Genomic DNA, 108741 nt, shown 5'->3' on the forward strand with positions numbered 1-108741 from the left:
CGGTCCGCCGGCGTGATGGCGCCGAGCCGCGCCGCGGCGTCGAGCGCGGCGAGCCGCCCCGACGCGAAGGCCGCTTCCCAGCCGCCGATGCCCGCCCCGTCGCCGGCGACCGCGACGCGCGGGTCGCTCGTTGCGCCGAAGGCATCCACGGCCGGGCGCCAGCAGGACTGCGCCGTGTCCCAGGCATGATCCAGGCCGATGGCGCGGGAGACATGGGTGGAGGGGATCACCCCCTCATGCAGCAGCAGCGTGTCGCAGGGCGCGCTGGCGCCCTGCCAGGCGACGCGAGCGACGCGGCCCTCCCCTTCCGCGCGGAGGCCGCGCACGCCGCGGATCACGCGCACGCCGAGCCGCCGCGCCTCGGCCATCAGTGCCAGGCCCTTGGCGATCAGGCCGCGCCCGGCGATCAGGCCGCCCCCCGCGCGGGCCAGCGCGGCCGCGACCGACATACGCCGCGTCTCCAGCACCAGCGGCGCCGCCCCGGCGCGCGCCAGCTGCACGGCCAGCAGCCACAGCAGCGGCCCCTGGCCCGCCAACACGGTCGCGCCGGACGGCACCAGGCCCCCGGTCTTGAGGAGGATCTGCGCCGCGCCCGCGGTCATCACGCCGGGCAACGTCCAGCCCGGGATCGGCACCGGCCTTTCCTGCGCGCCCGTCGCGAGCAGCACGCGCCGCGCGCGGACCTCCGAGCAGCCATCGGCGTCGGCGAGGCTGAGCAGCCCTTCCGCCGGGTCGAGGTGCCACAGCACGGTGGCGGGCCGGTAGGTCGCCCCGCTCGCGCGGAAGGCGGCGACCAGGGACAGGCCGGGCGCGATCTCCGGCGCCACGGCGGGATCGCGCGCGGCCGCCTCGGCGGCGCGGAACACCTGGCCGCCGGGGGCCGCGTTCTCGTCGATGACGAGCACGGACAGGCCATGGGCGCTCGCTTCCGCCGCGGCGGCCATCCCCGCCGGGCCCGCGCCGACGATGGCGAGGTCGTATTCGGGGCTCATGCCCCGGATTCCCGCGCGCCGTGCTGGCGGGCGATGCGCATGCCGGGGGCGACCGGCACCATGCAGGCCTGGCGGTTCGGCACGCCGTCGATGGTGGCGAGGCAGTCGAAGCAGACGCCCATCTGGCAGAGCGGCAGGCGCGGGCTTCCGGTGACCGGCGTTTCCCGGATGGCGTCCAGGCCCGCGAGCAGCACGGCGGCGGCCGCGCTGGCCCCCTCGGGGACCAGGATCTCCGCCCCCTCCACGATCACCGGGATCGTGGCCGGGCGCGCATCAGGCCGCGCGCGGAACATCGAAGCGCCTCGCGGTGAAGGGGTCGAGCATGGGGTCGAGCGCGCCGGCCGCGATCATCGGCGCGAGCATCCGCGCATGCGCGCCGGCCAGCGTCACGCCGGAATGGCAATTGGCGGTGAAGGCGCCGGGGAAACGTTCCGACTGGTCGTAGATGGGCAGCCCGTCCGGGGCCATGACGCGCAGCGCCGACCACGCACGGACGATCGAAAGGTCGCCGACCCAGGGGAAGGACAGCGCGGCGCGGCGGGCGATCTCGGCCATCACGGGGGGCGACTGGCGGATGTCGAAGCCGACCTCCTCCATGCTGTCGCCGAGCATGATCGTCCCTTCCCCCGTCTGCCGCACCGTGGTGGTGGGCATGGGCAGGACGGGCCGCGCGCGTTCCGTCACCAGCACCTGGCCGCGCTGCGGGCGGACGGGGGCGGCAAGGCCGAAGCGCGGCGCGAGTTCCGCATTGCCGAGCCCGGCGGCGAGCACGATGCGCGGCGCGGCGAAGGCGCCGGCCGGCGTCTCGACGCCGAAGTCATGCGGCGCGGCGGTGGCGGCGGTGACCTTCGCTTCCGGCACATAGGCGCCGCCCTGCGCGACGAAGGCGCGGTGCAGCGCCTGCAGCAGGGCAAGCGGGCTGGCGTGGCCGTCGTAAGGCGTGAAGGAGGCGCCGACGACGGAAGGGCCGAGGCCCGGGAGCATGTCCCGCAATTCGGGCGCACGGATCATGCGGTAGTCGAAGCCGTGGTTGCCGGCTTCGGCCTGCATCCGCGCCATGCGGCCGGCCCGGTCCTCGAATTCCTCCTCGCTCAGGCAGAGATGCACGCCGCCGGGCTGCTGGAGCGCGAGGTCCAGCCCCGTCCGCGTGGCGAGGTCCGCGGCCAGCGCCGGCCATTCCCCGGCCGAACCGCGCGTCCAGCGCTGGTACCAGGGCGCGCCGAGCCCCTTCGATTGCACCCAGACGAGGCCGAAATTCCCGCGGGAGGCGCGATGGGCGATGTCGCCCTCGTCCAGCAGCACCGTATCGAGCCCGTGGTCGCGCAGGCCGAGCGCGATGGCGGCACCCACCAGCCCGCCGCCGATTACGATCGCGTCGCTCCGCCGGGGGTTCATGCCGCCGCCTTGCGCGGCAGCGTCACGATGCCCGGCAGCGCGGCGAGGCGCGCCACCCAGGCCGCGACGCCGGGCCAGCGCGAAAGGTCGAAGCCGCCCTCATCCGCCACATGCGTGTAGGCGAAGAGCGCCAGGTCCGCGATCGTCGGGCCCGCATCGGTCAGCCAGTCATGCACGGCGAGGCGATGTTCCATCGCATCCAGCGCGCGGGCCCCGCCCTCGTCGCAGCGCTTCAGCCGATCGGCTTCCTGCGCGGCCGTGCCGAGATAGGCGCGGATGTTGCGGGCGACGGCGATGTAGGGCTCGTGGCTGTACTGCTCGAAGAACAGCCATTCCATCACGCGGGTGCGCGGCAGGCCCGGGGCGGGCAGCCATGGTGTGCCTTCGGCGACATGCAGCAGGATCGCGTTCGATTCCACGATCACCGTGCCGTCGTCGAGTTCCAGCACCGGCACCTTGCCGAAGGGGTTGCGGCGGAGGAATTCGGGGCTGCGCGTCTCCCCGCCATTGGTGTCGACCTCCACCCAGCGGAACGGGGTGCCGGTCAGGCGCAGGATCTGCGCGACCTTCCAGCAATTGCCGGAAGGCGCCATGCCGTAGACGGTTGCCATGGCCCGAGGCTAGCCCCGGCCGTCGCCGCGGCGAAGCCCCTTTCCCGTTGACGCCCCCGCGCTGGGGCGCGAGCCTTCCGCGCCGCTGCCAGGGAGGCCCCGATGAGCCCGCTCGATGCCCCGCGCGATCCGCGCAACAGCGACCTGGAGGCCGCGCTGATCGAGGCGCGGGAGGCCTATTCCGCCGCCCGCCCGAAGAGCGCGGCGATCCACGCCAAGGCGCGGGACGTGCTGGCCGGCGGCAACACCCGCACGGTGCTGTTCTACACCCCCTTCCCCACCGCGATGGTGCGCGGGGAGGGCGCGCGGGTGTGGGATGCGGATGGGCGCGAGTATCTCGATTTCTGCGGCGAGTACACGGCGGGCCTGTTCGGGCATTCGGAGACGCGAATCCTCGATGCCGTGAAGGCGGCGATGGATCGCGGCATCAACCTCGCCGCCGTGGGCGAGAACGAAGGCAAGCTCGCCGCGCTGATCTGCGGGCGCTTCCCGTCCGTCGAGCAGGTGCGCTTCACCAATTCGGGCACCGAGGCGAACATCATGGCGCTGGCCGGCGCCCGCGGCTTCACCGGGCGGACGGAAGTGCTGGCCTTCCGCGGCGGCTACCATGGCGGCGTCTTCACCTTCCCCGTCGGCGTGCCGACATCGCCGGTGAACCTGCCCATCCCGATGCGCTTCGCGGACTACAACGACGCGGCGGGTGCCGCGCGCGCGATCCGCGAGGCGGGCGACGCGCTGGCCGCCGTGATCGTGGAGCCGATGCAGGGATCCGCCGGCTGCATCCCCGCGACGCGGGAGTTACTCCAGGCGCTGCGCGACGCGACCAACGAAGCCGGCGCGCTGCTGATCTTCGACGAGGTCATGACGAGCCGCCACGGCTTTGGCGGGCTGCAGCAGCGCCTGGGCATCACGCCGGACATGACGACCTTCGGGAAGTACATGGCGGGCGGCATGTCCTTCGGCGCCTTCGGCGGGCGGCGCGACGTGATGGCGATGTTCGACGGGCACCGGCCGGGCGCGATGCCCCATGCCGGCACCTTCAACAACAACGTGCTGTCCATGGCCGCCGGCTGCGTCGCCCTGGGCGAGATTTTTGGCGCCGCCGAGGCCGAGGCGCTCTTCGCGCGCGGGGAAGCGCTCAAGGCCGCGCTCAACGCCGCCTGCGCGAAGCATGGCGTGGCGATGCACTTCACGGGTGCCGGATCCATGCTTAGTCCGCATTTCCGGCGCGGCCCCATCACCGCGCCCTACAAGGCGACGGTGGAGGAGGAGCAGATGCGGGAGCTGTTCTTCTTCGACATGCTCGCCGCGGGCCTCTATCTCGCGCGGCGCGGCATGGTCGCGCTGATGCTGCCGGTGACGGAGGCCGATTGCGCCCGCTTCGTCGCGGCGGTGGAGGAGTTCTGCGCCGCGCGCAGGCCCGTGCTGGCGCCCGGCTGATGCCGCCCTTCAGCGTCAACCCGGGCCGCGTCGATCCCTACAAGGCGCATCGGTTCCGGGTGGTGTGGGACGGCAGGCCGGTGGCGGGCATCAGCCGTCTCAGCGGCCTGGCGCGCAGCACGGAGGTGGTGCTGCACCGCGACGGCGGCGACGCCAACGCGCTCCGCAAATCGCCGGGGCTGACGCGCTTCGAACCCATCACGCTCGAGCGCGGCATCACCCACGACGCCGAATTCGAGGCCTGGGCGAACCGCGTCCATGCCGCGGGGCGGGAGATGGCGCTCGGCGACTTCCGCAAGGACATCCGGATCGAGCTGATGAACGAGGCCGGGCAGATCGTGATGGCCTGGATGGTGTTCCGCTGCTGGCCGTCCCGCTACGCCCCGCTGCCCGAGCTCGACGCCAACGCGAACCTCGTTGCGATCGAGACCCTGGTGCTGGAGCATGAGGGCTGGGAGCGCGACACGGCGGTGCAGGAACCCGCCGAGCCGCGCGGCGCGGACTGACGCGCTACCGCCCGCCGCCCACCGGCAGGCAGGCCCCCGTGACGTAGGAGGCGGCGTCGGAGGCGAGGAACAGGATGCATTCCGCTACCTCCTCCGCCCGCCCGGCGCGGCCCATGGGCACGCCGGGCGCGAGCCGCCCGACGCGGTCCGGCTGGCCCGAGGCGGCATGGATCTCGGTGTCGATCAGGCCCGGGTTCACGGCGTTCACCCGCATCCCCTCCTGCGCCACTTCGCGCGAAAGGCCGATGGTCAGGCTGTCGACCGCGCCCTTGCTCGCCGCGTAGTGGATCCACTCCCCGCCGCTGCCGAGTTCCGAGGCGCGGGAGGACACGTTCACGATCACGCCGCCCGCCCCGCCGCGCTTCGTGGACATCCGCCGCACCGCTTCCCGGCAGGACAGCGCGAGGCCGATCACGTTCGGATCGAAGACGCCGCGCCAATCCGCCTCGGTCGTATCGGCGAGAAGGATCTTTCCGCCCGTGATGCCGGCATTGTTCACCACGGCGTCGATGCGGCCGAATTCCCGCTGCGTGGCGTCGTAGGCGGCGAGGATGTCGGCCTCCTTCGCCGCGTCGCCCGGCAGCAGCAGCACGCGCGCGCCGGCGGCGCGGCAGGCGGCGGCCGTCTCCTCCGCCCGCGCGGCCTGGCTGCGATAGGTCAGCGCGAGGTCCCAGCCGCGCGCGGCGGCGAGGCGTGCCGTCGCCGCGCCGATGCCGCGCGTGCCGCCCGTGATGAACATGACCTTGCGCGCCATGGCGTCCCCTTCCCGTGTCGTCATCGCGCATCATCGGCGCGTCGCGCGCCCTGGCAAGCCTGGACGCTGCCCGGCGCGCGGGCGAGCATGCCGCCCGAGGAGACGCGCCATGGATTATTCGCCCGAGACCTTTCGCCCCCTGACCTTCCACGATGCGCGGACCGCCTTCCGCGACGGGTCGGACACGCCGCGCGCCTATCTGGAGCGCTGCCTGGCCACCATCGCCGCGCGGGAGCCCGAGGTGCGCGCCTTCGCCAGCCTGAACGAGGAGGGCGCGCGCGCCGCCGCCGACGCCAGCACGGAACGCTGGCGCGCGGGTGCGCCGCTCTCGTCCATCGACGGCATGCCGATCGGCATCAAGGACCTGCTGGAAACCCGCGACCTGCCGACCGAGATGGGCAGCGCCTTCTACAGAGGGAGTCGGCCGGGGCGGGATTCGGCGCTGGTGCAGGCGCTGCGCCAGGCGGGCGCGGTGATCGTCGGCAAGACGGTCACGACGGAACTCGGCATGTCCCATCCGGGACCGACGCGGCATCCCTTCGACCTGCGACGGACGCCGGGCGGCTCCTCCTCCGGCTCCGGCGCCGTTATCAGCGCGCGCATGCTGCCGGCGGCGATCGGCACGCAGGTGCTGGGCAGCGTGATCCGCCCGGCCTCCTTCAACGCCAACTGGGCGCTGAAGCCGACCCAGGGCGGGATCAACCGCGGCGAGAGGCAGGGCTTCTCGCAGTCCACCGTCGGCATCCATGCCGGCTGCGCCGAGGATATGTGGCAGGTGGCGGTCGAGATCGTGAAGCGCGTCGGCGGCGATCCCGGCGCGCCGGGGCTGTACTTCACCGCGGAGGATCCGCCGCCCGCGCTCCGGCCCAGGCGCCTCGCGGTGCTCGAGACCGAAGGCTGGCCGCTCGCGGAGCCCAAGGCCATCGCGGCCTTCGAGAAGGCGCTCGACGCGCTGCGCGCGCAGGGCGTCGCCATCCTGCGCCGCGGCGACCATCCGCTGCTGGAGGCGCTGGAACAGCGCGTGCTGGGCGCGATGGCGCTCGCCACCGATGTCTGCGCCTATGAAAGCGCCTGGTCGGTCGCGAACATGATGGCGAAGAACCCGGATGCGCTGAGCGAGAGCCTGAAGGCGCGCTTCGAGCTCGGCTGTTCCGTGACCCTGCCGCAATACCGCGCGCGGCTGCTTCAGCGGGAGGAGATGCGCGCCGCCCAGGCCGCGCTGGCCGGCGAGATCGATGCCTTCATCGGCCTGCCCGCCTGCGGCCCGGCGCCGCTGCCGGGGGATACCGGCGGCTCGACCAACCGGATCCTCCACACCACGGGCAATCCGATCATGAACACCGCCTCCTCCGGCCTTGGCTGCCCGGTCGTGACGGTGCCGCGCATGGCGGTGGAGGGCATGCCCCTCGGCATCGCGGTGACGACGCAGCCGCACCAGGATGAACGCGCGATCGCGATTGCGCGCTGGATCGAGGCGGCCGTTCCGCCGATCATGGTCTGAAGGAAGCGGAGGACGCCATGAGCGAGATCGAGGTCACCGACGATGCCGGGCTGCGCACCATCCGCATCGCCCGGCCGGAGAAGAAGAACGCCCTGACGCGCGGCATGTACGCGGCGATGGCCGCGGCGCTGCGCGACGCCGCGGGCGCATCCGCCGTGCGCGCGGTGCTGATCACCGGCGGGACGGAGTGCTTCACCTCGGGCAACGACGTGGGCGACTTCAAGGCGCGCGGGGGGGAGGCCGCGGACGTGCCCTCCCCCGCGCGGGAATTCCTCGCCGCGCTGCGCGCCTGCCCCAAGCCGGTGGTGGCGGCCGTTGCGGGCTACGCGGTAGGCATCGGCACCACGATGCTGCTGCATTGCGACTTCGTCTATGCGGCGGAAGGCGCGGTGTTCCGCATGCCCTTCGTCGATCTCGGCCTGTGCCCGGAAGGCGGGTCCTCCCTGCTGATCCCGCAGCGCGGCGGGCAGTTGCTGGCGAACGAACTGCTGATGCTGGGCGACGCCTTCCCGCCGGCCACCGCGCTGCGCGCGGGCATCGTCAATGCGGTGGTCCCCGTCGCCGAGCTGATGGCGACGTCCGAAGGCGTCGCGCGCAGGCTGGCCGCCAAGCCGCCCGCCGCCATGGCCACCACCAAGCGCCTGCTGCGCCAGGCGGGCGAGGATGCGCTGTCCGCCCACATGACCGAGGAATTCGCCCGCTTCGGCGCTCTGCTGCGCGGGCCCGAGGCGGCGGAAGCCGTCGCCGCCTTCCAGGAAAAGCGCAAGCCGGACTTCAGCCGCTTCCTCGCGGCGGAATAGCGCGCATGTTCCGCGACGGGCTGTTCGACGGCGCCCGCGTGCTCGTGACCGGCGGCGGCACGGGCCTCGGGCGCATGATGGCGGAGCGGATGCTCTCCCTTGGCGCCGCGGTCGAGATCTGGGGCCGGCGCGGCGAGGTGGTGGCCGCCACCGCCGCCGAGATGAACGCGCGGCACCCGGGGCGCGCCCATGCCCGCGCGGTCGACATCAAGGACCCGGAGGCGGTGGAAGCCGCCGTCGCCGCCATGTGGGCGGAAGGACGGCCGGCGACGCACCTGATCAACAACGCCGCCGGCAACTTCGTCAGCCGGACGGAGGACCTCTCCCACCGCGCCTTCCACGCCATCGCCGACATCGTCTTCCACGGCACCTTCCAGGTGACGCAGGCGCTGGGCAGGCGCTGGATCCGCGAGAGGACGGGCGGCGCGGTGGTGTCGATCATCGTCACCTGGGTGCGCACCGGCGCGCCCTTCGTCGTGCCCTCGGCCATGTCCAAGGCGGGGATCGACGCGATGACGAAGTCGCTCGCGGTGGAATGGGGGCGGCACGGCATCCGGCTCAACGCCATCGCGCCCGGCCTGATCCCGACCGAGGGCATGCTGGCGCGGCTCCGTCCCGGGGAGAACAGCCCGGAGCAGCGCGCCGCCGGGACGAACCCGATGAAGCGGATCGGCACGCCGCAGGATATCGGCGACCTCGCCGCCTTCCTGCTTTCCCCCATCTGGATCAACGGGGAGACGATCGCGCTCGATGGCGGCAACTGGCTGACGGCGGGCGGCGGCTTCCAGGACTACCTCGCCTGGACCGACGAGGATTGGGCCGCGGCGCGCGCGCGCATCCAGGCGCGCAACGCCGCCGACAAGGCGCAGCGCGGCTGAGACTTTCGCTTTTGGGTTGCATGCTGCACCGCACCGGATCGATGCTGCCTCCAACGAAAAGAGTTGGAGGAGGAAGCGACCGATGGAATTCGGCTATTTCGCCATGCCGTCCCACCCGCCCGAGCGTGGCCTCAAGGAAGGGCACGACTGGGATCTCCAGGTGCTCCGCTGGCTGGATGAGATGGGCTTCACCGAAGCCTGGATCGGCGAGCACCACACTGCCCCCTGGGAACCGCACCCCTCGCCCGACCTGCTGATCGCGCAGGCGCTGCTGCAGACCAAGCGTCTGCGCATCGGGCCCGGCGGTTTCCTGCTGCCCTACCACCACCCCGCCGAGCTCGCGAACCGCGTCGCGATGCTCGACCACCTCAGCGAAGGCAGGCTCAATTTCGGCGTGGCGGCGAGCGGCCTGCCATCCGACTGGGCCATGTTCAACGTGGACGGCATGTCCGGGGCCAACCGCGACATGACGCGGGAAGCGCTCGACATCATCCTCCGCCTCTGGACCGAGGACGAGCCCTTCCACCACGAAGGCAAGTTCTGGAAGGTGGACAAGCCGGGCACGATGTTCGGCTTCCTCAAGCCGCACATCAAGCCGTTCCAGAAGCCGCATCCGCCGATCGGCGTCGCCGGCCTGTCGAAGAATTCCGACACGTTGAAGCTGGCGGGGGAGAAGGGCTTCCTGCCGCTCTCGCTCAACCTGAACCCGGCCTATGTCTCCTCCCACTGGGACAGCGTCGAGGCCGGTGCGCGCAAATCCGGCCGCACGCCCTGGCGCGGCGACTGGCGCCTGGTGCGGGAGGTCTTAGTCGCCGAGACCGACGAGGAAGCCTGGCGGATGTCCGTCGGATCGCACATGGGCCGCATGATGGGGGAATACTTCCTCCAGCTGCTCGCCCAGTTCGGCTTCAAGGACTACCTGAAGCACGATCCGTCCGTGCCTGATTCCGACGTCACGGTCGAATACTGCGCGAAGCACAACTGGATCGTCGGCAGCCCGTCCACGGTCGCCGAGAAGCTCGAGCGCATCTACCACGAGGTCGGCGGCTTCGGTCAGCTGCTCGTCTTCGGCTTCGACTACATGGAAAGCGCGGAGGCGTGGAAGACCTCGCTCGGCCTGCTGCAGAACGAGGTGCTGCCCAAGGTGAAGCACCTGGTGCCGCAGCGCCAGGCGGCGCTGGCCGCCGCGCAGTAGTTGCCGCGGCCGCGGCCGCGCCGCATCCTCCCCGCGCATCGAGGGGAGGACGGCGATGGCCGCGAGCCTGCACCAATGGCCAGCCCAGGGCCGCGTCCATCACGGCGCGGACCTGGCCGACGCGCTGCCGCGCGAAGTGGCCGACGCCGCGCGCGTCGTGCTGGTCATGACGCGCTCGCTGGCCGGCGGCGCGCTCGCGAACCGCGCGGCGGAGGCGATCGGCCCGCGCCTCGTTGCCACCTTCTCGGCCATGCGCGCGCACAGCCCGGTCGAGGACGTGCTCGCCCTCGCCGCGCTGCTGCGGGAGGCCGAGGCCGATCTCGTCGTCGCCCTCGGCGGCGGGTCGGTGATCGATGGGTCGAAGGTCGCCTGCCTCGCGGTCTGGCGCGGCATCGTGGAGGCCGGATCGCTGATCGCCGCGGCGGCCTCGCGCGGCGCGGCACCCGGCAACTGGGACGGCGCGCCCCCCACGCCACGGATCGTCGCGGTGCCGACGACGCTTTCGGCCGCCGAATTCGCCCCGCATGCGGGCTACACGGATCTCGCGGCGGGGCGGAAGCATCGCGCGCTCGACCCCTGGATGGTGCCGCGCGCGGTCATCCTCGACCCGGCGGCGACGGCCGAGACGCCGGCTGAGTTGCTGCTGTCCTCCGGAATCCGTGCCTTCGACCACGCGGCGGAACGCTGGTGCTCCACCGCGCCCTCCCCCTTCTCCGACGCCGTCTCCCGCCAGGCGATGCTGATGCTCGCGGACGCGCTGCCGCGAATCCGGCGGCACCCGGAGGATCTCGCCGCGCGCGGCGCCGCGCAGCAGGCGGCCTGGCTGTCCGTGATGGGCGGCTGGGCCGGCGTGCCGGTCGGCGCGAGCCACGGCATCGGCTACATCCTGGGCGCGGCGCGCGGCGTGCCGCACGGCGTCACCTCGTGCCTGATGCTGCACGCAGTGATGCGCTGGAACGCCCCTGTAAACGAGCAGCGCCAGCGCGACATCGCGCATCTGCTGGGGGCCGAGGAAGCCGGCCCGGCGATCGAGGCTTTCGTCAGAAGCCTCGGCCTGCCGACGCGGCTGTCCGAACAGGGCATCGGGGCGGAGGACATCCCCGACCTCGCCGCGCGCTGGACGGGGGATGCGCCGATCGCGACCAACCCGCGCCCGGTGCGCGACGTGCAGGACGTGGCGGCGATCCTGCGCCTCGCGGCCTAGAACCGTTCCGCCGAAAAGGGCGCGAAGTCGAAGTTCGGATTGTCGCCGGCGATTGCCTGCGCGAGCACCGCACCCGTCGGCGCGGATCCGGTGACGCCCAGGTGCCCGTGGCCGAAGGCGCACCAGATGCCGTCCCAGGTCTTGAGCGGCCCCAGGCAGGGCACGCTGTCCGGCAGGCAGGGGCGGTGGCCCATCCAGGATGTCGCGCCGTCGGTGTTCACCTCGGGGAAGACGGCGCGCAGGTCGCCCAGCAGCAGCCGTGCCCGTGTCTCGTTCGGCGGCGCGTCGAGGCCGGCGATCTCCACCGAGCCCGCGACGCGCAGCCCGTCCTCCATCGGCGAGATGAACACCTTGCGATCGGCGGGCGAGAGGATGCGCCCCGGCGTGACGCCGGCCGCCGGCAGCATCATGTGGTAGCCGCGCTGGGTCTCGAGCGGCACCTGGATGCCGAGCGGTGCGAGCAGGCGGGCCGACCAGGCGCCGGCCGCGAGCACCACGATGTCGGCCGGGACATCCGCCGCCTCGGTCGCCACGCCGCGCACCCGGCGGCCGTCGAGCAGGATCCGCCGCGCCTCCCCGCCGCGGATCTCGCCGCCCATCCGGCGCACGCCGTCGGCAACCACCCGCGCCAGCCGCGCCGGGTTCACGCAGGACCCATGGTCGGGCAGGAAGACCGCGCGGGTATAGGCCGGCGCGACAGCGGGTTCGAGCGCCGCGAGCCCGGCGCGGTCCAGCACCTCCATCCGCAGCCCGTGGCGGCGGCGCAGTTCGAGCCCCGCCGCGTCCTTCGCCATCTGCGCGTCGTCGCGGTACAGGTACATCTGCCCCTGCTCGCGGATCAGGTCGGTCGCGCCCTCGGCGAGCAGGATCTCCCGATGCCGCTCCGGCGCGCTGAACAGCAGGGAGCCGAGTGCCGCCGCCGCCGCCTCGACCTTCGGCCGCTGCGCGGAGAGCACGAAGCGCGCGAGCCACGGCACGGCGCGCAGCCAGTAGCGGGCGGGGATGTGCAGCGCGCCCGCGGGGTCCATCAGCATCTGCGGCACCTGGCGCAGCACGCCGGGCATGGCGAGCGGCGCGACTGAGCCGTGGCTGATCGCCCCGGCATTGCCGGTGGTGGCGGCGTGCGGCCGGGCAGCGTCCAGCACCAGGGGGGCGAGGCCGCGGCGCGCCAGGTGCCAGGCGACGCAGAGGCCGACAATGCCGCCGCCAAGGACGACGATCCGGGGCTTCGTTTCCATGCCGCCATGCTGGCGCAGCCCCGCGCACCGGGGAAGCCGCCGCGTTGACGGGGCGCGGCCCGCATCGCACCTTCCCGGCCAAGAAGACCGAGGAGCGTCGCGATGCGGATCACCCCGAACAATGCCGGGCTCGGCGCGCGCGTGGAGGATATCGACCTCTCGCGCGAGCTGTCGGCCGGCGATTTCAAGACCGTGCTGCGCGCGCTCGGCCAGTACGGTGTGCTGTGCTTCCCGGCGCAGGACCTCGATGCCCCCGCGCTGTCCGCCTTCGGCAGCCGCTTCGGCGAGCTCGAGGTGAACGTCGCCAACCTGTTCCATGCGGAAGGGCATCCGGAAGTGATGCACCTGTCCAACATGAAGGACGCGAACGGCAAGCCGCTCGGCCTGTCGGATGCCGGCCAGGGCTGGCACACGGACATGTCCTATTCGAAGGAGATCGCGCTCGCGAACGTGCTGCACGCCAAGCGCGTGCCGCGGCGCAATGGCCGCGTCCTGGGCTGCACGCAGTTCCGCAACATGCACGCGGCCTATGACGACCTGCCGGCGGAGGTGAAGGCGCGCATCGCGGGCCGCACCGCGATCCACGACTTCGAGAAGTTCTGGGACATGATGCGCATCCGCCCCGGTTCGATCCGCGGGCCGCTGACGCCCGAGCAGCGCGCCAAGAAGCCGCCCGTCTCCCAACCCCTGGTGCGCATCCACCCGATCACGGGCCGGCCGGTGCTCTACTGCAATTCCGGCTACGCCATGTATGTCGAGGGGATGGAGCGGGCCGAGAGCGACGCGCTGCTCGACTACCTGTTCCGCCACCAGGCGCAAGAAAAATACCTCTACAGCCACGAATGGACCGAGGGCGACGTGCTGATGTGGGACAACATCGGCACCATCCACAACGCCGTCGCCGACTACGGCCCGGACGAGCACCGCTTCATCCTGCGCGTGCAGGTGATGGCGAACCTCGACTACGGGGCACTCGCGGCATGAGGCTCGTCACGGTCGAGGGGCCCGCGCTCGGCGGGCTGGTCGGGGAGGAGGTCGCGCTGCTGCGCCCGGCGCTGGCGGCGGCGATGCGCGCGGGCGGGGAGGATCCGGCCGGCGCGGCCATCATCCCCGACGACATGGTCGCGCTGATCGCGAACGAGGCGGCGATGGTCGCGGCCGGCCGCGCCATCGCCTTCGCCGCGCGGGCGGAGAACGCGGCGCTGCGGTCGCCGCTCTCCGCGGCCCGCCTTCTCGCGCCGCTGAAACCCGGAAAGATCCTCGGCATCGGGCGCAACTACGGTGACCACGCGAAGGAAGTGGGCGGGCCGAAGCTCGAGGCGCCGCGCATCTTCATGAAGCCCGCATCCTCCGTCATCGGCCCGGGCGCCGTGGTGCGCATCCCGCCCGCCGTGAAGAAGCCGGATTGGGAGGCGGAACTGGGCGTCGTCATCGGCCGCCGCGCGAAGGAGGTGGACGAGCAGACCGCGCTCGACCACGTCGCCGGCTACACGGTGCTGGACGATGTCAGCGCACGGGAATTCCAGTTCGACGTGCCGCTCGCCATGACCTCCTTCGCCAAGGGCATGGACGGCTTCTGCCCGATGGGCCCCTGCCTCGCCACGGCGGACGAGGTGGGCGAGCCCTGGGCGCTCGACATCCGCTGCTGGCTGAACGGGGAGGAGGTGCAGCACGGCAACACGCGCGACCTGATCTTCCCCGTGCCCGCGCTGATCGCCTTCATCAGCCGCTACATGACACTCGAGCCGGGCGACGTGATCGCCACGGGCACGCCCGCCGGCGTCGGCCATTTCCGCGACCCGCCGCGCTACCTTCAGCCGGGCGACGTGCTGCGCATGGAAGTCGAGCGCGTCGGCGTGCTGGAACATTCCATCGGATAACGAGACACCGGGAGGATACGACATGCTTAAGAGGACGCTCCTCGGCGCCGCGCTCGCGCTCGCCGCCCTGCCCGCGCTGGCGCAGCCGCGCGCGCCGGGGACGGATTATCCGAACCGGCCGGTGCGCGTCGTCGTGGCGCTCGCGCCGGGCGGCAATGCGGACATCAACGCGCGGCTCGTCTCCGGCGCGCTCTCCGCCCGGCTCGGCCAGCAATTCGTGGTCGAGAACCGTCCCTCCGGCGGCGGCACCGTCGCCTTCGAGACCGTCGCGCAGACGCCGCCGGACGGCTACACGCTGCTGGTCGGCGCGCTTGGATCCCACACGCTGAATGTCGGGCTCTATGGCGAGCGGCTGCGCGTGCATCCGCTGACCGGCGTGGACCACATCACCATCTCCAGCCATTCGGCGATCGTGCTGGTGGTGAACAACAACTTCCCAGCCCGAACGCTGGCCGAGTTCCGGGCGCAGCTGCTCGCCAACCCGAACCGCTTCGACTTCGGCTCCTCCGGCAACGGCACCACGGGCCACATCGCCGCGGCGCTGATGCTGCACCTGATGGGCGTGCAGGCGCAGCACGTGCCCTATCGCGGGTCCGCCGCGGCCTTCCAGGACCTGCTGGGGGGGCGCATCTCCTTCCAGGCCGACACCATCTCCTTCGTCAGCGAGCCGATCCGCACCGGCGCGGTGCGCGGCCTGGTCATCGCGACGCCGCAGCGCTCCCCCATGGCGCCCGACGTGCCGACGGCGGCGGAAGCGGGGCTGCCGGCCTTCCAGGCGACGACCTGGACGCCGTGGTCCACCACCCTCGGCACGCCCGCGCCGATCCGCCAGTTCCTGTACGAGCAGATCGCCGAGGTGCTGAAGCAGCCGGACGTCCGCGACCGGCTCATCGCGCTGGGCAACACGATCCCGGAGGGCATGACGCCCGATGCGACGCGCGCCTTCATCGCCTCGGAGATCGACAAGTGGGTGCCGATCGTCCGTGCCTCCGGCGCGCGCGTCGACTGAAGCGGGGCGGGGCGGCCGCGCGCCGCCCCCCTACTCCCGCACGTCCGTGCGGAACACCTTGCTGACGATCTTCCAGCCCTGCTGCGTCTTCAGGAACACCAGGTAGTCGGTGAAGTAGCGCGGCGGGATCTGGCAGGCGACCTTGGCCATCGCCGTCTCGGGCCCGGACTGGTCGAGCATCAGGATCCGGTCGTCGCGCGCCAGGCCCTTGGCCTTCGGGTTCTCGCGCGAGCGGACCCATTCGAACCACTGTTCCCGCGGCAGGTCCTGCACCACCCCGTCCTTGTCGGAATAGAGATGCGCGCAGGGATGGAAGGCGGCGTCGAGCTTGGCGGTGTCCCCTTCGTGCAGGCCGTCGAAATAGGTCTGCAGCACGGCTTCGATGGCGGCGAGGTCGCTGGCGGGCATGGGCGTTCCCCTGGGTTGCGTGGGGCGCATCCTGGCGCGGAAGCCGGGGCGTTTACAGGGGCGGCGTGCCGGGGGAATGTCGCGCCCAGGGAGAAACCGCCATGACCCTTCGCCGCCGCCCGCTGCTGTTCGCCGCCGCCGCCCTCGCCGCGCCGGCGCCGCTCGCCGCGCAGGGCGCGCCCTGGCCGCAGCGCCCGGTGCGGCTCATCGTCCCCTATGCCGCGAGCGGCGGGACGGACATCCTCGCCCGCGCGACGGCCGAGGCGCTGCGCCCCGCCCTGCCCCACCCGATCATCGTCGAGAATCGCGCGGGTGCCGCCGGCGTGGTGGGGTCGGAAGTCGTCGCGCGCGCGGAACCGGATGGGCACACGCTGCTCATGGTGGTCTCGACGCATGTGATGAACCGCTACCACCTGCCATCCATGCCTTTCGATCCGATCCGCGACTTCTCGCCCATCGCGATGCTGACGCGGAACACGATGGTGCTCGTGGCCGGCGCGAACCAGCCCTTCGACAGCCTGCGCGCCATGGTCGAGCACGCGAAGCGCAACCCGGGCCGCGTTGGCACCGGCAGTACGGAGGCGCTGTCCTCCTTCATCGGCCAGGAACTCGCGCGCCGGGCGGGCGTGGACATGCCCGACGTCGCCTACCGCTCCGGCGGGCAGTTGATGAACGATATCGTCGCGGGCCACCTGCCGACCGGCTGGACCAGCACCGTCAGCGCCATGCCGCATATCGGCACGGGGCGGGTGCGCGTCCTCGCCGTCTCGACCGGCACGCGCACACCCTATTTCCCGGATGCGCCGACCGCGGCGGAACAGGGCGTGACCGACTTCGACCTCTCCGGCTGGGTGGCGCTGCTGGGCCCGCCGCGCATGGATCCTGCGCTGGTGGCGACGATCGGCGGCGCGGTCCAGCGCGCCTTCGACGATGCCGCCTTCCAGCAGCGCCTCGTCGCCCTCGGCGTCGAGCGCGACTTCCGCCCGCCCGCCGCGCTGCTCGAAGCGATGCAGCGCGACGACCGCATCTGGGCCGCCGCCGCGCAGGCCGGCCACATCCGTCCGCAGCAGTAGGAACCGCACCATGGCGAACCCCGCCCTCCGCAAGGCCTTCCAGGCGAAGCGATTCATCGTCGCGCCCGGCATCTTCGACATGATCTCGGCCAAGGTGGCCGACGGCATGGGCTTCGACTGCCTCTACGGCACCGGCTTCGGCACCGTGGCCTCGCACCTGGGCGTGGCCGATGCGGGCATCGCGACCTACAGCGACATGGTCACGCGCATGGGCCAGATGGCGCGCGGCGTGAAGACGCCGATGATCGCCGATGCCGACACCGGCTATGGCGGCCTGCTGAACGTGCGCCACACAGTCCTGGGCTACGAGGCCGCCGGCATCTCGGGCATCCAGCTCGAGGACCAGGAGATGCCCAAGAAGTGCGGCCACACCCCCGGCCGCCGCGTCATCCCCGCCGAGGAGATGGTGCTCAAGATCAAGGTCGCGGCCGAGGCACGGCAGAGCCCCGACTTCCTGATCGTCGCGCGCACCGACGCGCGCACCACCCTTGGGCTCGAGGAAGCGATCCGCCGCGGCCGCATGTTCGGCGATGCCGGCGCCGACATCGTCTTCATCGAAAGCCCCGAGAGCGAGGAGGAGATGCGCGCGATCGGCAAGGCCATCGACAAGCCGCTGCTCGCCAACATGGTCGAGGGCGGCCGCACGCCGCTGCTGCCGGCGGCGAAGCTGGCCGAGATCGGCTACGCCATCGCGATCTACCCGGCCGTTGGCTTCCTCGCCATGGCGGCCGCGATGGAGCGTGTCTACGGCCACCTGAAGCAGCATGGCGACAGCATCGCGCTCGGCGAATCCTACGGCTTCAAGCGCATGACGGAACTGATGGGCTTTCCGGAGGTCTGGGACTTCGAGAAGCGCTGGGCGCAGCCCGAGCCGGCGAAGGCCGCGGAATGAGCGCGCTCCCTGGCGTGAAGGCGCTCGTCTTCGACGTGTTCGGCACCGTCGTCGACTGGCGCAGCGGCATCGCGCGGGATGCGCGAACCTTCCTCGCCCGCCATGGCCGCGCGGAGATCGACCCGGCGGCCTTCGCCGATGCCTGGCGCCGGCGCTACCAGCCGGCGATGGAGGAGGTGCGCACGGGCCGCCGCCCCTTCACCCGACTCGACGTGCTGCATCGGGAGAACCTGGACGGCGTGCTGCGCGACCACGGCATCGACCCCGGCGGCATCGCCGCGGCCGAGCTCGACTGGCTGAACCGCGCCTGGCATCGGCTCGACCCCTGGCCGGACACGATCCCGGGGCTGATCCGCCTGAAGGCGCGCCACTTCATCGCCCCGCTGTCGAACGGCAACATCCTGCTGCTGGCCAACATGGCCAAGCGCGCGGGCATCCCGTGGGATGCGATCCTCGGCGCGGAGGTCGCGCAGGCCTACAAGCCGCAGCCGGAAGCCTATCTGCGCACGGCGGAGGTGCTGGGCCTAGCTCCGGGCGAGGTCGCGCTGGTCGCGGCGCACAATGGCGACCTCGCCGCGGCGCGGAAGGCGGGGCTCAAGACCGCCTTCGTGCTTCGGCCGACCGAGCACGGGCCGGCACAGTCGACCGACACGCGCGCGGAAGCGGATTGGGAGGCGGTCGCGTCCTCCTTCGAGGATCTCGCCGACCGCCTCGCCTGCTGATCACTCCGCGCGGATGTTTCCGTCGCGGATCACGGGCGTCCACTTGGCGATGTCGCCGGCGACCAGGGCGGCGAAGTCCGCCGGGCTGCCGGCGATGACTTCCGCCGCCTGCCGCGTCTCGACCGCGGACTTCACCTCCGCATTGGTGATGATGGCGCGGAACACCGCGTTGATGCGCGCGGCGAGCGCGGGGTCCATCCCCGCCGGGGCGCTGATGCCGTGCCAGGTCATCGCCTCGAAGCCCTCGTAGCGCGCGGACACGGCGGGCACGCCGGGCAGCGCCGGCACCGGGCGCGGCGTGCCGATGGCGATGGCGCGCACCTTCTCCTCCCGCACGAAGGGCAGCGCGGTGGAGACCGAGGGGAAGCTGAACGCGGTCTCGTTGGCGATGACGCTGCGCAGCACGTCCGCGCCGCTGCGGTAATGCACCGCGGTGAACTTCACGCCCGCCCGCCGCGCGAGCAGCTCGGCCGCCAGGTGGCTGACATGGCCCACGCCGGGCGAGGCATAGGTGATCCCGTCCGCCCGCGCGCGCGCCTGGGCGACGAGGTCGTCGAGGGTCCGCACCGGGCTCGTCGCCGGCACGATGATGACGATCGGCAGGTTCACCAGGTGGATGATCGGCGTGAAGGCCGTCGCCGGGTCGTAGGCGAGGCCCGGCTGCAGCACCCTGCCGATCGCGTTGGCGCCGACATCGGCCATCATCAGCGTGTAGCCGTCCGGGCGCGCCTGCGCGACCGCCTGCCCGGCGATCGTGCCGCCGGCGCCGGACCGGTTCTCGACCACCAGGGTCTGGCCGTTGGCGTGCGCCCCGAAGGCGTTGCCCACGATGCGCGACAGCGTATCGACCGCGCCGCCGGCCCCGAAGGGCACGACGAGGCGCACCTGACGCTCGGGCCAGGCGGCATCGGCGCGGACAAGGCCCGGCATGGCGAAGGCGCCGGCCAGGCCGGCGAGCGTGCGGCGGGTGACGGTGGGCGTCATGGCGTGGATCCTCCCGGGGTCGGCATTTGCCGTCACATCTGCCCGCGCCCCCCCGGCTGTCAACATGCCGTCGCGCGTGCAGGATGGCGCCCCAGCCCGGAGAGAGCCCGCCCATGACCTGGTCCATCGTCGCCCGCGATCCCGACACCGGCGCCTACGCGGTCGCCGTCACCACCTGCAACCTCGCGGTCGGCGCCAGCTGCCCCTTCCTCCAGACCGGGGTTGGCGCCGTATCGACCCAGTCGATGAGCAACCGCTACCTCGGCCCCGTCGTGCTGGCGGGGATGGCGCGCGGGCTCTCGGCGCAGCTGGCGCTCGATAGCGCACTGGCGGGCGACGAAGGGCGCGGCCTGCGGCAGATCCACGCGGTGGACGCGCAGGGCCGCGTCGCCGCCTTCACGGGTGCGAACTGCGTCGAATGGTGCGGCAGCGTGGCGGGGGACGGCTTTTCCGTCGCCGGCAACATGCTGGCGAATGGCGATGTCGTCGCGCGCACGGCCGATGTCTTCGCCGCGCGCCGCGACCTGCCCCTGCCCGAGCGGCTGATGGAGGCGCTGCACGCCGGCCAGGCCGCCGGCGGCGACCGGCGCGGCAGGCAGTCCGCCGCGCTCGTCGTCACCACGACCGAGGATTTCCCCGACATCAACCTGCGGGTGGACGACCATGCCGAGCCGCTGGTCGAACTCTCCCGCCTGCTCGCGCTCTGGCGCGTGCAGGCCGAGCCGAGCCAGCACACCCGCCCTTCCCGCGCCAATCCCGCGGGGCTGACGGACCTCGACGCGATCGAGGCGGGGTGGAAGGCGCGCGGCCTCGACATCCGCTTCCGCCGCTGAGGGGCTTGCGCACGGCCGGAACAGGCGGCACCCAGGCACCGAGCGAAGGAGACGCCCATGCGCACCCACAGGATCGCCGCCCTCGGTGGCGACGGCATCGGACCCGAGGTCATCGCGGCGGGCTGCCGCGTGCTGGAAGCGACCGCCAAGGCGCAGGGCGGCTTCGCCCTGACCTTCCAGGACTTCGACTGGGGCAGCGAGATGTACCGCCGCACCGGGCGGATGATGCCGGCGGATGGGCTGAAGCAGCTGGAAGGCTTCGACGCCATCTTCTTCGGCGCCGTCGGCGCGCCGGACATCCCGGACCACATCACGCTGTGGGAATTGCGGCTGGCCATCTGCCAGGGCTTCGACCAGTACGCGAATGTCCGCCCGACGCGGCTGCTGCCCGGCGTGCGCGGCCCGCTGCGGGAGGACCTCGGCAGGCAGATCGACTGGGTGATCGTGCGGGAGAACTCCGAGGGCGAGTATGCCGGCGTCGGCGGCCGTGCCCATCGCGGCCTGCCGATCGAGGTGGCGATGGATGTCGCCGTCTTCACGCGTGAGGGCGTGGCGCGCATCTGTCGCCACGCCTGCGAGATCGCCATGTCGCGGCCCCGCAAGCACCTGACCGTCGTCACCAAGTCCAACGCCCAGCGCCATGGCATGGTGATGTGGGACGAGGTCTGCGCCGAGGTTACCGCCCAGTACCCCGCGCTGACGGTCGAGAAGATGCTCGTCGACGCCATGACCGCGCGCATGGTGATGAAGCCCGGCACGGTCGACACCATCGTCGCGACCAACCTGCATGCCGACATCCTGTCCGACCTTGCGTCCGCGCTGGCGGGCTCGCTCGGCATCGGCGCCACGGGGAACATCGACCCGCAGCGCCGGCGGCCCTCGATGTTCGAGCCGATCCACGGCTCGGCCTTCGACATCACCGGCAAGGGCATCGCCAATCCGCTCGGGTCCTTCTGGACCGCCTGCATGATGCTCGAGCATCTGGGCGAGGCGCCGGCCGCCCAGCGCCTGATGCGGGCGGTGGAGGCGGTGACCGCGCGAGGCGACGTGCTGACGCCCGACTTGGGCGGCACGGCGACCACCGCGCAGGTCACGGATGCGGTGATCGCGGCGCTGTCCGGCGCCAACGCGTAGCGGCTTGCGCCCCGGCGCGTTTCGTCGTCTGCTCCCTGCCTGGGACTACGCCGCGCGGCAGAAACGAACAGGGAGACGGACGATGATGCGCCTTCGCATCGCGGCCGGGCTGTTCGCGCTCGCGGCTTCCGCAGCGCAGCCCGCTCGCGCGCAGGACAGGGTCCTGCTGCAGCTGGATTGGATCCCCACGGGCGAGCATGCCGCCTATTTCTCCGGCGCCGCGCGCGGCGCCTGGCGGGAACACGGCATCGACCTGCAACTGACGCGCGGCTACGGCTCGGGCGACACGGTCAACAAGGTGGCCGCGGGCACCGCGGCCTTCGGCGTGGCCGACATCAGCGCGGTCATGGCGGCGCGCGCCCGGCAGAACACGCCGGTGCGGGCGATCATGCAGGTCTACACGCACTCGCCGCACTCGCTCTTCGTGCTCCGGTCCTCCGGCATCACGAGCTTCCAGGGCCTGGAAGGGCGGCGCATCGGCATCACGCCGGGCAATTCGCATCGCCTGTACTTCCCCGAGGTCGCGCGCCGCGCCGGCACCAACCCCGACCGCATCCAGTGGGTGAACACGGATGCCTCCGCCATGGCGGCGCTGCTGATCAGCCGCCGGCTGGATGCAGCACCCTTCTTCGCCATCCACCACTACTACCAGAACAAGGCGGCGCAGCGGGCGGGCGAGGAGATCGTGGTGCTGCCCTTCGTCGAGACGGGCTTCGCCATCTACGCCACCACGCTGATGACGACGGACGAAGTCATCCAGCGCAACCCGGACCTGGTCCGCCGCTTCCTGCGCGGCGCGGCGAGCGCCTTCACCTGGGCGAACGCGAACCAGGAACAGGCCTGCCGGGCGCATGTGCAGCGCAACCCGGAGGTCGAGCTCGACGACTGCCAGGGCTCGCTGCGAGCGACCATGTCCTACGTCTTCAACGACCACCAGCGGCAGACGGGGCTTGGGCGGCAGGATCCGGCGCGGCTGCGCTTCACCTGGGAACAGGTGGCGGCGTCGCAGCAGCTCGATGCCGGCTGGAACTACGCGCAGTCCGTCGACCTGTCCTTCCTGCCGTGATCCGGTTCGAGCGGATCGGCAAGACCTTCCGCGGCCGCGATGGCGCGGCCGTGGAGGCGCTGCGCGACGTCTCGATGGACATCGGCGAAGGCGAGTTCGTCGCCATCGTCGGCGCCTCGGGCTGCGGCAAGTCAACGCTGCTGCGCCTTGCCGCCGGGCTGGTGCCGGCCAGCGGCGGCACCGTCAGCATCGATGGCAGCGCCGTCACCTCGCCGCGGGCGGAAACCGCCATGGTCTTCCAGGCAGCGACGCTGCTGCCCTGGGCCGACGTGCTGCGCAACGTGACCTTCCCGCTGCGCCTGATGAAACGCGTCGCGCCGGACACCGAGGACAAGGCCCGCGCCCTGCTCGCCACGGCGGGGCTCGCCGGCTTCGAATCCCGCCTGCCGCGCGAGCTTTCGGGCGGCATGCAGCAGCGCGTCGCGATCTGCCGCGCGCTGCTGCAGGAACCCCGCCTGCTGCTGATGGACGAGCCCTTCGGCGCGCTCGACGCCCTGACGCGGGAGGAGATGTCGATCGAGCTCCTCCGCCTCTGGGCCGCGCGGCGCATGGCGGTGCTGTTCGTCACGCATTCGATCCCGGAGGCGGTGCTGCTCGCCGACCGGGTCGTCGTCATGTCCCCGCGGCCCGGCCGCATCGTGGACGTGGTGGAGGTGAACCTCCCCCGCCCGCGCTCATTCGACCAGGAGGGCACCGATGAGTTCCAGCGCTGCGCCCGCCGGATCCGCGACCACATCTTCGGCAACCGTGCCGCCCGCGCGGCGTGAGAGGCTTGCGCGGCTGAAGGCCGCGCTGCCCGCCTGGATCGCGGTGATCGGCCTGTTCCTGGCCTGGGAAGGCGCGGTGCGCTTCTTCGGCATCCGGGAATTCCTGCTGCCCGCGCCCTCGGCCATTTGGACGGCGACCCTGTCGGTCTGGCCGACGGTGCTGGCCCATACGGGCAGCACGCTGCTGACCGTGCTGCTCGGCTTCACCGCCTCGGTGCTCGTCAGCCTGCCGCTGGCGATGCTGATCGCATCGTCGCGGGCCATCTCGGCGGCGATCTACCCGCTGCTGGTGGTCACGCAGTCGATCCCGAAGGTGGCGCTCGCGCCGATCCTGATCGTGGCCCTCGGCGCGAACGAGGTGCCGCGGGTGATCGTGACCTTCCTCGTGGCCTTCTTCCCGCTGGTGGTCGCCTCCGTCGCCGGGCTGCTCGCGACGCCGCCGGAGCTGATCGAGCTCGGCCGCGCCTGCCGCGCGGGACGGATGCAGGAATTGCTGCGCATCCGCCTGCCCTTCGCCGTGCCCTTCGTCTTCGGCGGGCTCAAGGTGGCGGCGGCGCTCTCGGTGGTCGGCGCGGTGGTGGCGGAATTCGTCGGCGCCGATGCGGGGCTCGGCTACCTGATCCAGACCTCCATGGCCTTCTTCCGCACGCCGCTCGCCTTCAGCGCCGTCGTCATCCTCGCCATCATGGGCATCGTCCTGTTCCAGGCCGTGTCGATGCTAGAGCGCATCCTGTTCCCCTGGTCGAGCGGCGCCGAGAATTCCGCCCCGCCTTCCGCCTGAGACGAGAGAGACCCCGACATGGCCGAGACCGAAGCCGGCACCATCCTGATCCGCGGCGGGCTGCTCGCCGACCCGGCGCTCCGGCGCGCCGCCCCCGCCGACATCCTGGTCCGCGACGGCGTGATCCTCGAGGTCGGCGCGAACCTCGCGGCACCCGCCGATGCGCGTATCGTCGACGCCACGGGCTGCCTGCTCCACCCCGGCCTGATCAACGCGCACACCCACGGCCATGGCGGCCTGGCGCGCGGCCAGGGCGACAAGTGGACGCTGGAGCTGTTGCTCGCCGCGGCCCCCTGGATCGGCGGCAACCGGGCGCTCGCCGACAAGAAGCTGACGACGCAGATCGTCGCGGCCGAGATGGTGCTGAAGGGCTGCACCGCCGCCTACGACCTGTACTACGAATTCCCGATGCCGACGGCCGAGGGCCTCGATGCGGTGGCCGAGGCCTATCACGGCATCGGCATGCGCGCCGTCATCGCCCCCATGGTCGCCGACCGCACGGTGTATGAGGCGATCCCCGGCCTGCACGACGCCCTGCCCGCCGAGTTGCAGGCGCGGGTCGACAAGCTCCGCCTGCCCGCCTGGGAACGCACGCTCGATGCGATGCAGGGCGTCCTCAAGAACTGGCGCTGGGCGGGCAAGGACATCCGCGCGGCGGTGGCACCCACCATCCCGCACCATTGCTCGGACGCCTTCCTCTGCGGCTGCCGGGACCTCGCGCGCGACTACAAGGTCGGCCTGCACAGCCATGTCGGCGAGAGCAAGGTGCAGGCGCTGGTCGGCATCAAGCGCTACGGCAAGACGCTGATCGCGCATATGGACAACCTCGGCCTTGTCGGGCCGGACTTCACCGCGGCGCATGCGATTTGGCTCGACGACGACGACCTGAAGCTGATGCGCGACAAGGGCGCGTCGATGGCGCACAACCCGGGCAGCAACATGCGGCTGGGCAACGGCATGTTCCGCTTCCGCCGCGCGCGGGACATCGGCGTCAATGTCGGCCTCGGCACCGACGGCGCGAACTGTTCCGACAACCAGAACATGTACGAGGCGATGCGCTACGCCTCCATGCTGTCCAAGGTCCAGACTCCCGACCCGCGCCATTGGGCGACGGCGGACGAGGTCTACCAGGCCGCGACCCAGGGCTCCGCCCGCGCCCTGGGCTTCGAGGACATCGGCGCGATCGCGCCGGGCAAGAAGGCGGACATCGTCTTCCTCGACCTCGCCTCGGTGAACTGGATCCCGCACAACTGGTCGGTCAACCAGGTGGTCCATTCGGAGGACGGCACCGGCGTGCGCCACGTGATGATCGGCGGGCGCTTCGTGGTGCAGGACAGGCGGCTGCTGACGCTCGACCTCGCCAAGCTCGCCATCGAGGCCGAGGCGGCGCGGGAGCGGCTGGAAGCGCTCAACGCCGACTGGAAGGACCTTTACGAGAAGCTCGAACCCGTCGTCTCCTCCTTCTGCCCGGCCTTCGCGGCGCAGCCCTATCACCTGCGCCAGTACCTGTGCGACGCGCCGCAATGAGGAGACGCCCATGGAATTCGTCGACCTGAGCCGCGAGATCTTCCATCGCACCCAGACCCATCCCAGCCACCCGCCGGTGGTCATGACGGTCTGGAACGACCACAGCGAGAAGAAGCACGCCGGCAACACCGTCTTCAGCTCGAAGGCGATGTCGATCTCCTTCTCCGACCATGCCGGCACGCATGTGGACGCGCCGGTGCATTTCGACCCCCGGCCCGACGCGCTGTCGGTCGACCAGGTGCCGCTGGAGAACTTCTATACCAGCGCCTTCTGCATCGACCTCTCCCACGTGCCGCTCAAGACCGCCGCGACGCTCGAGGAAGTGCAGGCCGCCGTCGCGAAGTCCGGCCAGACGATCCAGAAGGGCGACACCGTCCTGGTGTGGATGGCGACGAATGAGCGGTTGCTCGGCAAGCCGGGCTACCTGCACGACTTCCCGGGGCTGTCGCTGCCGGCGATCCACTGGCTCGCCGACCAGGGCATCGGCATGTTCGGCGTCGAGGCGATCAGTCCCGCGCCGGAAGGCGAGCCCAACTTCCAGGCGCACATGGCCTGCGCCGAGCGTGGCATCACCCACATGGAATGCCTCGCCAACCTGCAGGCGCTGGTCGGCCGCGGCCGCTTCCGCTTCGTCGGCTTCCCGCTGAAGATCCGCGGCGGGACCGCGAGCCCGATCCGCGCCGTCGCGATCTTCGAGTAGCGCTCAGCCGCCCGCGCGGCGGCCCAGGAAGCGGTGGATCTCGGTGTTGTCGACCTTCGGGCCGAGCATCGCCACCGCTTCCGACCACAGGGCGCGGCACAGCGCGAGCGAGGGGGAGTCCGTGCCCGTCTCGGTCGCGATGCTGCCGGCCGTCTCCAGGTCCTTGCGCATCAGGCCCAGTTGGAAGCCGCCCGCGTAGCGGCCGGGGATGATCTCCTGCTTCGCCTTGGTCTCCGTCGCGATGTTGCGGCCGGAGGATGCGTTCATCACATCCGACAGGATGTTCAGGTCGAGGCCGAGCGCCTCCCCCATCCTCAGCGCTTCCGCCGTCGCCAGCAGCCCCGCGGCATAGACGAAGTTGTTGAGCGCCTTCATCGCATGCGCGCTGCCGACGGCGCCGGTGCGGATGATGGCTTCCCCCATGCCGCGCAGCACGGGCTCGGCCTGGGCGAAGGTCGCGTCGTCGCCGCCGCACATGATGGCGAGCGTGCCGGTCTTCGCCTTGGCGACGCTGCCCGAGACCGGCGCGTCCATGATCCGCGCCCCGCGCGCGGCGGCGGCTTCGGCAAGCCGCCGAGTCTCCGCGGGTTCCGAGGAGCCCATGTCGATCACGAGCATCCCCGGCCGCAGCGCGGGCAGCAGCCCGTCCTTGCCTTCCATCACCTCGGCGACGATGCGGCTGGTGGGCAGCATCAGGACGACAACCTCGGCCCCGGCCGCGACGGCCGCCGGCGTCGGCGCCGTGGCGAGCGCGCCCGCCGGCGCGCCTTCGGCCAGCGCGGCCAGCGCCGCGGCGGAACTGTCGCAGGCGAGCACGGCGAAGCCGCGCGCCATCAGGCTGCGCGCCATGGGCAGCCCCATCATCCCCAGCCCGATGAAGCCCACGGGCCCCGCGCGATCGGCCATGTCCGTTCCCTTCCCTTATCTCGCCCGGATGCTTCCCCGGCGGGGCGCCGCTGGCAAGCGGGGCTGGGCAGGCCAGCCGCGCGCTGCGAACATCCCTGTCGTGCCGCCCTGGATCGCCGCCCTGTCCGCCACGCTGCTGATGCAGTCGGTGGCCTCCTTCATGACCCAATGCCTGCCCGTGGTCGCGCCGCTGATCACGGAGGCGGCGGGCCTGGCGCCGGAACGCGTGGGCAACCTCTCCTCCCTCGTCGCGCTCGGCACGGTGCTGTTCCTGCTGCTCGGCGGGCCGTTCCTCGCGCGGCTCGGCCCCGTCCGCACCCTGCAGGCGGGGGCGGCGATCGCGGCTATCGCGCTGCTGATCGCGGGGGCCGGCACGGTCGCGATGCTGGCCCTCGCGGCGCTGCTGCTGGGCATCGGCTACGGCCCGTCCCCGCCCGCGGGCAGCCGTATCCTGGCGGCGACGGCGCCCAAGGGGCATCGCGCGCTGATCTTCTCGGTCAAGCAGGCGGGGGCGCCGCTCGGGGGCGCGCTGGCGGGGCTGGTCGCCGCGCCGGTCGCGAGCGCGGCCGGCTGGCCCATGGCGTTGCTGGTCGGCGTGGCGGCCGGGCTGCTGGCCGCGGCGGCGATCCAGCCGCTGCGCGCGGCACTCGACACGGAACGCGACGCCTCGCGCAGCATCGCGCTGCGCGACGTCCTTTCGCCCCACACCATCGCCGCGCCCTTCGCCGTGCTGCGCTCGCACCCCGCCCTGCCGAGGCTCGTTGCGCTCTCCGTCGCCTTCGCGCTCTGCCAGGGCTGCCTCTTCTCCTTCACCGTCACCTGGCTGGTGGAGGCGCGCGGGCTGACGCTGGTCGAGGCCGGCGGCGTCTTCGCCGTCATGCAGGCGGCCGGCGTCGCGGCGCGGATCATCCTCGGCTGGCTGGCGGACCGGACGGGGAACGCGACGCGGAACCTCGCCCTGCAGGGGCTGGTCGCGGCCGCGATCGTCACGGCCCTCGCCCTGCTGCCGGCCAGCGCCGGCGACGTGGCGGTCACCGCGCTCTGCGCGCTGGCGGGCTTCGTCGCGGCGTCCTGGAACGGCATCTCGCTGTCCGAGGTCGCTCGCCTCGCGCCCGCGGACCGCGTCGGCGACGTCACCTCGGGCACCACGCTGTTCGTCTTCCTCGGCTATGTCGCCGGGCCGTCGTTGTTCTCGCTGCTCGTCACGCTGAGCGGCGGCTACGCGCTGCCGATGCTGCTCGTCGCCGCGCAGCTCGCCGCCGTCGCGGCCTACGTCGCGCTGGCGCGGCGCTGATCAGACGGCCCAGGCCGGCGGGCGCTTCTGCTGGAAGGCGGCGATGCCTTCCCGCGCTTCCTCCCCCGCCGCGCAGCGGGCGAAGGCACGGGCGCCCGCTTCCGCATAGCCTTCGGGCGCCAGCGCGCCGAGGGCCGCGATCAGCCCCTTCGTCTCGGCCAGCGCCATCGGCGCGCCCTGGCGCAGATCGGCCAGGATGGCATCGACCGCGGCCGCCAGCGCCGCCGCATCCGGCACCACCTGGTGCACCAGGCCGATGCGCGCCGCTTCCGCGGCATCGATGACATCGGCGCGCAGCACCATCCGTGTCGCCGCGCTGCGGCCCATGCGGCGCAGCAGCCAGGGCAGGATCTGCGCCGGCACCAGCCCGCGCCGCACCTCCGGCGCGCAGAAGCGCGCATCGGCGGTGGCGATCGCGATGTCGGCGGAACAGACCCAGCCGAGCCCGCCGGCATGCGCGGCGCCCTCGATCGCCGCGATCACCACCTGCGGCAGGGCGGACAGCCGCGCGAAGCGCTGGCCGGTGCGATGGTTGCGGCGCTCGGCCGCGGCCCGCCGTTCCGCCTCGCTCGCCTGCGACCCGACCTCGGACAGGTCGAGCCCCGCGCAGAAATGCCCGCCGGCGCCGGACAGCACGACGACGCGCGACTCCCTGTCCGCCGCCAGCGCGTCCAGCGCGGCATCGAGCGCGTCGCCCATCGCCGCGTTCATGGCGTTGCGCCGCTGCGGGCGGTTCAGCGTCAGGCGCACCACGGGGCCATCGCGCGTCATCAGCACGGGCGTCTCGGTCATCGCGTTCCTCCTCGGTCGGGGCGAAGGATAGACGCGGCGCCCGCATCCGGCGATACGGGCGGGCAGGCAAGGAGAACGCGGCATGGCGGAACGGATCGGCCTCGGCATCGTCGGCTTCGGCATCATGGGGGAAAGGCTCGCGCGCTTCGCGGCGGGCCATGCGCAGGTGCGCCTCGTGGGCGTGTGGGACCCGGCGCCGGACGCCGCCGCGCGCCTCGCCGAAGCCGCGCCGGGCGTGCCGATGCTGGGCAGCGCGGAGGCGGTGATCGCGGCCTGCGACTGCCTCTACGTCGCCTCCCCGCCGGCCTTCCACCTGGCGCATGCGAAGGCGGCCTTCGCGGCGGGCAAGGCGGCCTTCCTGGAAAAGCCGCTGGCCGTCGACACCGCCGAGGCGCGCGCCTTCGTCGCCGCAGCTGAAGCGGCTGGCGCGCGGGGCGCAGTGAACTTCCCCATGGCCTCCTCCCCCGCCGTCGCGCAGCTGAACGCCTGGCGGGCGGAGGGCGCGGTGGGCGCGCCGCGGTCGCTGTCCATCCTGACCGCCTTCGCCGCCTGGCCGCGATCCTGGCAGCGCGGCGCGCATGCCTGGCTCGACCTGCCGGCGCAGGGCGGCTTCACGCGGGAGGTCGTCTCCCACTTCCTGTTCCTGACGCGCCGGCAGCTCGGCCCGCTGGTGCTCGAGGCTGCGCAGGCGCGCTTCGACGCGCCGGGCAGGGCGGAGACGGCCGTCGCCGCGCGGCTGACCGCCGGCGGCGTGCCCGTTTCGCTCGCGGGTGGCGTCGGCATCACCCTCGCCGACGACCACAATGCCTGGACGCTGGAAGGACCCGCCGGCGCGATCCGCCTGCGCGACTGGTCTTTCGCCGAGCGCCGCGCCGCGGACGGCACATGGGCCGCGGCGCCGGACGCGCTGCCGAACGAGCGCATGCGCCCGATGGTCCTGCAACGGCAGCTCGAGGGCGTCGCGGCGATGACGCGCGGGGAACCGCACCACCTCGCCACGCTGCGCGAGGCGCTGGAGGTGCAGGAGGTGGTGGAGGCGATCCTCGCCGCTCAGGCCGCGTAGGGGAGCCCAACATAGTTCTCGGCAAGCGTGGTCCGCCCCGCCGCCGAGCCGGCGAGGTAGTCGAGCTCGGCGAGGCGCACCCGTTCCTCGAAGGCGTCGTCGCCGTCGTAGCGGTGCAGCAGCTGCGTCATCCACCAAGAGAAGCGCTGCACCTTCCACACACGGTCGAGGCAGGTGGCGGAGTAGCTGTCCATCAGCCCTTCCCCCCTTCCCGCGAAGAAAGCCTCCAGCGCGCGCACCAGCACGCGCACATCGGCGATGGCGAGGTTCATGCCCTTGGCCCCCGTGGGGGGCACGATGTGCGCGGCGTCGCCGGCGAGGAACAGCCGCCCGTGTCGCATCGGCTCCGCGACGAAGGAGCGCATCGCGGTCACGCCCCGCTGGAGGATCGGGCCTTCCTGCAATTCCCCCGCCGCCGCGCCGAGCCGTTTGCGCAACGCGTCCCAGATCCGGTCGTCGGACCACAGCGACAGATCCTCATCCGGCGCGCATTGCAGGTAGAGCCGGCTGATGGCCTGGCTACGCATGGTCGCGAGGGCGAAGCCGTCGGCGTGGCGGGCGTAGATCAGCTCCTCCGACATCGGCCGGGACCGGGCGAGGATGCCGAGCCAGGCGAAGGGATAGATCCGGTCGAAGATCGCGAGGTCGGCCGGAGGGATGGCGGCGCGGCAGATGCCGTGGAAGCCGTCGCAGCCGGCGATCACGTCGCAGGCGATCTCCCGCGCCGCGCCGTCCTGAACGAAGGTGATGCGCGGGCGGTTGGTGGCGATGTCGTGCACAGCGACGTCGGCGCAATCGAACAGCAGCGGCAGCCCCGCGGCGAGACGCGCGGCGATCATGTCCTTCACCGCTTCCTGCTGGCCGTAGATCGTCACGACCTTGCCGCCGGTCAGGCCGGAGAGGTCGATCCGCGTCTCCCGCCCCGCGAAGCGCAGGGCGAGGCCGTGATGGACGAGCCCTTCGCGGTGCAGCCGTTCGGCGACGCCCGCTTCCGTCAGCGTTTCGACCGAACCCTGTTCCAGCAGGCCGGCACGGATGCGGCCTTCCACATGCGCGCGCGACTTCGCCTCGATGACGACGGACTCGATCCCGCGCTGCGCCAGCATCTGCGCGAGCAGCAACCCGGCCGGCCCGGCGCCGACGATGCCAACCTGGGTGCGCATGCGGCGGCCCCTCCCTTCATGCATTTGAAGCGCAGGCCGCGGGAGGTGCAAGCGTGCGCGGGCTTGCCGCCTCGCCGTCTCCTTCCCTAGGCTTCCCTCCGCGACAGGGAGAACAGGGCATGACGATGAACCGACGGGACCTCGGCAAGGGCTTCGCGGCGATGGGCGGTCTCGCCCTGCCGGCGCTGATCGGCGGACAGGCGCAGGCGCAGCGTGCGCAGGACACGCTGCGCATCGTCTTCCGAGACGCGGTGCCGAACATCGACCCCTACTACAACAGCCAGCGCACCGGGCTGATCCTCGGTCACCAGTTCATGGACGGGCTGGTCCACCGCAATCCCGAGAATTTCGAGATCGTCCCGGCGCTGGCCACCGCCTGGAACTGGGTGGACACCACGACCCTCGACTTCACGCTGCGCCAGGGCGTGAAGTTCCACGACGGCAGCGACTTCACCGCAGATGACGTGGTCTACACGGTCAACACGGTGTCGAAGCCCGAGGCGCGGGTCGCGACGCCGTCCAACTACGCCTGGATGGATCGCGCGGAGAAGACCGGCACGCATTCGGTGCGCCTGCACCTCAAGCGGCCGACGCCGGCGGCGCTCGAATACCTCGCCCTCGTCACGCCGATCTGGCCGCAGGCCTATCGCGAGCGTGTCGGTGCGGACGGCTTCGCGCGCGCGCCCGTCGGTACCGGGCCCTATCGCGTCACGCGCGTCGATGTCGCCTCCATCGTCGAGTACGAGCGCTTCGACGGCTACTACCAGGGCGGCCCGAAGGGCCGGCCGGCGATCCGGCGCATCACCGCGCGCTTCGTCACGGACGCCGCGACGGAGTTGACGGAACTGCTCGCCCAGCGCGTCGACTGGATCTGGAACATGAACCCGGACCAGATCGACAACGTGAACCGCCTGCCCTTCCTGCAGGCGCTGCAGCAGGAATCGATGCGCATCGGCTATCTCTCGCTCGATGCCGCGGGGCGCAGCGGCGCCGGCAACCCGATGACGAACCTGAAGGTGCGCCAGGCGGTGTGGCACGCGATCGACCGCCAGGCGCTGGCGGACCGGCTGGTGCGCGGCGGATCCCGCGTGCCGATCGCGCCCTGCTACCCGTCCCAGTTCGGCTGCAACGCCGATGCCGCGGTGCGCTACGACTTCAACCCGGCCAAGGCGCGCCAGTTGCTCGCCGAGGCCGGCTTCCCGAACGGCTTCGAAATCGAGCTGACCTCCTACGTCCAGCCGCGGCAATGGTCCGAGGCGGTGCAATCCTACCTCCAGGCCGTCGGCATCCGCGCGCGGCTGAACCTGATGCAGGTCGCGGCCCAGATCCAGCGCGCCTGGCGCGGGGAACTGGCGATGTCGATGGGCTCCTGGGGCTCCTACTCGGTCAACGACGTCTCCGCGCTGCTGCCGAACTTCTTCGATGGCGGCAATGACGACTACGCCCGCGATCCGGAACTGCAGCGCATGCTCGTGGAAGGCGGATCGACCGCCGATGCCGAGGCGCGCAAGCGCGCCTACGACGCCGCGATCCGGCGCATCACCGAACAGGCCTACTGGGTGCCGCTGCACACCTACGTCAACACCTACGCCTTCCAGCGCCAGCTGGAATTCAAGGCCTTCCCGGACGAGCTGCCGCGATTCTACCTGGCGAAGTGGAAATAGCCTTCAGGCCAAATGGCATTCCACGAGGCCCGCGGCATCGCTCGCGGGCCTCGGCGTTTCCGTCGAACACTTCGCCACCGCGACCGGGCAGCGCGGATGGAAGCGGCAGCCCGGCGGGATGTTTGCCGGGTCCGGCATGATGTCGCCAAGCCCCACATCCGGCACGCCGAGCCCCGGCTCCGGCGTCAGCACCGATGCCAGCAGCGCGCGCGTGTAGGGGTGGCGCGGCGCGGCGAAAAGCCGCTCGCTCTCCGCCCGCTCCACGATCCGGCCGAGATACATCACGGCCACCTCGCTCGCGATGTGCTCGACCACCGCGAGGTTGTGGCTGATGAAAAGATAGGTGAGGCCGAGGTCGCGCCGGAGTTCCGCCAACAGGTTCAGGATCTGCGCCTGCACGCTCACATCGAGCGCGCTGGTCGGCTCGTCGCACACCACGATGCGCGGACGCAGCACCAGCGCGCGGGCGATCGCGACCCGCTGCCGCTGTCCGCCCGACAATTGCGCCGGGAAGCGCCCGCCCTGGTCGGGCGAGAGGCCGACGCGCTCCAGCGCTTCCGCCACGCGGCGCGCGATCTCGGCGGTGCCGATCGTGCCCTGCGCGATCAGCGGCATGGCAACGATGTCGCGCACGCGCCGCTTCGGGTTCAGCGAGGCGAAAGGGTCCTGGAACACCGGCTGGATCAGCCGCGCACGCGCACGCCGGTCCATCCCGCCAAGCCGCTGGCCATCGACCAGCACGTCGCCGGCGGTGGGTTCCAGCAGGCCGAGGATCAGGCGCGCCAGCGTCGACTTGCCGCAGCCGCTTTCGCCGACCACGCCCAGCACGCTGCCCGCGGGGACGGAGAAGGAGACGTCATCGACCGCGATGACGCGCTTCGGCGCCGCGAATATGCCCTGGCGGACGCGGAATTCGCGCCGCAGGCCGCGGACCTCGATGGCCGCCGCGCCGCTCATGCCGCGGTCCGCCCGTGCCAGCCCGGGGCCAGCGTGCAGAGCAGCTCGTGATCCGTGCCGGCCTGCTGGCGCGGCAGCGTGCCCTCGCAGGCCGCGCTCGCCTGGGCGCAGCGGTCGCGGAAGCCGCAACCCGCGAAGCCCGGCCGGATGCGTGGCACGACGCCCGGGATGCTGCCGAGCGGTTCATCCCGCTTCACCTTGCCCGGCACCGGCACGCAGGACAGCAGGCCGCGGGTGTAGGGATGCTCCGGTGCCGCGAACAGCGTCGCGGTCGGCGCGCTCTCCACCACCTCTCCCGCATACATGACCGAGACGCGATCGGCGACGCGCGCGACGATGCCGAGGTCATGGGTGATGAGCAGGATCCCCAGGCCGAGATCCTTCTGCAGCGTCGCGAGCAGTCGCAGGATCTGCGCCTGCACCGTGACGTCGAGCGCCGTCGTCGGCTCGTCCGCGATCAGCAGTTCCGGGTCGCACATCAGCGCCATGGCGATCATGACGCGCTGGCGCAGCCCGCCCGACAATTGGTGCGGATACTGGCCGAGCCGCAGCCCCGGCGCGGTGATCCCGACGCGCGCGAGCAGTTCGGCGGCGCGATCGACCGCCTGCGCGCGCGGCGTGCCGCGATGGCGGCGCAGCACCTCGGTCATCTGCGAGCCCACGGTGTAGGCGGGGTTCAGGCTCGTCATCGGCTCCTGGAAGATCATCGCCATGCGATCGCCGCGCAGGCGGGACATCTCCCGTTCGCCGAAGCCGCCGATCTCCTCCCCCGCGAAGCGCAGCGCCGACGTTTCCCGCTTCGCGCCACGCGGCAGCAGGCCCATCACCGACAGCGCGGTAATCGATTTGCCGCAGCCGCTCTCGCCCACCAGGCAATGCGTCTCGCCCTTGTTGACCGCAAGCGAGGCGCCGCGCACCGCGGCCGTGCTGCCGATCGTCACGCGCAGGTCGCGCACCTCGAGCAGCGCGCTCATCGGGACAGGTCCGTGCCCATCATGTCGCGCAACGCGTCGCCCAGCAGGTTCACGCCGAGCACCAGGACGAACAGCGCCAGCCCCGGGATGACGATGACCCAGGGGGAGAAGAACATGTAGTCCTTCGCCTCGCTGATCATCAGGCCCCAGGAGGGCAGCGGCGCGGGCACGCCGAGGCCGAGGAAGGACAGCGCGGCTTCCAGCAGGATGGCGAGCGCCATCTCCAGCGTCGCGACGACCGCGAGATGCGTCGCAATGTTGGGCAGCACCTCCCGCGTCAGCACCCACCAGCGGGAGACGCCCGCACACCACGCCGCCGCGACGTAGTCGAGGTTGCGGATCTGCATGGTGGTCGACCGCGCGACAACCGCGAAGCGGTCCCACAGCAGCAGCCCCAGCACCAGCACCACCAGCATCAGGGAGGACCCGCGCAGCGCGGCGACCGCCAGCGCCACCAGCACGGCCGGGATCGACAGGCGCGTGGTGATCGCGAACATCACCGCGTCATCCACCCGCCCGCCATAGAAGCCGCCCAGCACGCCGAGCGTCGTGCCGATGATGCCGGAGGTGATGACGGTCAGCACCCCGATCAGCATCGAGATGCGCGCGCCATAGATCAGGCGGGACAGGTAGTCGCGTCCCAGCTGGTCCGTCCCCAGAAGGTTCCGCATGCTGCCCCCTTCCATGAAGGAAGGCGGCACCAGGCGGCGCTCCAGGTCGATGGCGAAGGGGTCGTAGGGCACGATCCAGGGCGCGAACAGCGCCAGCACCGCCGCCAGCCCGACGATCGCCGCACCGACCACGAAGCCTGGGTTGCGCAGCAGTGCGGCACCCCGGCCGGCGGGAAGGACTGCGCCGCTCATGACGTGCGCAGCCGCGGGTCGAGCACGGCGTTCAGCAGATCCGCCAGCAGCGTCAGCGCGATGTAGATCAGCGCCAGCACCAGCACCACCGCCTGCACGACGGGGAAGTCGTTCTTGCTGATGCTCTCCCACGCCAGGTAGCCGATGCCGTGCAGCGCGAAGACCGTCTCGATGACGATCGAGCCGCCCAGCATGAAGCCAAGTTGCACCGCCGCGATGGACACGACCGGGATCGCCGCGTTGCGGAAGCCGTGCTTGACCAGGATGGACAGGCGCGAAAGCCCCTTCGCCCGCGCCGTGCGTATGTAGTCGGAGGACAGCGCCTCGATCATCCCCGACCGCGTCAGGCGCGTGAGCGAGGGTATGGCGGAGAAGGCCAGCACCACGCCCGGCATGACGTAGTGCTCCCAGGACCCGGTGCCGGATATCGGCAGCCAGCCCAGATTCAGCCCGAAGGTGATCATCAGCACGAGGCCGAGCCAGAAGGACGGCATCGCCTGCCCGACCAGCGCGACGAGCGACACGGCGCGGTCCACCCAGGTGCCTTCCCGCACCGCGGCAAGGATGCCGAGCGGCAGGGACACCACCAGCGCGATGGCGAGGCCCACCAGCCCCAGCGTGATCGTCACGCCCATCCGGCTCGCGATGAGGTTCGCGACACGATCCCGAAAGAAGAAGCTCTCGCCGAAATCGCCCTGCACGGCGCGGCCGAGCCAGTCGAAATACTGCACGACGAGCGGCCGGTTCAGCCCATAGACCTGCCGGATCGTCTCGACATCCGCGGCCGTCGCGTTCGGGCCAGCGATGGAGATGGCAAGGTCGCCCGACAGGCGCGTGAGCAGGAAGGCGAGCGTCAGCACCGTGAGGGCGACGAGCACCGCGACCGCGAAGCGTCTCAGAACGAACCGAAGCATCCCGCGGGAAGCCTAGGCAGGCGGGGCGCGCCGCGGCAAGCCCCGCCTCACCACGCGCCCGCCCAGCCGTCGCGGCGCGGATCGGATGCCGCCATGCGCACGCCGTTCGGCAGCAGGCGGATCGCCGCCACGCTGCACGCGCCCTCGAGGTCCGCGACCACCTTCACCTCATGCCCGCGCTGGCGCAGCGCGCCGATCGCGGATTCACCCAGGCCGTGCTCGACGGTCAGCACGTCGCCGCCGGCATGCGGGTGGTTGCTCTCCTGCCCGGGCTGGGAGGAAGTCCAGCGCGGTGCCTCCAGCGCCTGCTGCGGGTCCATACCGCACACCGCGCAGGCGACCAGCACCTGGAAGTTCACCTGCACCTGGTTGTCGGCCCCCGGCGTGCCGAAGACGAGCCACGGCTTGCCGTCCTTCATCACCATCGGCGCGTTCATGGTGTGGCGCACGCGCCGGCCCGGGGCGAGCGCGTTGGCGTGCCCTTCTTCGAGATGCCAGTAGGACATGCGGTTGTTGAACAGGATGCCCGTGCGCGCGCCGGTGATGCCGGACCCGAAGGCGGAGTTGATCGACTGGATGGCGGAAACAGCGTTGCCCTCCGCATCCATCACGCAGAAATAGGTCGTGTCGGCCTCGGCCATGGCGCGCACCGGCAGGCGCGCTGCGCGCTCGCCGATCGCGGCGCGATGCGCCGCCGCGCGGGCATCCGACAGCAGCGAGGCCACGTCCGGCGCGTCGCGCCCCGCCTCCGCTTCCCGGTCGAGGAAGGCGCGCTTCTTCGCCTCCACCATCAGGTGCACCAGCGCCTCGCTGCCCCAGCCGAGCGCGGCGAGGTCGTCGCGCTCGACGATCCGCAGCATCTGCAGCAGCGCGAAGCCCATCGACGGCGCCGGCGTCTGCCGCACCTCGAAGCCGCGCCAGGCGATGGCGATGGGCGGAGCCTCCCGCGCCGCGACGGCGGCGAGGTCGCCGGCCGCGACCAGCGTGCCGGCATCGGCGAGGTCGGCAGCTAGGTCGCGCGCCAGCGCGCCCTCGTAGAAGTCGCGCGGACCGGCGGCGGCCAGCCGCTGCAGGGTCGTCGCCAGCGCCGGCTGCGCGACGATGGTCCCCAGCGGCGGCACCGCGCCGCCCGGCAGGTAGATCGCCCGGCTCGCCGCATCGGGGTCGAGCCGCACGCGGTTCTCGCCCACGAAGTGCCGCAGCGCGTGGGTCGCGGCGAAGCCGTCGCGCGCGGCCTCGATCGCCGCGCCGAACAGCGCTCCCCAGGGCCGCGTGCCCTGCGCCGCATGCAGCGCCGCGAGGCCCGCCACCTTGCCCGGTGTCTGGACCGACAGCGCGCCATGGTTCGGGATGCCGCCGGCCGCGCGGTAATGCGCGATGGTCGCCGCCGCGGGCGCCTGCCCGGTGCCGGCATAGGTCTCGGCCCGGCCGGTCTTCGCCGACCAGTGATGGTAGAAGCCGTCGCCGCCGAGGCCGGACATGTGCGGTTCCACCACGCCGAGCGTCAGCGAGACGGCGACCGCCGCATCCGCCGCCGAGCCGCCGGCGCGCAGCACGTCGAGCCCGGCCTGCGTCGCCACGGGATGGTTGCTCGCGACCGCACCGCGGCGACCCATGATCAGCGGGCGATGCGCGCGGATGCCTTCATAGGCCATCGCTCAGCCCCCCGTCCGGATGCGCGCGCCGACTGGCGCCCAGCGCGCCACCTCATCCCGCACGAGGCGCGCCGCAGCCTCGGGCGAGCTGTCCGGCCAGGTGTCGACGCCGGATCGCCGCAGCCGCTCCTGCACCGCGGGGTCGGCGAGTGCCCGCGCGGCCGCGGCCTCGAGCGTCGCGAGCACCGGGGCGGGCGTGCCGGGCCGCGCGAACAGCACCTGCCAGACCGTCAGGTCGTAGCCGGGCACGCCGGCCTCGGCCATGCTCGGCACGCCGGGCACCAGCGGCGAGGCCTCGCGGGAGGAGACGGCGAGCCCCCGCACGCGCCCATCCTGCACCAGCGGCGCCAGCATCGACGGGCTGTCGATTGTCAGTTGCACGCGCCCCGCCACCAGGTCCTGCACGGCGAGCGCCGCGGTCCGATAGGGCACGATGGTGTACCCCGCGCCGGACAGTTGCTTCAGCAACTCGCCGGCCAGGTGGTTCGCCGCACCCGGATTGGTCGAGCCGAAATTCGCCGCATCGCCCTGCTGGCGCAGCCAAGCCATCAGCTCGGGCACGTTGCGCGCCGGCACGGACGGATGCACGGCGAGCAGGAAGGGCTGCCGCGAGACGAGCGCGAGCGGGCGGAAATCCGCGACCGGGTCATGCGGGAAGTCGGGCTGCATGGCGCGCATCAGCGCGTGGTTGATGGTGCCGATGAAGATCGCGTAGCCATCCGCCGGCAGGCGCTGGAAAGCCGCGGCGCCGATCGCGCTGCCCGCGCCGACCACATTCTCCGGTACCACCGGCTGGCCCAGGATCGGGCTCAGCGCCTCGGCCATGACGCGCCCGACGATGTCGGTCACGCCGCCCACCCCGACCGGGATGACAAGGCGGATGGGCCGGTTCGGGAAGCGGTCCTGCGCGAGCGCCGGCGCGGCGAGCGCCATGGCGGGGGCGGCGAGCAGGGCGCGTCGGTGCAGCATGGATGGGATCCCGGCGGTTGGCGGCAGGCGCAGGTTACGCCACCCTGCGCGGGAGACCAGCCCCGGGGGAACGATGCACCAGTTGAGCCTGCAGGAGCCGTTCCGCGGCCTGTTCTACGCGCCCTTCTACGCGGCGCTTGCGCGCGGCGCCTATGCGCGCGAGGGCGTAGAGGTCCGCTTCATCGACAGCCCCGGCCCCTCGCTGCAGACGGACGCGGTGCTGGAAGGGCGCGCCGACCTCGCCTGGGGCGGGCCGATGCGCTTGCTGCTGGCGCATGACAAGGACCACGCCTGCCCGCTGCGCCTGTTCGGCGCGGTGGTGATGGGCGACCCCTTCTTCCTGGTGGGCCGCGCGGCGCGGCCGGGCTTCCGCCTGACCGACCTCGCGACGCTGACGCTCGGCACGGTCAGCGAGGTGCCCACGCCCTGGTGGACGCTGCAGGACGACATCCGCCGCGCGGGGCTCGACCCCGATGCGGTCCGGCGCGTGACCGACCGGACGATGGCGGAGAACGCGCAGGCGGTGGCCGAGGGCAGGCTCGACGTCGCGCAGATCTTCGAACCGCTGGCGACCGCGATGGAACGCGCCGGCACCGGCCATGTCTGGTACGCGCAGGCGAGCCGCGGGCCGACCTCCTACACCGCCTTCTACGGCCGCACCGACGTGATCGCGGCCAAGCGCGAGGCGTGCATGGCCATGGTGCGCGGGCTCGCCACGACCCTCGCCTGGTTCGCCAACGCCTCGCCGGAGGAGATCGCGGCGACCATCGCGCCCTATTTCGACGCGCTGGACCAGGATGTCGCGGCGCATGCCATCGCCCGCTACCGCGCCATCGGCGTCTGGACGAAGACGCCGCGCTTCCCGCCCGGGGCGCTGGCCCGGCTGGAAGGCGCCATGCTCTCGGCCGGCGCCATCCGCCACGCGCCCGGCTATGCCGGGCTGGTGGCCGAGGACGTGACGGAGGCCGCGCTCAGTTCTGCAGGGTGATCCCCTTCACGCGGATCACCTCGCTCCAGCGCGCGAGCTCGCCTTCCATCACGCGGCGCAGCGCGGGACCGTCGCCGCCGACCGTCGTCGCGCCCTGCTGGCGGAAGCGCTCCTGCACCTCGGGCGTCGCCAGGAAGCGCGCGACTTCCTCCTGCATCCGCCCGACGATGGCCGGGTCGAGCCCGCGCGGGGCGAGCACGCCGTACCAGAAGGAATAGGTGAAGTCGAAGCCTTGCTCGCGTGCCGTCGGCACGTCGGGCAGCGCCGGGATGCGCGCGCCTGTCGTGCCGATGGCGATGGCGCGCGCGCGCCCTTCCCGCACCGCGCCGAGCACCGTCGGCGGTGCGGCGATCAGCAGGCCGACGCGGCCGGCGAGCAGGTCCGCGAAGGCCGGCCCCATGCCGCGATAGGGCACGTGGGTCAGGCGGATGCTAGCGATGTCCTGCAGGTATTCCATGTAGAGATGCGGCGAGGATCCCGCGCCCATCGAGCCGTAGAAGCCTGCCTCCGCCCCTCGCGCGCGGGCGGCGTCGACGAAGTCGCGCAGCGACCGCGCTTCGGAATTGCCGGGCACGACGAAGACCGTGGGGTAGTCGACCAGCAGCGAGACCGGCGTGAAGTCGGCCAGGATGTCGAAGCCGAGGTTGGGATAGAGCGGCGGCGCCGTCGCCAGCGAATTGTCGGTCAGCAGGAAGGTGGTGCCGTCGGCGGGCGCCCGCGCCGCCGCGGTCCAGCCGACCACCCCGCCGCCGCCGGAGCGGTTCTCCACCACGAAGGGCTGGCCCGTCTGCTCCTGCAGGCGCTGGGCGAGGAAGCGCGCGACGAAGTCGCTCGTGCCTCCGGGCGGGTAGGTGACGAGGATGCGCACCTGACGGTCGCGCGGCGGCCAGCCGGGACCCTGCGCCTCGGCGGGCAGGGCGGCGAGGCCGGCGATCGCGGCAAGGGCCGCAAGGGCACGTCGGAACATGGCTTTCCTCCCGGTTGGTTCAGGTCGCGGCCTGGGCGGCGGCGGGCGGCGCAGGGTGCAGAGCCAGCACATCGCTCTCAACCCGCGCCAAGCAGGCGGCCGGATGCGATCCGCGCGCCCTCGGACATGGCGCGCAGCTTCGCCCAGACCACGTCGCGCGCGACGCGGCCGCGGCCGGCCGCCGTGTCGAAGCCGCAATCGGTGCCGGCCATCAGCCGCGCGGGATCGCCGATGCTGCGGGCAATGCGCTCCAGCCGCTCGGCGACCACCTCGGGGTGCTCGACGAAGTTGGTGAGCGTGTCGATCACGCCGGCGACCAGCACCTGGTCGTCCTTCAGCGGCGTGGTGCGGAAGCAGCGATGCTCATGCGCGTGGCGCGGATTGGCGAAGGGCAGCACGAAGGCGCCGACCTGCGCCTGAAGGATGGTCGGCAGGATGTCCGCGAGCGGCACGTCCGCATCGTGCGGGCCTTCATAGTTGCCCCAGCAGACATGCAACCGGATGCGTTCCCGCGGCAGGCCAGCGATGGCGCGGTTGATCGCGGTGACGACGCGTTCGCAGAAGGCGACGAAGTCGGCCAGTGGCCGGTCGCGATAGGAGGCATGGCGCTCGAGCGCCAGATCCGGGCAGTCGAGCTGCAGCGTGAAGCCGGCATCGAGGATGGCGCGGTATTCATGCGCCAGCGCATCGGCCAGCGCGGCAAGGTAGGCCTCCTCGCTGTCGTAGTGCCGGTTCTGCACGACCGAGGCGACGATGCCCGGCGACGGCGCGGCGAGGAAGGCACCGAGCGGCGCGGGGCGCGCGGCATCGAGCGCGGCGCGGAACTCGGCGCATTCCGCGGCCATCGCGGCGTCGCCGACATAGGCCACGTCGCCGGTCGCGGCCGGCAGGTTCGCGGTCATGCTCGCCGTTTCCTTGCCCGCCGCCGCGGCGACGACCTCGGCCTTGAATTCGGGATAGGCGTCGATGTCCGCCCAGCCGGGCCGGTGGCTCTCGCCGCCCAGGCCGGTCAGCCGGTCGCGCAGATAGAGCACGAAGGACTCACGCCCCTGCTCGCCATTGTTGACGATGTCGATGCCGGCGGCGACCTGGCGCGGAACGATCTCGGCGACCGCGGCGCGGGCGGCGGCGGCGGCCTCGCCCGCGGGAATGTCCTCGCCGCGGGCGCGGCGGGCATGCAGCCGTGTCAGCGCCGGCGGGCGCGGCAGGCTTCCGGTATGGGTGCAGAGAATTCGCGCGGCCATGGTTCCTCCCGGCGCGAAGTCTGGCGCAGGGAGGAAGCCGTGGCCAGCGCGGGCGTCAGCGCGCCCCGGCCGCCATCCGCATCGCCGCGGGGGCGGGCAATTCGATCTCGATCGCCAGCGTGGACATGTCCCCGCCGCGGTCGAGATTGACGTTCACCTTGCCCGGGTCGATGGCAACGTAACGTGCCACCACCGCGACGAGTTCCTGCTGCAGCTTCGGTAGGAAATCCTCGCGGTTGCGGCCGATGCGCTCATGCGCCAGCACGATCTGGAGCCGTTCCTTGGCGGAGGCCGCGCTGGTCTCCTCCTTGCGCCGGCCGCGGAAGAAGTCGAGCCAGGACATCACGCGGCCCTCCCGCCGAACAGGCGCTTGAAGATGCCCTTCTTCTCGGCCTCGATGAAGCGATGCGGCTTCTCCTCGCCAAGGAAGCGCGACACGGCGTCGGCATAGGCCTGCCCCGCCGTGCTCTCCCCATCCATGATCACCGGCGTGCCGGTGTTGGACGCCTTGAGAACGCTCTCGCTCTCCGGGATCACGCCGAGCAGCGGGATCGAGAGGATCTCGCGGATGTCCTCGAGCTTCAGCATCTCGCCGCGCTCGACGCGCACCGGGTCGAAGCGGGTGACGAGCAGGTGTTCCTTCACCGGCTCCCGCTTGTCCTCCGCCCGCTTCGAGCGGGACTGCAGCACGCCGAGGATGCGGTCGGAATCCCGCACGCTGGAGACCTCGGGGTTGGTCACGACGATCGCCTGGTCGGCGAAGTAAAGCGCGAGCAGCGCGCCCTTCTCGATGCCGGCCGGGCTGTCGCAGAGGATGTAGTCGAAATCCTTCGACAGTTCCTCGATGATGCCCTGCACGCCTTCCTTGGTCAGCGCGTCCTTGTCCCGCGTCTGGCTGGCGGGAAGGATCGAGAGCGTCTCGACGCGCTTGTCGCGGATCAGCGCCTGGTTGAGCCGCGCCTCCCCGCTGATGACGTTGACGATGTCGAACACCACACGCCGCTCGACCCCCATGATGAGGTCGAGGTTGCGCAGGCCGACGTCGAAGTCGATGACGACGGTCTTCTTGCCCCGCTGCGCGAGGCCCGTGGCGAAGGCGGCGGAGGATGTGGTCTTGCCCACGCCCCCCTTGCCGGATGTGACGACGACGACCTGTGCCATGTCCCCTGCCTCCTCGTGATCCCCTGCGCGGCGCGTCAGCCGATCGGGTCGAAGCGCATGCGCTCGCCCGTCAGCCGCACCTGCACCGCCTTGCCGATCGGCGCGCCCCCGAGCCCTTCCCGCACCGCGTAGTAGCCGGCGATGGAGATGAGCTCCGGGTCGAAATTCTGCGCGAAGATGCGCGCGTCAGCCTTGTCGCCGCCGCCGGCGATCGCCCGCCCGCGCAGCGCGCCATAGACGTGGATGTTGCCGTCCGCGATCACCTCGGCCCCCGCATTCACGGTGCCGGTGACGATCAGGTCGCCGCCCTGGGCCCAGACGCGCTGGCCGGCGCGCACCGGCTGGTCGACGATCATGGTCGGGCGCGCCATGCCGGGCGCCGGCGGCGGCGGAGCAGCGGGTTCGGGAGCCACGGCGGCCGGCGCGGGGGCCGCCACCGGCGGGGCCTCCTCACTCTCCTTGCCGCCCAGGGCGCGGATCGGCGGCAGGCCGAAGGCCATGGCGGCGTTGCGCATCGCGGGCGTGCCGCCGGTGGTGCCGATCGGCACGATCTCGAGCCCGCGCAGCCCCTCGATCAGCCCGGCGAAATCCACCTGGCCCGGCGGCATGTCGAGGTCGCCGAGGCCGATGACAACCGGGGCGAAGCGCAGGAATCCGGGCGCGCGGCGGAACTGGTCGCCGATCGCCGGCACCACGGCCTCGGGCCGCGGGTCGAGCAGCCGCAGCACGAGCAGGTTGAAGTTCGCCCCGCGCAGGCGGAACGGCTCGATGCGGGGCGAAGTGTCGGGCCGGGGCGCGGCGGACATGGGCCTCCAGGGGATCGTCGGACTGCCGGAACCATACGGATTGTGTCCGAAGGCGGCGGCACCCACGAGATATAGCGTTGCGGTAGGGGCCGGCGAAGGGTGCGCGGCGGCACCCCTTCCCGGGCAACACCTTATCGCCCGTTCTTGCCAAAGCGCGCCAGGGGCGAATCGGCGGGGCTGGCCCGCCGCGCCCCCGCATTCCAGGATGCGCCGATCCTGGAGGCCGATGTGCAGCCCATCATCCTGAACGAACCCTTCCGCGCGGTCTTCTACGCGCCCTTCTACGTGGCCGAGGCGCAGGGCCTGTTCGCCGCCGAGGGTGTCGAGGTGCGCCGCGACACCGCCGGCGACCCGAACAAGGCGGCGGAGAACCTCCTCTCCGGCCGGGCCGACATCGCCTGGTCCGGGCCGATGCGGCCGATGCTGCTGCGCGACCGCGACCCGTCCTGCCCGCTGCGGTCCTTCTGCGCGGTGGTGATGAAGGACCCCTTCCTGATCATCGGCCGCGGGCCGCGGCCGGGCTTCGCGCTCAGCGATCTGCGCGGCCTGCGTTTCGGCACGGTCAGCGAGGTGCCCACCCCCTGGTGGTGCCTGCAGGACGACCTGCGCGCGGCCGGAATCGATCCGGACAGGCTGACGCGCGTGACCGACCGGTCCATGGCGGAAAACGCGGCCGCGGTGCTCGACGGCACGCTCGACGCCGCCCAGCTGTTCGAGCCGCATGCGGCGCTGGCCGAGGCGAAGGGCGCATCCGTCTGGCACCGCGCCGCCGATCGCGGCCCTTCGGCCTATACCGCCTTCTACGCGACCGAAGCGCGCATCGTCGAACGCGCCGCGGAGTTCGAGGCGATGATCCGCGCCATGGCGCGCGCCTTGTCGTGGATCGCCGCCGCGCCGCCGGCCGAGATCGCCGCGACCGTCGCCCCGTTGTTCCCCGAGGTGCCCGCCGCGGCGCTCGCGACCGCGCTCGGGCGCTACCAGGCAATGGCGCTCTGGTCGCCGACGCCGCATTTCCCGCGCGCCGCCTTCGACCAGTTGCAGGGCGCGATGCGCTCGGCCGGGATCATCAAGGGCGCGCCGGCCTTCGAAGCCTGCGTGGACGAGGCGATCGTCGCGCGCGCGCTGGGCGGCTGACCATGGCGAAGGACCGCGGCACGCGCGCCGACTACCGCTTCTTCCTGACCATCCCGACGCGCTGGATGGACAACGACGTCTACGGGCACGTGAACAACGTCACCTACTATTCCTGGTTCGACACGGTGGTGGCGCGGTTCCTGATCGACACGGGCTTCCTGCACATCCCGACCGCCCCGGTGATCGGGCTGGTGGTGGAAACCCAGTGCCGCTACTTCGCGCCCATCGCCTTCCCCGACGAGGTGACCTGCGGGCTGCGCTGCGGACGCGCGGGCAATTCCTCCGTCCGCTACGAGATCGGCATCTTCCGCAATGCCGAGGATGTCGCGAGCGCCGAGGGGCATTTCGTCCACGTCTATGTGGACCGCGCGACGCAGAAGACGCCAACGCCCCTGCCGCCCTTGCTCCGCGCCGCGCTCGGCGGCATCACCCTGCCCCCGAATTCCACCGGAGCGACCCCATGAGCATCCAGCGCCTCGCCATCCTCGACGACTACCAGGGCGTGGCCCTGTCCATGGGGCCGTGGGACCGGCTGAAGGGCGTCGAGGTCACGGTCTTCCGCGACACCATCACCGACGCGGACGCGCTGGTGCAGCGCCTCGCCCCCTTCGACGCCATCCTCGCGATGCGCGAACGCACCCCCTTCCCGCGCGCGCTGATCGAGCGCCTGCCGAACCTCCGCCTGCTGGTCACGACCGCGGCGCGCAACCGCTCGATCGACGCGGCCGCCTGCGCCGAGCGTGGCGTCGTGTTCTGCGGCACGCCGTCCTACGGCGATCCGACGGTCGACATCACCTGGGGGCTGATCATCGGGCTGATGCGCGACCTGCCGCGGCAGGAAGCGGCGCTGCGGGCGGGGCGCTGGCAGACCTCGGTTGGCTGGGGGCTGGAAGGGCGGACGCTCGGCGTGGTGGGGCTGGGCAAGCTCGGCGGGCGCGTGGCCAAGGTCGGGCAGGCCTTCGGCATGAAGGTCATCGCCTGGAGCCAGAACCTGACCGAGGCGCGCGCGGCCGAGATCGGCGCGACCCGCGTCGACAAGGCAGCCCTGTTCGAACAGGCGGACGTGGTGACGCTGCACCTGATCCTGTCCGACCGCTCCCGCGGCATCGTGGGGGCGGAGGATCTCGCGCGGATGAAGCGCAGCGCCTTCGTCGTGAACACTTCCCGCGGGCCGCTGATCGACCAGCCGGCGCTGGTCGCCGCACTGCAGGAAGGGCGCATCGCCGGCGCCGGGATCGACGTGTTCGACACCGAGCCGCTGCCGGCGGACCACCCGCTGCTCGCCGCGCCCAATACCTTCCTCACGCCGCATCTGGGCTACGTCACGCAGCAGAACTACCGCGCCTACTACGAAGGCTGCGTCGAGGCGATCGAGGCCTTCAACGCCGGCGCGCCGGTGCGCGTCATCGCGCCGTGAGCGGCCCCTACCCGCTGCCGGAGGGCTGGGCGGCCTGGCCGCAGAAGGCGCGCGACGACGCCTACAACAACACCGACATGGTGGCGGACAGCGGTGCGCAGATCGCCGCGCGCAACGCCGCCTCGGCCGCCTTCCGCGCCGCCCATGCGGGGCATCTCGACCTCCCCTACGGCGATGCGGAACGGGAGAAGTGGGACCTGTTCCCCAGCCGCGAGGCCGGCGCGCCCTGCCTCGTCTTCATCCATGGCGGCTACTGGCAGCGCAACCGGCGTGAGGATTTTGCCATCCTCGCGCAAGGCGCGCTCGCCATGGGCTGGTCGGCAGCACTTCCGGGCTACACGCTGGCGCCCGATGCGTCGCTGACGACGATCTGCTGGCAGGTCACGCGGGCGCTCGACTGGCTCGCGGCGCATGGCGCGACGCATGGCGTCGCGGGGCCGATCGTGGTCTCGGGCTGGTCCGCGGGCGGGCATCTCGCGGCGATGGCGGCGGAGCATCCGGCGGTGACGGCGGCACTCGCCATGTCGGGCGTCTTCGAACTCGCGCCGATCCGCGACACCTTCCTGCAGGAGAAGCTGCGCCTGACGGGGGCGGAGATCGCCGATCTCTCGCCGATCCGCCGGCCCGTGGTCCAGAAACCGGTCGCGGTCGCATATGGCGCGGCGGAACTGCCGGAACTCCGCCGGCAGTCCCGCAGCTTCCACCGCATCCGCGCCGAGGCGCAGGCGCCGGGGCCGCTCATTCCCATCCCCGGCGCGGATCATTTCCGCGTGCTGGAATCCCTCTGGAGCCCCGACGGGGCGCTGCTGCGCGCCGCGGCGGAGCTGCTGCGATGAGCCACGACTTCGCGGGCGTGCTGCTGGCCATCCACATCGCGCGCGAAGCCTCGGCGCCGATGGAGGAACTCGACGCCGCGCGGCTGATCGAAGGGGTCGGGATCGAGGGCGACCGCTACGCGACCGCGCGCGGCACCTACAGCGACAAGCCGCATGCGGACCGGCAGGTGACGCTGATCGAGATGGAGGCGCTCGATGCGGTCGAGCGCGACTACGGCGTGCGCCTGGCCCCGCATGAGAGCCGGCGGAACCTGACGACCGCGGGCGTGCCGCTGAACCACCTGGTCGGGCGGGAATTCCGCGTGGGCGACGTTGTGCTGGTCGGTGGCCGGCTGAACGTGCCCTGCCAGTACCTGGAAGACCTTCTCGGCAAGAAGGTGTTCAAGCCGCTGATCCACCGCTCGGGGCTCAACTGCCGCATCGTGAAGGGGGGCACGGTCCGGCCGGGCGACCGGATCGTGCCGGCCTGAAGCCTATTCGAGGCCGGCCTTGGCGAGGCCCTCGATGTAGAGCGCCTTGTCCGCCTCAGGCTCGAAGGGCGCCCGGTCGGCCGCCTTGGCGAGCCCGAAATCGGCTTCCATCGACATCAGCCGCGCACGGATCTCCTCGGCCTCCCGCAGGCGGCCGAGATGGCCAAGGGCGCTCAGCCAGATCTTGTAGGGGAAGGTGAAGCCGGCGTGCAGCGCCGTCACCTGGCGCGCCGCGAGGTCCACTTCCTCGTAGCGTCGCAGCAGGAGCAGGGGGACGAGCCGCGCGGCGTCGAAGAAGAAGGCGTGCGGATGCAGAGGGGCCAGCCGCTTGTACCTCTCCCAGCGCCGCAGCGCTTCCTCGTGCTCACCGCGATAGGACAGCGCGAGCGCGGAGAAGACCCAGGCCATCGGCAGGTTGGGATTGAGCGCCAGCGCGCGCTCGTACAGCGAGACCGCCTCGGCGACGCGATGGTGCAGGAAGGCGCGGACATGGCCCAGGATCGCCAGCGCCTGCGCGTCGGACGGATCGAGCGCCACGGCGCGGGAGGCGAGTTCCTCCGCCTTCGCGAACACCTCGGCGTCGTTCTTGGACCACCCCTGCCCGACGAGGAACAGGTGCCAGTAGGCGTGCCAGGCGAAGGCGGGCGCATAGTCGGGCTCGAGCCGTGTCGCCTCGCTGAGCAGGCTGCCGGCGAGTTCGTAGGATTGCTGGTCGAGCCGGTAGATCGCCGGTATGGCCCGCAGCAGCAGGTCGTAGGCGGTCGAGGCGACGGGCGCGCGGCTTGCCGCGCGATTCGCCTCGATGAGCAGGATCTCGGGGTCGACGCGCGCGACGACCTCGGCGGCGATCTCGTCCTGCAGGGCGAGCAGGTCGCCCGCGTCGCGATCGAAGCGTTCCGCCCAGACGACGGCCTCCGGCGGGCGGTGGTCGGTCAGCCGCAGCGTGACGCGCACCCGGTCCCCGGCACGCTGGATGGTGCCCGAGAGCGAGAAGTCGAGGTCGAGCGCGCCCTCGGCCCGTTCCTGCCGCTCGATGGCCGCGACCGAGGCGCTGTCGACGAGCACCAGCCAGCGGAAGCGCGCAAGCGCGGCGGTGATCTCGCCCGCGAGGCCGAGCGAGACCTCGGAGTCGGCCTCGCTGCCCAGCACCTTGAAAGGCAGCACGCCGAGCCGCGCGCCGCGCGCGGTCGTGCGGCGGAAGGGCTGGGGCTGGGAGGTGGCGATCTCGCCGCGCAGGGATTCGGCCAGCGCCGATGTTTCCGGCGAGGGGGCCCCGCGGAAGCGCTCGGCGAAGACGCGGCGGCATTCCTCCCAGGCGGCGAAGGCGGCGCCGCGGTCGCCACGATCGGCCTCGGCGCGGATCAGGATCCGCCAGATGGGCTCCTGCGCCGGGTCGATCGCAAGGATGCGGCGCGCTTCCTGGGCGCGCGACTCCGCCGTGCTGGTCGCGGCGAGACGGGCCGCGGCGGCCGCGAGGGCGGCATCCCGCAGCCGGCGCCGCTGCTCGACGAGCCAGGCGTCGAAGGCGGCGTCGAGGCCGTCGAGATCCGCCAGCAATTCGTTCTGGAGGAGGTTGAGCGCCTCGGCCCGGTCGCGCGCGAGCGCCGGGAGGGCGCGCGCATCGGTCCAGACGCCTTCGGAGTTGAGCGCGACCGTTTCGCGGTTGGCGATGATCAGGCTGCGCGCCTCGGGTCCGAGGGCCTCCTGCAGTTCGTGCAGCGCCTGGCGCAATGACCCGCGGGCCTGGTCCTCCCCTCGCCGGCTCCAGAGCAGTTCGGCAAGGCGCTGGCGAGAGACGAGGGCGGGCGAATCGAGCGCGAGCACGGCGAGGACGCCTCGCGTCTTGCGCGACCGGGGGAGAAGCGACTCGCCCGTCAGCGCGCGGACGTCCATCCGGCCAAGCATGGTGATGCGCAACCGGAAGCCGGGCATGGCCCCTAGGCCTTCTGCCGCCGTGGAGGTCGCGCCGGCAGGCCTCGTGTCCTGCCCGATCAGCGATCCGGTTTCCGTTGCCATCACGCAGTCTTAACGTGGCTGGCGATTCCAAACAAACGCCCGCGTGACCCTGGGTTGAGAACCCCGGGGATCGCATGCACACTCGTTCCGCTCGGGCGTGCAAATGTGCCCAGGATTCCTGGCACAATCTCGTTATCGCAAAGGCTTCCGAAGTTTTCGCCGGACCTATCGGGAGTTGCAGGGACGCCCGTTAATTGCGCGTTAACGACGTTATCGCCCCATGAAACTCTCGTCGGTTCAGGCCATGTTAAAACTCTTATAGTTCACGCCCGGAAGGAAGATCGGCTCATCTTCCTATTAGCTAATAATAGCAAGAATTTTTTTGGGCACAAGTAGGAATGTTTGCTTGTGCCTCAGTCGATCTCAACGGCAAGTTGCATCATCCGGGCCGCGCAGGGCGGCCGCTTGCAGCAGCGGAGATCGACATCATGGCCAAGACCTCCTTCATCCTGGATGCCGCCAAGGTTCGTACTGGCGCCGGCGTGCGCGTTCCCGCCTCCATTGCCGACAAGGGCGCCGTCCGCACCGGCGCCGGCGTGCGCGTCCCCGCCTCCGTCGCCGACAAGGGCGCCGTCCGCACCGGTGCCGGCGTCCGCGTCCCCGCCTCCGTCGCCGACAAGGGCGCCGTCCGCACCGGCGCCGGCGTCCGCGTCCCCGCCTCCGTTGCCGACAAGGGCGCCGTCCGCACCGGCGCCGGCGTCCGCGTCCCCGCCTCCGTCGCCGACAAGGGCGCCGTCCGCACCGGCGCCGGCGTCCGCGTCCCCACCTCCGTCGCCGACAAGGGCGCCGTCCGCACCGGCGCGGGCGTGCGCGTCCCCGCCTCCATCGCGGACAAGGGTGCCGTCCGCACCGGCGCGGGCGTGCGCGTCCGGGCCTCCGTCGCCGACAAGGGTGCCGTCCGCACCGGCGCGGGCGTGCGCGTCCCGGCCTCCGTCGCCGACAAGGGCGCCGTCCGCACCGGCGCCGGCGTCCGCGTCCCCGCCTCCATCGCCGACAAGGGTGCCGTCCGCACCGGCGCGGGCGTGCGCGTCCCGGCCTCCATCGCGGACAAGGGTGCCGTCCGCACTGGCGCCGGCGTCCGAGTGCCCGCCTCCGTCGCCGACAAGGGTGCCGTCCGCACCGGCGCGGGCGTGCGCCGCGGCTGATCGTGCCTGGCGGGCGGAGGCGCTATCCTCCCCCGCCAGCAGCCCGAGGTTCAGGACGCATGGCCGAAGACCGGCAACCGATCGTCACCTTCCATCGCCTGATCCCAGGCATACCGAGCCCGCAGCGGGCAGACCGCTCCGGGCTCGGCGGCCTTCCGACCCGCGCCTACCGCTTCTGCGACGCCGTCACCACCGCCGCCGGCTATGGCTGGCACATCACCGCGCCGCTCGAGATCGGGCTGCGCTGGGACGGCACCGAAGTCTCCTGGACCTGCGCCGAGCTCGAGCATGAATGGATGCCGCTCGGCCTCGGCGCCGTGCAGTTCCCCCATTTCCGCGCCCGCTTCGACGAGGAGGCGCCGGAGGACGTGCAGGGCTACTCGCCGCCCTTCCTCACCGGCCTGCCCGAGGCCGGCGTCGTGCAGATGTGGACCGGCCTGTTCGTCGAGACCGCGCCAGGCTGGTCGCTGATGACGCGCGCGCCGGTCAACCTGCCGAAGACCGGCCCCTTCGAGCAGTTCGAGGGAATCGTCGAGTTCGACAAATGGTTCGGGCCCCTTTTCACCAACATCCGCCTGACCCAGACCAACACCATCGTCGAGATCAACCAGCTGCGCCCGATCCTGCAGGTGCAGCCCATTCCGCAATTCGCCTATGCCGAGCCGATCCTGAACTCGGCGGTGGTAAAGGACGCCTTCACGCGCTGGGGCGATCCCGAATGGGACCGCTACCGCGAGCATGTCGTCCACCCGAACCAGGTGGAGGAACACAAGCCCGGCCGCTATTCCTCCGAGGTCCGGCGCCAGCGCCGCGCGGCCGGCTGCCCCTTCGCGGCCATGGAAGCCGCGCAGGCCGCGCTCAAACCCGGCTGAGCGTCTGGCCGCCCCGCCCCTGCCGGCGCATCATCCCGGCAGGAGGAACCGACCATGACCGATGCCCCGCCCGCCGAGGCGCCGCCGCTCGATGCCAAGGCGATCGCCGAACTCGCCCGCCAGCTGACCGAACTGCTCCGCCTGCGCACCCTGCCGATCGGCATGAAGCTGTTCGAGGATGCCGAGGAGATGGCGAAGGTCCCCGGCCTGCGCCGGCCGCCGGAGGGACGGAAGTTCTCGACCTGCCAGCTGGTGACTCAGGCGCGCATCGCCGGCTTCACCATGGGCATCACGCATGACAACGTCCCCGGCTTCTCCAATTGCGGCGGCGTCATCGGGCTGAACGAGCCCTCCGAGCTCTACCTCTCCGGCCGCAAGTTCGAGGGCGTGTGGTTCGAGAACCGCGAGGCCGCGGCGAAGCACCAGGCGGAGATGCCCCGCGTGCCGGCCCGCTACGCCGGCCTCGCCGTCTCCCCGCTGCGCAGCGCGCGGCTCGACCCGCCGGACATCTGCCTGTTCTACGCGAACCCGGCGCAGATGATCCTCTTCGTCAACGGGCTGCAGTGGAAGACGTACAAGCGCTTCGAGTTCTCCATCACCGGGGAGAGCGCCTGCGCGGATTCCTGGGGCCGCGCGCTGCGCGACCGCGCGCCGTCGCTGTCCATCCCCTGCTACGCCGAACGCCGCTACGGCGGCGTGGCGGATGACGAGATGCTGATGGCGCTGCCACCGGCGGACCTCGCGGTCGCGGTCGAAGGGCTGCTCGGGCTGTCCAAGGCGGGGCTGCGGTATCCGATCATGCCCTATGGGCCGCAGGCGGATCCGGGCGAGGGGATGGCGAAGTCCTACGCGGGCAAGACGTGAAGGTCGGGGGAGAAGTTCCCTTCTCCCCCGGCGTAATCAATCCCCGCTCATCCGGATCGGCGGCTGCACATCCGGCGGCAGCGGACACACGTAGGGGTGCACATCCGTCCGCGCCTTGTGGTCCGCCTTCGCCGCGGCGAGCAGCGCGGGGTCGCGGATCGCGTCGACCGCCGTGCCCGCCATGATCTTCGCGACATGCACCAGGCCCTTGTGCGCGATGCCGGACTTGCCCTGCGCCGTCAGCTGCCAGGAATGGCCCGGCGTGCCGATGGCATAGGTCGCGCCCCGCGCCTGCACCGTCGGCACCGCCCAGGAGACATCGCCCACGTCGGTCGAACCCACGCCGCCATTCCCCTTCGCATCCAGCGGCACGATGATGTCGCACAGCGCCTTGTCGTGCTCGACCTTCAGCCCGTGGCGGCGGAAGGCGGCGGCGATGTCGTCGTCGGACAGCGTGCCCTGGATCTGCTTCGCATAGGCGCGATCGGCCTCGTCGAATTCGGGCGGGCCGAGCCGCACCATGTTCTCGTACATCGCCTTTTCGAGCGGCGTGTTCGCGAGCAGGTTCGACACCGCGCTGACCACCTTGGTCGTGACGCTCGTCTCGGTCATCAGCGCCGCGCCATCGGCGATCTTGCGCACGCGGGCAACGAGCTGGTTCAGCCCCACCAGGTCGCGCGCGCGGATCAGGTAGCGCACCTTCGCCGTGCCCTGCACCACGTTCGGCGCGATGCCGCCGGCATCGAGATAGGCGTAGTGGATGCGCGCGTCGGAGGGCATGTGCTCGCGCATGTAGTTCACGCCGACATTCATCAGCTCGACGGCGTCCAGCGCCGAACGCCCCAGTTCCGGCGCCGCCGCGGCGTGCGACGAACGGCCGGTGAAGCTGAAGTCGATGCGCGTGTTGGCGAGCGACACCGCCTCGTTCACGCCCGTGAATGCGGCCGGGTGCCAGCAGATCGCCATGTCCACGTCGTCGAAGGCGCCTTCGCGCACCATGAAGCCCTTGGCCGCGCCGCCTTCCTCGGCCGGGCAGCCGTAGTAGCGCACCCGCGCCTTCACGCCGTTCGCCGCGAGCCAGTCCTTCACGGCGGACGCCGCCAGCAGCGACGCCGCGCCGAGCAGGTTGTGCCCGCAGCCATGGCCCGACCCGTCGCCCGGCAGCGGCTTGTGCTCGGCGACGCCGGCCTCGTTCGACAGGCCAGGCAGCGCGTCGTACTCGCCGAGGATGGCGATGACCGGCCCCTCGCCTTCCGGCCCCGCCTCCCCCATCACCGCCGTCGGGATGCCGGCGACGTCGCGCGTCACGCGGAAGCCGTGCGCCTCCAGCAGCGCGGTGTGCTCGGCGCAGGACCGGACCTCGGCGTAGCAGAGCTCCGGCATGCCCCAGACGCGGTCGGCGAGCTCGATCGCGTCCCGCGCCTTGGCGTCCACGAGCCGCCAGATTTCCTCGGTGTTCTGCATGATGCGTATCCCCGCTGCGATGTGGCAGGGACTCTCGCCCGCCGCCACCGCCGCGTCCAGCGCTGGACAGGCGCAGGCGCCGCGCCGCAGCATCGGCCCGATCAAGGAGCCCCGCCATGCCCCGCGTGAGCCCGAAGCGCCCCGAGGACCTGCCGCCGGACCTCGCCGAGATCTGGCATCGCTACGCCGGCACCTACGGGCCCTTCGAGGCGCAGCTCGAGGTCTTCGCCCATGTCCCCGCCGCGCTGCGCCACCTGATGCCGATGCTGATGGAACTCCGCGCCGCGGGCACCCTGCCCCGCCGCGCGCTGGAACTCGCCATCGTCGTCGTCTCGAAGCTCAACGCCTGCGACTACTGCATCGCGCACCACCAGCCCTTCCTGGCGGTGGAGGGCATCCCGCCCGAGGTCGTCGCCCGCCTGCCCGGGGGCACCGACCACCCGGCGCTGACGGCCTGCGACCGCGCCGTGATCGCCTTTTCGGTCGCGGCGTGGGAGGACAGCCACCGCGTCCCCGAACGCCTGTTCCGCGCGCTGCGCGAGCACTTCTCCGAGGCGCAGATCGTCGAGCTGACGCTGCGCATCGCGCTGACCGGCTTCTTCAACCGCTTCTCCTCCGCGCTCGGGATCGAGGAGGAAGCGACCGCCCATGCGTGAACGGGGCGGCCCTCGCCGCCCCGCCCCGGCCGGCCTCAGGCGCCCTGCAGCGCCGCGCGCATCTTCGCCGGGGTGAAGGGCACCGACCGCAGCCGCACCCCCGTCGCGTCGAAGATCGCGTTCGTCACGGCGGAGGGCACGATCGCCGCCGCCGGTTCACCGGCACCCCAGGGGCGTTCGGTCGGCCGGTCGATCAGGTCGATCACGATCTCCGGCACCTCGGGGAAGGTGATGACCTGGTAGGAGCCCCAGTCGCGGCTGGTGACGGTGCCGCGGTCGAAGGTCAGCTCCTCCTTCAGCGTGCGCGACAGGGTGTGGATGATGTTCCCCTCGACCTGCGACTTCACGCCGTCCGGGTTGATGATCTGGCCGCAATCATGCGCGCAGAAGAAGCGCGTGACGCGGATCTCCCCGGTGCGGCGGTTCACCTCCACCTCCGCCACCGCGGCGACGTAGGTGCGCACGAGCTCGTACTTGCAGTAGGTCACGCCGCGGCCGCGCAGGATTTCCCCGCTGCGGTCGCGCTGCGGGGATGGCCGCGCCTGCCAGTTCGCCAGGCGCGCGACGCGCTCCAGCACCTCCCGCCCGCGCGGGTCGTCCGCCGGCATCAGCCGCAGCCGGTAGGCGACCGGGTCGGCGCCCGCGGCCGCCGCGCATTCGTCGAGGAAGGCCTCGTTGGCGTAGGTGTTCTGCATCCGCCCCGGCGTGCGGATCCAGGACGGGCGGAAGGGCGTCGTGTCCAGCCGGTGGCACGTCGTCTTCACCGCGGGGAAGGTATAGGGCAGCGCCAGGTTGTGGATGATGTTGCCCGGGTGGATCTGGTTCTCGCGCGGCAGCCCGCCGAGCTCCGCCGCCGTCAGGTCCACGTTGCCGCCGGCGCCCTTGGGGATGAAGGCCTCCGCCTCCCACCCCACGATGTTGCCCTGGGCGTCGAGGCCGGCGCGCAGGTCGACGAGATGCGGCGGGCCCTTCGGGTCCCACACATGCTCGTCCGAGCGCATCCATTGCACGCGCACCGGCCGCCCGACCGCGCGGGCGAGCAGCGCGGCGTCGGCGGCCGCGTCCTCATGCCCGTTGCGCCCATAGCATCCCGCGCCTTCGAGGTAGACGCAGCGCACCTGCTCGACCGGCATGGCGAGCATCATCGCCAGCTGCTTGCGGAGGTTGTGCGTCGCCTGGCTCGCGCTCCAGGTCGTCAGCCGCCCGTCGCGGAATTCCGCCACCGCGCAGGACGGCCCCATCGAGGCGTGCGAATGGATGGCGAAGTCGTAGGAGGCCGAGATCCGCCGCACCGCGCCCTGGATCGCGCCGGCCGCGTCGCCGCGGTTGGAGGTGACCTGCACCTGCGCGACCGGCGTGGCGCGCACATGCTCCCACAGCCGCGCCTGGTCCGGCAGCCCGGCCCAGTTCGACCAGCGCACGCGCAGGTCGCGCGCCGCGCGCACCGCCGCCCACTCGGTTTCCGCCACCACGCCCACGAAGGCGCCCTGGTGCACCACGCGCACCACGCCCGGGATGTGGCGGATCGAGGCCTCGTCCACCGCCTCGGCCGTCGCGCCCATGGCGGGCGGGCGGACCGGGCGGCCATGCAACATGTTCGGCAGCTTGAAGTCGTGCACGTATTCGAAGCGGCCGAACACCTTCGCGGGGATGTCCACGCGCGGCACGGTTCTGCCGACGATGCGCCGCGCCTCGGGCGGCTTGATCGGCGCGTTGGTGTCGACCTTCAGGTCGAATGCGCGGCCGCCGACGAGCTCGGCATAGGAGACGCGGCCCGAGCCACCGCTGACCACGCCATCCTCGACGCGCAGCGATGCCGCCGGCGCGCCGAGCCGCGACGCGGCCATGTTGAGCAGTTCCCGCCGCGCCGTGGCCGAGGCCGCGCGCAGCGCCACGCCGGCATTCTGGATCGACAGCGAGCCATAGGTCGGCCCCTGGTCAGGCGTCAGCGCCGTATCACCTTCCACGACGCGGATGCGCGTCATGGCCACGTCGAGTTCCTCGGCGGCGATCTGCATGAAGCCGGTGCGCACGCCGGTGCCGAGGTCGACCTTGCCGACGAAGACCGTCACGCCCCCCTGGGCGTCGATCGAGAGGAAGGCGGCGACCTCGTCGCCCGCGACGGGCTTCTCGGTCCAGGCGGCGGCGTCCTTGGCGCGCAGGCCCACGGTGAAGGCGACGGTCAGCGCCCCGCCCGCCTTGAGCAGGCCGCGGCGGCTGGTGATTGCGTTCATCTCCCTGCCCTCCCCGCTCAGCCGCGCGCCGCGCGCAGCACGGCCGCGACGACGCGCGGATGCGTGCCGCAGCGGCAGATGTTGTTGGCCAGCGCTTCCTTGACCTGCGCTTCGGTCGGGCGCGGCGTCTTGGCGAGCAGCGCGGCGCTTTCCATGATCATGCCGTTGGCGCAGTAGCCGCACTGAACGGCCTGCTCGGCGATGAAGGCGGCCTGCACCGGATGCGGGCGTTCGGGCGTGCCGAGCCCATCGAGCGTGACGATGGTCTTTCCCGCCGCCTCGGTGACGGGGATCTGGCAGGACCGCGCCGCCTCGCCGTTCAGGTGGATCGTGCAGGCGCCGCATTGGCCAAGGCCGCAGCCGTAATGCGGCCCGCCCACGCCGACATCGTTGCGCAGCGCGTACAGCAGCGGCATCTGCGGGTCATCGACGGTCACGGTGACGGCGCGGCCGTTCACCGTCATGGCGACGGTCTGGGTCATTCCTGCGTCCCTCCCGGGGCCGGCATTGCGCCGCCGGCCCTTCCTGATGCGGCAGAGTGTGGCGTCTTGCCGCCGGCGCGCAAGCAGGAAGCTGGAGCAGCATCCGCTCGGCCGAACACGGCCGATCGGACCTGCTGCTCCAGCACCCATGGATTCCACGGCACGAAATCCGATCGCTCTGGTTCAGCGCGATCGGATCGTGCTTCAGCCTGGCATCCCCTGCCGCTGGTCCGCGCCCATCCGTCGTTCGAGCCGCCGCACGCCCCAGGAGATCAGCAGGATCAGCACCAGGTATTCGAGCACGAGGATCGTGTAGATCTCGAGCGGGCGGAACACCGTCACCACCAGTTCGTTCGCCCGCCGCGTCAGCTCCTGGTAGCCGATCACCGAGGCGAGGGAGGACATCTTCACGACATACACGAGTTGGTTGCCGATCGGCGGCAGCACGCGCCGGATCGCCTGCGGCAGGATGACGTGCCGGTAGCGCTGCCAGGAGGTCAGGCCGAGCGCCTGCGCCGCCTCGTGCTGGCCGCGCTCGATCGACTGGATGCCCGCGCGCAGGATCTCGGCCTCGAAGGCCGAGTCACAGACAGCGATAGCGAGCACCGCCGCGGCGAAGATGCCGATGCGGATGTCGAGCACCACCGGCAGCCCGTAGAAGACCCAGAGGATCATCACCAGGATCGGCACCGCGCGGAACAACTCGACCCAGCAGCGGTTGAACCAGCGCAGCGGGCGCGCGCGCGCGAAGCCCGCCAGCGCCACGACAAGCCCGAGCGCCAGCGACACCGCCATGGCGGCAAGCGAGAGCGAAACCGTCGCCCACAGCCCATCGACCATGAAGCGCAGATTCGCCTGCCCACGCGGATCGGCCGGGTTGACGACATGCCATCCCCAATTGCCGCCGCAGCCGCCGAGCGCCAGCGGCAGGACGGCGGCGGCGAGCCGTGGCATCATGCCGCGCGACACAGGAGGCCCCCATGCAACGCCGCACGCTCCCCGCCGCAGCCCTTCTCGCCGGCACCCTCGCCATCCCTGCCCAGGCGCAGGCGCAGGCGCAAGGCGGCGGCAGGCTCGCCGCGGTGCAGGCCGCGGGGCGGATCCGCATCGGCACCACGGGCGACTTCAACCCGATGTCCTTCCGCGACCCGGCGTCGCGCGAGTATCGCGGCCATCAGATCGACTGCGCCCAGCAACTGGCGCGGGAGATGAACCTGCGCGCGGAATTCGTCGCGACCGACTGGCGCACGCTGATGAACGGGCTCGCGGCCGACCAGTTCGACGTCGTGATGACGGGAACCTCCGTCTCGGTCGCGCGCGCCATGGCCGGCGCCTTCACCATCCCCTGGGGCCGCACGGGCTTCATCCCGCTGGTCCGCCGGCGCGACGCGACGCGCTTCGCGAACTGGGAGGCGCTGAACCAGCGCAGCGTGACGATCGGCACCACGCTGGGCACGACGATGGAGCAGTTCGTCCAGCAGGCACTGCCGAACGCGACGCTGCGGCGGGTGGAAAGCCCGGCGCGGGACTGGCAGGAACTGCTCGGCGGGCGCGTGGACGCGGCCATGACGAGCGTGATCGAGGCCGGCTTCCTCACGCGCGAATATCCCGACCTGACGGCGATCTTCCGGGACGCGCCGCGCAATCCCATTCCCATGGCCTTCCTCGCGCCGCCGAACGACGCCGCCTGGCTGCGCTTCCTCGATACCTGGGTGCTGCTGCGGCAGGAAAGCGGCTTCTTCGCCGAGATGGCGCGCAAATGGGGGCTGGCCGAGGGCTAGCCCCGCCGGCGGGCCGGCGCCGCGGCGCGGGCGGGCAGCAGCATCTGCGGCGCGCGCATCCGGCGTCCGCCGCCGCGCGGGCCCTCGTCCCGCCCGTCCAGCAGCATCACCGCCGCGCCGATCTGCACGGAACCGAAGGTCAGGCCGCTGAAGAACCAGAGCAGCGCGATGACCGGCACCCCGCCATGACGGAGGATGAGCGTGCCGCCCCCGCCCGGATCGGCCCAGAGCACCGCGCCCACGAACAGCGCGGCCAAGCCGAAGCCGACGATGCCGTGGACCAGCATGAAGCGGACGGCGACGGGCAGGCGGGCCATGGGCGTTCTCCTGGCTGCAAGGCGAAGATAGGCGCGTCGCGGCCGGGCGCAACCGCGCTCAGCCCCCCTTCACGCCCCCGGCCGTCAGCCCGGCGACGATCTGCTTCTGCGCCAGCAGCGTCAGCAGCAACACCGGCGCGGTGACGAGCAGCGCCGCGGCCGAGAGCGGGCCCCAGGAGATCTGCTCGAAGGTCAGCATGTTGTTGACCGCGACCGGCAGCGTCCGCGTCTCCCGCCCCGCCAGCACCATGGCGAAGATGAAATTGTTCCAGGAGAAGATGAAGGCCAGGATGGTCGCGACCGTGATGCCCGGCTTGGCGAGCGGCATCGCGACATGGCGGAAGGCCTGCCAGATGGTCGCGCCGTCGACCAGCGCCGCTTCCTCGAGTTCCGCCGGCAGCCCCTCGAAGAAGCCCATCATGATCCACACCACGATGGGCACGGTGATGACGAGGTGGGTGACGATGATCGGCGCCAGCGTGCCGGTCAGCCCGATCCACTGGAACAGCAGGAACAGCGGGATCAGGTAGGACAGGCCCGGCGTGATGCGCGCGATCAGGATCACGACCGCGGCCTTGGTCGCGCGCATCTTCGCGATGCCGTAGCCCGCCGGCACGCCGAACAGGATGGCGAGCCCCGTCGCGCTGAAGGACACGATGACGGAGTTCAGCGCATAGGTCAGGAAGTCGTTGCGCTCGAACACCGCGGCGAAGTTGTCCCACACCGGCGGGTTGGGGATGAAGACCGGCGGGAAGTCGGTGTTGTCGAGCTCGGTCTTGAGCGAGAGCGACAGCATCCACAGGAACACCAGGATGGCCGGGGAGACGAGCATCAGCACGCCGAAGCCGAAGCCGATGTTCCCGGCGATGCGCTTGACCCTGCGCATCACGAATCCTTCACCCGCGCGCGGGTCCACAGCAGCACCATCGCGAGCGCGATGATGATGGTGAAGAACACGACCACGACGGCGCTGGCGTAGCCCAGGTTGTAGTAAGCGAAGGCCTGCAGATACAGGAAGATGTTGATGGTCTCGCTCGCCGTCCCCGGCCCACCCTGGGTGATGACGTAGATCGTGTCGAAGGCCTTGAGCGCGTCGATGGTGCGGATGATCAGCGCCACCACCAGGAAGGGCGCGAGTAGCGGCAGCGTGATGTGCCGGAAGGCCTGCCAGGGCGTGGCACCGTCGATCTTCGCCGCCTCGTACGGATCAATGGGCAGGGAGGCGAGCCCGCCGAGCAGGATCAGCATCACCAGCGGCGTCCAGTGCCAGACCTCGACCATCACCAGCGTCGGGATCACGCTCGACGCCTCGTAGACCCACATGCTGGGCGGGATGCCCATTTGCTGCAGCAGCCAGTTCAGCACGCCGAGCTGCGGATGGAACATCATGGTCCACACCAGCGCGACGGCGACGGGCGTGGCCATCATCGGCAGGATGAAGATGGTCCGCGCCAGCCCGCGCAGCGGGAACTTCCGGTGGAAGGCGAGTGCCGCGAGCAGCCCCAGCACCATGGGGATCAGCACCGACAGCGCGGTGAAGTACAGCGTCCGCACGATCGAGAGCAGGAAGCGCTCGTCCGAGACGAGCTTCGCGTAGTTGGCGAAGCCGACCCAGCTGGACCCGCCGCCGAGCCGGTATTCATGCGCCGACATCCAGAGCGTGAAGACCCAGGGGAAGATGATGGTGGCGAGCACGACCGCGCCGCAGGGCACGACGAACCACCAGTATTGCCGTGCATAGTTGCGCCGGCGGCGGGGCGCGCTGCCCGCCGCCGCGCCGTCCAGCGTGGCCGTGGTGCCGGCCACGCGGTCAGCCCGCCCGTTCGGACTGTTCGAGCACGGGGCGGAAGGCCTCGGTCGCGCGGCGGAGTTCGGTCGCGACATCAGCGCCGCCGATGGTGCTGGTCAGCGCCGCGCCGATCGTGTCGCGGAATTCCGTCACGGGCACGATCTCCGGCAGGCCCGGGCGGCTGATCCGCCCGCTTTCCACCAGCGTCGAGAAGTATTCGCGGGAGAAGCGGCTGCCCGCGATCGCCTCCTCGTTCCGGTATGCGGAGGTGCGCGCCGGCGACCCGGCGCCGGAGGTGAGGAAGCGGAGCTGGTTCGTCTTGTTCAGCGCCCACTGCACATAGAGCCAGGCCGCGCCCTTCTTGCGGCTCGCCTCGGCGATGCCGAGCGCGGTGCCGAACATGGCGCAATGGTGGTGCCCCGGCCCGCGCGGGACGACCGCGTAGCCGACCTTGCCGGCGACGCGCGAGCGCGTGCGATCCTCGAGCGGAGCCGCGAAGCCCACGCCATCCAGCCAGAAGCCGGCGCGGCCCTGCATGAAGCTCGTCTGCGCCTCGTTCCAGTTGAAGCCGGCGACACCCGGCGGCGAGCAGTCCCGCAGCAGCTTCTTGTAGAACTCGCCGGCCCAGATCGCGTCCGCGCTGTCGGTCACCAGCCGCCGGTTCGCATCCAGGCAGTCGCGCTGCTGCGTGCCGAGCAGGAAGGAGGACCACAGCACCACATTCGCGTTGCGCAGCCCGCGGCCGACATTGCCATAGATCTGGCGCGACGGGTCGTTCAGGCGCCGCGCGCTCTCGTACATCTCGTCGAAGGTCTGCGGGACGCGGATGTTCTTCGCCTCCAGCAATTCCTTGTTGTAGTAGAGGATGAAGTAGTCGGTGAACTCCGGCATGGTGTCCATCCGCCCATCCGCCTGGGTGGAATAGGCGACGGCGCCGGCGCCGAAATCCGCGAAGTCGAGATCGGGCGAAGTGATGCTCGCATCCTGCATCAGCGCGCGGATGTCGGTGCACCAGCGCGCGCGGCCGACCTGCCGCTTGTTCACGTGCAGGCTGATGTTGATCACGTCGAAGGACGGGCGGCCGGAGGCGAACTCGATGACGAATTTCTGCCGGTGCTGCTGCTCGGGGATCTGTTCGGACCCCACGCGGATGCCGGTCAGGTCCTCGAATTCCCGCTGGTTCTGGATCAGGATCTGACTGCGCGGATTGGCCGTCAGGCTCACCTCGATCCGCTCGCCGGCGAATCGCTTCCAGTCGAATTGCGACTGCGCGTTCGCCTGCCGCACGATCGGCGGCGCGGCCAGCAGGCCCGCCCCGGCCGCGAGCGCGCCGCGCCGCGTGATGCCATGGCTCATCTCGTTCCCTCCGCGTCGCGCGGCGGGTTCGTCCCCGCCTTGCGCGGGGTGATGTTCGGCCCGAAACGGCCGGGGCCGCAAGTCAGCGCGCGATGCGGCGCAGCGGCTCGAGCACGGCGGGGTCGGTGATCGGCGTGGTGTCCCAGGGCGCCTCGGGCGGCGGATCGAGCGTCTCGAACACCGTCGCGAGCTCGATTGCCCCCGTCTCGGTCGGCCGCGGATAGGGCGTGGGGTCCGGCGCGCCGGGTGCCTTGGGCTTGCCGATGGCGACGAAGAATTCCTCGAGCCCGGCCGGGATCAGCATCCACATCATCCGGAAGGGATGCGCCCCGTCGTTGATGAAGCCGTGCCGCACATGCGGCGGCGCGACCATGAAGGTCCCGGCCGTGATCCGCCGCACCTCGCCATCGAGCCGCGCGAGGCATTCCCCGGCGACGATCCAGAAGATCTCGGTCTGCGCCGGGTGCGCGTGCTCGCGGATCTTGCCCAGCGGCGGCAGTTCCTGGAGCCCGGCGGAAAATCCATCCGGGGCGCCCGCGAGGCGCGGCGCGGTCAGGACCTCGATCCAGCCATTGGCCGGCTGCGGCTGCCAATGCTGCTCGCCGCCGCCGGGCGGGACGACGATCATGCCGGCCATCAGTGGAGCCTCGGATGCTTGAGGAAGGCCGTGCGGTCGCCCGAGACGATCGAGACGTCGCGCGACCCGCGCGCGCGCCCGAGCTTGAGCCGCACCGTCGCCCCGGCATCGCCGGCGCCCCACACCGCGCGCCACATCTCGGCAAGGTCGGTCACGGCCACGCCCTCGACCGCGAGCACGCGGTCACCGCTGCGCACGCCGCCATTCTCGGCCGGTCCGCCGGGGGCGAGGGAGGCGACCGCGACCCCTTCGTCATCCTCGGTGGCATAGAGGCCGAGCCAGGGCCGCGCCGGGCGGTTCACGCGGCCATAGTTGAGCAGGTCGTCCATGATCGGCGAGAGCCGATGCACCGGCACCACCATGTTGAGGTCGAGCCGCCGCCCTTCCTCCCCCTGCTGGAGGATCAGTGAGCCGATGCCGAGCAACTTTCCGTCAGGCCCGATCAGCCCCGCCCCGCCCCAGGACGGATGGGCCGGCGCGGTGAACAGCGCGTCCTCGATCAGGTATTCCCAATAGCCGGCGAAGGGCTGGCGCGCGACGAGCTTGCCCGAGACGGCATGCGCCCGCCCGCCCGCCGCGGCGAGGATCACCGGCGCGCCGATGCGCAGCCCCTCGCTGTCGCCGAGGTCGAGCGGCGCGACGCCAAGCCGCCCCAGCGCCTGCACCAGGCCGAATCCGGTCTCCTGGTCCACCGCCAGCGCATGGCCCGGCACGGCGCGCCCATCGGCCGCGGTGATCCAGATGCTTTCCGATTCCGTGACCAGGTACCCGATGGTCAGCACGAGGTTGTCGCGGATCACGACGCCGCTGCCCTCGCGCTCGGTCCCTAGAGCGCGCGCGGTGAAGGCATCCGCCGGCACCTGGGAGCGCAGCGTGACCACCGCGCCGAGGGCGGCCTCGAGGTCGAACGTCCATTCGGCAGGATCCGGCTGCAGGTGTTCCGGTATGTCCCATTCCTCCTTCGCCATGCCGCGCCGCCATGTCCCCTGCCGTTGTCCGGACCCCTTCTAGCACGGCCTGAGGGTTTGGCAGATGCGGGCGGGCGGGGCATCCTGCCATGCCACGCGGCGGATCCGCTCCGCGGGGCGGAGTGTGGCGACATGGGACCGTCCAGGCGTCCTTCTTGGTGGAGTGGCCTGCCCGGGCCGGGACGCCCGGCCTTCATCGCGGCCGGGGCCAAAGGGGCGCGCTCGCCGGCCTGCCGGCGCGGGCGGGGCGCATGACCCATCCCCCCGCGGGCATCCTCGACGGGCTGCGCAACATGGGCCTGCTGCGGCCGGATGCGGGCGCGCAGGGCGAGGCCCTGGCCGGTGGCGTCTCGTCGGACATATGGCGCGTCGCGCTGCCCGATGGGCGCGTGATCTGCGTCAAGCGCGCGCTCGAAAAGCTGCGCGTCGCGGCCGATTGGCGCGCGCCGATCGTGCGCAACCGCTACGAGGCGCGCTGGCTTGCCCGCGCCCATGAAGCCGCCCCCCAGGCGGTGCCGGCCCTGCTCGGCCAGGACGAGGCGACGGGCACGCTGGCGATGGAATGGCTGCCGCCCGAACGTTATCCGGTGTGGAAGGAAAGGCTGCGGCACGGCGATGTCGATCCCGCCTTCGCCGCCGAGGTCGGGCGCCGCATCGCGGCGATCCACGCCGCCGCCGCCCGCCGGCCGGACCTCGCGATGGATTTCCCGACCGACAAGCTGTTCCACGCCATCCGGCTCGAACCCTACCTGGTCGCCACCGCGCGGGCGCATCCGGACCTCGCGCCCCAGCTCGTCGCGCTCGTCGCGCGCACGGCGGCGACGAAGCTCACCCTGGTGCATGGGGATGTCAGCCCGAAGAACATCCTCGTCGGCCCCGAGGGCCCGGTGTTCCTGGACGCGGAATGCGCCTGGTGGGGCGACCCGGCCTTCGACCTGGCCTTCTGCCTCAACCACCTGCTGCTGAAATGCCTGCTGGTCCCCGGCGTGGCGACCTGCCTGATGGTGTGCTTCGAGGCGCTGGCCGCTTCCTACCTCGCCTCCGTCGAATGGGAGGCGCCGGCGATGCTCGAGGCGCGCGCGGCGAGCCTGCTGCCGGGCCTCTTCCTCGCCCGCATCGATGGTAAAAGCCCGGTCGAATACGTGACGGAGGAAGCGCAGAAGGATCGCGTGCGCCGGGTCGCGCGCGCGCTGATCGTCTCGCCGCCCGACCGGCTCAAGACCGTCCGGGCGGCGTGGGGGGAGGAAATCGGGGCGTGAGCCCCTCTCAGCGGGCCGCCGCCGGCGGGGTCGCGCCGCGACGCTGCCGCGCCAGCCAGGTCAGGCCCGCCGCGCCGGCCATGCCCGCCACCAGAACCAGGACGCCGATCACCGGCCGGTAGAAGATCCAGGCGACGGCGATGACGACCGGCGCGATGACCAGCGTCAGGATGCCGGCGACGAGCCCGGCGCCGGCCCCGATGATCGAGTCGACCACCGGCACGACGCTGCCCAGGACCGAGAGCGGACGCAGGATCATCGCGAACCCGATGAACATCAGGAGCATGCCGACCGCGCGCAGCACCCAGGTGAAGATGCGGTTGCCTTCCTCCGCCGCCTGGAACATGGCTGCGGCGGGCACATTGCCCATGCGCATCAGCATCACCCGGTCGCCCGCCCGCGTCTGGAACGGCGCGAAGCCTTCGCCGCGCTGCGCGGCGACCACGCTCGCGCTGTCGGCCGGCACGACGGAGAAGCGGATGCGCAGGTCGCCGATCTGCGGGGCCTGCGGGTCGCGCCCGACATACAGCCCGCCGTCGGACACGATCGCGCCGGCGGGCGCCATGAAGGCTGTGGCGTCGAGCGGCAGCGGCCGTGCCTCCCCCAGCCCGCGGATCTGCTCCTCCGTCAGGCGCCGCGCGCCAAGCCGCGCCTCAGCGGCCACGGTGTCGCGCGACGGGTAGCGCATCTGCGGGTTGAACCGCCCCTCCGGCTGGCGGAAACGGCTGCTGTCGATCGGCTGGGCGGACCAGCCGCGGGTGTAGTTGTAGGTGGTGACGGTCTCCTGGCTGCCGCCGAGGTTGGTGCGGGTCTCGGAGCGCCGTTCCTCGCGCCACTGGTACATCTCGACGCTGCGCACGATGCGCAGCGCGCCTTGCGCCTGCACCGCGAAATCGGGGTCGCGCAGGGAACCGGATACGGTGATGGGCCCGGCGACATGAACGAGCCGCCCATCGAGCGCCGGGTCGACGCGCCCGGCATCGGCCGCCTGCACCGAGCTTGCCCCTTCCGACAGGGAGCGCGATGTCTGCACCGCGCGCCCCTCGTTCCAGAACAGCATCCAGGCGGAGCCCGGGACGAACAGCAGTCCGATCAGCACGCCGACGAAGGCGCCCTTCATGCGCTCGAACCAGGAGGTGGTGGTCGCTTCGGTGAAGGCCCCCTCGGCGCCGGCGGAGCGCGGGTCGATGCCGCCGAAGCCCTGCTTCGCATCGCTGCCCGGCCAGGATGCGACCGTGGCGTCGCTGTCCCATGCGGCCGACTTCTGCCCTTCGCCCCCGGGGGGCGTCTTCCAGTCACCAGACATGTGAGTTCGGTTCCTTTTGCGTCGGCGCGCGCCCCCCGGCTGGGCGCGCGCCGCATCGCGCGGTCTAGAGGAAGGTTCGTTGATGCGGGCGTCAGATGCGGATGGACAGGCGCGCATTGCGCCCAGGGACGGCCATCGCCGCCTCGACGCCGGCCGCAGTCGCGCGGCTGCGCGACGCGTTGATGCTCGATAGCGACGGATTGGCGGCCAGGGCCAGGAGGCCGGCATCGCCCACCTGCGTTTCCCCCACCATCAGGCTGGACAGCCGGGCCAGCCGCGCCACGACGGCCATGCCCGCATCCGTCACCTGCGTCCCCGTCAGCCACAGCGTCTGCAGCTTTGCCAGGCCCGACAAATGCGGCAGCCCCGCATCGGTGATCGGCAGCTTGTCGAGATAGAGCGTCTCAAGGTCCGGCAGCCGCGCGAGGGCGGGCATGACCGCATCGGTCAGCTTCGACTGCCACAGGAAGAGCCGTCGCATCTTCGCCATCCGGCCGATCGCCTCGACCGCGCGGTCGTCCACCTGCGTCACATGGACACCGAGCGAGGCAAGGTCAGGCAGGGCCGCGAGATGCCCGAAGCCCGATCCGTTCACCGGAATGCCGTTGAGCGTCAGGTCGGCGAGCTTCGGCAGTTTGCCCACATGCTCGAGACCCGCATCGGTGACCGAGGTGCAGTAGGCGAGGTTCAGCGAGGCGAGCGTCGGGTGCCCCGCCAGGGTCGCCAGCCCCGCATCGGTCAGCGGCCTGATGTTGGTCATGTCGAGGGTGCGCAAAGCCGGCATGCGGCGCAGATGCGCCACGCCGGCGTCCGTGATGTTGGTAGCCGAGGCCAGCCGGAGCGAGCCGAGCCGAGGCGCCGCGGCCAGCGGCTCGAGCCCCGCATCGCCGACCTGCGTGGTCGCGATGTCGAGCATGGTCAGCCCAGGCATGCGCGCGACATGCGCGAGCCCCGCCGGAGTGATCTGGTTCGCGCCGGTGACGCTGAGATAGCCCACGCGCGGCAGCTGCGCGAACATGGCGCAATCCGCATCCGTGATCTGCTGCGAGATGGGGGAGGAGATGCTGACCGATTGCAATTGCGGCAGGTCTGCCGCGGTGATCGGCTGGTTGCGGACCTTCACGCCGAGGGCGGCGAGCCGCGCCGCGATCGCCTCGGCATCCGCGCCTTGCGCGAGCGCCGGATGGGCGAGGAAGGGAAGTGCGGCGGCGCCACCCAGCAGCAGACGGCGGGAGAGCATTGAGGCCATGCCTGGCGTATCCTTCGGTGCTTGTGCCGGCACGGGCGCAGGACACGCCCGATGGGTCGGCAGCGAAACGCTAGCCCCGTCCTGACCCATGCGGAATGATGCAGTTCACACATCCGACAGCCCGGCCACGTGGACGCGCCCGGGCCGCTCGGCTACCTGCTGCCCCCAGGGGAAACGGACCTTCCGCATGGCCAAGAGCACCATCACAAGCATCCTCGGCCGCCGCGTCTGGGACAGCCGAGGTCGGCCGACCGTCGAGGCGGAGGTGCGACTCGAAGGCGGCGCGCGCGGGATCGCCCTCGCCCCCGCGGGTGCGAGCACCGGCAGCGGGGAGGCGCTGGACCGCCGCGATGGCGGCACCGCGTTCGGCGGCTATGACGTGAAGGGCGCCGTCGCCGCGGTGACGGAGGAGATCGCGCCCGCGCTGCTCGGCTTCGACGCGGCCGACCAGGCGGGGCTCGATGCGCGGCTGATCGCGCTCGACGGCACGCCGAACAAGACGCGGCTCGGCGCCAACGCGACGCTCGCCGTCTCCATGGCGGCCGCGCATGCCGCGGCACAGGCGGCGGGCGCGCCGCTGTGGCGGCATCTCGGCGGCGAGGCCGCGACGCTGATGCCCCTGCCGCAGATCCAGATCCTGGGCGGCGGCGCCCATGCCGGGCGGCGGATCGACATCCAGGATTTCCTCGTGATCTGCCCCGAGGCGACCTCCTTCGCCGAGGCGCTCGACTGGACCGCCGAGATCTACCGCGCGGCCGGCGCCATCATGAAGGAACGCGGGCTGCTGCAGGGCGTCGCCGACGAGGGCGGCTGGTGGCCGGCCTTCGACGCGAACGAGCAGGCGCTGGAAACCCTGGTGCGCGCGATCGAGCGCGCCGGCTTCGCGCCGGGCCGGCAGGTCGCGATCGCGCTGGACATCGCGGCGACGGATTTCGGCAAGGGCGGGCGCTACCGGCTCGGCCTCGAAGGGCGGGAACTGGATACGGACGGCATGATCCGCATGCTGCTCGGCTGGCTCGCGGCCTATCCCATCGCCTCCATCGAGGACCCGCTCGCCGAGGACGACCACGAGGGCTTCGCCGCCTTCACGCGGGAGGTCGGCGCGCGGATGCAGGTGGTGGGCGACGACTACCTGGTGACCGACGCGGCGCGCATCCGCGCGGCCGCGGCCGCCGGCGCGGCGAACACCGTGCTCATCAAGCCCAACCAGCGCGGCACGCTGACCGAGACGAAGGCCGCCTGGGACGCGGCGCGGGAGGTTGGCTACGCCGGCATCGTCTCCGCCCGCTCCGGCGAGACGGAGGACGTCACCATCGTCCACCTCGCGCTCGGCTGGGGCGTGGGGCAACTCAAGGTCGGCTCCTTCGCGCGGTCGGAACGCATGGCGAAGTGGAACGAGGCGCTGCGGATCGAGGAAGCCCTCGGCGCACGCGCGCGGTTCGCGGGCAGGGCGGTGCTGGGGCGGTCGCGGTGAGGGTCTGCGTTTACCGGAGAGGGGCTTTGCCCCTCCCCGCACCCCACCCCACCAGAGGCCTAAGGGCCTCTGGACACCAGCACTCGATCGGGGATTGGGGGGAGGGGCACGGCGCGACGGTCGCATGCGTGATGCCCCTCCCCCCAATCACCGATGAATCAATTGGTTTCCAAAGGCCTTTCGGCCTTTGGCGGGGAGGTCCGGAGGGGCAGAGCCCCTCTGGTCGCACGCCATGAACATCCTCCTCCACTACGCCGCCGGCCCCGGCCTCGCCGCGCGGCTCGGCGCCCTGCCCGGCCTGTCGCTCACGGTCGTCCCCGAGGCGGATGACCGAGCCTTCCGTGCCGCCCTGCCTGGCGCCGAGGTGATCTGGCATGTGCTGCGCCCGCTGAGTGCCGCCGACATCGCCGCCGCGCCGCGGCTGCGGCTGATCCAGAAGATCGGCGTCGGGGTGAACACGATCGACCTCGACGCCGCGCGGGCCCGTGGCATCGCGGTGTGCAACCTGCCGGGGACGAATTCGCGCGCGGTCGCGGAGCTGACCCTGTTGCTGATGCTGGGCGCGCTGCGCCGCGTCGCGCACATGGATGCCGAGACGCGCGCCGGCCGCGGCTGGTCGCAGCCGCCCGCGCTGCAGGATGGCCTGTTCGAACTCGGCGGGCGGACGGTCGGGCTCGTCGGCTATGGCGCCGTGCCGGCGCTGCTCGCCCCCGTGCTGGCGGCGATGGGCTGCACGCTGCTCTACACCGCGCGCGCGCCGAAGCCCGAGGCGGAGGGCCATTTCCGCGACCTCGACGCGCTGCTCGCGGAAAGCGACGTCGTCTCCCTGCACATCCCGGAAACCCCCGAGACGCGCGGCCTGATCGACGCCCGCGCCATCGCGCGCATGAAGCGCGGCGCGGTGCTGGTGAACACCGCGCGCGGGGGCCTGGTGGACCAGGCGGCGCTCACGGCGGCGCTGCGGTCGGGGCATCTCGCCGCCGCGGGGCTCGACGTCTTCGCGCAGGAGCCGGCCGATCCGGGCGACCCGCTCTTCGCGCTGCCCAATGTGGTGGTCACGCCGCACATCGCCTGGCTGACGACGGGCACCTTCGACCGCTCCTTCGCGATCGCCGCCGAGAATGTGCGGCGCCTTGCCGCCGGCGAGCCGCTGCTGCACCGGGTCGCGTGAGCGGCCCGGCGACGACCGGCGAGATCGCGCGGCTCGCCACGCCGACCATCCTCGTCACCTTCGTTCAGGCCGTGGCGCAGACGGCGGAAGCCGCGCTGATCGGGCGGCTGGGGACCGACGCGCTGGCGGGCTACGCGCTGGTGCTGCCGCTGCTGATGCTGATGCAGATGACATCCGGCGGCGCGATGGGCGGCGGGGTGACGGCGGCGGTGGCGCGCGCGCTGGGCGCGGGGCGGATCGAGGATGCGCGGGCGCTGATCCGCCACGCGGTCGCGATCGCGCTCGGCATGGGGTTGCTGACGAGCGTGCTGGCGCTGGGACTCGGCCCGCTGCTGTTCCGCAGCGTGGGCGGGGACGGCGCGGCGGCGATCGCGCATGCGATGACCTATGCCGGGATCGTCTTCGGCGGCGCGGTGCTGGTGTGGCTGTCGAACATCCTCGGCGCGGCGCTGCGCGGGGCGGGCAAGATGCGCCTGCCGGCGATGGTGATGACCGCGGCCTGGATCATCGAGGCGCCGCTGTCGGGCGTGCTGATGCTGGGGCTCGGCTGGGGGCTCGCCGGCGCAGCGATCGCCTACCTGGTCGCCTTCGCGCTGTCGGCGGCGACGATGGCGGCGATCATCGCGCGCGGCGGCGCCGGCTTCCGGCCCACCTGGGTCGGGCCGCTGCGGGTCGAGCCCTTCCGGCGCATCCTCGCGGTCGGCGGCATCGCGACGGTGATGGCGACGATCGCGAACCTGACCGTCGTGCTGATGACGGCGCTGGTCGCGCGCCACGGCACGGCCGCCATCGCGGCCTATGGCGTGGGCGTGCGGTTGGAATTCCTGATGATCCCGCTGGGATTCGGGATCGGCGTCGCGCTCACCTCGCTGGTCGGGCGGCGCGTCGGCGCGGGGGATTGGGCGGCCGCTCGGGCGACGGCCTGGCGGGGCGGGATCCTGTCGGGCGCGCTGTGCGGGGCGATCGGCGTGCTGGCGGCCGTCTTTCCCGGGCCGCTCGCATCGGTCTTCGCGAGCGACCCGGCGGTGCGGGACGCGCTGGTGGTCTTCCTGCGCTGGGTGGGGCCGTCCTTCGGGCCGTTCGGGCTTGGCATGGCGCTGTACTTCGCCTGCCAGGGGGCGGGCCGCATGCGCTGGCCGTTCGCGGCGTCGGTGGCGCGGCTCGGCTTCGCGGTGGGTGGCGGGTGGCTCCTGGCGCGCTGGTCGGATGCCGGGTTGGCTGGGGCATTTGCCGCGATCGCGCTGGGGCTTATGGCCTATGGGGTGATCATCGCGGCGTCGGTGCGGCCGGGTGTGTGGCGGGAAACCGCCGCTGCCGCATGGACTAAAATTAATTAATAATTTGGGCATCTCACCCGATTACGCATTCGTGACGCCTGATACTCGCAAGTCTTTGAAAAAGCGATGCTAAGCGTCGCCGCATGCAAATGCATCTGTCTGCCGCGTGCGGCGCGCAATTCAGGGTTGCAGTGCTGCAACTCGCAATTGGTTGATGCGCATCAACCGGCGAAGTCACTTTCTGAATCAAGGCTGGTGACTTTTCGCATCCACTTCTCAGCCGAAAACAGATTTGTCGTTCAGACGGGAGCCGAATATGGCAAGCGACAATGATGTTCAAGAAGAGCGATACTGAACTGTAGAGCGGATTCGAATTCTTCGGTCTCGGATCCGATCTTTTCCTTGTTGTTACTGAGTCCTCCGAAACATGGACATCCTGACGAGCCTGTCATGGCGCGGCGGGTGGCATTGACCCTTGAGGAATCACCCCGATGACGTCCTTTCCGCTCACCATCCGCGACCTCACCGCCCTCAAGGCCCTCGTCGCGGGCCAACCGTTCGACGAGAGCGTCACAGGGGTCCGGACGCTCAGCGGCATCGGCAACAATCTCGAGGAACCGACCAGCGGCGCCGCGGATGAGGAGTTCATCCGCATCACCGATGCGCGCTACGGCGCCGCCGAATATGCCGCCGCCCCCGACCCCGTGACGGGGCAGCCGGTGAAGGTGAACCTCGCGGTCAACCCGATCTTCCAAGGCCTCGACCCGCGCACCATCAGCAACGTCATCGGCACGCAGGAAGCGGACCTGCCGAAGCAGGCCGACGGGGCGAGCATCTTCTTCATGGCCTTCGGCCAGTATGTCGACCACGGGCTCGACTTCATCGCCAAGGGCGGCAGCGGCACCATCCAGATCGGCGCGCCCGGCACCGGCTTCGGTCCCGGCTCGACGAACCCGGCCGACCTGACGCGCGCGACGGTCGTCGGCTTCGACGCCAACGGCGTGCCGCTGCACACCAACAAGACCTCGAACTTCATCGACCAGAACCAGGCCTACGGCTCCAACGAGCTGGTGGGCATCTTCCTGCGCGAGCCGGACGGCCAGGGCGGCGTGACCGCCCGCCTCGCCTTCGGCGCGCCGGATCCCTCGAACCCCGATTTCGACCTGCTGCCGACGCTGCGCGAACTGATCCACGCGCATTGGGACAACGACACCGACTTCGGCGCCAAAACGTTCCGCGAGGCCTATCCGGGCCTCGTCGTCGACGGCGTCATCACGACCTCCATGGTCGAGGGCCTGTTCAAGAACTTCCTGGGCACCGGCCAGCCGCTGCTGCTCGACCTCAACCCCTTCATCAGCCCGCTCGACCACATCGTCGCCGGCGACGGGCGCGTGAACGAGAACATCACCCTCACCTCGATCCACACCATCTGGGCGCGCAACCACAACTTCCACGTCGAGAACCTGGTGGACCAGGGCTTCAAGGGCACGGCCGAGGAGGTCTTCCAGGCCGCCAAGATCATCAACGAGGCCGAGTACCAGCGCGTCGTCTACACCGAATACGCCGATGCGCTGCTGGGCGGCATGCGCGGCAGCGGCTCCCACGGCCATGACGAGTACAACCCGGACGCGACCGCCGCGATCTCCCACGAATTCGCCGCCGCCGCCTTCCGCTTCGGCCACTCCCTCGTCACCGAGACCATCACCGTGATCGGCGCGAACGGGCAGCCCGAGCAGGTCCGCCTGTTCGACGCCTTCCTCAACCCGACCAACCAGGGCGAGTTCCTGCTCTCGCAGCAGCAGATGACGGCGATGGGCTACGTGCCGCAGAAGGGCTACGCGGAATACGGCGCGGCCCCCATCATCGCCGGCATCGTCACCCAGCCGGCCGAGGAAGTGGACGCCAACATCGTCGGCGCCATCCGCAACGACCTGGTGCGCATCAGCGCCGACCTGTTCTCCTTCAACGTCGCGCGCGGCCGCGATGTCGGCCTGGGCACCATGAACCAGGTGCGCAAGTCGCTCGCCGAATCGACCGACCCCTATGTGCGGGAAGCGGTCAGCTTCGCCGGCGACATGTCCGCCTACACGTCCTGGGAGGATTTCCAGGCGCGCAACGGGCTGAGCGACGCGGTCATCCAGCAGTTCCGCACCGCCTATCCCGACCTCGTGCTGAAGACGCAGCAGGAAATCGACGCCTTCCGCCTGATCAACCCCGACATCGAGCTGGTCGACGGCACCACGGTGAAGGGCATCGACCGGGTCGATCTCTGGGTCGGCGGCCTGACCGAGAAGCAGATCAATGGCGGCATGGTCGGCCAGACCTTCTGGGTCATCCTGCACGAGCAGTTCGATCGCCTGCAGGAAGCCGACCGCTTCTACTACCTCGATCGCGTCGACAATTTCGACTTCTACGAGAACCTGGTCGACGGATCCCAGGAAGGCTTCGCGACCATCGTCGCGCGCAACACCGGCCTCGTCGGCCTGCCGGAGGACCTCTTCCTCGTCGACCCGCCGGACAACCGCGCACCGAGCCTCGCCGCGCCGCTCGCGGACCAGCTGGCGACGGCCGGCGGCGCGCTGGCCTTCACCATCCCGGCCGATGCCTTCCGTGACCGCGATGCGCTCGACGCGCTCGCCTACACGGCGCGGCTGGCCGATGGCGGGCCCCTGCCCTCCTGGCTCACCTTCAACCCGACGAGCCGGGCCTTCGGCGGGACCGTGCCGCTCGACTTCATCGGGGCGCTCTCAATCCTCGTCACCGTCACCGACAAGGGCAAGGAAAGCGCGTCCGACGTCTTCACCCTGACGGTCTCGACCACCCGCAACCTGGTCGATGGCGGCGCGGGCAACGACCTGCGCATCGGCACGGGCGGCGCCGATCTGCTGCGCGGCTTCGCCGGTGCGGACACGCTCCGCGGCGGCAATGGCGACGATGTCGCGAGCGGCGGGGACGGCAATGACAGCCTGCTCGGCGAGAGCGGCTCGGACACGCTGCTCGGCGGCGCGGGGAACGACCTGCTGAACGGCGCGGCCGGCCTCGACTCCCTCGATGGCGGCGCGGGGGCGGACACGCTGCTCGGCGCCGCGGGCAACGACGTGCTGCTCGGCGATGCCGGCAACGACAGCCTGAACGGCGGCACCGAGGACGACGTCCTGAAGGGCGGCGCCGGCAACGACACGCTCATCGGCAGCCTCGGCAACGACTGGCTGGAAGGCGGCGAAGGTGCCGACAGCCTGCTCGGCGGTGACGGCAACGATACGCTGCTCGGCGGCGTGGGCGACGACGTCCTGCGCGGCGATGACGGCAACGACCTGATGCTCGGCGGCACGGGCAACGACGTGCTGAACGCCGGCAACGGCGCCGACACGCTGGACGGGGAGGACGGCAACGACATCCTCCTCGGCTTCGCCGGCAACGACCTCCTGAAAGGCGGCGCCGGCGCGGACAGCCTGAACGGCGGCACCGAGGCCGACACGCTCGAAGGCGGCACGGGCGCCGACACGCTTGTCGGCGGCACCGGCAACGACACGCTCGCCGGCGGTGCGGACAACGACCGGCTGCAGGGCGATGCCGGCACGGACACGCTGGCCGGCGGCGCGGGCAACGACACGCTGACCGGCGGCGCCGACGCCGATTGGTTCATCTTCGCCCTGCCGACGGATGGGGAAGACCGAATCGCCGACTTCTCCGTCAGCGGCGGGGACATCATCGCCGTGTCGAGGTCCGGCTTCGGCCTTGCGCTCGACGCCCTGGTGGCCGACCTCTTCGTCGCGAACGCCAACGGCATCGCGAACGGGAACGGCTTCGGCCAGTTCGTCTATGCGACAAACTCGGGCCGGTTCTCCTGGGACGATGACGGCGATGGCGGCAACGGCGCGGTCCTGATCGCGATCCTCACAGGCCGGCCCTCCATCACGGCCGACGACATCGCACTCATCGGCTGACGGCGGCGGGGCGGATGCTCAGGCATTCGCCCCGCGCAACGCCCGGTCGAGATCCGCGAACAGGTCCTCTGTCGCCTCGATCCCGGTGGACAGGCGCAGCAGGTCCGGCGGGCAGGGCGATCCCGCGCCCTCGATCGAGGCGCGGTGCTCGATCAGGCTCTCGACGCCGCCGAGCGACGTCGCGCGCTTCCACAACTCGACGCGCGCGGCGGCGGCGATCGCCGCCCCCTCCCCGCCCTTCACGCGCAGGCTCAGCATCCCGCCGAAGCCGCCCTTCATCTGCCGCGCGGCGACCGCGTGGCCGGGGCTGCCGGGCAGTCCGGGATAGAGCACCTCCTCCACCGCCGGATGCGCGGCGAAGCGTTCGGCCAGCGCCAGCGCCGAGGCCGAGGCCGCGCGCACCCGCAGCCCCAGGGTGCGCATGCCACGGATCAGCAGGAAGGCCTCGAGCGGCCCCAGCACCTGGCCGAGCGTGGCGCGGTTGCGGCGGATGCGCTCCCACAGCGCATCCTCCCGCGCCGTCGCCAGCGCGCCGGCCACCACGTCCGAATGCCCGTTCAGGTACTTGGTCGCGGCATGCATGACGATGTCCGCGCCATGTTCGATCGGCCGCGTCAGCATAGGGGAGGCGCAGGTCGAATCGACCGCCAGCGCGGCGCCCGCCGCATGCGCGATCCCGGCCGCCCCGGCGAGGTCGGTGATGGACCAGAGCGGATTCGCCGGCGTCTCGACCCAGACGAGCTTGGTCTCGCCGGGCCGCATCGCCGCGCGCAGTGCGTCGAGGTCGGTGGTGTCCACCAGTTCGACCCGCAGCCCCCAGCGCGTCGCCTCGGTCATCAGCCAGTTGCGCAGCGACCAGTACATCACGCGTGGCGCCACCACATGGTCGCCGGGCGACAGGGCAAGGAAGACCGCCGTCGCGGCCGACATGCCGGACCCCAGCACGATCGCCGCGGCCGCGCCTTCCAGCGCGGCGACGATCGCCTCGGCTTCCCGCACCGTGGCGTTGTCGGGCCGGCCGTAGACGAAGCCGCTGCGATACTGGTTGTCCGGATCGCGGATGTAGGTGGTGGCGAGGTGGATCGGCGGGACGATGGCACGCGTCGCCTCGTCGATGTGCCCGAGCGCCTGTGCGGCGAGCGTGTCCGGGGCCCAGCGGCGGGCGGGGGGCGTCTCGATGCTCATCGGCGGGCTCCTGCTGGGCGGACATGGACGGCGTGGCGGCGAGGCCGGGCGGCGGACCGGTCGCCGCGCCTCCCGCCATGCCTCTTCGGCCGTCTTGTCGTGGAGCGCGGCCAGGGGCGCAACTGGCCGCGAGCGTCTTGGCCGGCCGCCGCCGGCAGGCCCGCCGCGGCGATGCATCCGCGGCGTTCGGGCGCGTCGCCCTGGTGCGGGACACAGCAGAATACCGCGCGCCTTATATTCGAAGCATCGCGATTACATGAACAAGACATAACATGATCGAAACTTCTCTCACGAAAATCAGATGTTTTTTACCTTGCTGGGCGAACCTCAGCATCGATGAACGAGATCAGCCGCGACGCGCTCGACCGCTATGGGACCGGGGCCTACCAGCCCGCGACCTTCCTCGAACGCGGCGTGGCCGTGCCCTTCACCACCCCCTTCCTGCTCGGCGCGCGGATCCGCCCGACCGAATCGCGCGCGGGGCTGGAGGTGGTGATCGCCAACCCCTCCGGCGGGCGCGGCCACTACATCGTTCCCTGGGCGGCGCTGCCGGAAGTCTGTTCCCCCACTTTGCACGACCGCCGGCTGTGGAAGCGGCTGTCGGACGAACCCGCCGTGACGCCCGCCCTGGTGCGGGAAGTCGCGCGCGCGATCGCCGCCGAGGGCCTCGCCGGCCGGGAAGCGGCCGCGGCCGCGGCGAAGGCGAAGGGGGAGGACGGCGCGGCGCGCATGCGCGCCAACTTCATGCTGCTGCTCGACCTGATCCGCCGCACCGAGACGCGGGAGGAAGCGACGGTCCCCCCGCAGCTCGACAAGCCCGACCGGATCGAGGTCCGCGCCCGGCGCGCCGTCGCGCGCATCGCCCCGCGCCTGGGCGCCACGCCCGAGATCATCGCCGCCTGGCTCGAAGGCATCGCCACCGCCATCGCCGGCCTCGGCGTGCCGGGCGACCCGATTCCGGCGCGCACGCGCGTCACGGTCGCGACGATCGAGGCCGTGATCGGCGAGATCGAGCTGTGGATCGCGCGCAACCCGGATCCGGGCGACCAGCAGGCCGCCGCGCTCGTGACCGACGCCGCCAAGATGAGCCTCCAGGTGGCCCGCGCCGCGATCAAGGAGCTGGACGGGTCGATCACCGACACCGTCTCCCTGCTCGGCATCTGGAAGCAGGATCCTTCGGGCTTCAGCCGCCGCGCCACGCGCCCGGACTGGATGCTGGACGGCTGGCACATCATCGCCGAGCTCTGGCGCGACGCCGACCCCGAGGCGCGCCGCGGCGTGCTGTGGGAGATGGCGCTGCTGGCCCCCGTCCTGCCGCGCGAGGTCGAGGACTGGGTCGGCATGCAGGAGGATTGGGACCGGCCGCTGCGGCTGCGCCGCCTGGTGCGCGCGAACGAGGATTGGCGCAGCGGCCGCACCTTCGAGGTCGTGGCCCGCAATGAACGCCTGAGGGCGCGCGCCGCATGAGCGCGGCCGCGAGCGACGTCGGCGCGCCGCTGTCGGCCGAGGCGCGCTCGCTCCGCCACGCCGTGGCGAATGCATCCGACGGCGCGCTCGCGCGCGTCGTCGCCATGTTCGACAGCCTGCCCGACAGGCGGGAGGCCGACCGGCTGCTCGATGCCGTGCGCCCGCGCCTGCGCGCGCTGCGCCCGCCGCGGCCGATCGCCATGCCCCGCCTGCTGTTCCTGCCGCTCGACGGCGCCATCCGCCATCCGCGCGAATGGCGCCGGCAGGATGGCGGCCTGCCGCGGTCCGCGCTGCTCGTGATCGCGGATGCGGTGCGCGCGGCGGCACCCGAGGAATGCGTGGCGATCGAGGCGTCCTTCGCCGGCCGGAGCTTCGCCGACCTTCAATCCGTCGCCGGCGCGGGCCGCGCGCTGTGGCGGCTCGCCGCACGGGTGGCCGACGGGCTCGCGGCGCCCCCGGCCTGGGGCACGACGGGCCTCTCGGCCGAGGACTTCAAGGCCTGCATCGCGCTTGCCGGCGGGGTCTGGCGGCATGCGGACGCGCTCTGGGCGGCGCTCGCCGTCGCGCGCGAAGGGCCGCCGGAACCGCTGGTGCGCGAGCTCTTCAACGGGCTCGCCCCCGAGACGCCGCAGGTCAAGCAGGCGGCGCTCGAGACGCTGCTGCTCAAGGCCGCGCAGCCGGGCACGGTCGCGGCCATCGCCGGCCCCTCCGCGCCGGGCATCGCCGACCGCGCGCTCGACCGCTGGCTGGAAGGCTGCACGCCGGAGGTGAGCGGCGCCGACCTGTCCGCCGCGGCCGAGGTGGTGGAGGAATTCCTCGAGACCCTGGTGGACCTCGAGGAAAGCTCGCCCGGCCGGCGGGCCGACCGGCGCCAGAAGCTGTCTTCCCTGCGGCGGGAGGTCGACCTCGCCTGCCGCAACGCCTTCAACGAGGCGGCGACGACGAAGCTGCTCGGGCCGCTCCTCGCCGCCAAGGGGCCGCCCGACAATCGCGCCATCGCCGAGATGGAGGCGGCGGCGCGGAACCTGCGGCGGCTCGAACAGGCCGGCCGCCAGCTCGGCGGCGGCGGCGCCTACGATGCGACGCTCAGCCGCGTCATCGGCCAGTTCGGGACGTTGTGCGGCGCGGGCGGCGCGAGCCTCGCCGACCTCGCGCGCCTGACCGAGATCCTCGCCGGGCCGGAAGCGGCGATGCGGCTGCTGGACGGCGGGTGAAGCACTATCCGATCACACTGAATCAGTGTGATCGGATCTCGTGCTTCAGGTTCAATGGCTCCCAGAGCAAGAAATCGGATCGGCCGTTCACGGCCAATCGGATATTGCTCTAGCCCCGCACCAGCGGGCAGCCGCCGTCGGCGATCGGGCGGAAGGCTTCCTCCGCCGGCACCGTCGCGCGGAGCTTGTAGAAGTCCCACGGGCCGCGGCTTTCCTCCGGCGCCTTCACCTCGAACAGGTAGGCGGGGTGGATCTTGCGGTTGTCCTCGCGGATCCGGCCCGGGCCGAAGGCGTCGTCGTCGGCCGGCATGCGCTTCATCACCTCGATCACCGACATGCCCGACTGCTTGGCGCGCGCGACGCCGACCTCGGCCACCGCCTTGAGGTAGTGGATGCAGCAGGAATAGGTGCCGGCGTGCTCCTGGTTGGGCATGTTGTCCGGCGTGCGGCGCAGGATCCGCTGCGCCAGCGCGCGCGTGCGGTCATTGAGGTCGTGGTAGTAGACCTCGCTCATCACCATGCCCTGCGCGGCTTCCAGGCCGATGCCGCGGATGTCCTGCACGAACATGATCATCCCGGCCAGCTGCTGGCCGCGCCGCGTCAGGCCGAATTCGCGCGCCTGCTTGACGCAGTTCACCATGTCCCCCGCCGCCATCGCGAGGCCCACCACCTTCGCGCGGCTCGCCTGCGCCTGCAGCAGGAAGGAGGAGAAGTCGGTCGTGCCCGGGAAGGGATAGCGCGCCGAGCCCATCACCCGGCCGCCCGCGCGCTGCACGAAGCCCGCCGTGTCGCGTTCAAGCTGGTGCCCGAAGGCGTAGTCGGCGGTGATGAAGTACCAGGAATCGCCGCCCGAGCGGACCGTCGCCCCGCCCACCACATTGGCGAACATCCAGGTGTCATAGGTCCAGTGGATGGTGTGCGTGCTGCATTGCGCGCCGGTCAGCGCCGAGGTCGCGGCCCCCGAGGCCAGCTGGATGCGGTCCTTCTCCCGCACCAGGTTGGCCACGGCGAGCGCGATCGCCGAATTGTTCACCTCGCACATCATGTCGACGCCGTCCTGGTCGATCCAGCGGCGGGCGAGCGCGAGCGCGGCATCGGGACGATTCTGGTGGTCGCCCTGCAGCACCTCCACCCGGATGCCGCGCTGCGCGAGGCCGAGATCCTCCACGGCCTGCTGCGCCGCGGCGAGGCTCGTCGGCCCCGAGGTGGAACGGTAGGGACCCGAGAAATCGGCGAGCACGCCGATGCGGATCACCTGGTCCTGCGCGCGGGCGCGGGGCGGCGCGATCAGCGTGGCGCCGGCGGCGCCCGCGGCGCCGAGCGCCTGGCGGCGGGTGATGGTCATGGCGTTTCTCTCCCTTGGCGCGGGCGTCTCGGCCCGCATGGCGCGTCATGCTGGCCGGGTCCGGCGGGGCTCCGCAAGGGCGGGGTGGGTTCCGCGCGGCGCGCGGCCGGTCCATCATCGCCCCGTCACACCATCCAATTCCGGGACGGACGCCCATGGCCCTGCGCTGCGACCTCATCATCCGCGACGCCACCATCTTCGACGGCACAGGCGGGCCGCGTCGGCGCGGCGACGTGGGCGTCACGGGCGACCGGATCGTCGCGGTGGGCGACCTCGGCGCCGCGAGCGCCGACCGGGAGGTCATCGCCAATGGCCGCGCGCTCGCCCCCGGCTTCATCGACGCGCACACCCATGACGACCGCGCCGTGATGTGCGGGCCCGAATGCATGACCTGCAAGATCAGCCAGGGCGTGACCACGGTGGTGGTGGGCAATTGCGGCGTGTCGCTCTCCCCCGCCCGCTTCACCAAGCGCCCGCCGCCGCCGCTCGACCTGATCGGCGAGGATGGCTGGTGGCGCTTCGACAGCTTCGGCGATTACGCGCATGAACTGAAGAAGCGCGGGTCGGAGGTGAACACCTACGCCCTGGTCGGCCACCAGACGATGCGCGTGGATGCCATGGACGGCGACGTGATGCGCGTGGCGAAGGATTCCGAGATCGAGCAGATGCGCCTGCGGGTGAAGAACTCGCTGGCCGAGGGTGCCTCCGGCTTCTCGACCGGCCTGTATTACCCGCCCAACATGCACGCGACGACCGAGGAGGTCATCGCGGTCGCCGAGCCCCTGCGCGCCTTCGGCGGCATCTACGTCACGCACATGCGCGATGAGGCGGACCGCGTGCTAGCCTCGATCGAGGAGACGGCGAAGATCGGCAAGCGTGTGGGAGTCCCCGTCTGGGTCAGCCACCACAAATGCTCGATGCCGGAGAACTACGGCCGCTCGACGCAGACCCTCGCGCTGCTCGACGCCTACAACCAGACGCAGGACGTCTTCTTCGACATGTACCCCTACCCGGCGGGGTCCACCGTGCTGATGCCCGACCGGCTGCGCGACGACGTAAAGGTGATGATCACCTGGTCGATCCCGCATCCGGAGATGGCGGGGAAGTACCTGTCGGACATCGCGCGCGGCTGGAACACCGACATCCGCATGGCCGCCGAGCGCCTGCTGCCGGCCGGCCAGGTCACCTGGCAGATGGATGAGGAGGATGTGCGGCGGATCATGGCGCACCCGTCCTCGGTCATCGGCTCGGACGGCATCCCGCACGACGCGCATCCGCATCCGAGGCTGTGGGGGACCTTCCCGCGCGTGCTCGGCCTGTACGCGCGCGAGCTGCGCCTGTTCAGCATGGAGACCGCCATCCACAAGATGACGGGGCGCACGGCGAACCTGTTCGGCATGATCGACCGCGGGGAGATCCGCGAAGGGGCCTATGCCGACCTGGTGCTGTTCGACGCCGACACGGTGATCGACCGCGCGACCTTCGAGGAGCCGAAGCAGGCCTCGGCGGGCATCGAGGAAGTCTGGGCGAACGGCGTGCCGACCTACGTGGCCGGCAAGGGGGCGACGGGAGAAAAGCCGGGGCGGCTGGTGACGCGCAATCGCGTCTGAAGCACCGGCGGGGGCGCCGCCCCCGCCACCCCCGCCGAGGGCCGAAAGGCCCTCGGAACCCAATACTCAGTCGAGGATGCGGAAGATCGCCTCGATCTCGACGGGGATGCGGCCCGGCAGGGAACCCATGCCGACGGCCGAGCGCGCGTGCCGGCCATTCTCGCCAAGCACGGCGACGAACAGGTCCGAGCAGCCATTGATGACCTTCGGGTGATCCTCGAAATCGGGATCGGCATTCACCATCCCGAGCACCTTCACGGCCTTCAGCCGACGCAGGCCGCCCACGGCCTCGGCGGCGGTGGCGAGAAGGTTCAGCCCGACCGCGCGCGCCGCGGCATAGCCGGCCTCGATGCCGACCTCGCTCGGCACCTTGCCGCGCAGCGCGACACCCTCATGCCCCCGCGGCCCCTGGCCGGAGGTGTAGAGGAAGCCGCCCTCGATCCGATAAGGAACATAGGTGCCGAGCGGCTTCGGCACCGGCGGCAGGGCCAGGCCGAGCGCGGCAAGCCGCTGTTCGGGGGTTTCGGTCGACATGGTGTCCTCCTGGGTTCGTCGCGCCATGCGACACGCGCATGCGCGGTCCGGCAAGAGCGCGCATCCATGTCAGTATTACTGCCTAATATCGCGCCATGGAAACGCTGCTGCCGCTGCTGGGCTTCGCCATCGCCATGTCGGTGACACCGGGGCCGAACGTGCTGATGGTCGCCGCCGGCGCGGCCAATGCGGGCGTGCGCGCGACGGTGCCCCACATGATTGGCATCGCGATCGGCTTCGGGGCGATGCTGCTGATCGTCGGGCTCGGCCTGGCCGCGCCGTTCGCCGCCGCGCCCTGGCTGCACGCAGCGCTGAAATGGGGCGGTGCCGCTTGGCTGCTGGTGCTGGCCTGGAAGATCGCCCGTGCCGGCGCGCCCGGCGCAGGGCCGCCCCGCGCGCCGCTCGGCTTCATCGGCGCGGCGCTGTTCCAGTGGGTGAACCCGAAGGCGTGGATGATCGCGCTCGCCGCCATTCCCACCTTCACCACACCCGACGGCGACATGCTGCGCCAGTCGCTGACCATCGCCGGCGCCTTCGCCCTGGTGGGCTTTCCCTGCACGCTGGTCTGGGCGCTGCTCGGCGCCGGCGCGTCGCGCCTGCTGCGCACCGACCGTGCGCTGCGCGGCTTCAACATCGCCATGGCGGTGCTGCTCGTGGCCTCGCTGCTGCCGGCCTTCCTGTAGGACGGTCGCACTTCGCAACACCGCGATACGGGGCCGCGTGGCAGAAGGCGCGCATGATCATCGCACGCCGCCCGCTGGTCCTCGCCGCCTCCACCCTGCTGCTTGCCGCGCCTGCGCTCGCGCAGGGGCGCGTCGCCACGCCGCCGCAGACGCGCGGGCCCTTCTATCCGCCGACCTTCCCCGAGGATTCCGACGCCGACCTGGTGCGCGTGCGCGGCGCGCAGGCGGATGCGATGGGCACCGTCGCGCATCTGCGCGGCCATGTCCGCCGCCTGTCCGGAGATCCGGTCCCGGGCGCGATCGTGGAAATCTGGCAATGCGACGCGCAGGGCATCTACCGCCACCCCCGCGCGCCGCGCACATCCGCCTTCGACGGGAATTTCCAGGGCTATGGCCGCGTGGCAACCGATGCGCGCGGGGCCTTCGCCTTCCGCACGCTGCGCCCCGCGCCCTATCCCGGGCGCACGCCGCATATCCATGTGCAGGTGACGCCGCGCGACGGCGCGGGACTGGTCACGCAGCTCTACGTGGCGGGCGAACCGCTCAACGCGCGCGACGGCATCCTGAACGCGATCCGCGACCCGGCGGCGCGTGCGGCGGTGACGATCCCCTTCGTCCCCGCCGACCGCATCGAGCCGGGCGCGCTGTTGGCCGAGGCAGAGATCCTGCTCGGCTGACGCCCCGTCAGTGGGACGCGTCGGTCCGCGGCACGATGGCCAGCACGCCGACGACGGCGCCGAGCAGGCGCACGGCGAAGGCGTCGCCCGCCTCATGCGCCTCGGCGAGCGCGCGTTCCACGGCGGCCTGGGCATAACGCACCGGGTCGGTCATCCCGGTCGGGACGGCGATATGCGCGCGGCCCGCATCGGTCGCGACGGCGACGCCGTCCATGTTGTCCGTCAAAGCCTCCGGCATCTTGCAATCCCCCATACGTTGCTGGAGCCGAGTTTCTTATAAACCCAGAGTGGAACTCCGTTAACAACAATTCTCACACCCATGTGAGCATGTCCACGGTGCAACGAATTATCCTGTGGGTTATGACTGCTTTTTAATGTGAGTCACCTTGACGCTGAACGTAACGAATGACTCAGACCGAGTCCCCCTGCCCCATATCCGTCCCTGGACCGCCCGGGCGCCCCTTCCTACCTTTCCCGACCTTCCAGGGAGACCGCCCATGCGCCGCCTCACCCTCGCCTTCTGCCTCGCGGCCTCCACGGCCCTCGCGACCGAACTGCCGGTCCGCAGCGTCACCCTCTCCTCCGCCGGCCTCGCCCAGATCGAGCGCGCGGGCGAGGTCCCGCCCGAGGGCAGCGTCGTCTTCCGCGCGCCCACCGAGGATGTGGACGACCTGCTGCGCAGCCTGATCGTCGTCGACACGGCGGGCACCGTCGAAGGGCTGCGCCTGCCGGCCAGCGACCTGGCCGGGGAAGCCTTCCGCGGCCTGCCGCTGCGCCCGGACGACTTCACCTCCCGCGAGCGCCTGCTCGCCGCGCTGCGAGGCCAGGAGGCCGAGGCCGGCGGCGCTCGCGGCCGCATCGCCGACGCGTCGGAGACGACGAACGGGCTGCGCCTGTCCCTCGTGACCCCGCGCGGCATCGTCACCGTCCTGCTGCGGGAGGGCGACGAGGTGAAGCTGACGGATGAGGCCCTCGCCGCCCGCGTCGCCCGCGCGGCGGAGGCGCTGGCCGCCGCCCGCAGCGAGGACGAGCGCCGTATCGAGATCCGCCTGCGCGCCGACCGCGCCCGCCAGGTCGCGGTGCTGTATGTCGCCGGCGCGCCGCTGTGGAAGCCGTCCTACCGGCTGCTCGTCCCGCCGCTGACCGCGACCGGCGGCGCCGCGCAGGCCCGGCTGCAGGGCTGGGCGGTGGTGGAGAACGCCTCGGGCAGCGACTGGGACGCGATCCGCCTCGCCCTCGTCTCGGGCGAGGCCGCCGCCTTCCGCCAGCGCATCTATGAACCGATCACCGTGCCGCGCCCGGAACTGCCCGTGCGCGTCGCCGGCGCCGTCCAGGTAAGGCCCGACACGGGCGGCCGGCCCACGCCCCCGCCGCCGCCATCACCCATGCCCGCGCCGCTCGCGATGTCGCGCGAAATGGCGTCGGCCCCGCAGGCCGCCCGCGCCCGCGCGCCGGATGCCCCGGTCGGCGGCGCCATCGCCGGTACCTCCCCGCCCGCCGCGGCGGCGACGGCGGAAGCCTCGGCCGGGCGCGTCGCCTTCGTGCTCGCCGAGCCCGTCACCATCCGCACCGGCGAAACCGCGAACGTGCCCTTCCTCGATGTCCGCCTGCCGGCGGAGCGCGTCTGGTGGATCCAGGATCTCGCGGCGCGGCACCCGCTGTCCGCAGTGCGCATCCGCAACGCCTCCAGCCACACGCTCCCGGACGGGCTCGCTACCGTCTATGGCGCGGAAGGGCCGGAGGCCGGCGTCTTCCTCGGCGATGCGGAGATCCGCGCCATGCCGGCGGGCGATGGCCGCATCCTCGCCTTCGCCCGCGACCGGGACGTGCAATACACCCAGGCCGGCAGCAGCACCGAACGCGTCACGCGCATCGGCCTGCGCCGCGGCTATGTGATGCTCGACGTGCTGCGCAGCGAGGAGACGGCGCTGAACGTCGACCCGCGCGGCGCGCGCGGCCTGCTGGTGGTGGACGTCCCCCGCCGTGCCGGCGCGCAGCACCGCTTCACCACGGTGTCCGAAGGCGATTTCGGCCTGCGGCACGAGGTGATGCTGGAAGGCGCCCAGGTCACGCTGCGCCTGCCCTTCGAGCGCACCATGCGCCAGGAGGTGCCGCTGTGGGACCAGGGCCTGGGCGAGCCCGTGCTGCTGCGCTGGCAGCAATTCGACATCGAGCAGAACCTGCGCCGCCTGCCCGGCGGGCCCGGCACGCTGGAACGGCTGCAGGAGATCCTGGGCCGCGTCGCCGCCGACACGCCGGGCCGCGACGACCTTGCCGGCGTCGTGCAGGCGATGACGGAGCTGCGCCGCCTGCTGGACGAGGCGCGGCTGCGCGCCCGCGCCTATCGCACCGCCGACCAGGCGCTGCAGCGCGCCCGCCAGGCCGCCGAGGACCGCACCGGGCCCGAGCAGCAGGAAGCGCGGCGCCGCCTGAACACGGCGAGCCGCGATGCGGAACAGGCCGGCACCGCCGCGGACCAGGCATGGGAAGCCTGGCAGCGGGCGGTGATCGCGCTTCTCCAGCGCGGCGCCTGACCGGGCCGCGCTATTCCGGCTGGGCGCCGGAGATGCGAACCATCTCCGCCCAGATCGGGCGTTCCCGGGCCAGCCGCTCGGCCAACTGCGCGGGCGTGGTGCCGAGCAGCCGCGCGCCCATGCCGATCGCGCGCTGCTGGAGCGCGGGGTTGGCGAAGGCGGTGCGGATCTCCTGCGACAGGCGCTCCGCGATCTCGCGCGGCATGGCGGCCGGCCCGGCCCAGAGGTGCCAGGGGCCATAGGACAGGCCCGCGAAGCCGGATTCCGCCATGGTGGGCACGTCGGGCAGGCCGGGCCAGCGCTCCGGCGTGGTCACCGCCAGCGCGCGCATCCGCCCTTCCTGGATGACCGAAACATAGGAGGCGAGGTTGTCCACCGCGATCTGGATGTCGCCGCCCAGCATCGCCGGGATGGTCTGCGCCGCGCCGCGGAAGGTGATGTGTTCCGCCCGGATGCCGGCCTGCGCCATGAGGTAGGCGCCCGAGAGGTGGATCGTCGTGCCGACGCCGGACGAGCCGTAGGAGACCCCCTGCGGGCGCGCCTTCGCCCAGGTGACGAATTCCGCGAGCGTCCGCGCGGGCACGTGCTGCGCCGGCACCACCGCCACGTTGGGCAGGTCCCACATGGCGCTGATCCAGGCGAAGTCGCGCTCGGCGTTGTAGGGCAGCTGGCGGAACAGCAGCGGGTTGATCAGCAGGTTGTGCATGCTGACGGTGCCGACCGTGTAGCCGTCCGGCGCGGCGCGGGCGATCGCCTCGGCGCCGATATTGCCCGAGGCGCCGGAGCGCGTCTCGACCACGAAGGGCTGGCCGAGGCGCGTCTGCATCTGCTCGCAGGCAAGGCGCGTCATCACGTCGAGCGACCCGCCCGGCGGGAAGCCCACGATCACGCGCACCGGCCGGTTGGGCCAGGGCGCCTGGGCCAGGGCCGGCGCGGCCAGGGGCAGGCTGCCGGCCGCGGCCAGCAGGGTACGGCGGGTGGTCATGGGCGGCGTCTCCTCCGGTGGCGGCCGCTTGCTGCCGGCCGCCTTTTCCGCCGAGGCTACACCATCCCGCGCGGCGCGCGAGCGCTTCGCAGCGCCGCGCCGCGGGTGCGGCCTATTCGGGCTGCACGCCCGCCCGCCGCAGCACCTCCGCCACCTTCGGCAGGTCCGCGCGCACGAAGGCGTCGAAGGCCGCCGGGGTGGCGAGTTGCGGCTGGCGTTCCACGCCGATCTCGCCGAGCCGGCCCTGCAGCCGCTCCATCGCGGTGTTGAAGGCCGCGTTCAGCGCCGCGACCGCGGGCGCGGGCGTGCGCACCGGCACGAAGGCGCCGAACCAGGCGGCCGCGTCCCAGGCCGGCAGCCCGGCCTCGCTGGCCGATGGCACGTCCGGCAGGATCGCCGCGCGCGTCGGTCCCGCGACCGCGATGGCGCGCACCGTGCCGCCGCGGATATGCGCGACGGCCGAGGCGATCGGGTCGACGCACATATGCGCGTTGCCGGCGATGACGGCCTGCATGGCCGGCCCGCCGCCGCGGAACTGCACCATTTCCATCTGCACGCCCGGCACCGCGGCGCGGAAGATCTCGGACGCCAGGTGGTTGCCGCTGCCGATCCCGGCGGAGGCGAAGTCGACCTTGCCCGAATTGGCGCGCAGCCAGGCCAGCAGGCTCGCCATGTCGGTCACCGGCATGCGCGGGTTCACCACCAGCACCTGCGGCACGCGGCCGAGATGCGCGACGGCCGCGAAGTCGTTCAGCACGTCGAAGGGCATGCGCGCGACAAGGCTCGGCGCGATGACATGCGCGTTGGAATGCAGCAGCACGGTGTGCCCGTCCGCCGGCGCCTTCGCGACCATCTCGGACCCGATCAGCCCCGCCGCGCCGCCGGCGCGGTTTTCCACCACGACGGACTGGCCGAGCAGGTTGGTCATCGTCTCGGTCATCACGCGCGCGACCACATCCGTCGCGCCGCCGGGCGCGAAGGGCACCACGATGCGGACGGGGCGGTCGGGGCGCCAGGCGGCGCCCTGGGCGCGGGCGATGGTGGGCGCGGCAAGGGCAAGCGCGAGGGCTGCGCGACGGGTGGTCATGGCGGCGGTCTCCCTGGGGCACGGCATCTCACGGCCGGGCTTCATGCGCGCATCATGGCATGCCCGCGGCGGGCGCGCAGCCGCCGCGGGCTGCGCGCGTCATTCGGGCTGCACGCCCGCGGCGCGCAGGATGCGCGTGTGGCTCTCGATGTTCTCGCGCACCAGCGCCATCACCTGCGCGCTGGTCTCGAAGCCGGCGCGCGGGGCGACGCCGGTCATCTCGTTCAGCCGCGCCGCGCTCTGCTGGATCGCCTGGCGGAAGGCCGCACCCAGGGCCGCGAGCACCTCCGGCGGCGTGCCCTTCGGCGCGACCATCGGGAAGAACTCCTCGAAGACCACGCCGGGGATGCCGGCCTCGGTCACGTTGGGCACGTCGGGCAGCGCGGGGCTGCGGCCGTTCGACAGCACGGCGAGTGCGCGCAGCGTCCCGCCGCGCACCTGGCCGATCGCGGAGGCCATGGTCGGCGTGCCGAAATGCGCCTCGCCCGAGACCATCGCCGCGACGCCGGGGCCGCCGCCGCGGTAGTGCACCGTCTCGAATTCGAGGTTCATGCGGCTCATGAACAGCAGCCCGGCGATATGCGGCCCGCTGCCCAGCCCCGCCGAGGCGTAGTTGAAGCGCCCCGGATTGGCGCGCAGCAGGGCCACGAATTCCTGCGCGGTGCGCGCCTCGACGCGCGGGTTCACCACCAGCAGGTGAGGCGAGAAGCCGGCCACCGCCACGCCCTCGAACTCGTTCAGCGTGTTGTAGGGCATGCGCGCGACCATCGCGGGCAGCGTCGCGAGCGAACTGTTGATCAGCACCGTGTAGCCGTCGGGGGCTGCGCGCGCGACCGCCTCGCTGCCGATCAGGCTGCCCGCGCCGGCGCGATTGTCGATCACGACAGGCTGACCCAGGATCTGCGACGCCGCTTCGGCGAGGATGCGCCCCACGATGTCGTTCGACCCGCCAGGCGCGGCGGGCACGATCAGCCGGATCGGGCGCGTCGGCCGCCAGGCGCCCTGCGCGCGGGCGACGGCCGGAGTGGCGAGGGCAAGCGCGAGTGCGGCGCGGCGCGTGGTGGTCATGGCTTTCGTCTCCCCGATGGCGCGGCGTCTGTCGGCCGGCCTTGTTGCTTGCGTGGCGGCGGGGCCTCGCGCCCCGCCGGCCGGCATTACTCCGGCTGGACGCCGGCGGCGCGGAGGATGCGCGAGTACTCGTCCACGCCCTCGCGCACGAGGTTCATCACCTGCGCGCTGGTCTCGAAGCCGGCGCGCGGCGCGACGCCGGCCATCTCGGTCAGGCGCCCCGCGCTCTGCTGGATCGCCTGGCGGAAGGCCGCGCCGAGCGCCGCGAGGATCTCGGGCGGCGTGCCGCGGGGCGCGGTGATGGGGAAGAACTCCTCCAGCACCACGCCCTGGATGCCGGCTTCGGTCGCGCTCGGCACATCCGGCAGGGCGGGGCTGCGCTCGTTCGCGAGCACCGCGAGAGCGCGCAGGCCCCCGCCGCGGATCTGGCCGAGCGAGGAGGCCATGGTCGGCGTGCCGATCTGGGACTCGCCCGCCACCAGCGCCGCCACGGCCGGCCCGCCGCCGCGGTAGTGCACCGGTTCGGCCTGAAGGTTCAGCCGGTTGGTCAGCACCAGCCCGGCGATGTGCACGCTGCTTCCGATGCCCGCCGTGGCCAGGTTGAAGCGGCCCGGATTGGCCCGCACCAGCGCGACCATCTCGGCCGCCGTGCGCGCCTCGAAGCGGGGGTTCACGACGAGCGTATGCGGCGAGAAGCCGGCCACCGCCACGCCCTCGAAGTCGGTCACCGCGTTGTAGGGCACGCGCGCGACCACCGCCGGCACCGCCGCATGCGCGCTGTTGATCAGCAGGGTGTGGCCGTCGGCCGGGGCGCGCGCCGCTGCGTCGCTGCCGATCACGCTGCCGGCCCCGGCGCGGTTCTCGATCACGATGGGCTGGCCCAGGATCTGCCCGGCCGGCTCGGCGATGATGCGGCCCACGATGTCGTTCGACCCGCCCGGGGCGAAGGGCACGATCAGGCGCATCGGGCGCGTGGGCCGCCAGGTGCTGCCTTGCGCCCGCACCAGGGCGGGCGCGGCGAGACCGGCCAGCGCGAAGCCGAGCGTGGAACGGCGGGCGATTGTCATGGTCATGTTCCTCCCGGACAGGCTTGATTCGGGCCGGCGGATGCGTGCGGGCGGCCCTTTTCGTTGAACCCGCCCTTCTTAGCGCGAACCGCCGCCGCCGCCACCCCTGGCATGGATCAACCGCGCCGGCCGCGCTATCCGATGCGGGACCGAGGGGAAACGCCGCCGCATGCCGACCGCCGCCCAGAGCCTGATCCAGTTCCTTGCCGCCCAGGGCATCGACCGCGCCTTCTGCGTGCCGGGCGAATCCTACATCGCGCTGCTCGACGCGCTGCACGCCCATCCGGGCATCGACCTCGTCACCTGCCGCAGCGAGGGCGGGGCCGGCTTCATGGCGGTGGCGGATGCCAAGCTGACCGGCCGGCCGGGCGTGGTGCTCGTCTCCCGCGGGCCGGGCGCCTGCAACGCCTCGATCGCCGTGCACACCGCCGAGCAGGACGCGACCCCGCTGATCCTGCTGGTCGGGCAGGTGGAAAAGCGCGACCTGCGCCGCAACGCCTTCCAGGAGATCGACTACGGCCGGATGTTCGGCGGCATCGCGAAATGGGTGGGCGAGGCCACGCATCCGGACCAGGTTCCGGAACTGATCGCGCGCGCCTACGCCATGGCGATGCAGGGCGTGCCCGGCCCGGTCGTGCTCTCCCTGCCCGAGGACGTGCTCGCCGAGCCCTGCGCCGCCCCCGTGCCCGCCGCGACGCTGCCCGCCCCCGCCATCCCCGCGCCCGCCGACGCGGCGCGCTTCGCGGCGTTGCTGCGCGGCGCGGAACGGCCCATCCTGCTCGCCGGCCACGCCTTCGACCGGCCCGGCGGGCGGGAGGCGCTGCGCGCCTTCGCGGAGGCCTGGAACCTTCCCATCGCCGTCTCCTTCCGCCGGCAGGACCTGTTCCCGAACGGGCACGACCTCTATGCGGGCGACCTCGGCCTGCGGAACCCCGACGCGCAGCGCGCCGCCTTCGCCGAGGCGGACCTGGTGATCGCGCTCGGCACGCGGCTGACGGACATCACGACCCAGGGCTGGACCTGGCCCGCGCAGGGGCAGCGCCTTGTCCATGTTTGTGCCGAGCCGCGCTTCCTCGGCTGGCTGTTCCCGGCGGAACTCGCGCTGCCCGTCGATGCGCTCGCGCTGATCGCGGCGCTGGACCACGAGGCACCCGCCGCGCCGGCCGGCCGCGCCGCCTGGAACGCGCGGCTGCGCGCGCTGCATGTTGCCGATACCGGCGTGCGCGCGGCCAATCACGCGGATGGCGTCGCCTTCGCCGAAGTCGCGCGCCGCATCGGCGAGATCGCCGCGCCGGATGCGATCGTCGCGCTGGATGCCGGCACCTTCGGCGCGCCCTTCTATCGGAAAACGCCCTGGACGCCGCCGCAGCGGCTGCTCGCCCCTGTCTCCGGCGCGATGGGCTTCGGCGTGCCGGCGGGTGTGGCCGCCGCGCTGCGCTTCCCGCAGCGGCAGGTGATCGCGGCGGTCGGCGACGGCGGCGCGCTGATGACGGCGGGCGAATTCGCGGTCGCTGTCGCGCGCGGCGTGCCGCTCAAGATGATCCTGTCGGACAACGGCACCTACGCCTCGATCCGCATCCACCAGGAAAAGGCGCATCCCGGCCGCGTCTCGGGCACCACGCTCGAGAACCCGGACTTCGTCGCCTGGTGCGCATCATTCCGCGTGCCGGTGACGCGGGTGGACAGCAACGCGGACATACCCGCCCTCGCCGCCGCGCTGGCCGCGCCGGGGCCGGCGGCAATCGTGGTGCGCACCTCGCTCGCCGCCGTGCTGCCCGCGACGCCGGCGGCGCAGGCCGCCGAGTAGCTCGATGCTGGCCGCCGCCCGCGCCATGGCGGAAGCGGGCGACGCGCCGGCGGCGCTCGCCGCGGCGCATGGCGCGGTCGCGGCGGCGCCGGAGGATGCCGCGACGCGCCTCGCCGCCGCGTCGATCGAGGCGCGCTGGGGCGACCCCGCCGCGGCGCTCGCACTTCTGGAACCGGCGCTCACGGCGATCCGCGCCGACCAGGAAAGCCTCGACCACCTCGCCATGCTCGCCGGGCTGCTCGCCACGCGCGGCGCGGTCGCCGAAGCCGCCGCGCTGCTCGGCCCCTGCTGGCGCGCGAGCCACCGCCCGATGCTGCGCGCCGCCTTCGTGCCGATCGCGCTCGCCGCGCATCGTCGCGGGCTGAACGCGGGGGCGGATGGGGCGCTGCTCGAGGACGCGGCGGCTGCGATCCGTTCCGCCCTGCCCGCCATCGCCGCGCGCGACCTCGCGGAATTCGCGCGGCTGGCCGAGGAAGCCGGGCGCGGCGACCTGCTGCGTCAGGCGGGGCTCGCCGCGATCGCGGCGGGCGAGGCGACGCAGGCGCGACGCCTGGTCGGCCTGGCCCCCGGCGCGCCCGCCACGCCGCGCGGGCTGGAACTGGCCGCGACGGGACAGGCCGCGCGCGGCGCGGTCGCCTTCGCCCTGGCGCTGGCGGAAGCGCCCCGCGACCCGGCCGCGCGGCTGAACGCGGGATGGGCGGCGCTCGGCGCCGGCGACGCTTCGGCGGCGGAGGCCGCCTTCGCCGGTCTGCGCGGCGCGCCCGCCCTGGTGATGGCGCAGGCCGGCTGGCCTGCCTTCGACAGCCTGCCCTGGCCCTACGGCGCACCGCCGGCCGCCGCGCCGCGCCTGCCCGACGGCGCGCGCTGGCCGCGCATCCGGCTCGTCACGCCCTGCCTCAACCCCGGGCCCTGGCTGGAGGAGACGATCCTGTCCGTCGCGGCCCAGGGCTATCCGCTGGTCGAGCATGTCGTGGTCGATGGCGGGTCGACCGACGGCACGGCGGCGATCCTCGCGCGCCATCGCCACCGCCTCGCCGCCGTCATCGTCGGGCGGGATGGCGGGCCGGCGGAGGCGATCGCGAAGGGCCTGGCCGGCAGCACCGCGGACCTGCTCGGCTGGCTGAACGCGGACGACATGCTGGCACCCGGCGCGCTGCATCGCCTCGCCGCCGCCTGGCGCGCGGACCCCGAGGCCGACATCGTCCATGGCGACGCCATCGCGCACCGCGCGCGGCGGCTTGTCGCCCTGCAGAGGCCGCTGCCGGACGGGCCCGGCGAATTCTCCCTCCCCGCCCTGGCCGACATCTTCGGCCGCTGGGCGCAGGGCCGCTTCTTCCTGGGGCCGGAGGCGATCTTCACGCGGCGGCTGTGGGACAGGCTCGGCGGAAGGCTCGATGCCTCGCTGCGCGCCTGCTTCGACTACGAGTTCTGGCTGCGCGCCGCGGCGGCCGGCGCGCGCCCCGTCGCCGCGCGCTGGCCCACCGCCTTCTACCGGCTGCACCAGGGCCAGATCAGCGGCGGGCGGGCGCGGGTCGCGCGGGAACAGGCGATGGTCCGCGCCCGCTTCCACAGCCCCGCGCCGCCGGCGGCGCGCGCGGCCGACATCCGCGCCCGCGTCGCTGCGGGCCTCGCCGCGGGGCGGCTGCTGCTGGTCGACCCCTGGGGGGCTGCGCCGCGCGATGCCGCCCGCGCCGCCCTGGCGGCGCAGGGCATCGCGCTGTCGACCGAGCCCTTCGAAGGGCCGGGCCTCGCGCTGCGCCTGCTGCGCCCGCACGACCCGTCCGACTGGCCCGCGCGCCTGCGCGCCGACGGTTTCACCGGCGCCGCAATCGGCTGGATGCTGGACGCCGAGGGCGACCCGGACGCGCTCGCGGCGCATCCGCCGGGCCTCGACATCGCCGTGCCGGCGGACGCCGCGCAGCGCGACCTGCTGCTGTCCGAGGCTGCCTTCGTGACCGAGGCGCTGCCCCTGCCCGCCGCGCTGACAGCCCTGGTCGCGGCGCTGCGCGGGATCGCCGCCGCCTGACGCCCGCCCGGGCCGGCGGCGGGACAGGGTGCGAAACGCTTCATCGCGCGTGCGTTCGGTCGCTGCGCCGGGGCGCGCCGGATGATATGCTCACGCAAGGATGACCCGACGGCTCCGCCTCCTGCTCGCCGCGCTCGCGGCGCTGATGCTCGCCACGCCCGCGCTGGCGCAGCCGGGCGCGCGCGTGGCGCTCGTCGTAGGCGCCGGCGCCTATCGCGCCATCCCCCCGCTCGCCAACCCGCCCAATGACGCGCGCGCGCTCGCGGCCACGCTCACGCGGCTCGGCTTCGACGTGGACCTGGTGCTCGACCCCGACCGGCTGGCGATGGAACAGGCGGTGCGGCGGTTGGGCCAGCGCGCGACGGGGGCGGATGCGGCGCTGTTCTTCTACGCCGGCCACGCGCTGGAATTCGGCGGGCGGAACTGGCTGCTGCCGGTCTCGACGGATATCCGCAACGACCGCGACCTGCGCTTCGAAGGGCTCGACCTCGACAGCGTCATCGCCCAGCTGGAAGGCGCGCGCGTCTCGATTGTGCTGCTCGATGGCTGCCGGGACAATCCCTTCCGCCTGCGGCTGGCGAGTGCCACGCGCGGCATCGCGACGGGCCCCGGCCTGTCCCCGGTGCGCGCGGCGGTCGGCACGCTGATCGCCTTCGCCACCGCGCCCGGCGAGGTGGCGGAGGACGGCGCCGGCCAGCACAGCCCCTTCACCGCCGCCCTGCTGCGCAAGATCGCCACGCCGGGGCTGGAACTGCGCGCCATGATGGCCGAGGTGCGGCGCGAGGTCCGCGAGCAGACCGGCGGCCGCCAGGTGCCCTGGGAGCATTCGGCGATGGAGGGCGCCTTCTACTTCGTCCCCGCCGCCATCACCGTGCCGGCCGCGCCCGCCCCCGCCGCCGCGCCGGCGCGCGACGACCGCGCCGAGATCCTGTTCTGGGAGACGGTGCGCGCCGGCGGCACGGCGGCGGACTACCGCGCCTATCTCGACCGCTTCCCCGAGGGCGTCTTCGCCCCCCTCGCCCGCGCAAGGCTGGCCGAGGCGGAGGCGCGGCGGGCACCGCCCGCCGGGCCGGCGCTGGCCGCCCTCGCGCCGCCGCCGCCGGTTAGCGCGCCGCCCGCGACGCCGCCGCCCGCGCCCGTCGCCGCGCGCGCGATGCTGCCGCTGCCGCGCGCGGCGGGCGAGCTTGCGCGCGCGCTGCCGCATGTCTCGCCCGAGCATGGGCGGAGCACGGCCGCGGGCTACCTCGCCGCGCCGGGGCCGAACCGCGCGCTTGCGATCAATCCGGACCAGCGGACGGGCATGCTCGTGCAGGGCTTCGCCTCGGCCGAGGATGCGGAGACGACGCTGCTCGAACGCTGCCAGATCGCCTTCGGCTCGCCCTGCCTGCTGGTCGCGGTGAACGACGCGCTGCTGGCGCCGGAGGCGATGGCCCAGCGCCGCGACATGCCCCGCCTGCGGCACGCCGGCGCCTATGATCCGGACCGCGTGCCCGGCATCGCCGCGCGCCGCCGGCCGCAGATGCCCGAGGTGATGGGCTATGGCGACAAGCCCGGCCCGAAGGCGATGGCGATCCATCCGCAGGGCCGCGTCGCGGTCGCGAACCTCGCGCGCAGCCGGGACGACGCGGCGCAGCAGGCGCTCGCCGCCTGCCGGGCGATGGCGCAGCGCGACCGGCTGGTCGGCAGCTGCCTGCTGTATGCCATCGACGACGAGGTGGTGCTCCCGCGCCGGCTGACCCAGCCGCCGCGCTGACCGTCACACCACGACCACCCGCCCGGCATCGCGCGGCAGCAGCCCGAAGGGATCGAAAGCGACCGGCGCGAGGCTCGGCAGGGTCGCGGCATCCGTGGTCGCCGCGAAGCGCCCGGTCGCGCCGGCCGCGCGCCAGGCCGCCGCGGCGCGGTCGGCGGCCGCCGGGTCGATGTCGCAGCCCGTCACCTCGAAGCCCGATGCGGCGGCCTCCAGGGCGAGCGGCAGGCCGACATGGCCGAGGCCCAGCACGACCAAGGGGTCGCGCCGCGCCTCGCGATCCGGGACCTCCACGGCAAGCGGAGCGGAATCGGGCATGCGCCATAGTTGCGTTCTCGGAACTTTTATTCAACCAGGGCGTGACATCGCCACGGCCCCTGGCGCCGCGGCGCCGCTTGGGCCAGACAGAAGGACGCGCAGAGAGGGGAGTCGAGCGTCGATGTCCGGCACGGAGACCGCGGGCCTTCACGTGGCGGACCATCCGCTGGTGCAGCACAAGCTCGGCCTGATGCGGGAGGCCGACTGCCCTTCCTCCGACTTCCGCCGGCTGCTCGGCGAGATCGCCATGCTGCTGTGCTACGAGGTGACGCGCGACCTGCCGCTCGAACAGGTGCCGATCTCCACGCCGCTCGAACCCATGATGGCGCCGCGCATCGCGGGGCGGAAACTCGTGCTCGCCCCCGTGCTGCGGGCGGGGCTGGGGATGCTCGACGGGATGCTCGCCCTGCTGCCGGCAGCGCGCGTCGCGCATGTCGGCATCTACCGCAACCCGGCGACGCTGGAGGCCGTGGAGTACTACTTCAAGGCGCCGCCCGACGTGGCGGAGCGGCTGGTGCTGGTGCTCGACCCGATGCTCGCCACGGCGAATTCGGCGGTCGCGGCGATCGACCGCTTCAAGGCGCGCGGCTGCACGAACATCCGCTTCGTCTGCCTGCTCGCGGCACCGGAAGGCATCGCGAAGCTGCGCGCGGCGCATCCCGACGTGCCGATCTGGACCGCGGCGATCGACCGGGCGCTCGACGACCACGGCTATATCAGGCCGGGCCTCGGCGATGCGGGGGACCGGATCTTCGGGACGGTCTAGAGCCGTTTCAGTTCGCCTCGGCTCACGGCCCCGACTCTAGCCCCTTGATTTTTGCGAGCATCTTTACTCCGTTCAAACGATCCCGTTTGAACGGATGATGCTCTAGGCGCGGACGGGGTTCAGCCGCCAGAGCGTGAAGTTCAGCACGCCCGCGAAGGTCACCCAGGCGAGGTAGGGCAGCAGCATCAGCGCCGCCGTGCGGTGCACGGTCCAGAAGGCAACGATGGTCGCCAGGATCGCGATCCAGAAGACGATGAGTTCGAGGAAGGCGAGGTCCGGCCGCTTCATGCCGAAGAAGATCGCCGACCATGCCGCGTTCAGCACCAGCTGCACGCCGTAGATAGCCAGCGGCACGGCCGCCCCCGCGAAGCCCGCCTTGCGCCAGACCAGCCAGCCCGAGATCGCGATCAGCGTGTACAGCACCGCCCAGGCCGGGCCGAAGGCCCAGTCCGGGGGGTTCCAGGACGGCTTGGCCAGCCCCCGGTACCATTCCCCCGGCGTGAACAGCGCGCCCGAGAGCGCGGCCGCGAGGTTCGCGCCGAAGAAGCCGAGCAGCCCGAGCAGGGACGACCATTCCATGCGGGGGATATGGCGCTCGCCGCCCCGATTGTCGACCGCGCGTCGCATCCCCGCGAAAGGCGGGCGCGGCGCGCGGCCCGGTCAGGCCGCGCCGCGGCTGCCCGGCAGGCTCGCCAGCGCGGCGCGGAAGGCCTCCAGCGTGCGGTCGATGTCGGCCGCGTCATGCGCGGTCGAGATGTAGAACTTGCTGTCGCCCTTGAGGATGCCGCTGGCGCGCAGCACGCCGTTCACATGCTTCTGCATCGCGGTGTCCTGGCGCAGCGTGGCGCGGTAGTCGCGCACCTCGCCGGCCGTGTAGACCACGTCGAACAGCACCGGCTCGCCCACCGTCTGGGCGGGAATGCCGGCCTCGGCGATCAGCGCCGACATGCCGTCCATCAGCCGGCGGCCGGTGGCGAAGACCGCGTCATAGGCGCCCGGCGCGCGCAGCAGCTCGAGCGTCGCGAGGCCGGCGGCCGAGGCGACGGGGTTGCCCGACAGCGTGCCGATCTGGGTGAGGAACCCGGCCTCCCCCACCGCCGCGCGGTCGAAATGGCGCATGATGTCGGCGCGGCCGGCGACGACCGCGAGCGGGAAGCCCCCGCCCACGATCTTGCCCAGGGTGCAGATGTCGGGCGTGACGCCGTAATAGGCCTGCGCCCCGCCATAGGCGAAGCGGAAGCCGGTCACGACCTCGTCGAAGATCAGGGGAATGCCAAGCCGCGCCGTCACCTCCCGCACCGCTTCCAGGAAGCCCGGCACGGGCGGGATCAGGCGCTGGAAGGGTTCGAGGATGACGCCGCCGATCTCCTCCGCCCGCGCCTCGATCAGCCGCACCGCGGCCTCGGCGTCGTTGAAGGGGGCGATCAGCATCTCGGCGCGCACCGCCTCGGGGATGCCGGGGCTGTCGGGCACGGCCTGGGGGAAGTTCGCCAGGTGCTTGGGGGCCAGGGACATCAGCCCCCAGTCGCTCATGCCGTGGTAGCCGCCCTCGAACTTCACGATCTTCGAGCGGCCGCGATAGGCGCGGGCAAGGCGCATCGCATAGAGGTCGGCCTCGGAGCCCGAGGAGACGAAGCGCACCTGCTCCGCGCAGGGCACGGCATCGACGATCGCCTGGGCGAGGCGGATGCCATGCGGGTTGTTGGCGAAGAAGGTCGTGCCCTTCGGCACCTGGGCAAGCACCGCCTCGGTCACCGCCGGATGGGCGTGGCCCACGAACATCGGGCCGGAGCCGAGCAGGTAGTCGATGTATTCGCGCCCCGAGACGTCCCACACATGGGCGCCGCGGCCCTCGGCGATGATCACCTCGGCGGCGAAATTGCCGAAGGATCCGCCGGGCAGCGCGCGGCGGGCCGCGTCCATCAGCTCCGCCGTCCCGTCCTTCGCGATCCCGTCCGCCATCCGAGCCTCCTGCACCGTGCCGGGGGAAGGCTAGGACGAACCCGCGCGCCGGCCTAGCGCTGCGCCGGCGGTTCGTCAGCCCCCTGCTGGCCCAGTCCGAAGATCCCGCGCAGGAAACCCGGCGTCAGCGCGGCGAGCGGGTTCACCGTGACCGCCGGGTCGGCGAGCGGGCCGCGCATGCGGTAGGTCGCGGCGAACAGGCCGCCGCCCTGCTCGGGGCTGAAGATGCGCCCGAGCACGGGAATGCGCCCGAGCAGGGAGTTGAAGACATAGGCCGGCACGATGGTGCCTTCCATGTCGATCGTGTCGCGGATGCGGTCGATCCGCCCGCGCGCCGTCAGGCCGAGCGAGACCGAGAAGGCGCGCGCATCGTTCAGCACCAGCGCCTCCCGCGTCAGGACGAAGGGCGCGGTCAGGCTGGCGAAGGACAGGTTCTGGCCGGACAGCGCCTCGAACACGCCATAGACCGTCATCGCCTGCAGCAGCTTGGCCAGCGCCGGGGCCTCCCGCACGCTGAACTCCTCCAGCTCCGCGCGCCCGGCGAGCGGCGCGCCGGGCCGGCGATGGGCATAGGCGGCATCGACCGACAGCCGCCCGCCCTCGATCGTACGCAGCACGCCGAAGGCGCGCAGCAGCGCGCCGCCATCGTCGCTCGTCAGGCGCAGCCGGCGCCGCTCGCCCTCCGGCGCGATCGTCAGGCGCATCGCGCCGCGCGCCCCGACCCGCGCGTCGACCTCCGCCGACTGCACCGCGCCCAGGCCATCGACGCCCGCGCGCGCGTCGAGTGCGGCGATCTCCCGATCGGCCGGCAGCAGCACGCGCTCGAAGCGGGCGGTCAACGCGACCGGCGGGCCGGCTTCCTCGGTGCGCGCGGCCGCCGCCCCGGCCGGCGTCGAGAGCGCGGGGGCGAGGTCGAGCACCGGTCCGTTCAGCGCGATGGTCCACCCCCCGCCCGGCTGCGGCGGGGCGAGTTCCGCGGCGAAGCGGCTGCGGCCAAGCGTGGCCTCGGTGATCTCGATCCGCTGGGGGATGCTCCGCTCCGTGCGGTCGGCGCGCGCGCGCAGGCTGACGCCGGGCCCATCGACGCGGATGCCCTCGATCGCCCGCAGCTGGCCGTTCTGCAGGACGAACTGCGCCTCCCCGTTCGCCGGGGTGCCGGGCGGCCGTGCCCAGGACAGCGCCTCGACCGCCAGGCGCGCGTCGCGGAAATCGGCGCGCAGCGCGACGCGCCCCTGGCCGTTGCGGCGCGTCTCGGTGCGGATGTCGAGGCCGACCACGCCTTCCACGAAGGGTCGCGGATCGAGCCCGAAGGTCGCGATCTGGCGTGCCTCCGCCCGGCCCGTCACCGTCTCCCGCGCCACCACCTGGCCGGGCGCGCCGGGGCGGAAATCGGCTTCCTGCTGGATGCGCAGCGGGATGCCGGCGACCGTCGCCGTGCCGGTCGCGCGCAGCCCCTGGGTGTCGGCGACGAAGTCGAAGGCGCCGCGCTCGAGGTCCCGCCCCAGCACCGCGCGCGGGATACGCACATCGGTCCCCCGGCCGGTCGCGCTGATGCGCATCGCTTCCACCGGCAGTTCGGCCAGCAGCGGGAAGCCCAGCAGGAGCCGTCCCTCCCGCAGCGTGCCGGTGATCTCGGAAATCGGCGGCTGGCGGTTGCGGAACAGGCCGAGCCGCGGATGGCGCAGGATCGTCCACACATCGGCGACTGGGCCGGTGACGTTGAACTCCATCTGCGCCGTCTCGGGCGTCGCGACCAGGTCGAAGCGGATCAGCCCGTCGCGCACGCGGATGCCGCTGGCCGATTGCCGCCCGCCGGTCAGTTCGAGTTCGATCGCGTCCAGGCCGAAGCGCGCGCGGCCCGCCGTCTCCTCGGCCGGCGGGATGGGGCGCAGCCAGTGCACCGTCAGCGCCTCGGCGATCGCGCTGCCTTCGAAGGCGCTGACGCGGGTGGCGCCGGTCGCGAGTTCCCCCTCCGCGACGAGGCGCCATTCCCCGTCGCGCGCCCGGCCCGCCGTCACGTTCTCGACCAGCCAGCCGCGCGCGCCGCCGGCCAGGCCCACCGGCCAGTAATGGCCGATATCGGCGAGCGCGACCTCATCCAGCCGCAGCCGCGCCTCGGCGCGCCAGCGCCCGTCCTCCAGGCGCGCCTCGGCATCCGCGCGGATCAGCGGCGGGGGGCCGGCGGCCGGATGCGGCGGCGGCGCGGGCCGCAGCACGGCGCGCTCGACGCGCAGCGTGTCGTCGGCCAGCGTCAGGTCGGCCTCGAAGCCCGTGATCGGCAGCTGGCCCCGCTCCCCGAGGTCGATCCGCCCCGGCCCGGCGCGCAGCCGGGCGAGCGCCATGCGCGGCAGGGCGAAGCCGTCCAGCCGGACATCGAAGGCGAGCATGACCTGCGCATCGAGCGCGGCGAGCGGCGCGAGCGCCGGCGCGGCGCGGGCGAGCGCCGCCGGATGGAGCGCGGGCGCGGCGAGCGTCAGGCTGCCGCGCCGGGTCTCGCCTTCGAGATGCCCGGCAAGGCGCAGCGCGACCCGTTCCGCCCCCACCCGCACGGCGCCGGTCCCGGCAAGGTCGATCCCCCCGCCCTCCCGTCGCGTCAGCGCGAGCGTGCCGATCTCCGCACTCCAGGCACCGCCGAGCTGCGCGTCGCGGACCTGGAGCCGCGCATCGAGGATGCGCACGCGGCGGAGGGCCGCGAGCGGCGTCGCCTCCGATGGCGGGCGCATCAGTTCGGCCAGCGTCTCGAACAGCGCGGCGGCGTCGCCCGGCCCGCCCGCGGGCGGTTCGGTCGTCTCGCCCAGCGCGCCGAGGTCGAGGCGGAAGCCGCCATCGGACGCGCGATGGGCATGCAGGCTGAGCCCGCGCAATTCCAGCGACCTCGGCGCGACGACGCCACGCAGCAGCCAGGACAGGGAAAGGGAGATCGCCGCATCCGGCAGTTCCGCCTGGACCGCCCCATCGGCGCCGATGGCGCGCACCCGGCCGAGGGTGAAGTCCAGCGGCGAGCGGTGCCCGTCGCGCCAGCCGGACCAGGCGACGGACGCCTCGCCGATCTGAAGGCGCACGCGGCCCGCCCCGGCGTTGAAGGCTTCCTCCGCCTGGCGGGCGAGCCAGGCGATCGGCAGCGGGCCCTGTTCGAGCCGCCAGGCGAGCGCGGCGAGGCCAAGCCCGGCCAGCAGCGCGAGCGCGGCGGCGAGGCGGAGGAACCGCCCCATCATCCGCCCGGCTTGACCCGCGACCCGCCTCACCTGTTCCCTGCCCCCCCATGACGGCCTGTTTCGCGCCCGAGCGGCTGCCCCGCCCCTTCGACCCCGCCGCCGTCGCGATCCTGCGCGAGCGCTTCGCCGAGCGCGGCGCCGCCGAGCGCGACTTCGCGGCGAGCGAGGCGGGTGCCGCCCTGCTCGCGGCGCTCGCCGGGCACAGCCCCTACCTCGCCGACCTCGCCGAGCGCGAATCCGGCGCCCTGCTGGCGCTCGCCGAGCGCGGCCCCGATGCGATGATGGAGCGCGTGCTCGACCCGCTCGCGCGGATCGATCCGGACACGCCACGCACCGTCGTCGCGACCACCCTGCGGCAGGCCAAGCGACAGGGCGCGCTCGTCGCCGCGGTCGCCGACATCGCAGGCCTCTGGCCGCTCGACAAGGTCACGGGCGCGCTGTCGGACCTGGCCGAGGCGTCGATCGACGCGGCCTGCGCGCACCTGCTGCGCGACGCGGCGGCGCGGGGCGAACTCCGCCTCGCCGGCGCGGCGCGGGCGGATCCGCGCATCGTCGGGCGCAACTCCGGCCTCGTCGTGCTCGGCATGGGCAAGCTCGGCGGGCGGGAACTGAACTACTCGTCCGATGTCGACCTCATGGTGCTCTACGATCCGTCGGCGGCAGCCTACCATGCAGACCGGGCGGGCGCCGTCTACGTCCGCATCGCCCGGGACATGGTCCGCCTGCTCGAGGAACGCACGGCGGACGGGTATGTCTTCCGCACCGACCTGCGGCTGCGCCCGGACCCGGCCGCGACGCCGCTCGCCGTCTCGATCCCCGCCGCCATCGTCTACTACGAGAGCATGGGCCAGAACTGGGAACGCGCCGCCATGATCAAGGCGCGTCCCGTGGCCGGCGACCGCGCCGCGGGCGAAGCCTTCCTGCGCGAGATCCGCCCGTTCGTCTGGCGCCGGCACCTCGACTTCGCGGCGGTCGCCGATATCCATTCCATCAAGCGACAGATCCACGCGCACAAGGGGGCCAAGGGCGCCAACGCGACCGTCCAGCTCGAAGGCCATGACGTGAAGCTCGGCCGCGGCGGGATCCGGGAGATCGAGTTCACCGCCCAGGTGCTGCAGCTGATCTGGGGCGGGCGGGACCCCGGGCTGCGCGACCCGACGACGCTCGGCGCGCTGTCCTCCCTCGCCGCCGCGGGCAAGATCGAGCGCCGCGCCGCGGCCGACCTCGCCGATGCCTACGTGTTCCTGCGCAACCTGGAACACCGGCTGCAGATGGTGGCCGACCGGCAGACCCACCGGATGCCCGAGGATGCCGAGGGCGTCGCGCGCATCGCCTCCTTCCTCGGCTTCGCCGACCCCGACGCCTTCCGCGCCGCCTTCACCGCGCATCTGCAGCGCGTCGAGCGCCATTACGGGCGCATGTTCGAGGCCGAGCCGACGCTGGCCTCGGAGGAGACCAAGGGCAGCCTGGTCTTCACCGGCGTGGAGGACGACCCGGCGACGATCGCGACGCTCTCGGCCATGGGCTATGCGGGGCCGTCCACCATCGCGGCGATGGTGCGCGGCTGGCACCATGGCCACACCCGCGCGACGCGCAGCGAGCGGGCGCGCGAATTGCTGACCGCGCTGATGCCTTCCCTGCTCGCCGCCTTCGCCAGGCAGCGCGACCCGGACGCGGCGCTGGCGCGGCTCGATGGCGTCTTCGCGCGGCTTGCCGCCGGCGTGCAGGTGCTGAGCCTGCTCGCGCGCAACCCGCCGCTGCTCGACCGGCTCGCGGGCATCCTCGGCGCGGCGCCGCAGCTGGCCGACCACCTGTCGCGCCACACCGCCGCGCTCGAAGGGCTGCTGGTGGGCGCGGGCGGGACGGTCGGCAACGCGGCGGCAACGCTGCCCGCCCTGCTGAAGGATGCGCGGCATCTGGAGGAAGCGCTGGAAGCCGCGCGGCGGCTCGTGCTGGAAGGCAAGTTCGAGATCGACGCGGCGACGCTCGAGGGCACGCTCGACATCGACGCGGCCGGCGAGGCGCGCAGCGACCTGGCCGATGCCGCCATCGTCGGCCTGCTGCCGCACATCGCCGGCGCCTTCGCCGAACGCCACGGCAAGGTGAAGGGCGGCGCGCTCGCCGTCGTGGCGCTGGGCAAGCTCGGCGGGCGGGAGATGCTGCCCGGATCGGATCTCGACCTGATCCTGATCTACGACCACGCGGCGGGTGCGGAGGCGAGCGAGGGCAAGGCGCGGCGCGGCCAGCCGGCGCCGCGGACGCTGCCGGTCAGCACCTACTTCATGCGGCTCGCGCACCAGATGGTGGCCGCCATCACCGCGCCGGGGGCGGAGGGGAAGCTCTACGAGGTGGACATGCGGCTGCGGCCCTCGGGCTCGAAGGGGCCGGTCGCCGTCTCGCTCTCCGCCTTCCAGCGCTACCACGCGGAGGAAGCCTGGACCTGGGAACGCATGGCGCTGACGCGCGCGCGCGTCGTCGCCGGCCCGCCCGTGCTCAAGCGCAAGATCGAGGCCGCGATCCGCGCGGCGCTGCTGCGCCCTGACGCGGCGGATAAGGCGGTGCCGGACGCGCTGGCGATGCGCGGGCGGATGCTGCGGGACCTTCCGCCGGACGGCCCCTGGGACGTGAAGCTCGGCCGCGGCGGGCTGGTGGAGGTGGAGTTCATCGCCCAGGCGCTGCAACTGGTGCATGCGCGCCGGCATCAGGGCGTGCTGGCGACGACGACGCGCACGGCGATCGCCAACCTGGCCGCCGCCGGCGCGCTCGATCCGGACGAAGCCGCCGCGCTGGCCGGCGCGGAGCGGATGTGGCGTTCGATCAGCGGCCTGCTGCGCCTGACCGTCGGCCGCTGGCGGGAGGAATCGCTGCCCGACAGCGTCGCGGCCGCGCTGCTGAACGCCTGCCGGCGCCTGTGCGCGGAGGATCCGCCGGTTGACCTCCCGGCCCTCCAGGCACAGATGGCGCGACGGGCGAAGGAGGTGCGCGCGGTGTTCGAACGACGCCTCGGTCGCCCCGAGAGCAGCGGGGATCGCGAATGACCGAACTGGCCGAGGGCAAGAAGGCGCCCGCCTTCAAGATGAAGGCGAGCGGCGGGCGGGAGGTCTCCTCCGCCGCGCTGAAGGGCAAGCCCTACCTCCTGTATTTCTACCCCAAGGCGGATACGCCGGGCTGCACCAAGCAGGCCTGCGGCGTGCAGGAAGCGCTGCCGCAACTGGGCAGGCTGGGGCTCGAGGTGATCGGCGTCAGCCCGGACCCGATGCCGCCGATCGAGAAGTTCGCGAAGAAGTACAACCTCGCCTTCCCGCTCGCCTCGGATGAGGACCACAAGGTCGCCGAGGCCTATGGCGTTTGGGTCGAGAAGTCGATGTACGGCAAGACCTACATGGGCATGGAGCGCACGTCCTTCCTCGTCGGCGCGGACGGGAAGATCGTGAAGATGTGGCGGAAGGTGAAGCCCGAGGCGCATGCGGCGCAGGTGCTGGAAGCCGCCGCCGCGCTGTAGCGCGCAAGCTCGAAGGGCCGCGGCGCCGGGGTGCGGGGGCCATGCCCCGCGCCCCGGCCCGGCTGTCAGCGCGCGCGCAGGCCCTGCGGCGTGGCGACGAGGTCGCTGACGGCGCAGACGTTCACGCGGCGCAGTTCCGACGAGTAGCCGTTGTCGAGCACGAAGCGGAAATCGTACGGCACCGCGTTCGACAGGCGCACGGTGTAGACCTGCCCCGGGCGCATCACGTTGGCGCCGAGCCTGTCCGGGCCCCAGTTGCTGTTGCTGGACGGGTTGTAGAACAGCTGCGCGACGACGCGGTTGGTCTGGTTCAGGAAGCGGATGTTGGTGTTGCAGCCCTGGACCGTGTGCACCTGCGCCTGGGCGGCGGGAAGGCTGGCCGTGAGGAAGGTCGCCGCCACGAGGAGGCCGAGGCGGATGGCACGCGTTGACATGGTCGAGTCTAATCCTTGCGTTTGTTCCAGTATTTGAGGCGATGGCGGCGTCGCGGACAAGTCATTTCGACCGCCGAGAATTTTCGCCTCCGTCACGCTGCCTGTCATGCCAGGCGCACGCAGGGCCAGGGGCCGAACGCCATCCGCGCGCAGGTCGTTCCTGCCTGCGCAGGATGTCAGCCCCCGTAGCGGCGCGCGCCGCCGAGCACCAGGCCCGCGATGAGCCCGGCCGGCCCGCCCACGACCGCGCCGAGCACGGCGAAGACCGGCGCCATCAGCGTGCATGACCCCGGCCGGCTGCATTCCGGATTGGTCGCATAGAGGCCAAGCCCGACCATCCAGCCCAGCACCAGCCCTCCGACGAGGCCGCCCAGCCCGAGCAGCACGCCGAACAACAGCGCGCGGCCGAGACTGCCGGGGCGCCCACCGGTCTGGCGCGCGGGGAAACCCGCCTGAGCCATGGCCGCCGCCAGCGCCTTCGCGGGCGCGAGGGAGGCGATGGCAACGAAGCCCTGGCCCGGATCGGTCCAGACCTGCGCGACGGGGTCGCAGCGCCGGACCGCCACGGCGATGGCCGCGGCCTCGGCCGGGCCGCGCAGGCCGGAGACGGCGAAGGTGCGGGCATCGGGCGGGGGCGCGGTCACTGGTCCGGCGGGGCTCCTCCGGCATCGGCGCCGGTGTTGGCAGGCTAGGCCCCGCCGGCGGCGCGGTCGA

100 protein-coding genes are annotated in these 108741 nt (G+C 72.3%); 51 read left to right on the plus strand and 49 right to left on the minus strand.

What is annotated here, in order from left to right:
- The 4 genes from J5Y09_RS16690 to J5Y09_RS16705 form a co-directional block, all read right to left on the minus strand.
- Positions 1 to 992 (minus strand): NAD(P)/FAD-dependent oxidoreductase (locus J5Y09_RS16690; protein ID WP_209352954.1); only part of this gene is annotated, 992 nt, incomplete at its 3' end.
- Positions 989 to 1285: a (2Fe-2S)-binding protein gene (locus J5Y09_RS16695; RefSeq protein WP_209352955.1), complete on the minus strand. Its 297-nt coding sequence runs from the start codon at positions 1283 to 1285 to the stop codon at positions 989 to 991. The genes J5Y09_RS16695 and J5Y09_RS16690, both read right to left, overlap by 4 nt.
- A complete protein-coding gene (locus J5Y09_RS16700) occupies positions 1266 to 2387 on the minus strand; it encodes an NAD(P)/FAD-dependent oxidoreductase (protein WP_209352956.1) in 1122 nt (373 codons plus the stop codon). The genes J5Y09_RS16695 and J5Y09_RS16700 overlap by 20 nt, the downstream gene beginning before the upstream one ends.
- Positions 2384 to 2998, minus strand: a complete 615-nt coding sequence (locus J5Y09_RS16705; RefSeq protein WP_245217194.1) for a glutathione S-transferase family protein — start codon at positions 2996 to 2998, stop codon at positions 2384 to 2386. Before J5Y09_RS16705 ends, J5Y09_RS16700 begins: the two co-directional genes overlap by 4 nt.
- A 102-nt stretch (positions 2999 to 3100) precedes the next feature.
- Here J5Y09_RS16705 and J5Y09_RS16710 point away from each other — a divergent pair, with 102 nt between their 5' ends.
- Positions 3101 to 4438: an aspartate aminotransferase family protein gene (locus J5Y09_RS16710; RefSeq protein WP_209352957.1), complete on the plus strand. Its 1338-nt coding sequence runs from the start codon at positions 3101 to 3103 to the stop codon at positions 4436 to 4438.
- Positions 4438 to 4944, plus strand: coding sequence for a phage tail protein (locus tag J5Y09_RS16715; protein ID WP_209352958.1), 507 nt, complete (start codon positions 4438 to 4440; stop codon positions 4942 to 4944). Before J5Y09_RS16710 ends, J5Y09_RS16715 begins: the two co-directional genes overlap by 1 nt.
- Positions 4945 to 4948: 4 nt before the next feature.
- On the opposite strand, the gene J5Y09_RS16720 is transcribed toward J5Y09_RS16715, so the two are convergent.
- Positions 4949 to 5698 carry an SDR family oxidoreductase gene (locus J5Y09_RS16720; protein WP_209352959.1) on the minus strand — a complete coding sequence of 250 codons (750 nt, stop codon included), beginning with the start codon at positions 5696 to 5698 and terminating at the stop codon, positions 4949 to 4951.
- A gap of 109 nt (positions 5699 to 5807) precedes the next feature.
- Here J5Y09_RS16720 and J5Y09_RS16725 point away from each other — a divergent pair, with 109 nt between their 5' ends.
- From J5Y09_RS16725 to J5Y09_RS16745, 5 genes are all read left to right on the plus strand, one after another.
- A complete protein-coding gene (locus J5Y09_RS16725) occupies positions 5808 to 7199 on the plus strand; it encodes an amidase (protein ID WP_209352960.1) in 1392 nt (463 codons plus the stop codon).
- A 17-nt stretch (positions 7200 to 7216) separates the two neighbouring features.
- Positions 7217 to 7999, plus strand: coding sequence for an enoyl-CoA hydratase-related protein (locus J5Y09_RS16730; RefSeq protein ID WP_209352961.1), 783 nt, complete (start codon positions 7217 to 7219; stop codon positions 7997 to 7999).
- A 5-nt stretch (positions 8000 to 8004) separates the two neighbouring features.
- Positions 8005 to 8877, plus strand: a complete 873-nt coding sequence (locus J5Y09_RS16735; RefSeq protein WP_209352962.1) for an SDR family oxidoreductase — start codon at positions 8005 to 8007, stop codon at positions 8875 to 8877.
- Between the two features lie 82 nt (positions 8878 to 8959).
- Positions 8960 to 10072 carry an LLM class flavin-dependent oxidoreductase gene (locus J5Y09_RS16740; protein ID WP_209352963.1) on the plus strand — a complete coding sequence of 371 codons (1113 nt, stop codon included), beginning with the start codon at positions 8960 to 8962 and terminating at the stop codon, positions 10070 to 10072.
- A 55-nt stretch (positions 10073 to 10127) separates the two neighbouring features.
- A complete protein-coding gene (locus J5Y09_RS16745) occupies positions 10128 to 11276 on the plus strand; it encodes an iron-containing alcohol dehydrogenase (protein WP_209352964.1) in 1149 nt (382 codons plus the stop codon).
- Here J5Y09_RS16745 and J5Y09_RS16750 read toward each other — a convergent pair.
- Positions 11273 to 12514 (minus strand): NAD(P)/FAD-dependent oxidoreductase, encoded by a 1242-nt coding sequence (locus J5Y09_RS16750; protein ID WP_209352965.1) that lies wholly within the window; start codon positions 12512 to 12514, stop codon positions 11273 to 11275. The genes J5Y09_RS16745 and J5Y09_RS16750 overlap by 4 nt on opposite strands.
- Positions 12515 to 12616: 102 nt before the next feature.
- On the opposite strand from J5Y09_RS16750, the gene J5Y09_RS16755 reads away from it, so the two are divergent.
- Genes J5Y09_RS16755 through J5Y09_RS16765 form a run of 3 tightly spaced genes read left to right on the plus strand, consistent with a single transcriptional unit; the run spans position 12617 to position 15403 of the window.
- A complete protein-coding gene (locus J5Y09_RS16755; RefSeq protein WP_209352966.1) occupies positions 12617 to 13498 on the plus strand; it encodes a TauD/TfdA dioxygenase family protein in 882 nt (293 codons plus the stop codon).
- Positions 13495 to 14394 carry a fumarylacetoacetate hydrolase family protein gene (locus J5Y09_RS16760; protein ID WP_209352967.1) on the plus strand — a complete coding sequence of 300 codons (900 nt, stop codon included), beginning with the start codon at positions 13495 to 13497 and terminating at the stop codon, positions 14392 to 14394. The genes J5Y09_RS16755 and J5Y09_RS16760 overlap by 4 nt, the downstream gene beginning before the upstream one ends.
- Positions 14395 to 14416: 22 nt before the next feature.
- Entirely contained in the window at positions 14417 to 15403 is a 987-nt protein-coding gene (locus J5Y09_RS16765) for a Bug family tripartite tricarboxylate transporter substrate binding protein (protein ID WP_209352968.1), read from the plus strand.
- 30 nt (positions 15404 to 15433) lie between these two features.
- Here J5Y09_RS16765 and J5Y09_RS16770 read toward each other — a convergent pair whose 3' ends face one another.
- A complete protein-coding gene (locus J5Y09_RS16770; protein ID WP_209352969.1) occupies positions 15434 to 15811 on the minus strand; it encodes a nuclear transport factor 2 family protein in 378 nt (125 codons plus the stop codon).
- Between the two features lie 101 nt (positions 15812 to 15912).
- Between J5Y09_RS16770 and J5Y09_RS16775 the strand changes: the two genes are divergently transcribed.
- From J5Y09_RS16775 to J5Y09_RS16785, 3 genes are read left to right on the plus strand one after another with little or no spacing between them, the layout of a single operon-like run.
- Complete coding sequence (locus J5Y09_RS16775) at positions 15913 to 16884, plus strand: tripartite tricarboxylate transporter substrate binding protein (RefSeq protein WP_209352970.1); 972 nt, start codon at positions 15913 to 15915, stop codon at positions 16882 to 16884.
- A 10-nt stretch (positions 16885 to 16894) separates the two neighbouring features.
- Complete coding sequence (locus J5Y09_RS16780) at positions 16895 to 17776, plus strand: isocitrate lyase/PEP mutase family protein (RefSeq protein ID WP_209352971.1); 882 nt, start codon at positions 16895 to 16897, stop codon at positions 17774 to 17776.
- On the plus strand, positions 17773 to 18498 hold the full coding sequence (locus J5Y09_RS16785) for a haloacid dehalogenase type II (protein WP_209352972.1): 726 nt from the start codon (positions 17773 to 17775) through the stop codon (positions 18496 to 18498). Before J5Y09_RS16780 ends, J5Y09_RS16785 begins: the two co-directional genes overlap by 4 nt.
- Here J5Y09_RS16785 and J5Y09_RS16790 read toward each other — a convergent pair whose 3' ends face one another.
- Positions 18499 to 19482 carry a Bug family tripartite tricarboxylate transporter substrate binding protein gene (locus J5Y09_RS16790; RefSeq protein WP_209352973.1) on the minus strand — a complete coding sequence of 328 codons (984 nt, stop codon included), beginning with the start codon at positions 19480 to 19482 and terminating at the stop codon, positions 18499 to 18501.
- A gap of 113 nt (positions 19483 to 19595) precedes the next feature.
- Here J5Y09_RS16790 and J5Y09_RS16795 point away from each other — a divergent pair, with 113 nt between their 5' ends.
- From J5Y09_RS16795 to J5Y09_RS16825, 7 genes are all read left to right on the plus strand, one after another.
- Positions 19596 to 20315, plus strand: coding sequence for a DUF1028 domain-containing protein (locus J5Y09_RS16795; protein WP_209352974.1), 720 nt, complete (start codon positions 19596 to 19598; stop codon positions 20313 to 20315).
- A gap of 57 nt (positions 20316 to 20372) precedes the next feature.
- Positions 20373 to 21449 carry a tartrate dehydrogenase gene (locus J5Y09_RS16800; RefSeq protein ID WP_209352975.1) on the plus strand — a complete coding sequence of 359 codons (1077 nt, stop codon included), beginning with the start codon at positions 20373 to 20375 and terminating at the stop codon, positions 21447 to 21449.
- A gap of 82 nt (positions 21450 to 21531) precedes the next feature.
- Positions 21532 to 22515 (plus strand): ABC transporter substrate-binding protein, encoded by a 984-nt coding sequence (locus tag J5Y09_RS16805; protein WP_209352976.1) that lies wholly within the window; start codon positions 21532 to 21534, stop codon positions 22513 to 22515.
- On the plus strand, positions 22512 to 23282 hold the full coding sequence (locus tag J5Y09_RS16810) for an ABC transporter ATP-binding protein (RefSeq protein ID WP_209352977.1): 771 nt from the start codon (positions 22512 to 22514) through the stop codon (positions 23280 to 23282). Before J5Y09_RS16805 ends, J5Y09_RS16810 begins: the two co-directional genes overlap by 4 nt.
- A complete protein-coding gene (locus J5Y09_RS16815; protein ID WP_342451495.1) occupies positions 23263 to 24063 on the plus strand; it encodes an ABC transporter permease in 801 nt (266 codons plus the stop codon). Before J5Y09_RS16810 ends, J5Y09_RS16815 begins: the two co-directional genes overlap by 20 nt.
- 18 nt (positions 24064 to 24081) lie before the next feature.
- Entirely contained in the window at positions 24082 to 25590 is a 1509-nt protein-coding gene (locus tag J5Y09_RS16820; RefSeq protein ID WP_209352978.1) for an amidohydrolase family protein, read from the plus strand.
- A 10-nt stretch (positions 25591 to 25600) separates the two neighbouring features.
- The gene (locus tag J5Y09_RS16825; RefSeq protein ID WP_209352979.1) at positions 25601 to 26290 is read left to right on the plus strand and encodes a cyclase family protein; all 690 of its coding nucleotides are present in this window, start codon (positions 25601 to 25603) and stop codon (positions 26288 to 26290) included.
- A gap of 3 nt (positions 26291 to 26293) precedes the next feature.
- On the opposite strand, the gene J5Y09_RS16830 is transcribed toward J5Y09_RS16825, so the two are convergent.
- Complete coding sequence (locus J5Y09_RS16830; protein WP_209352980.1) at positions 26294 to 27196, minus strand: NAD(P)-dependent oxidoreductase; 903 nt, start codon at positions 27194 to 27196, stop codon at positions 26294 to 26296.
- A 100-nt stretch (positions 27197 to 27296) separates the two neighbouring features.
- Here J5Y09_RS16830 and J5Y09_RS16835 point away from each other — a divergent pair, with 100 nt between their 5' ends.
- Entirely contained in the window at positions 27297 to 28490 is a 1194-nt protein-coding gene (locus tag J5Y09_RS16835; protein WP_209352981.1) for an MFS transporter, read from the plus strand.
- Here J5Y09_RS16835 and J5Y09_RS16840 read toward each other — a convergent pair whose 3' ends face one another.
- Positions 28491 to 29282 carry an enoyl-CoA hydratase-related protein gene (locus J5Y09_RS16840; RefSeq protein WP_209352982.1) on the minus strand — a complete coding sequence of 264 codons (792 nt, stop codon included), beginning with the start codon at positions 29280 to 29282 and terminating at the stop codon, positions 28491 to 28493.
- An 82-nt stretch (positions 29283 to 29364) separates the two neighbouring features.
- On the opposite strand from J5Y09_RS16840, the gene J5Y09_RS16845 reads away from it, so the two are divergent.
- Positions 29365 to 30345: a Gfo/Idh/MocA family oxidoreductase gene (locus tag J5Y09_RS16845; protein WP_209352983.1), complete on the plus strand. Its 981-nt coding sequence runs from the start codon at positions 29365 to 29367 to the stop codon at positions 30343 to 30345.
- On the opposite strand, the gene pobA is transcribed toward J5Y09_RS16845, so the two are convergent.
- Positions 30333 to 31508: a 4-hydroxybenzoate 3-monooxygenase gene (pobA, locus tag J5Y09_RS16850; protein WP_209352984.1), complete on the minus strand. Its 1176-nt coding sequence runs from the start codon at positions 31506 to 31508 to the stop codon at positions 30333 to 30335. The genes J5Y09_RS16845 and pobA overlap by 13 nt on opposite strands.
- 119 nt (positions 31509 to 31627) lie before the next feature.
- Between pobA and J5Y09_RS16855 the strand changes: the two genes are divergently transcribed.
- Complete coding sequence (locus tag J5Y09_RS16855; RefSeq protein WP_209352985.1) at positions 31628 to 33172, plus strand: ABC transporter substrate-binding protein; 1545 nt, start codon at positions 31628 to 31630, stop codon at positions 33170 to 33172.
- 3 nt (positions 33173 to 33175) lie between these two features.
- On the opposite strand, the gene J5Y09_RS16860 is transcribed toward J5Y09_RS16855, so the two are convergent.
- From J5Y09_RS16860 to J5Y09_RS16885, 6 genes are read right to left on the minus strand one after another with little or no spacing between them, the layout of a single operon-like run.
- Positions 33176 to 34129, minus strand: a complete 954-nt coding sequence (locus J5Y09_RS16860; protein ID WP_209352986.1) for an ABC transporter ATP-binding protein — start codon at positions 34127 to 34129, stop codon at positions 33176 to 33178.
- The gene (locus J5Y09_RS16865) at positions 34126 to 35103 is read right to left on the minus strand and encodes an ABC transporter ATP-binding protein (RefSeq protein ID WP_209352987.1); all 978 of its coding nucleotides are present in this window, start codon (positions 35101 to 35103) and stop codon (positions 34126 to 34128) included. The genes J5Y09_RS16860 and J5Y09_RS16865 overlap by 4 nt, the downstream gene beginning before the upstream one ends.
- Complete coding sequence (locus tag J5Y09_RS16870) at positions 35100 to 35966, minus strand: ABC transporter permease (RefSeq protein WP_209352988.1); 867 nt, start codon at positions 35964 to 35966, stop codon at positions 35100 to 35102. The genes J5Y09_RS16865 and J5Y09_RS16870 overlap by 4 nt, the downstream gene beginning before the upstream one ends.
- Complete coding sequence (locus J5Y09_RS16875; protein WP_209352989.1) at positions 35963 to 36880, minus strand: ABC transporter permease; 918 nt, start codon at positions 36878 to 36880, stop codon at positions 35963 to 35965. The genes J5Y09_RS16870 and J5Y09_RS16875 overlap by 4 nt, the downstream gene beginning before the upstream one ends.
- Before the next feature lie 47 nt (positions 36881 to 36927).
- On the minus strand, positions 36928 to 38535 hold the full coding sequence (locus J5Y09_RS16880) for a gamma-glutamyltransferase family protein (protein ID WP_209352990.1): 1608 nt from the start codon (positions 38533 to 38535) through the stop codon (positions 36928 to 36930).
- A 3-nt stretch (positions 38536 to 38538) separates the two neighbouring features.
- Entirely contained in the window at positions 38539 to 39504 is a 966-nt protein-coding gene (locus tag J5Y09_RS16885) for a Bug family tripartite tricarboxylate transporter substrate binding protein (RefSeq protein WP_209352991.1), read from the minus strand.
- Between the two features lie 82 nt (positions 39505 to 39586).
- Between J5Y09_RS16885 and J5Y09_RS16890 the strand changes: the two genes are divergently transcribed.
- Positions 39587 to 40492, plus strand: coding sequence for an ABC transporter substrate-binding protein (locus J5Y09_RS16890; RefSeq protein ID WP_209352992.1), 906 nt, complete (start codon positions 39587 to 39589; stop codon positions 40490 to 40492).
- Here J5Y09_RS16890 and J5Y09_RS16895 read toward each other — a convergent pair.
- The 5 genes from J5Y09_RS16895 to minC form a co-directional block, all read right to left on the minus strand.
- On the minus strand, positions 40476 to 41459 hold the full coding sequence (locus J5Y09_RS16895; RefSeq protein ID WP_209352993.1) for a Bug family tripartite tricarboxylate transporter substrate binding protein: 984 nt from the start codon (positions 41457 to 41459) through the stop codon (positions 40476 to 40478). The two genes, J5Y09_RS16890 and J5Y09_RS16895, sit on opposite strands and share 17 nt — an antisense overlap.
- 77 nt (positions 41460 to 41536) lie before the next feature.
- Positions 41537 to 42703, minus strand: a complete 1167-nt coding sequence (locus tag J5Y09_RS16900; RefSeq protein ID WP_209352994.1) for a uroporphyrinogen decarboxylase/cobalamine-independent methonine synthase family protein — start codon at positions 42701 to 42703, stop codon at positions 41537 to 41539.
- A 55-nt stretch (positions 42704 to 42758) separates the two neighbouring features.
- The gene (minE, locus tag J5Y09_RS16905; protein ID WP_209352995.1) at positions 42759 to 43046 is read right to left on the minus strand and encodes a cell division topological specificity factor MinE; all 288 of its coding nucleotides are present in this window, start codon (positions 43044 to 43046) and stop codon (positions 42759 to 42761) included.
- Positions 43046 to 43864, minus strand: coding sequence for a septum site-determining protein MinD (minD, locus tag J5Y09_RS16910; RefSeq protein WP_209352996.1), 819 nt, complete (start codon positions 43862 to 43864; stop codon positions 43046 to 43048). Before minD ends, minE begins: the two co-directional genes overlap by 1 nt.
- A gap of 35 nt (positions 43865 to 43899) precedes the next feature.
- Positions 43900 to 44670 carry a septum site-determining protein MinC gene (gene minC / locus J5Y09_RS16915; RefSeq protein ID WP_209352997.1) on the minus strand — a complete coding sequence of 257 codons (771 nt, stop codon included), beginning with the start codon at positions 44668 to 44670 and terminating at the stop codon, positions 43900 to 43902.
- A 228-nt stretch (positions 44671 to 44898) separates the two neighbouring features.
- On the opposite strand from minC, the gene J5Y09_RS16920 reads away from it, so the two are divergent.
- From J5Y09_RS16920 to J5Y09_RS16940, 5 genes are read left to right on the plus strand one after another with little or no spacing between them, the layout of a single operon-like run.
- The gene (locus J5Y09_RS16920; RefSeq protein ID WP_209352998.1) at positions 44899 to 45804 is read left to right on the plus strand and encodes an ABC transporter substrate-binding protein; all 906 of its coding nucleotides are present in this window, start codon (positions 44899 to 44901) and stop codon (positions 45802 to 45804) included.
- Positions 45805 to 45806: 2 nt separating this feature from the next.
- On the plus strand, positions 45807 to 46268 hold the full coding sequence (locus J5Y09_RS16925; protein ID WP_209352999.1) for an acyl-CoA thioesterase: 462 nt from the start codon (positions 45807 to 45809) through the stop codon (positions 46266 to 46268).
- Entirely contained in the window at positions 46265 to 47221 is a 957-nt protein-coding gene (locus J5Y09_RS16930; RefSeq protein WP_209353000.1) for a D-2-hydroxyacid dehydrogenase family protein, read from the plus strand. Before J5Y09_RS16925 ends, J5Y09_RS16930 begins: the two co-directional genes overlap by 4 nt.
- Positions 47218 to 48057, plus strand: a complete 840-nt coding sequence (locus J5Y09_RS16935) for an alpha/beta hydrolase (protein ID WP_342451496.1) — start codon at positions 47218 to 47220, stop codon at positions 48055 to 48057. The genes J5Y09_RS16930 and J5Y09_RS16935 overlap by 4 nt, the downstream gene beginning before the upstream one ends.
- Positions 48054 to 48527 carry an MOSC domain-containing protein gene (locus J5Y09_RS16940; RefSeq protein WP_209353001.1) on the plus strand — a complete coding sequence of 158 codons (474 nt, stop codon included), beginning with the start codon at positions 48054 to 48056 and terminating at the stop codon, positions 48525 to 48527. The genes J5Y09_RS16935 and J5Y09_RS16940 overlap by 4 nt, the downstream gene beginning before the upstream one ends.
- 3 nt (positions 48528 to 48530) lie before the next feature.
- On the opposite strand, the gene J5Y09_RS16945 is transcribed toward J5Y09_RS16940, so the two are convergent.
- Complete coding sequence (locus tag J5Y09_RS16945) at positions 48531 to 50459, minus strand: BTAD domain-containing putative transcriptional regulator (protein WP_209353002.1); 1929 nt, start codon at positions 50457 to 50459, stop codon at positions 48531 to 48533.
- A gap of 512 nt (positions 50460 to 50971) precedes the next feature.
- Between J5Y09_RS16945 and J5Y09_RS16950 the strand changes: the two genes are divergently transcribed.
- Genes J5Y09_RS16950 through J5Y09_RS16960 form a run of 3 tightly spaced genes read left to right on the plus strand, consistent with a single transcriptional unit; the run spans position 50972 to position 53424 of the window.
- Positions 50972 to 51688 carry a hypothetical protein gene (locus J5Y09_RS16950; RefSeq protein ID WP_209353003.1) on the plus strand — a complete coding sequence of 239 codons (717 nt, stop codon included), beginning with the start codon at positions 50972 to 50974 and terminating at the stop codon, positions 51686 to 51688.
- A gap of 59 nt (positions 51689 to 51747) precedes the next feature.
- A complete protein-coding gene (locus J5Y09_RS16955) occupies positions 51748 to 52560 on the plus strand; it encodes a DUF6065 family protein (protein WP_209353004.1) in 813 nt (270 codons plus the stop codon).
- A 54-nt stretch (positions 52561 to 52614) separates the two neighbouring features.
- On the plus strand, positions 52615 to 53424 hold the full coding sequence (locus J5Y09_RS16960; RefSeq protein ID WP_209353005.1) for a DUF169 domain-containing protein: 810 nt from the start codon (positions 52615 to 52617) through the stop codon (positions 53422 to 53424).
- 36 nt (positions 53425 to 53460) lie between these two features.
- On the opposite strand, the gene J5Y09_RS16965 is transcribed toward J5Y09_RS16960, so the two are convergent.
- Positions 53461 to 54888, minus strand: coding sequence for a M20 family metallopeptidase (locus J5Y09_RS16965; protein ID WP_209353006.1), 1428 nt, complete (start codon positions 54886 to 54888; stop codon positions 53461 to 53463).
- A gap of 116 nt (positions 54889 to 55004) precedes the next feature.
- Between J5Y09_RS16965 and J5Y09_RS16970 the strand changes: the two genes are divergently transcribed.
- Positions 55005 to 55544, plus strand: a complete 540-nt coding sequence (locus J5Y09_RS16970) for a carboxymuconolactone decarboxylase family protein (RefSeq protein WP_209353007.1) — start codon at positions 55005 to 55007, stop codon at positions 55542 to 55544.
- A gap of 35 nt (positions 55545 to 55579) precedes the next feature.
- Here the strand turns inward: J5Y09_RS16970 and J5Y09_RS16975 are convergent, their stop codons facing one another.
- From J5Y09_RS16975 to J5Y09_RS16985, 3 genes are all read right to left on the minus strand, one after another.
- Positions 55580 to 57778 (minus strand): xanthine dehydrogenase family protein molybdopterin-binding subunit, encoded by a 2199-nt coding sequence (locus J5Y09_RS16975; RefSeq protein WP_209353008.1) that lies wholly within the window; start codon positions 57776 to 57778, stop codon positions 55580 to 55582.
- A 17-nt stretch (positions 57779 to 57795) separates the two neighbouring features.
- On the minus strand, positions 57796 to 58260 hold the full coding sequence (locus J5Y09_RS16980) for a (2Fe-2S)-binding protein (protein ID WP_209353009.1): 465 nt from the start codon (positions 58258 to 58260) through the stop codon (positions 57796 to 57798).
- 204 nt (positions 58261 to 58464) lie between these two features.
- Positions 58465 to 59217 (minus strand): amino acid ABC transporter permease, encoded by a 753-nt coding sequence (locus tag J5Y09_RS16985; RefSeq protein WP_209353010.1) that lies wholly within the window; start codon positions 59215 to 59217, stop codon positions 58465 to 58467.
- Between the two features lie 23 nt (positions 59218 to 59240).
- Between J5Y09_RS16985 and J5Y09_RS16990 the strand changes: the two genes are divergently transcribed.
- Positions 59241 to 60041: a transporter substrate-binding domain-containing protein gene (locus J5Y09_RS16990; RefSeq protein WP_209353011.1), complete on the plus strand. Its 801-nt coding sequence runs from the start codon at positions 59241 to 59243 to the stop codon at positions 60039 to 60041.
- Here J5Y09_RS16990 and J5Y09_RS16995 read toward each other — a convergent pair.
- From J5Y09_RS16995 to J5Y09_RS17020, 6 genes are all read right to left on the minus strand, one after another.
- Positions 60038 to 60358: a hypothetical protein gene (locus tag J5Y09_RS16995; protein ID WP_245217196.1), complete on the minus strand. Its 321-nt coding sequence runs from the start codon at positions 60356 to 60358 to the stop codon at positions 60038 to 60040. The two genes, J5Y09_RS16990 and J5Y09_RS16995, sit on opposite strands and share 4 nt — an antisense overlap.
- 58 nt (positions 60359 to 60416) lie before the next feature.
- On the minus strand, positions 60417 to 61244 hold the full coding sequence (locus tag J5Y09_RS17000; RefSeq protein WP_209353012.1) for a carbohydrate ABC transporter permease: 828 nt from the start codon (positions 61242 to 61244) through the stop codon (positions 60417 to 60419).
- Entirely contained in the window at positions 61244 to 62164 is a 921-nt protein-coding gene (locus J5Y09_RS17005; RefSeq protein WP_342451497.1) for a carbohydrate ABC transporter permease, read from the minus strand. Before J5Y09_RS17005 ends, J5Y09_RS17000 begins: the two co-directional genes overlap by 1 nt.
- A gap of 4 nt (positions 62165 to 62168) precedes the next feature.
- Complete coding sequence (locus tag J5Y09_RS17010) at positions 62169 to 63503, minus strand: extracellular solute-binding protein (protein ID WP_209353014.1); 1335 nt, start codon at positions 63501 to 63503, stop codon at positions 62169 to 62171.
- Positions 63504 to 63585: 82 nt separating this feature from the next.
- Complete coding sequence (locus J5Y09_RS17015) at positions 63586 to 64140, minus strand: cupin domain-containing protein (protein WP_209353015.1); 555 nt, start codon at positions 64138 to 64140, stop codon at positions 63586 to 63588.
- Entirely contained in the window at positions 64140 to 65108 is a 969-nt protein-coding gene (locus J5Y09_RS17020; protein WP_209353016.1) for a S1C family serine protease, read from the minus strand. Before J5Y09_RS17020 ends, J5Y09_RS17015 begins: the two co-directional genes overlap by 1 nt.
- Before the next feature lie 251 nt (positions 65109 to 65359).
- Here J5Y09_RS17020 and J5Y09_RS17025 point away from each other — a divergent pair, with 251 nt between their 5' ends.
- The gene (locus tag J5Y09_RS17025) at positions 65360 to 66367 is read left to right on the plus strand and encodes a phosphotransferase family protein (RefSeq protein WP_209353017.1); all 1008 of its coding nucleotides are present in this window, start codon (positions 65360 to 65362) and stop codon (positions 66365 to 66367) included.
- Positions 66368 to 66374: 7 nt separating this feature from the next.
- On the opposite strand, the gene J5Y09_RS17030 is transcribed toward J5Y09_RS17025, so the two are convergent.
- On the minus strand, positions 66375 to 67673 hold the full coding sequence (locus J5Y09_RS17030) for a TMEM43 family protein (RefSeq protein WP_209353018.1): 1299 nt from the start codon (positions 67671 to 67673) through the stop codon (positions 66375 to 66377).
- 91 nt (positions 67674 to 67764) lie between these two features.
- Complete coding sequence (locus J5Y09_RS17035; protein WP_209353019.1) at positions 67765 to 68922, minus strand: leucine-rich repeat domain-containing protein; 1158 nt, start codon at positions 68920 to 68922, stop codon at positions 67765 to 67767.
- A gap of 187 nt (positions 68923 to 69109) precedes the next feature.
- Between J5Y09_RS17035 and eno the strand changes: the two genes are divergently transcribed.
- The 4 genes from eno (at position 69110) to J5Y09_RS17055 (ending at position 76791) form a co-directional block, all read left to right on the plus strand.
- The gene (eno, locus tag J5Y09_RS17040) at positions 69110 to 70396 is read left to right on the plus strand and encodes a phosphopyruvate hydratase (protein ID WP_209353020.1); all 1287 of its coding nucleotides are present in this window, start codon (positions 69110 to 69112) and stop codon (positions 70394 to 70396) included.
- A 232-nt stretch (positions 70397 to 70628) separates the two neighbouring features.
- Positions 70629 to 71567: a 2-hydroxyacid dehydrogenase gene (locus J5Y09_RS17045; RefSeq protein WP_209353021.1), complete on the plus strand. Its 939-nt coding sequence runs from the start codon at positions 70629 to 70631 to the stop codon at positions 71565 to 71567.
- Positions 71564 to 72904 carry an MATE family efflux transporter gene (locus J5Y09_RS17050; RefSeq protein ID WP_209353022.1) on the plus strand — a complete coding sequence of 447 codons (1341 nt, stop codon included), beginning with the start codon at positions 71564 to 71566 and terminating at the stop codon, positions 72902 to 72904. The genes J5Y09_RS17045 and J5Y09_RS17050 overlap by 4 nt, the downstream gene beginning before the upstream one ends.
- Positions 72905 to 73335: 431 nt before the next feature.
- Positions 73336 to 76791, plus strand: a complete 3456-nt coding sequence (locus J5Y09_RS17055) for a peroxidase family protein (protein WP_209353023.1) — start codon at positions 73336 to 73338, stop codon at positions 76789 to 76791.
- An 18-nt stretch (positions 76792 to 76809) separates the two neighbouring features.
- Here the strand turns inward: J5Y09_RS17055 and J5Y09_RS17060 are convergent, their stop codons facing one another.
- Positions 76810 to 77976, minus strand: a complete 1167-nt coding sequence (locus J5Y09_RS17060) for a trans-sulfuration enzyme family protein (protein WP_209353024.1) — start codon at positions 77974 to 77976, stop codon at positions 76810 to 76812.
- A gap of 336 nt (positions 77977 to 78312) precedes the next feature.
- Here J5Y09_RS17060 and J5Y09_RS17065 point away from each other — a divergent pair, with 336 nt between their 5' ends.
- Together J5Y09_RS17065 and J5Y09_RS17070 are read left to right on the plus strand one after the other, a co-directional pair.
- A complete protein-coding gene (locus J5Y09_RS17065) occupies positions 78313 to 79443 on the plus strand; it encodes a hypothetical protein (protein ID WP_209353025.1) in 1131 nt (376 codons plus the stop codon).
- Positions 79440 to 80657, plus strand: coding sequence for a hypothetical protein (locus tag J5Y09_RS17070; RefSeq protein WP_209353026.1), 1218 nt, complete (start codon positions 79440 to 79442; stop codon positions 80655 to 80657). The genes J5Y09_RS17065 and J5Y09_RS17070 overlap by 4 nt, the downstream gene beginning before the upstream one ends.
- 109 nt (positions 80658 to 80766) lie before the next feature.
- Here the strand turns inward: J5Y09_RS17070 and J5Y09_RS17075 are convergent, their stop codons facing one another.
- A complete protein-coding gene (locus J5Y09_RS17075) occupies positions 80767 to 82002 on the minus strand; it encodes an ABC transporter substrate-binding protein (protein WP_209353027.1) in 1236 nt (411 codons plus the stop codon).
- A gap of 155 nt (positions 82003 to 82157) precedes the next feature.
- Here J5Y09_RS17075 and J5Y09_RS17080 point away from each other — a divergent pair, with 155 nt between their 5' ends.
- Entirely contained in the window at positions 82158 to 83612 is a 1455-nt protein-coding gene (locus tag J5Y09_RS17080; protein WP_209353028.1) for an N-acyl-D-amino-acid deacylase family protein, read from the plus strand.
- Between the two features lie 66 nt (positions 83613 to 83678).
- Here the strand turns inward: J5Y09_RS17080 and J5Y09_RS17085 are convergent, their stop codons facing one another.
- Positions 83679 to 84146 carry a RidA family protein gene (locus J5Y09_RS17085; RefSeq protein WP_209353029.1) on the minus strand — a complete coding sequence of 156 codons (468 nt, stop codon included), beginning with the start codon at positions 84144 to 84146 and terminating at the stop codon, positions 83679 to 83681.
- 95 nt (positions 84147 to 84241) lie between these two features.
- Here J5Y09_RS17085 and J5Y09_RS17090 point away from each other — a divergent pair, with 95 nt between their 5' ends.
- Both J5Y09_RS17090 and J5Y09_RS17095 read left to right on the plus strand, forming a co-directional pair.
- Entirely contained in the window at positions 84242 to 84829 is a 588-nt protein-coding gene (locus J5Y09_RS17090) for a LysE family translocator (RefSeq protein WP_209353030.1), read from the plus strand.
- Positions 84830 to 84882: 53 nt separating this feature from the next.
- Positions 84883 to 85506, plus strand: a complete 624-nt coding sequence (locus tag J5Y09_RS17095; protein WP_209353031.1) for a dioxygenase family protein — start codon at positions 84883 to 84885, stop codon at positions 85504 to 85506.
- A 7-nt stretch (positions 85507 to 85513) separates the two neighbouring features.
- Here J5Y09_RS17095 and J5Y09_RS17100 read toward each other — a convergent pair whose 3' ends face one another.
- Positions 85514 to 85744, minus strand: a complete 231-nt coding sequence (locus J5Y09_RS17100; RefSeq protein ID WP_209353032.1) for a hypothetical protein — start codon at positions 85742 to 85744, stop codon at positions 85514 to 85516.
- 259 nt (positions 85745 to 86003) lie between these two features.
- On the opposite strand from J5Y09_RS17100, the gene J5Y09_RS17105 reads away from it, so the two are divergent.
- Positions 86004 to 88040 carry a hypothetical protein gene (locus J5Y09_RS17105; protein ID WP_209353033.1) on the plus strand — a complete coding sequence of 679 codons (2037 nt, stop codon included), beginning with the start codon at positions 86004 to 86006 and terminating at the stop codon, positions 88038 to 88040.
- A gap of 10 nt (positions 88041 to 88050) precedes the next feature.
- On the opposite strand, the gene J5Y09_RS17110 is transcribed toward J5Y09_RS17105, so the two are convergent.
- The 4 genes from J5Y09_RS17110 to J5Y09_RS17125 form a co-directional block, all read right to left on the minus strand.
- The gene (locus tag J5Y09_RS17110; protein ID WP_209353034.1) at positions 88051 to 89025 is read right to left on the minus strand and encodes a Bug family tripartite tricarboxylate transporter substrate binding protein; all 975 of its coding nucleotides are present in this window, start codon (positions 89023 to 89025) and stop codon (positions 88051 to 88053) included.
- Between the two features lie 112 nt (positions 89026 to 89137).
- Positions 89138 to 90112, minus strand: a complete 975-nt coding sequence (locus J5Y09_RS17115) for a Bug family tripartite tricarboxylate transporter substrate binding protein (RefSeq protein ID WP_209353035.1) — start codon at positions 90110 to 90112, stop codon at positions 89138 to 89140.
- A gap of 99 nt (positions 90113 to 90211) precedes the next feature.
- Entirely contained in the window at positions 90212 to 91180 is a 969-nt protein-coding gene (locus J5Y09_RS17120; protein ID WP_209353036.1) for a Bug family tripartite tricarboxylate transporter substrate binding protein, read from the minus strand.
- Between the two features lie 86 nt (positions 91181 to 91266).
- Entirely contained in the window at positions 91267 to 92247 is a 981-nt protein-coding gene (locus J5Y09_RS17125; protein ID WP_209353037.1) for a Bug family tripartite tricarboxylate transporter substrate binding protein, read from the minus strand.
- Between the two features lie 169 nt (positions 92248 to 92416).
- On the opposite strand from J5Y09_RS17125, the gene J5Y09_RS17130 reads away from it, so the two are divergent.
- The 3 genes from J5Y09_RS17130 to J5Y09_RS17140 all read left to right on the plus strand — a co-directional run bounded on the left by J5Y09_RS17130 (position 92417) and on the right by J5Y09_RS17140 (position 97833).
- Complete coding sequence (locus tag J5Y09_RS17130) at positions 92417 to 94054, plus strand: thiamine pyrophosphate-binding protein (RefSeq protein ID WP_209353038.1); 1638 nt, start codon at positions 92417 to 92419, stop codon at positions 94052 to 94054.
- Positions 94055 to 94058: 4 nt separating this feature from the next.
- Positions 94059 to 96080 (plus strand): glycosyltransferase, encoded by a 2022-nt coding sequence (locus tag J5Y09_RS17135; protein ID WP_209353039.1) that lies wholly within the window; start codon positions 94059 to 94061, stop codon positions 96078 to 96080.
- A 100-nt stretch (positions 96081 to 96180) separates the two neighbouring features.
- Positions 96181 to 97833 carry a caspase family protein gene (locus tag J5Y09_RS17140; protein ID WP_209353040.1) on the plus strand — a complete coding sequence of 551 codons (1653 nt, stop codon included), beginning with the start codon at positions 96181 to 96183 and terminating at the stop codon, positions 97831 to 97833.
- 3 nt (positions 97834 to 97836) lie between these two features.
- Here J5Y09_RS17140 and J5Y09_RS17145 read toward each other — a convergent pair whose 3' ends face one another.
- The gene (locus J5Y09_RS17145; RefSeq protein WP_209353041.1) at positions 97837 to 98148 is read right to left on the minus strand and encodes an NAD(P)-binding domain-containing protein; all 312 of its coding nucleotides are present in this window, start codon (positions 98146 to 98148) and stop codon (positions 97837 to 97839) included.
- Between the two features lie 121 nt (positions 98149 to 98269).
- On the opposite strand from J5Y09_RS17145, the gene upp reads away from it, so the two are divergent.
- Positions 98270 to 98914 (plus strand): uracil phosphoribosyltransferase, encoded by a 645-nt coding sequence (gene upp, locus J5Y09_RS17150; protein ID WP_209353042.1) that lies wholly within the window; start codon positions 98270 to 98272, stop codon positions 98912 to 98914.
- A 102-nt stretch (positions 98915 to 99016) separates the two neighbouring features.
- Here upp and J5Y09_RS17155 read toward each other — a convergent pair whose 3' ends face one another.
- From J5Y09_RS17155 to J5Y09_RS24815, 3 genes are all read right to left on the minus strand, one after another.
- Positions 99017 to 99493 (minus strand): TspO/MBR family protein, encoded by a 477-nt coding sequence (locus J5Y09_RS17155; protein WP_209353043.1) that lies wholly within the window; start codon positions 99491 to 99493, stop codon positions 99017 to 99019.
- An 81-nt stretch (positions 99494 to 99574) separates the two neighbouring features.
- Positions 99575 to 100876, minus strand: a complete 1302-nt coding sequence (locus tag J5Y09_RS17160) for an aspartate aminotransferase family protein (protein ID WP_209353044.1) — start codon at positions 100874 to 100876, stop codon at positions 99575 to 99577.
- A 53-nt stretch (positions 100877 to 100929) separates the two neighbouring features.
- Positions 100930 to 104121, minus strand: a complete 3192-nt coding sequence (locus J5Y09_RS24815; protein WP_209353045.1) for an AsmA-like C-terminal region-containing protein — start codon at positions 104119 to 104121, stop codon at positions 100930 to 100932.
- 17 nt (positions 104122 to 104138) lie between these two features.
- Between J5Y09_RS24815 and J5Y09_RS17170 the strand changes: the two genes are divergently transcribed.
- Both J5Y09_RS17170 and bcp read left to right on the plus strand, forming a co-directional pair.
- Positions 104139 to 107129 (plus strand): bifunctional [glutamine synthetase] adenylyltransferase/[glutamine synthetase]-adenylyl-L-tyrosine phosphorylase, encoded by a 2991-nt coding sequence (locus J5Y09_RS17170; protein ID WP_209353046.1) that lies wholly within the window; start codon positions 104139 to 104141, stop codon positions 107127 to 107129.
- Positions 107126 to 107593: a thioredoxin-dependent thiol peroxidase gene (gene bcp, locus J5Y09_RS17175; protein WP_209353047.1), complete on the plus strand. Its 468-nt coding sequence runs from the start codon at positions 107126 to 107128 to the stop codon at positions 107591 to 107593. The genes J5Y09_RS17170 and bcp overlap by 4 nt, the downstream gene beginning before the upstream one ends.
- A 65-nt stretch (positions 107594 to 107658) precedes the next feature.
- Here bcp and J5Y09_RS17180 read toward each other — a convergent pair whose 3' ends face one another.
- A complete protein-coding gene (locus J5Y09_RS17180; protein WP_209353048.1) occupies positions 107659 to 108027 on the minus strand; it encodes a hypothetical protein in 369 nt (122 codons plus the stop codon).
- A gap of 176 nt (positions 108028 to 108203) precedes the next feature.
- Positions 108204 to 108671, minus strand: coding sequence for a hypothetical protein (locus tag J5Y09_RS17185; RefSeq protein ID WP_209353049.1), 468 nt, complete (start codon positions 108669 to 108671; stop codon positions 108204 to 108206).
- Positions 108672 to 108741 lie beyond the last annotated feature (70 nt).

It is taken from the genome of Roseomonas nitratireducens (assembly GCF_017813355.1).
Classification (GTDB): Bacteria; Pseudomonadota; Alphaproteobacteria; order Acetobacterales; family Acetobacteraceae; genus Neoroseomonas; species Neoroseomonas nitratireducens.

What these genes read in the sequence shown, in the direction of transcription:
- J5Y09_RS16695 (WP_209352955.1), bottom strand. Translation starts at nt 1,285, where the DNA reads ATGTTCCGCGCGCGGCCTGATGCGCGCCCGGCCACGATCCCGGTGATC.
- J5Y09_RS16700 (WP_209352956.1), bottom strand. Translation starts at nt 2,387, where the DNA reads ATGAACCCCCGGCGGAGCGACGCGATCGTAATCGGCGGCGGGCTGGTG.
- J5Y09_RS16705 (WP_245217194.1), bottom strand. Translation starts at nt 2,998, where the DNA reads ATGGCAACCGTCTACGGCATGGCGCCTTCCGGCAATTGCTGGAAGGTC.
- J5Y09_RS16710 (WP_209352957.1), top strand. Translation starts at nt 3,101, where the DNA reads ATGAGCCCGCTCGATGCCCCGCGCGATCCGCGCAACAGCGACCTGGAG.
- J5Y09_RS16715 (WP_209352958.1), top strand. Translation starts at nt 4,438, where the DNA reads ATGCCGCCCTTCAGCGTCAACCCGGGCCGCGTCGATCCCTACAAGGCG.
- J5Y09_RS16720 (WP_209352959.1), bottom strand. Translation starts at nt 5,698, where the DNA reads ATGGCGCGCAAGGTCATGTTCATCACGGGCGGCACGCGCGGCATCGGC.
- J5Y09_RS16725 (WP_209352960.1), top strand. Translation starts at nt 5,808, where the DNA reads ATGGATTATTCGCCCGAGACCTTTCGCCCCCTGACCTTCCACGATGCG.
- J5Y09_RS16730 (WP_209352961.1), top strand. Translation starts at nt 7,217, where the DNA reads ATGAGCGAGATCGAGGTCACCGACGATGCCGGGCTGCGCACCATCCGC.
- J5Y09_RS16735 (WP_209352962.1), top strand. Translation starts at nt 8,005, where the DNA reads ATGTTCCGCGACGGGCTGTTCGACGGCGCCCGCGTGCTCGTGACCGGC.
- J5Y09_RS16740 (WP_209352963.1), top strand. Translation starts at nt 8,960, where the DNA reads ATGGAATTCGGCTATTTCGCCATGCCGTCCCACCCGCCCGAGCGTGGC.
- J5Y09_RS16745 (WP_209352964.1), top strand. Translation starts at nt 10,128, where the DNA reads ATGGCCGCGAGCCTGCACCAATGGCCAGCCCAGGGCCGCGTCCATCAC.
- J5Y09_RS16750 (WP_209352965.1), bottom strand. Translation starts at nt 12,514, where the DNA reads ATGGAAACGAAGCCCCGGATCGTCGTCCTTGGCGGCGGCATTGTCGGC.
- J5Y09_RS16755 (WP_209352966.1), top strand. Translation starts at nt 12,617, where the DNA reads ATGCGGATCACCCCGAACAATGCCGGGCTCGGCGCGCGCGTGGAGGAT.
- J5Y09_RS16760 (WP_209352967.1), top strand. Translation starts at nt 13,495, where the DNA reads ATGAGGCTCGTCACGGTCGAGGGGCCCGCGCTCGGCGGGCTGGTCGGG.
- J5Y09_RS16765 (WP_209352968.1), top strand. Translation starts at nt 14,417, where the DNA reads ATGCTTAAGAGGACGCTCCTCGGCGCCGCGCTCGCGCTCGCCGCCCTG.
- J5Y09_RS16770 (WP_209352969.1), bottom strand. Translation starts at nt 15,811, where the DNA reads ATGCCCGCCAGCGACCTCGCCGCCATCGAAGCCGTGCTGCAGACCTAT.
- J5Y09_RS16775 (WP_209352970.1), top strand. Translation starts at nt 15,913, where the DNA reads ATGACCCTTCGCCGCCGCCCGCTGCTGTTCGCCGCCGCCGCCCTCGCC.
- J5Y09_RS16780 (WP_209352971.1), top strand. Translation starts at nt 16,895, where the DNA reads ATGGCGAACCCCGCCCTCCGCAAGGCCTTCCAGGCGAAGCGATTCATC.
- J5Y09_RS16785 (WP_209352972.1), top strand. Translation starts at nt 17,773, where the DNA reads ATGAGCGCGCTCCCTGGCGTGAAGGCGCTCGTCTTCGACGTGTTCGGC.
- J5Y09_RS16790 (WP_209352973.1), bottom strand. Translation starts at nt 19,482, where the DNA reads ATGACGCCCACCGTCACCCGCCGCACGCTCGCCGGCCTGGCCGGCGCC.
- J5Y09_RS16795 (WP_209352974.1), top strand. Translation starts at nt 19,596, where the DNA reads ATGACCTGGTCCATCGTCGCCCGCGATCCCGACACCGGCGCCTACGCG.
- J5Y09_RS16800 (WP_209352975.1), top strand. Translation starts at nt 20,373, where the DNA reads ATGCGCACCCACAGGATCGCCGCCCTCGGTGGCGACGGCATCGGACCC.
- J5Y09_RS16805 (WP_209352976.1), top strand. Translation starts at nt 21,532, where the DNA reads ATGATGCGCCTTCGCATCGCGGCCGGGCTGTTCGCGCTCGCGGCTTCC.
- J5Y09_RS16820 (WP_209352978.1), top strand. Translation starts at nt 24,082, where the DNA reads ATGGCCGAGACCGAAGCCGGCACCATCCTGATCCGCGGCGGGCTGCTC.
- J5Y09_RS16825 (WP_209352979.1), top strand. Translation starts at nt 25,601, where the DNA reads ATGGAATTCGTCGACCTGAGCCGCGAGATCTTCCATCGCACCCAGACC.
- J5Y09_RS16830 (WP_209352980.1), bottom strand. Translation starts at nt 27,196, where the DNA reads ATGGCCGATCGCGCGGGGCCCGTGGGCTTCATCGGGCTGGGGATGATG.
- J5Y09_RS16840 (WP_209352982.1), bottom strand. Translation starts at nt 29,282, where the DNA reads ATGACCGAGACGCCCGTGCTGATGACGCGCGATGGCCCCGTGGTGCGC.
- J5Y09_RS16845 (WP_209352983.1), top strand. Translation starts at nt 29,365, where the DNA reads ATGGCGGAACGGATCGGCCTCGGCATCGTCGGCTTCGGCATCATGGGG.
- pobA (WP_209352984.1), bottom strand. Translation starts at nt 31,508, where the DNA reads ATGCGCACCCAGGTTGGCATCGTCGGCGCCGGGCCGGCCGGGTTGCTG.
- J5Y09_RS16855 (WP_209352985.1), top strand. Translation starts at nt 31,628, where the DNA reads ATGACGATGAACCGACGGGACCTCGGCAAGGGCTTCGCGGCGATGGGC.
- J5Y09_RS16860 (WP_209352986.1), bottom strand. Translation starts at nt 34,129, where the DNA reads ATGAGCGGCGCGGCGGCCATCGAGGTCCGCGGCCTGCGGCGCGAATTC.
- J5Y09_RS16865 (WP_209352987.1), bottom strand. Translation starts at nt 35,103, where the DNA reads ATGAGCGCGCTGCTCGAGGTGCGCGACCTGCGCGTGACGATCGGCAGC.
- J5Y09_RS16870 (WP_209352988.1), bottom strand. Translation starts at nt 35,966, where the DNA reads ATGAGCGGCGCAGTCCTTCCCGCCGGCCGGGGTGCCGCACTGCTGCGC.
- J5Y09_RS16875 (WP_209352989.1), bottom strand. Translation starts at nt 36,880, where the DNA reads ATGCTTCGGTTCGTTCTGAGACGCTTCGCGGTCGCGGTGCTCGTCGCC.
- J5Y09_RS16880 (WP_209352990.1), bottom strand. Translation starts at nt 38,535, where the DNA reads ATGGCCTATGAAGGCATCCGCGCGCATCGCCCGCTGATCATGGGTCGC.
- J5Y09_RS16885 (WP_209352991.1), bottom strand. Translation starts at nt 39,504, where the DNA reads ATGCTGCACCGACGCGCCCTGCTCGCCGCCCCCGCCATGGCGCTCGCC.
- J5Y09_RS16895 (WP_209352993.1), bottom strand. Translation starts at nt 41,459, where the DNA reads ATGTTCCGACGTGCCCTTGCGGCCCTTGCCGCGATCGCCGGCCTCGCC.
- J5Y09_RS16900 (WP_209352994.1), bottom strand. Translation starts at nt 42,703, where the DNA reads ATGGCCGCGCGAATTCTCTGCACCCATACCGGAAGCCTGCCGCGCCCG.
- minE (WP_209352995.1), bottom strand. Translation starts at nt 43,046, where the DNA reads ATGTCCTGGCTCGACTTCTTCCGCGGCCGGCGCAAGGAGGAGACCAGC.
- minD (WP_209352996.1), bottom strand. Translation starts at nt 43,864, where the DNA reads ATGGCACAGGTCGTCGTCGTCACATCCGGCAAGGGGGGCGTGGGCAAG.
- minC (WP_209352997.1), bottom strand. Translation starts at nt 44,670, where the DNA reads ATGTCCGCCGCGCCCCGGCCCGACACTTCGCCCCGCATCGAGCCGTTC.
- J5Y09_RS16925 (WP_209352999.1), top strand. Translation starts at nt 45,807, where the DNA reads ATGGCGAAGGACCGCGGCACGCGCGCCGACTACCGCTTCTTCCTGACC.
- J5Y09_RS16930 (WP_209353000.1), top strand. Translation starts at nt 46,265, where the DNA reads ATGAGCATCCAGCGCCTCGCCATCCTCGACGACTACCAGGGCGTGGCC.
- J5Y09_RS16940 (WP_209353001.1), top strand. Translation starts at nt 48,054, where the DNA reads ATGAGCCACGACTTCGCGGGCGTGCTGCTGGCCATCCACATCGCGCGC.
- J5Y09_RS16945 (WP_209353002.1), bottom strand. Translation starts at nt 50,459, where the DNA reads ATGCCCGGCTTCCGGTTGCGCATCACCATGCTTGGCCGGATGGACGTC.
- J5Y09_RS16950 (WP_209353003.1), top strand. Translation starts at nt 50,972, where the DNA reads ATGGCCAAGACCTCCTTCATCCTGGATGCCGCCAAGGTTCGTACTGGC.
- J5Y09_RS16955 (WP_209353004.1), top strand. Translation starts at nt 51,748, where the DNA reads ATGGCCGAAGACCGGCAACCGATCGTCACCTTCCATCGCCTGATCCCA.
- J5Y09_RS16960 (WP_209353005.1), top strand. Translation starts at nt 52,615, where the DNA reads ATGACCGATGCCCCGCCCGCCGAGGCGCCGCCGCTCGATGCCAAGGCG.
- J5Y09_RS16965 (WP_209353006.1), bottom strand. Translation starts at nt 54,888, where the DNA reads ATGCAGAACACCGAGGAAATCTGGCGGCTCGTGGACGCCAAGGCGCGG.
- J5Y09_RS16970 (WP_209353007.1), top strand. Translation starts at nt 55,005, where the DNA reads ATGCCCCGCGTGAGCCCGAAGCGCCCCGAGGACCTGCCGCCGGACCTC.
- J5Y09_RS16975 (WP_209353008.1), bottom strand. Translation starts at nt 57,778, where the DNA reads ATGAACGCAATCACCAGCCGCCGCGGCCTGCTCAAGGCGGGCGGGGCG.
- J5Y09_RS16980 (WP_209353009.1), bottom strand. Translation starts at nt 58,260, where the DNA reads ATGACCCAGACCGTCGCCATGACGGTGAACGGCCGCGCCGTCACCGTG.
- J5Y09_RS16985 (WP_209353010.1), bottom strand. Translation starts at nt 59,217, where the DNA reads ATGATGCCACGGCTCGCCGCCGCCGTCCTGCCGCTGGCGCTCGGCGGC.
- J5Y09_RS16990 (WP_209353011.1), top strand. Translation starts at nt 59,241, where the DNA reads ATGCAACGCCGCACGCTCCCCGCCGCAGCCCTTCTCGCCGGCACCCTC.
- J5Y09_RS16995 (WP_245217196.1), bottom strand. Translation starts at nt 60,358, where the DNA reads ATGGCCCGCCTGCCCGTCGCCGTCCGCTTCATGCTGGTCCACGGCATC.
- J5Y09_RS17000 (WP_209353012.1), bottom strand. Translation starts at nt 61,244, where the DNA reads ATGCGCAGGGTCAAGCGCATCGCCGGGAACATCGGCTTCGGCTTCGGC.
- J5Y09_RS17010 (WP_209353014.1), bottom strand. Translation starts at nt 63,503, where the DNA reads ATGAGCCATGGCATCACGCGGCGCGGCGCGCTCGCGGCCGGGGCGGGC.
- J5Y09_RS17015 (WP_209353015.1), bottom strand. Translation starts at nt 64,140, where the DNA reads ATGGCCGGCATGATCGTCGTCCCGCCCGGCGGCGGCGAGCAGCATTGG.
- J5Y09_RS17020 (WP_209353016.1), bottom strand. Translation starts at nt 65,108, where the DNA reads ATGGCGAAGGAGGAATGGGACATACCGGAACACCTGCAGCCGGATCCT.
- J5Y09_RS17025 (WP_209353017.1), top strand. Translation starts at nt 65,360, where the DNA reads ATGACCCATCCCCCCGCGGGCATCCTCGACGGGCTGCGCAACATGGGC.
- J5Y09_RS17030 (WP_209353018.1), bottom strand. Translation starts at nt 67,673, where the DNA reads ATGTCTGGTGACTGGAAGACGCCCCCCGGGGGCGAAGGGCAGAAGTCG.
- J5Y09_RS17035 (WP_209353019.1), bottom strand. Translation starts at nt 68,922, where the DNA reads ATGGCCTCAATGCTCTCCCGCCGTCTGCTGCTGGGTGGCGCCGCCGCA.
- eno (WP_209353020.1), top strand. Translation starts at nt 69,110, where the DNA reads ATGGCCAAGAGCACCATCACAAGCATCCTCGGCCGCCGCGTCTGGGAC.
- J5Y09_RS17045 (WP_209353021.1), top strand. Translation starts at nt 70,629, where the DNA reads ATGAACATCCTCCTCCACTACGCCGCCGGCCCCGGCCTCGCCGCGCGG.
- J5Y09_RS17055 (WP_209353023.1), top strand. Translation starts at nt 73,336, where the DNA reads ATGACGTCCTTTCCGCTCACCATCCGCGACCTCACCGCCCTCAAGGCC.
- J5Y09_RS17060 (WP_209353024.1), bottom strand. Translation starts at nt 77,976, where the DNA reads ATGAGCATCGAGACGCCCCCCGCCCGCCGCTGGGCCCCGGACACGCTC.
- J5Y09_RS17065 (WP_209353025.1), top strand. Translation starts at nt 78,313, where the DNA reads ATGAACGAGATCAGCCGCGACGCGCTCGACCGCTATGGGACCGGGGCC.
- J5Y09_RS17070 (WP_209353026.1), top strand. Translation starts at nt 79,440, where the DNA reads ATGAGCGCGGCCGCGAGCGACGTCGGCGCGCCGCTGTCGGCCGAGGCG.
- J5Y09_RS17075 (WP_209353027.1), bottom strand. Translation starts at nt 82,002, where the DNA reads ATGACCATCACCCGCCGCCAGGCGCTCGGCGCCGCGGGCGCCGCCGGC.
- J5Y09_RS17080 (WP_209353028.1), top strand. Translation starts at nt 82,158, where the DNA reads ATGGCCCTGCGCTGCGACCTCATCATCCGCGACGCCACCATCTTCGAC.
- J5Y09_RS17085 (WP_209353029.1), bottom strand. Translation starts at nt 84,146, where the DNA reads ATGTCGACCGAAACCCCCGAACAGCGGCTTGCCGCGCTCGGCCTGGCC.
- J5Y09_RS17090 (WP_209353030.1), top strand. Translation starts at nt 84,242, where the DNA reads ATGGAAACGCTGCTGCCGCTGCTGGGCTTCGCCATCGCCATGTCGGTG.
- J5Y09_RS17095 (WP_209353031.1), top strand. Translation starts at nt 84,883, where the DNA reads ATGATCATCGCACGCCGCCCGCTGGTCCTCGCCGCCTCCACCCTGCTG.
- J5Y09_RS17100 (WP_209353032.1), bottom strand. Translation starts at nt 85,744, where the DNA reads ATGCCGGAGGCTTTGACGGACAACATGGACGGCGTCGCCGTCGCGACC.
- J5Y09_RS17105 (WP_209353033.1), top strand. Translation starts at nt 86,004, where the DNA reads ATGCGCCGCCTCACCCTCGCCTTCTGCCTCGCGGCCTCCACGGCCCTC.
- J5Y09_RS17110 (WP_209353034.1), bottom strand. Translation starts at nt 89,025, where the DNA reads ATGACCACCCGCCGTACCCTGCTGGCCGCGGCCGGCAGCCTGCCCCTG.
- J5Y09_RS17115 (WP_209353035.1), bottom strand. Translation starts at nt 90,112, where the DNA reads ATGACCACCCGTCGCGCAGCCCTCGCGCTTGCCCTTGCCGCGCCCACC.
- J5Y09_RS17120 (WP_209353036.1), bottom strand. Translation starts at nt 91,180, where the DNA reads ATGACCACCACGCGCCGCGCCGCACTCGCGCTTGCCCTCGCCACTCCG.
- J5Y09_RS17125 (WP_209353037.1), bottom strand. Translation starts at nt 92,247, where the DNA reads ATGACAATCGCCCGCCGTTCCACGCTCGGCTTCGCGCTGGCCGGTCTC.
- J5Y09_RS17130 (WP_209353038.1), top strand. Translation starts at nt 92,417, where the DNA reads ATGCCGACCGCCGCCCAGAGCCTGATCCAGTTCCTTGCCGCCCAGGGC.
- J5Y09_RS17135 (WP_209353039.1), top strand. Translation starts at nt 94,059, where the DNA reads ATGCTGGCCGCCGCCCGCGCCATGGCGGAAGCGGGCGACGCGCCGGCG.
- J5Y09_RS17140 (WP_209353040.1), top strand. Translation starts at nt 96,181, where the DNA reads ATGACCCGACGGCTCCGCCTCCTGCTCGCCGCGCTCGCGGCGCTGATG.
- J5Y09_RS17145 (WP_209353041.1), bottom strand. Translation starts at nt 98,148, where the DNA reads ATGCCCGATTCCGCTCCGCTTGCCGTGGAGGTCCCGGATCGCGAGGCG.
- upp (WP_209353042.1), top strand. Translation starts at nt 98,270, where the DNA reads ATGTCCGGCACGGAGACCGCGGGCCTTCACGTGGCGGACCATCCGCTG.
- J5Y09_RS17155 (WP_209353043.1), bottom strand. Translation starts at nt 99,493, where the DNA reads ATGGAATGGTCGTCCCTGCTCGGGCTGCTCGGCTTCTTCGGCGCGAAC.
- J5Y09_RS17160 (WP_209353044.1), bottom strand. Translation starts at nt 100,876, where the DNA reads ATGGCGGACGGGATCGCGAAGGACGGGACGGCGGAGCTGATGGACGCG.
- J5Y09_RS17170 (WP_209353046.1), top strand. Translation starts at nt 104,139, where the DNA reads ATGACGGCCTGTTTCGCGCCCGAGCGGCTGCCCCGCCCCTTCGACCCC.
- bcp (WP_209353047.1), top strand. Translation starts at nt 107,126, where the DNA reads ATGACCGAACTGGCCGAGGGCAAGAAGGCGCCCGCCTTCAAGATGAAG.
- J5Y09_RS17180 (WP_209353048.1), bottom strand. Translation starts at nt 108,027, where the DNA reads ATGTCAACGCGTGCCATCCGCCTCGGCCTCCTCGTGGCGGCGACCTTC.